Source organism: Agrobacterium sp. BT-220-3 (assembly GCF_025910175.1).
In the GTDB taxonomy this organism is placed as follows: Bacteria; Pseudomonadota; Alphaproteobacteria; order Rhizobiales; family Rhizobiaceae; genus Agrobacterium; species Agrobacterium oryzihabitans.
Map to the genome: position 1 here is coordinate 228,557 of NZ_JAPAIX010000004.1, position 115,343 is coordinate 343,899.

The 115,343-nt window shown below is 59.3% G+C and carries 105 protein-coding genes (2 of these 105 running past the window's edge); 64 read left to right on the plus strand and 41 right to left on the minus strand.

What is annotated here, in order from left to right; translation table 11 throughout:
- The 3 genes from acnA to OK142_RS14275 all read left to right on the plus strand — a co-directional run.
- Window positions 1-1,822 carry the 3' portion of an aconitate hydratase AcnA gene (gene acnA, locus OK142_RS14265; protein ID WP_498683441.1) on the plus strand. Its footprint begins 872 nt before the window's first position, so 1,822 of the gene's 2,694 nt are visible here — the last part of the coding sequence; its start codon lies beyond the left edge, outside the window; the stop codon is at window positions 1,820-1,822.
- 195 nt (window positions 1,823-2,017) lie between these two features.
- Entirely contained in the window at window positions 2,018-2,758 is a 741-nt protein-coding gene (locus OK142_RS14270; RefSeq protein WP_003492466.1) for a DUF1223 domain-containing protein, read from the plus strand.
- A gap of 400 nt (window positions 2,759-3,158) precedes the next feature.
- Complete coding sequence (locus OK142_RS14275) at window positions 3,159-3,551, plus strand: DUF2794 domain-containing protein (RefSeq protein ID WP_003492464.1); 393 nt, start codon at window positions 3,159-3,161, stop codon at window positions 3,549-3,551.
- A 137-nt stretch (window positions 3,552-3,688) separates the two neighbouring features.
- Here the strand turns inward: OK142_RS14275 and OK142_RS14280 are convergent, their stop codons facing one another.
- The 3 genes from OK142_RS14280 to OK142_RS14290 all read right to left on the minus strand — a co-directional run bounded on the left by OK142_RS14280 (window position 3,689) and on the right by OK142_RS14290 (window position 7,913).
- Window positions 3,689-4,426, minus strand: coding sequence for a Bax inhibitor-1/YccA family protein (locus tag OK142_RS14280; protein WP_003492462.1), 738 nt, complete (start codon window positions 4,424-4,426; stop codon window positions 3,689-3,691).
- Between the two features lie 218 nt (window positions 4,427-4,644).
- Window positions 4,645-7,206: an ABC transporter permease gene (locus tag OK142_RS14285; protein ID WP_498683442.1), complete on the minus strand. Its 2,562-nt coding sequence runs from the start codon at window positions 7,204-7,206 to the stop codon at window positions 4,645-4,647.
- Complete coding sequence (locus OK142_RS14290) at window positions 7,203-7,913, minus strand: ABC transporter ATP-binding protein (protein WP_498683443.1); 711 nt, start codon at window positions 7,911-7,913, stop codon at window positions 7,203-7,205. Before OK142_RS14290 ends, OK142_RS14285 begins: the two co-directional genes overlap by 4 nt.
- Before the next feature lie 90 nt (window positions 7,914-8,003).
- Here OK142_RS14290 and OK142_RS14295 point away from each other — a divergent pair, with 90 nt between their 5' ends.
- Both OK142_RS14295 and thpR read left to right on the plus strand, forming a co-directional pair.
- On the plus strand, window positions 8,004-8,654 hold the full coding sequence (locus tag OK142_RS14295) for an arylesterase (RefSeq protein ID WP_498683445.1): 651 nt from the start codon (window positions 8,004-8,006) through the stop codon (window positions 8,652-8,654).
- Window positions 8,655-8,722: 68 nt separating this feature from the next.
- On the plus strand, window positions 8,723-9,316 hold the full coding sequence (gene thpR, locus OK142_RS14300) for an RNA 2',3'-cyclic phosphodiesterase (protein ID WP_003492455.1): 594 nt from the start codon (window positions 8,723-8,725) through the stop codon (window positions 9,314-9,316).
- Here thpR and OK142_RS14305 read toward each other — a convergent pair.
- The gene (locus tag OK142_RS14305) at window positions 9,250-9,729 is read right to left on the minus strand and encodes a low molecular weight protein-tyrosine-phosphatase (protein ID WP_498683447.1); all 480 of its coding nucleotides are present in this window, start codon (window positions 9,727-9,729) and stop codon (window positions 9,250-9,252) included. The two genes, thpR and OK142_RS14305, sit on opposite strands and share 67 nt — an antisense overlap.
- Window positions 9,730-9,813: 84 nt before the next feature.
- Between OK142_RS14305 and OK142_RS14310 the strand changes: the two genes are divergently transcribed.
- From OK142_RS14310 to OK142_RS14340, 7 genes are all read left to right on the plus strand, one after another.
- Window positions 9,814-10,119 (plus strand): 4a-hydroxytetrahydrobiopterin dehydratase, encoded by a 306-nt coding sequence (locus OK142_RS14310; RefSeq protein WP_137038327.1) that lies wholly within the window; start codon window positions 9,814-9,816, stop codon window positions 10,117-10,119.
- Between the two features lie 51 nt (window positions 10,120-10,170).
- Window positions 10,171-10,551 (plus strand): YkvA family protein, encoded by a 381-nt coding sequence (locus tag OK142_RS14315; protein ID WP_003492451.1) that lies wholly within the window; start codon window positions 10,171-10,173, stop codon window positions 10,549-10,551.
- 297 nt (window positions 10,552-10,848) lie between these two features.
- Entirely contained in the window at window positions 10,849-11,352 is a 504-nt protein-coding gene (locus OK142_RS14320; protein WP_035241199.1) for an invasion associated locus B family protein, read from the plus strand.
- Between the two features lie 266 nt (window positions 11,353-11,618).
- Entirely contained in the window at window positions 11,619-12,791 is a 1,173-nt protein-coding gene (gene rlmN, locus OK142_RS14325) for a dual-specificity RNA methyltransferase RlmN (RefSeq protein ID WP_077998729.1), read from the plus strand.
- Window positions 12,792-12,899: 108 nt separating this feature from the next.
- Window positions 12,900-13,853, plus strand: a complete 954-nt coding sequence (locus tag OK142_RS14330) for an ABC transporter substrate-binding protein (RefSeq protein ID WP_498683448.1) — start codon at window positions 12,900-12,902, stop codon at window positions 13,851-13,853.
- A 100-nt stretch (window positions 13,854-13,953) separates the two neighbouring features.
- Window positions 13,954-14,835 (plus strand): ABC transporter permease, encoded by an 882-nt coding sequence (locus OK142_RS14335; protein WP_498683449.1) that lies wholly within the window; start codon window positions 13,954-13,956, stop codon window positions 14,833-14,835.
- Window positions 14,832-15,626: an ABC transporter ATP-binding protein gene (locus OK142_RS14340; protein WP_498683451.1), complete on the plus strand. Its 795-nt coding sequence runs from the start codon at window positions 14,832-14,834 to the stop codon at window positions 15,624-15,626. The genes OK142_RS14335 and OK142_RS14340 overlap by 4 nt, the downstream gene beginning before the upstream one ends.
- 40 nt (window positions 15,627-15,666) lie before the next feature.
- On the opposite strand, the gene OK142_RS14345 is transcribed toward OK142_RS14340, so the two are convergent.
- Together OK142_RS14345 and OK142_RS14350 are read right to left on the minus strand one after the other, a co-directional pair.
- Window positions 15,667-16,314, minus strand: a complete 648-nt coding sequence (locus OK142_RS14345) for a LysE family translocator (RefSeq protein WP_035241920.1) — start codon at window positions 16,312-16,314, stop codon at window positions 15,667-15,669.
- 128 nt (window positions 16,315-16,442) lie between these two features.
- A complete protein-coding gene (locus tag OK142_RS14350; protein ID WP_498683452.1) occupies window positions 16,443-17,297 on the minus strand; it encodes an SDR family NAD(P)-dependent oxidoreductase in 855 nt (284 codons plus the stop codon).
- 320 nt (window positions 17,298-17,617) lie between these two features.
- On the opposite strand from OK142_RS14350, the gene OK142_RS14355 reads away from it, so the two are divergent.
- Window positions 17,618-18,841, plus strand: coding sequence for an argininosuccinate synthase (locus OK142_RS14355; RefSeq protein WP_035222091.1), 1,224 nt, complete (start codon window positions 17,618-17,620; stop codon window positions 18,839-18,841).
- Window positions 18,842-18,898: 57 nt separating this feature from the next.
- Here the strand turns inward: OK142_RS14355 and OK142_RS14360 are convergent, their stop codons facing one another.
- The 3 genes from OK142_RS14360 to OK142_RS14370 all read right to left on the minus strand — a co-directional run bounded on the left by OK142_RS14360 (window position 18,899) and on the right by OK142_RS14370 (window position 21,117).
- Window positions 18,899-20,095, minus strand: coding sequence for a multidrug effflux MFS transporter (locus OK142_RS14360; protein ID WP_313608077.1), 1,197 nt, complete (start codon window positions 20,093-20,095; stop codon window positions 18,899-18,901).
- Window positions 20,096-20,100: 5 nt separating this feature from the next.
- Window positions 20,101-20,559 (minus strand): MarR family winged helix-turn-helix transcriptional regulator, encoded by a 459-nt coding sequence (locus tag OK142_RS14365; RefSeq protein ID WP_082183091.1) that lies wholly within the window; start codon window positions 20,557-20,559, stop codon window positions 20,101-20,103.
- 132 nt (window positions 20,560-20,691) lie between these two features.
- Window positions 20,692-21,117, minus strand: coding sequence for a hypothetical protein (locus OK142_RS14370; RefSeq protein ID WP_498683455.1), 426 nt, complete (start codon window positions 21,115-21,117; stop codon window positions 20,692-20,694).
- 176 nt (window positions 21,118-21,293) lie between these two features.
- Here OK142_RS14370 and OK142_RS14375 point away from each other — a divergent pair, with 176 nt between their 5' ends.
- The 4 genes from OK142_RS14375 to ppa all read left to right on the plus strand — a co-directional run bounded on the left by OK142_RS14375 (window position 21,294) and on the right by ppa (window position 26,760).
- On the plus strand, window positions 21,294-23,354 hold the full coding sequence (locus OK142_RS14375; protein ID WP_498683457.1) for a M3 family metallopeptidase: 2,061 nt from the start codon (window positions 21,294-21,296) through the stop codon (window positions 23,352-23,354).
- Between the two features lie 161 nt (window positions 23,355-23,515).
- Window positions 23,516-25,336 carry a translational GTPase TypA gene (typA, locus tag OK142_RS14380; RefSeq protein ID WP_003492424.1) on the plus strand — a complete coding sequence of 607 codons (1,821 nt, stop codon included), beginning with the start codon at window positions 23,516-23,518 and terminating at the stop codon, window positions 25,334-25,336.
- 216 nt (window positions 25,337-25,552) lie between these two features.
- On the plus strand, window positions 25,553-26,059 hold the full coding sequence (locus tag OK142_RS14385; RefSeq protein WP_003492423.1) for a GNAT family N-acetyltransferase: 507 nt from the start codon (window positions 25,553-25,555) through the stop codon (window positions 26,057-26,059).
- Window positions 26,060-26,226: 167 nt separating this feature from the next.
- Window positions 26,227-26,760 (plus strand): inorganic diphosphatase, encoded by a 534-nt coding sequence (ppa, locus tag OK142_RS14390; protein ID WP_003492422.1) that lies wholly within the window; start codon window positions 26,227-26,229, stop codon window positions 26,758-26,760.
- A gap of 5 nt (window positions 26,761-26,765) precedes the next feature.
- On the opposite strand, the gene OK142_RS14395 is transcribed toward ppa, so the two are convergent.
- Together OK142_RS14395 and OK142_RS14400 are read right to left on the minus strand one after the other, a co-directional pair.
- Entirely contained in the window at window positions 26,766-27,077 is a 312-nt protein-coding gene (locus tag OK142_RS14395) for a DUF167 domain-containing protein (protein WP_313613471.1), read from the minus strand.
- Window positions 27,074-27,364, minus strand: coding sequence for a YggT family protein (locus tag OK142_RS14400; protein ID WP_003492418.1), 291 nt, complete (start codon window positions 27,362-27,364; stop codon window positions 27,074-27,076). The genes OK142_RS14395 and OK142_RS14400 overlap by 4 nt, the downstream gene beginning before the upstream one ends.
- Before the next feature lie 137 nt (window positions 27,365-27,501).
- Here OK142_RS14400 and OK142_RS14405 point away from each other — a divergent pair, with 137 nt between their 5' ends.
- The gene (locus tag OK142_RS14405; protein ID WP_498683463.1) at window positions 27,502-28,734 is read left to right on the plus strand and encodes an MFS transporter; all 1,233 of its coding nucleotides are present in this window, start codon (window positions 27,502-27,504) and stop codon (window positions 28,732-28,734) included.
- Between the two features lie 12 nt (window positions 28,735-28,746).
- Here OK142_RS14405 and OK142_RS14410 read toward each other — a convergent pair whose 3' ends face one another.
- From OK142_RS14410 to hemC, 6 genes are all read right to left on the minus strand, one after another.
- Window positions 28,747-29,478 (minus strand): glutamine amidotransferase, encoded by a 732-nt coding sequence (locus OK142_RS14410; RefSeq protein ID WP_498683464.1) that lies wholly within the window; start codon window positions 29,476-29,478, stop codon window positions 28,747-28,749.
- Window positions 29,468-29,956, minus strand: a complete 489-nt coding sequence (locus OK142_RS14415) for a tellurite resistance TerB family protein (protein ID WP_003492415.1) — start codon at window positions 29,954-29,956, stop codon at window positions 29,468-29,470. Before OK142_RS14415 ends, OK142_RS14410 begins: the two co-directional genes overlap by 11 nt.
- 14 nt (window positions 29,957-29,970) lie before the next feature.
- Window positions 29,971-31,587 (minus strand): heme biosynthesis protein HemY, encoded by a 1,617-nt coding sequence (locus tag OK142_RS14420; protein WP_498683467.1) that lies wholly within the window; start codon window positions 31,585-31,587, stop codon window positions 29,971-29,973.
- Window positions 31,588-31,590: 3 nt separating this feature from the next.
- The gene (locus OK142_RS14425) at window positions 31,591-33,051 is read right to left on the minus strand and encodes a COG4223 family protein (protein ID WP_498683469.1); all 1,461 of its coding nucleotides are present in this window, start codon (window positions 33,049-33,051) and stop codon (window positions 31,591-31,593) included.
- Between the two features lie 73 nt (window positions 33,052-33,124).
- A complete protein-coding gene (locus OK142_RS14430) occupies window positions 33,125-33,865 on the minus strand; it encodes a uroporphyrinogen-III synthase (protein WP_498683471.1) in 741 nt (246 codons plus the stop codon).
- A 4-nt stretch (window positions 33,866-33,869) separates the two neighbouring features.
- Complete coding sequence (gene hemC, locus OK142_RS14435) at window positions 33,870-34,799, minus strand: hydroxymethylbilane synthase (RefSeq protein WP_498683473.1); 930 nt, start codon at window positions 34,797-34,799, stop codon at window positions 33,870-33,872.
- A 73-nt stretch (window positions 34,800-34,872) separates the two neighbouring features.
- Here hemC and tsaD point away from each other — a divergent pair, with 73 nt between their 5' ends.
- The 5 genes from tsaD to OK142_RS14460 all read left to right on the plus strand — a co-directional run bounded on the left by tsaD (window position 34,873) and on the right by OK142_RS14460 (window position 38,435).
- On the plus strand, window positions 34,873-35,970 hold the full coding sequence (tsaD, locus tag OK142_RS14440; RefSeq protein ID WP_498683476.1) for a tRNA (adenosine(37)-N6)-threonylcarbamoyltransferase complex transferase subunit TsaD: 1,098 nt from the start codon (window positions 34,873-34,875) through the stop codon (window positions 35,968-35,970).
- Complete coding sequence (locus tag OK142_RS14445; protein ID WP_498683478.1) at window positions 35,970-36,953, plus strand: NAD(P)H-dependent glycerol-3-phosphate dehydrogenase; 984 nt, start codon at window positions 35,970-35,972, stop codon at window positions 36,951-36,953. Before tsaD ends, OK142_RS14445 begins: the two co-directional genes overlap by 1 nt.
- A gap of 86 nt (window positions 36,954-37,039) precedes the next feature.
- Complete coding sequence (locus OK142_RS14450; protein ID WP_003492408.1) at window positions 37,040-37,333, plus strand: YciI-like protein; 294 nt, start codon at window positions 37,040-37,042, stop codon at window positions 37,331-37,333.
- 6 nt (window positions 37,334-37,339) lie between these two features.
- Entirely contained in the window at window positions 37,340-37,783 is a 444-nt protein-coding gene (locus OK142_RS14455) for an EVE domain-containing protein (RefSeq protein ID WP_003492407.1), read from the plus strand.
- Window positions 37,784-37,790: 7 nt separating this feature from the next.
- On the plus strand, window positions 37,791-38,435 hold the full coding sequence (locus OK142_RS14460; RefSeq protein ID WP_003492406.1) for a class I SAM-dependent methyltransferase: 645 nt from the start codon (window positions 37,791-37,793) through the stop codon (window positions 38,433-38,435).
- 11 nt (window positions 38,436-38,446) lie between these two features.
- Here OK142_RS14460 and OK142_RS14465 read toward each other — a convergent pair whose 3' ends face one another.
- The gene (locus OK142_RS14465; RefSeq protein WP_498683481.1) at window positions 38,447-38,815 is read right to left on the minus strand and encodes a hypothetical protein; all 369 of its coding nucleotides are present in this window, start codon (window positions 38,813-38,815) and stop codon (window positions 38,447-38,449) included.
- A 306-nt stretch (window positions 38,816-39,121) separates the two neighbouring features.
- On the opposite strand from OK142_RS14465, the gene sdhC reads away from it, so the two are divergent.
- The 16 genes from sdhC (at window position 39,122) to OK142_RS14545 (ending at window position 56,145) form a co-directional block, all read left to right on the plus strand.
- Window positions 39,122-39,514, plus strand: coding sequence for a succinate dehydrogenase, cytochrome b556 subunit (gene sdhC / locus OK142_RS14470; protein WP_035241184.1), 393 nt, complete (start codon window positions 39,122-39,124; stop codon window positions 39,512-39,514).
- Between the two features lie 14 nt (window positions 39,515-39,528).
- Complete coding sequence (gene sdhD, locus OK142_RS14475; protein ID WP_137038309.1) at window positions 39,529-39,909, plus strand: succinate dehydrogenase, hydrophobic membrane anchor protein; 381 nt, start codon at window positions 39,529-39,531, stop codon at window positions 39,907-39,909.
- A gap of 7 nt (window positions 39,910-39,916) precedes the next feature.
- Window positions 39,917-41,758, plus strand: a complete 1,842-nt coding sequence (gene sdhA / locus OK142_RS14480) for a succinate dehydrogenase flavoprotein subunit (protein WP_498683484.1) — start codon at window positions 39,917-39,919, stop codon at window positions 41,756-41,758.
- 15 nt (window positions 41,759-41,773) lie between these two features.
- Window positions 41,774-42,553, plus strand: a complete 780-nt coding sequence (locus OK142_RS14485; RefSeq protein ID WP_003492400.1) for a succinate dehydrogenase iron-sulfur subunit — start codon at window positions 41,774-41,776, stop codon at window positions 42,551-42,553.
- 205 nt (window positions 42,554-42,758) lie between these two features.
- Window positions 42,759-43,301 (plus strand): protease inhibitor Inh/omp19 family protein, encoded by a 543-nt coding sequence (locus OK142_RS14490; RefSeq protein ID WP_035241181.1) that lies wholly within the window; start codon window positions 42,759-42,761, stop codon window positions 43,299-43,301.
- A gap of 93 nt (window positions 43,302-43,394) precedes the next feature.
- Window positions 43,395-44,558: a cell division protein ZapE gene (gene zapE, locus OK142_RS14495; RefSeq protein WP_082183054.1), complete on the plus strand. Its 1,164-nt coding sequence runs from the start codon at window positions 43,395-43,397 to the stop codon at window positions 44,556-44,558.
- A 178-nt stretch (window positions 44,559-44,736) separates the two neighbouring features.
- Window positions 44,737-45,699, plus strand: a complete 963-nt coding sequence (gene mdh, locus OK142_RS14500) for a malate dehydrogenase (protein ID WP_035241918.1) — start codon at window positions 44,737-44,739, stop codon at window positions 45,697-45,699.
- 33 nt (window positions 45,700-45,732) lie between these two features.
- Complete coding sequence (gene sucC / locus OK142_RS14505; RefSeq protein ID WP_003492393.1) at window positions 45,733-46,926, plus strand: ADP-forming succinate--CoA ligase subunit beta; 1,194 nt, start codon at window positions 45,733-45,735, stop codon at window positions 46,924-46,926.
- A 17-nt stretch (window positions 46,927-46,943) separates the two neighbouring features.
- The gene (sucD, locus tag OK142_RS14510) at window positions 46,944-47,846 is read left to right on the plus strand and encodes a succinate--CoA ligase subunit alpha (RefSeq protein WP_003492390.1); all 903 of its coding nucleotides are present in this window, start codon (window positions 46,944-46,946) and stop codon (window positions 47,844-47,846) included.
- Between the two features lie 177 nt (window positions 47,847-48,023).
- Window positions 48,024-51,020 (plus strand): 2-oxoglutarate dehydrogenase E1 component, encoded by a 2,997-nt coding sequence (locus tag OK142_RS14515; protein ID WP_082183051.1) that lies wholly within the window; start codon window positions 48,024-48,026, stop codon window positions 51,018-51,020.
- A 53-nt stretch (window positions 51,021-51,073) separates the two neighbouring features.
- On the plus strand, window positions 51,074-52,312 hold the full coding sequence (odhB, locus tag OK142_RS14520) for a 2-oxoglutarate dehydrogenase complex dihydrolipoyllysine-residue succinyltransferase (protein ID WP_035221640.1): 1,239 nt from the start codon (window positions 51,074-51,076) through the stop codon (window positions 52,310-52,312).
- 69 nt (window positions 52,313-52,381) lie between these two features.
- Complete coding sequence (locus tag OK142_RS14525; protein WP_313616250.1) at window positions 52,382-52,795, plus strand: MAPEG family protein; 414 nt, start codon at window positions 52,382-52,384, stop codon at window positions 52,793-52,795.
- A gap of 14 nt (window positions 52,796-52,809) precedes the next feature.
- Complete coding sequence (locus tag OK142_RS14530) at window positions 52,810-53,454, plus strand: LysE family translocator (RefSeq protein ID WP_020010877.1); 645 nt, start codon at window positions 52,810-52,812, stop codon at window positions 53,452-53,454.
- A 64-nt stretch (window positions 53,455-53,518) separates the two neighbouring features.
- Window positions 53,519-54,925 (plus strand): dihydrolipoyl dehydrogenase, encoded by a 1,407-nt coding sequence (gene lpdA / locus OK142_RS14535; RefSeq protein WP_498683489.1) that lies wholly within the window; start codon window positions 53,519-53,521, stop codon window positions 54,923-54,925.
- Window positions 54,926-55,083: 158 nt separating this feature from the next.
- Entirely contained in the window at window positions 55,084-55,584 is a 501-nt protein-coding gene (locus tag OK142_RS14540) for a cytochrome b (protein ID WP_498683491.1), read from the plus strand.
- A gap of 81 nt (window positions 55,585-55,665) precedes the next feature.
- The gene (locus OK142_RS14545; RefSeq protein WP_313611090.1) at window positions 55,666-56,145 is read left to right on the plus strand and encodes a DUF2867 domain-containing protein; all 480 of its coding nucleotides are present in this window, start codon (window positions 55,666-55,668) and stop codon (window positions 56,143-56,145) included.
- A 9-nt stretch (window positions 56,146-56,154) separates the two neighbouring features.
- Here the strand turns inward: OK142_RS14545 and OK142_RS14550 are convergent, their stop codons facing one another.
- Window positions 56,155-57,249 (minus strand): TraB/GumN family protein, encoded by a 1,095-nt coding sequence (locus OK142_RS14550; RefSeq protein WP_313611089.1) that lies wholly within the window; start codon window positions 57,247-57,249, stop codon window positions 56,155-56,157.
- An 80-nt stretch (window positions 57,250-57,329) separates the two neighbouring features.
- Window positions 57,330-58,277 (minus strand): tyrosine recombinase XerC, encoded by a 948-nt coding sequence (locus OK142_RS14555; protein WP_498683494.1) that lies wholly within the window; start codon window positions 58,275-58,277, stop codon window positions 57,330-57,332.
- A gap of 145 nt (window positions 58,278-58,422) precedes the next feature.
- On the opposite strand from OK142_RS14555, the gene OK142_RS14560 reads away from it, so the two are divergent.
- From OK142_RS14560 to fdhD, 8 genes are all read left to right on the plus strand, one after another.
- The gene (locus OK142_RS14560) at window positions 58,423-60,639 is read left to right on the plus strand and encodes a primosomal protein N' (RefSeq protein ID WP_498683496.1); all 2,217 of its coding nucleotides are present in this window, start codon (window positions 58,423-58,425) and stop codon (window positions 60,637-60,639) included.
- Between the two features lie 80 nt (window positions 60,640-60,719).
- Window positions 60,720-61,106 carry an AGROH133_08824 family phage infection protein gene (locus OK142_RS14565; RefSeq protein WP_003492369.1) on the plus strand — a complete coding sequence of 129 codons (387 nt, stop codon included), beginning with the start codon at window positions 60,720-60,722 and terminating at the stop codon, window positions 61,104-61,106.
- Window positions 61,107-61,367: 261 nt separating this feature from the next.
- Entirely contained in the window at window positions 61,368-61,934 is a 567-nt protein-coding gene (locus tag OK142_RS14570) for a F0F1 ATP synthase subunit delta (RefSeq protein WP_175414380.1), read from the plus strand.
- Entirely contained in the window at window positions 61,934-63,463 is a 1,530-nt protein-coding gene (atpA, locus tag OK142_RS14575) for a F0F1 ATP synthase subunit alpha (RefSeq protein ID WP_003492364.1), read from the plus strand. Before OK142_RS14570 ends, atpA begins: the two co-directional genes overlap by 1 nt.
- 30 nt (window positions 63,464-63,493) lie before the next feature.
- Window positions 63,494-64,372, plus strand: a complete 879-nt coding sequence (locus OK142_RS14580; RefSeq protein ID WP_003492362.1) for a F0F1 ATP synthase subunit gamma — start codon at window positions 63,494-63,496, stop codon at window positions 64,370-64,372.
- A 23-nt stretch (window positions 64,373-64,395) separates the two neighbouring features.
- Window positions 64,396-65,850, plus strand: coding sequence for a F0F1 ATP synthase subunit beta (atpD, locus tag OK142_RS14585; protein ID WP_026363767.1), 1,455 nt, complete (start codon window positions 64,396-64,398; stop codon window positions 65,848-65,850).
- 129 nt (window positions 65,851-65,979) lie between these two features.
- Window positions 65,980-66,390: a F0F1 ATP synthase subunit epsilon gene (locus tag OK142_RS14590; protein ID WP_006310765.1), complete on the plus strand. Its 411-nt coding sequence runs from the start codon at window positions 65,980-65,982 to the stop codon at window positions 66,388-66,390.
- Between the two features lie 269 nt (window positions 66,391-66,659).
- Window positions 66,660-67,472, plus strand: coding sequence for a formate dehydrogenase accessory sulfurtransferase FdhD (fdhD, locus tag OK142_RS14595; protein ID WP_498683499.1), 813 nt, complete (start codon window positions 66,660-66,662; stop codon window positions 67,470-67,472).
- A gap of 54 nt (window positions 67,473-67,526) precedes the next feature.
- Here fdhD and OK142_RS14600 read toward each other — a convergent pair whose 3' ends face one another.
- The 5 genes from OK142_RS14600 to OK142_RS14620 all read right to left on the minus strand — a co-directional run bounded on the left by OK142_RS14600 (window position 67,527) and on the right by OK142_RS14620 (window position 76,901).
- On the minus strand, window positions 67,527-69,263 hold the full coding sequence (locus OK142_RS14600; RefSeq protein ID WP_498683501.1) for a methyl-accepting chemotaxis protein: 1,737 nt from the start codon (window positions 69,261-69,263) through the stop codon (window positions 67,527-67,529).
- 336 nt (window positions 69,264-69,599) lie between these two features.
- On the minus strand, window positions 69,600-70,076 hold the full coding sequence (locus OK142_RS14605; protein ID WP_003504949.1) for a chemotaxis protein CheW: 477 nt from the start codon (window positions 70,074-70,076) through the stop codon (window positions 69,600-69,602).
- A 266-nt stretch (window positions 70,077-70,342) separates the two neighbouring features.
- Window positions 70,343-74,503 (minus strand): translocation/assembly module TamB domain-containing protein, encoded by a 4,161-nt coding sequence (locus OK142_RS14610; protein ID WP_498683503.1) that lies wholly within the window; start codon window positions 74,501-74,503, stop codon window positions 70,343-70,345.
- A gap of 45 nt (window positions 74,504-74,548) precedes the next feature.
- A complete protein-coding gene (locus OK142_RS14615) occupies window positions 74,549-76,474 on the minus strand; it encodes an autotransporter assembly complex protein TamA (protein WP_498683504.1) in 1,926 nt (641 codons plus the stop codon).
- Window positions 76,475-76,649: 175 nt separating this feature from the next.
- Window positions 76,650-76,901, minus strand: coding sequence for a YMGG-like glycine zipper-containing protein (locus tag OK142_RS14620; protein WP_003492347.1), 252 nt, complete (start codon window positions 76,899-76,901; stop codon window positions 76,650-76,652).
- Between the two features lie 370 nt (window positions 76,902-77,271).
- Between OK142_RS14620 and hemA the strand changes: the two genes are divergently transcribed.
- Window positions 77,272-78,489 carry a 5-aminolevulinate synthase gene (gene hemA, locus OK142_RS14625; RefSeq protein WP_035241168.1) on the plus strand — a complete coding sequence of 406 codons (1,218 nt, stop codon included), beginning with the start codon at window positions 77,272-77,274 and terminating at the stop codon, window positions 78,487-78,489.
- Window positions 78,490-78,528: 39 nt separating this feature from the next.
- On the opposite strand, the gene dxr is transcribed toward hemA, so the two are convergent.
- Entirely contained in the window at window positions 78,529-79,722 is a 1,194-nt protein-coding gene (gene dxr / locus OK142_RS14630; RefSeq protein WP_498683506.1) for a 1-deoxy-D-xylulose-5-phosphate reductoisomerase, read from the minus strand.
- A 186-nt stretch (window positions 79,723-79,908) separates the two neighbouring features.
- On the opposite strand from dxr, the gene OK142_RS14635 reads away from it, so the two are divergent.
- The gene (locus OK142_RS14635; protein ID WP_082183019.1) at window positions 79,909-80,610 is read left to right on the plus strand and encodes a phosphatase PAP2 family protein; all 702 of its coding nucleotides are present in this window, start codon (window positions 79,909-79,911) and stop codon (window positions 80,608-80,610) included.
- Between the two features lie 33 nt (window positions 80,611-80,643).
- Window positions 80,644-81,906, plus strand: a complete 1,263-nt coding sequence (locus OK142_RS14640) for an FAD-dependent oxidoreductase (protein WP_498683509.1) — start codon at window positions 80,644-80,646, stop codon at window positions 81,904-81,906.
- Between the two features lie 6 nt (window positions 81,907-81,912).
- Here OK142_RS14640 and OK142_RS14645 read toward each other — a convergent pair whose 3' ends face one another.
- The 4 genes from OK142_RS14645 to OK142_RS14660 are packed head-to-tail and all read right to left on the minus strand — an operon-like array spanning window position 81,913 to window position 85,810.
- A complete protein-coding gene (locus tag OK142_RS14645) occupies window positions 81,913-82,839 on the minus strand; it encodes an ROK family protein (RefSeq protein ID WP_498683511.1) in 927 nt (308 codons plus the stop codon).
- 3 nt (window positions 82,840-82,842) lie between these two features.
- The gene (gene nagA / locus OK142_RS14650) at window positions 82,843-84,009 is read right to left on the minus strand and encodes an N-acetylglucosamine-6-phosphate deacetylase (protein WP_498683513.1); all 1,167 of its coding nucleotides are present in this window, start codon (window positions 84,007-84,009) and stop codon (window positions 82,843-82,845) included.
- Window positions 84,006-85,028: an SIS domain-containing protein gene (locus OK142_RS14655; protein ID WP_498683514.1), complete on the minus strand. Its 1,023-nt coding sequence runs from the start codon at window positions 85,026-85,028 to the stop codon at window positions 84,006-84,008. The genes nagA and OK142_RS14655 overlap by 4 nt, the downstream gene beginning before the upstream one ends.
- A gap of 26 nt (window positions 85,029-85,054) precedes the next feature.
- Window positions 85,055-85,810, minus strand: coding sequence for a GntR family transcriptional regulator (locus OK142_RS14660; protein ID WP_003492326.1), 756 nt, complete (start codon window positions 85,808-85,810; stop codon window positions 85,055-85,057).
- 439 nt (window positions 85,811-86,249) lie between these two features.
- On the opposite strand from OK142_RS14660, the gene OK142_RS14665 reads away from it, so the two are divergent.
- The 5 genes from OK142_RS14665 (at window position 86,250) to OK142_RS14685 (ending at window position 91,756) form a co-directional block, all read left to right on the plus strand.
- The gene (locus tag OK142_RS14665; RefSeq protein ID WP_498683516.1) at window positions 86,250-87,431 is read left to right on the plus strand and encodes a Gfo/Idh/MocA family protein; all 1,182 of its coding nucleotides are present in this window, start codon (window positions 86,250-86,252) and stop codon (window positions 87,429-87,431) included.
- Between the two features lie 12 nt (window positions 87,432-87,443).
- Window positions 87,444-88,328: a carbohydrate ABC transporter permease gene (locus OK142_RS14670; protein ID WP_003492321.1), complete on the plus strand. Its 885-nt coding sequence runs from the start codon at window positions 87,444-87,446 to the stop codon at window positions 88,326-88,328.
- Window positions 88,325-89,182, plus strand: a complete 858-nt coding sequence (locus OK142_RS14675; protein ID WP_003492317.1) for a carbohydrate ABC transporter permease — start codon at window positions 88,325-88,327, stop codon at window positions 89,180-89,182. Before OK142_RS14670 ends, OK142_RS14675 begins: the two co-directional genes overlap by 4 nt.
- A 40-nt stretch (window positions 89,183-89,222) precedes the next feature.
- On the plus strand, window positions 89,223-90,455 hold the full coding sequence (locus OK142_RS14680) for an ABC transporter substrate-binding protein (RefSeq protein WP_498683518.1): 1,233 nt from the start codon (window positions 89,223-89,225) through the stop codon (window positions 90,453-90,455).
- A 188-nt stretch (window positions 90,456-90,643) separates the two neighbouring features.
- Window positions 90,644-91,756 (plus strand): ABC transporter ATP-binding protein, encoded by a 1,113-nt coding sequence (locus OK142_RS14685; protein WP_082182997.1) that lies wholly within the window; start codon window positions 90,644-90,646, stop codon window positions 91,754-91,756.
- Between the two features lie 152 nt (window positions 91,757-91,908).
- Here the strand turns inward: OK142_RS14685 and OK142_RS14690 are convergent, their stop codons facing one another.
- Window positions 91,909-92,394 (minus strand): hypothetical protein, encoded by a 486-nt coding sequence (locus OK142_RS14690; RefSeq protein ID WP_498683520.1) that lies wholly within the window; start codon window positions 92,392-92,394, stop codon window positions 91,909-91,911.
- A gap of 243 nt (window positions 92,395-92,637) precedes the next feature.
- On the opposite strand from OK142_RS14690, the gene OK142_RS14695 reads away from it, so the two are divergent.
- From OK142_RS14695 to OK142_RS14720, 6 genes are all read left to right on the plus strand, one after another.
- Window positions 92,638-93,501, plus strand: coding sequence for a MurR/RpiR family transcriptional regulator (locus OK142_RS14695; protein ID WP_082182992.1), 864 nt, complete (start codon window positions 92,638-92,640; stop codon window positions 93,499-93,501).
- Between the two features lie 84 nt (window positions 93,502-93,585).
- Entirely contained in the window at window positions 93,586-94,368 is a 783-nt protein-coding gene (locus OK142_RS14700) for an SDR family oxidoreductase (protein WP_498683524.1), read from the plus strand.
- 44 nt (window positions 94,369-94,412) lie between these two features.
- Complete coding sequence (locus OK142_RS14705) at window positions 94,413-96,332, plus strand: beta-N-acetylhexosaminidase (protein ID WP_498683525.1); 1,920 nt, start codon at window positions 94,413-94,415, stop codon at window positions 96,330-96,332.
- Window positions 96,333-96,344: 12 nt separating this feature from the next.
- Complete coding sequence (locus OK142_RS14710) at window positions 96,345-97,778, plus strand: M81 family metallopeptidase (protein ID WP_498683526.1); 1,434 nt, start codon at window positions 96,345-96,347, stop codon at window positions 97,776-97,778.
- A 62-nt stretch (window positions 97,779-97,840) separates the two neighbouring features.
- On the plus strand, window positions 97,841-99,046 hold the full coding sequence (locus OK142_RS14715; protein ID WP_498683527.1) for an MFS transporter: 1,206 nt from the start codon (window positions 97,841-97,843) through the stop codon (window positions 99,044-99,046).
- Between the two features lie 79 nt (window positions 99,047-99,125).
- Window positions 99,126-99,866, plus strand: a complete 741-nt coding sequence (locus OK142_RS14720) for a copper homeostasis protein CutC (RefSeq protein ID WP_498683529.1) — start codon at window positions 99,126-99,128, stop codon at window positions 99,864-99,866.
- Here the strand turns inward: OK142_RS14720 and OK142_RS14725 are convergent.
- The 7 genes from OK142_RS14725 to OK142_RS14755 form a co-directional block, all read right to left on the minus strand.
- Entirely contained in the window at window positions 99,832-100,983 is a 1,152-nt protein-coding gene (locus OK142_RS14725; protein WP_498683531.1) for a glycosyltransferase family protein, read from the minus strand. The two genes, OK142_RS14720 and OK142_RS14725, sit on opposite strands and share 35 nt — an antisense overlap.
- Complete coding sequence (locus OK142_RS14730) at window positions 100,980-102,227, minus strand: glycosyltransferase family 4 protein (RefSeq protein ID WP_498683532.1); 1,248 nt, start codon at window positions 102,225-102,227, stop codon at window positions 100,980-100,982. The genes OK142_RS14725 and OK142_RS14730 overlap by 4 nt, the downstream gene beginning before the upstream one ends.
- Before the next feature lie 43 nt (window positions 102,228-102,270).
- Window positions 102,271-103,479, minus strand: coding sequence for a glycosyltransferase family protein (locus OK142_RS14735; RefSeq protein WP_035241152.1), 1,209 nt, complete (start codon window positions 103,477-103,479; stop codon window positions 102,271-102,273).
- Between the two features lie 72 nt (window positions 103,480-103,551).
- A complete protein-coding gene (locus OK142_RS14740) occupies window positions 103,552-104,727 on the minus strand; it encodes an ABC transporter permease (protein ID WP_498683534.1) in 1,176 nt (391 codons plus the stop codon).
- Window positions 104,724-105,722: an ABC transporter permease gene (locus OK142_RS14745; RefSeq protein WP_137038283.1), complete on the minus strand. Its 999-nt coding sequence runs from the start codon at window positions 105,720-105,722 to the stop codon at window positions 104,724-104,726. The genes OK142_RS14740 and OK142_RS14745 overlap by 4 nt, the downstream gene beginning before the upstream one ends.
- A 1-nt stretch (window position 105,723) precedes the next feature.
- Window positions 105,724-107,625: an ABC transporter substrate-binding protein gene (locus tag OK142_RS14750; RefSeq protein WP_498683537.1), complete on the minus strand. Its 1,902-nt coding sequence runs from the start codon at window positions 107,623-107,625 to the stop codon at window positions 105,724-105,726.
- Window positions 107,622-109,514 carry an ABC transporter ATP-binding protein gene (locus OK142_RS14755; protein WP_498683538.1) on the minus strand — a complete coding sequence of 631 codons (1,893 nt, stop codon included), beginning with the start codon at window positions 109,512-109,514 and terminating at the stop codon, window positions 107,622-107,624. The genes OK142_RS14750 and OK142_RS14755 overlap by 4 nt, the downstream gene beginning before the upstream one ends.
- A 211-nt stretch (window positions 109,515-109,725) precedes the next feature.
- Between OK142_RS14755 and OK142_RS14760 the strand changes: the two genes are divergently transcribed.
- Entirely contained in the window at window positions 109,726-110,688 is a 963-nt protein-coding gene (locus OK142_RS14760; protein ID WP_498683540.1) for a glycosyltransferase family 32 protein, read from the plus strand.
- On the opposite strand, the gene OK142_RS14765 is transcribed toward OK142_RS14760, so the two are convergent.
- Together OK142_RS14765 and OK142_RS14770 are read right to left on the minus strand one after the other, a co-directional pair.
- Window positions 110,680-111,423: a polysaccharide deacetylase family protein gene (locus tag OK142_RS14765; RefSeq protein ID WP_498683541.1), complete on the minus strand. Its 744-nt coding sequence runs from the start codon at window positions 111,421-111,423 to the stop codon at window positions 110,680-110,682. The genes OK142_RS14760 and OK142_RS14765 overlap by 9 nt on opposite strands.
- Window positions 111,420-112,517, minus strand: coding sequence for a glycosyltransferase family 4 protein (locus OK142_RS14770; protein ID WP_498683542.1), 1,098 nt, complete (start codon window positions 112,515-112,517; stop codon window positions 111,420-111,422). The genes OK142_RS14765 and OK142_RS14770 overlap by 4 nt, the downstream gene beginning before the upstream one ends.
- A 127-nt stretch (window positions 112,518-112,644) precedes the next feature.
- Between OK142_RS14770 and OK142_RS14775 the strand changes: the two genes are divergently transcribed.
- Together OK142_RS14775 and OK142_RS14780 are read left to right on the plus strand one after the other, a co-directional pair.
- A complete protein-coding gene (locus tag OK142_RS14775; RefSeq protein WP_498683544.1) occupies window positions 112,645-113,985 on the plus strand; it encodes a nucleotide sugar dehydrogenase in 1,341 nt (446 codons plus the stop codon).
- Between the two features lie 34 nt (window positions 113,986-114,019).
- On the plus strand, window positions 114,020-114,499 hold the full coding sequence (locus OK142_RS14780) for a class I SAM-dependent methyltransferase (RefSeq protein WP_498683545.1): 480 nt from the start codon (window positions 114,020-114,022) through the stop codon (window positions 114,497-114,499).
- A 37-nt stretch (window positions 114,500-114,536) separates the two neighbouring features.
- Here the strand turns inward: OK142_RS14780 and OK142_RS14785 are convergent, their stop codons facing one another.
- Window positions 114,537-115,343 carry the 3' end of an adenylate/guanylate cyclase domain-containing protein gene (locus OK142_RS14785; protein ID WP_498683546.1) on the minus strand. It continues 888 nt past the right edge of the window, so the window shows 807 of its 1,695 coding nt (coding positions 889-1,695); its start codon lies beyond the right edge, outside the window — the gene reads right to left on this strand; its stop codon occupies window positions 114,537-114,539.

Genomic DNA, 115,343 nt, shown 5'->3' on the forward strand with positions numbered 1-115,343 from the left:
CGGCCCCGGCCTTGATTCGATGACGCTGGCCGACCGCGCCACCATCGGCAACATGGGTCCGGAATATGGCGCGACCTGCGGCTTCTTCCCGGTTGACGGCGAGACCATCAACTATCTGACCATGTCCGGTCGCACCAAGGATCGTATTGCGCTCGTCGAAGCCTATTCGAAGGCGCAGGACATGTGGCGCACCGGCGACGGTTCGGACCTCGTTTTCACTGATACGCTGGAACTCGACCTCGGCGATGTCGTGCCCTCCATGGCCGGCCCGAAGCGTCCGGAAGGCCGCCTGCCGCTCGAAACCATTGCGCCGAATTTCGCGACGGCTCTCGAAAACGACTACAAGAAGCCCGGCCAGCTCCACAGCCGCTATGCGGTTGAGGGCGAGGAGTTCGATCTCGGCCATGGCGATGTGGCGATTGCCGCCATCACCTCCTGCACAAACACTTCCAACCCCTCCGTTCTTATCGCTGCCGGCCTTCTCGCCCGCAACGCCGTTGCCAAGGGGCTGAAGTCCAAGCCGTGGGTGAAAACCTCGCTGGCGCCGGGAAGCCAAGTGGTTGCCGAATATCTCGACAAGTCCGGTCTGCAGAAGGACCTCGACACGATCGGCTTCAACCTCGTCGGTTTCGGCTGCACGACCTGCATCGGCAACTCCGGCCCGCTGCCGGCGCCGATCTCCAAGACGATCAACGACAAGGGCCTGATCACGGCCGGCGTCCTTTCGGGCAACCGCAACTTCGAGGGCCGTATTTCGCCGGACGTTCAGGCGAACTATCTGGCCTCGCCGCCGCTCGTCGTGGCCTATGCGCTTGCCGGCACGGTCCAGAAGGACCTGACGAAGGAGCCGATCGGCGACGATCAGAACGGCAATCCGGTCTATCTCAAGGATATCTGGCCGACCTCGCAGGAAATCCAGGAATTCATCCTGAAATACGTCACCCGCGAACTTTACGAATCGAAGTACGCAGATGTCTTCAAGGGTGACGCGAACTGGCAGGCCGTTCAGGTTCCCCCGGGCCAGACCTATGCCTGGGACGACAAGTCGACCTATGTTCAGAACCCGCCTTATTTCGTGGGCATGGGCAAGACCGGTTCCGGCCTCAAGAATATCAAGGGCGCGCGCGTTCTTGGTCTCTTTGGCGACAAGATCACCACCGACCACATCTCTCCGGCCGGTTCGATCAAGGCCGCATCGCCCGCCGGCGCTTATCTGACGGAGAATGGCGTGGCCATTGCCGACTTCAACCAGTACGGTACGCGTCGTGGCAACCATGAAGTGATGATGCGCGGCACCTTCGCCAATATCCGCATCCGCAACCACATGCTCGGCCCGAACGGCAAGGAAGGTGGCTACACCATCCACTATCCGTCCAAGGAAGAGATGTCGATCTACGACGCTGCCATGAAGTACAAGGCGGAGGGCGTTCCGCTCGTCATCTTTGCCGGTGTCGAATATGGCAACGGTTCTTCCCGCGACTGGGCGGCGAAGGGCACCAACCTGCTCGGCGTCAAGGCCGTGATCGCACAGTCCTTTGAGCGTATTCATCGTTCGAACCTCGTGGGCATGGGCGTCGTTCCCTTCGTCTTCGAGGAAGGCACGACCTGGGCGAGCCTCGATCTCAAGGGAGACGAGATCGTCGAGATCGACGGTCTCGAAGGTGAGATCAAGCCGCGTGAAAAGAAGATCGCCAAGATCACCTACAGCGACGGTTCGGTTAAGGAAGTTCCGCTTCTTTGCCGCATCGATACGCTGGACGAAGTGATCTACATGAACAATGGCGGCATTCTGCAGACCGTTCTTCGCGATCTGGCGGCCTGATCAAGCATAGACCAATAAAAGGCGCCGCGAGAAATCCCGGCGTCTTTCCTGTTTCTTCGTCTGTTTTTTGTGATTGCCGCTCACCCCTTCGTGACTTTCTATTGAGGGGGAATAGACGTTATTTTCCGGTTTGCATCCCGGCGGGATTGATCGCATCAATTCGTCTGGATATCTTGCCGGACAAAGGTTTTTGTAATGCCACTGAAATTCCCCCTGTCGATATGTCTTCTCGGCACGTTCCTCGTCACATCCGCGCATGCGCAGGAGGCAGTGAAGGGCGTCGTTGAATTGTTCACATCGCAGGGATGCTCGTCTTGCCCGCCAGCGGACGAGGCTTTGCGCAAGATGATCCAGAAGGGCGATGTCGTCGGTCTCTCTTATCATGTCGACTACTGGAATTATCTCGGCTGGGCGGATTCGCTTGCATCGAAGGAAAATACCGAACGGCAATATGGCTATATGCGCGCGCTTGGCCGCAACGGCGTCTATACGCCGCAGGCCATCCTGAACGGTCGAGATCATGTCAAGGGCGCCGATGTTCGCGGCATTTATGACCGGCTTGATGCATTCAAGCGCGAGGGGCAGGGGCTGAACGTGCCGGTCTCGTCAAAATTTGCCGGGGACGAGGTGGAGATCGATATTGGCGCTGGCAGCGGCAAGGCCGATGTCGTGGTTGCCTATTTCACGCGCGAGCAGACGGTGGATGTGCAGAAGGGCGAAAACCAGGGGAAAAAAATGTCCTACTGGCATAGCGTCTATGATGTGCAGACCGTCGGAATGTGGGACGGTTCGCCGATGACGGTGAAACTTCCTGCGAGTGTCGTTGCAAAGGTGAAAAAGGGCGGTTGTGCCGTCCTTCTGCAGACGGCCAATGCCAGCGGCGATCCGGCGGCGATCGTCGGCGCGAGCATTCTTTTGGGAAATGAAACCCCCTAATCGCCTGTCGGGCGATGGAAGATCCGGTCCGGGCATTGGGGGCTGGGGGTAAAGGGTCAATGCACCGGACCGGGTCATCTTGGTGCCTAGGCATCAATTGACAATAGGACTATTCCATCCAATTCGGGCCATGGTTTGACCGAAATACGGCAGGCCATGCTAAAATGGCTGCCTAAATGGTTACCATTTTTTACCCCTGCTTTTGCGGCAGGCACCCTCCCTGGTGGCTTTGGTGGGAGCTATTTTATATAGCCGCGTCTCGATTTTGTTGTCGTTCCAAGATTGTAAAATGCCTTCAGATCATTGCCTATGCTGTGTCTTACGGCGCGGGCGAGGCTTGCAATTTCGCCTTCACGGGCTCACATTGAGTGGATGATTTGGGTGGAATCGGAGGTATTGGATGACCGATCAACCGGATGTGCAGCAGGTGCAGACCGCTTCACGCGACAATTCCACCGTTATCGATCTCCGTGAATACAAGAAGAACAAGGACCCTTTGCCGGTCACTTTCCACCGGCGCGAGCTGGATGCGATCCTGCGCATTTACGGCCGCATGGTGGGAGAGGGCGAGTGGCGCGATTATGCCATCGACCACTTGCGGGAAAAGGCGGTATTTTCCGTCTTCAAGCGTTCGGGCGAAATGCCTCTCTACAGGATCGAGAAAAACCCCAAGCTGGCAACGAAACAGGGGGCCTATAGCGTGGTCAATACGGATGGCCGCATTCTCAAACGCGGCCATGAGCTTCCGCAGGTTCTCAAGGTTTTCGACAAGGTCCTGAAGCTCATCGAGTGAGCTTCAGACCGGCGGGCTACGTGCTCGCCGCCGGTTGAGAACAAGAGAATTCAGAGGCAGTCAGGTTTCGATTGCAGGTAAATAAAAAGGCGGCCTAAGGGCCGCCTTTCGCATGTTTGCCAGTCGGGTTCCTACCCTTACTTGTCACGGTTGCCCATGAACTGCAGGAGGAACATGAACAGGTTGATGAAGTCGAGATAAAGCGTCAGCGCACCCATGATTGCCTTGCGGCCAGCCACGGCAACTTCGTCACCATCGAAATACATTTCCTTGATCTTCTGTGTGTCGTAGGCGGTGAGGCCTGCGAAGATCAGCACGCCGATCGCGGAAATCGCGAACTGCAGCGCAGAGGAAGCGAGGAAGATGTTGACGATGGACGCGATGATGAGGCCGAACAGACCCATGATCAGGAACGAACCCATGCCTGAAAGGTCTTTTTTCGTCGTGTAACCGTAAAGCGAGAGCGCGCCGAACGAGGCAGCGGTCACGAAGAACGTCTGTACGACGCTCTGGCCGGTATAGACCAGAAAGATCGAGGACAGAGACACACCCATCAGCGCCGCATAGACCCAGAAGGTCATCTGGGCGGCGGAAACGCTCATGTTCTGGATACGGAAGCTAAGGAAGAACACCAGTCCGAGCGGTGCGAGCATGACGACCCAGCGCAGCGGCGACGCATAGAGCAACTGTGCGAAGGCCGGATTGGTGGTCGCGAGCGTGAAGGTAGCGAACGCCGCAATGCCGGTGATGACCAGAGCCAGCGCCATCAGGTTGTAAACCTTGAGCATATACGCGCGAAGACCTTCATCGATCATCGCACCAGTCTGTGCACGGGTCTGCGCCATGCGGTTCTGGTAGTTATTGAAGTCAGCCATTGTTTCCTCTTTTGAGCTCCGTAATTGCTACGGTGTCGGGATACCTCCCGGGCGCCGCTGCGGAGCTTCAGCAAGCCTGCCCAAGAATATGATGGCAGAACGTGTCCGATACAAGGCCTTTTCCAGTCGAAAAGACACCATATGCGCGAAAAGCGCTCACGTTTCGGCGATCATTACAAAGAATTAATCGCTAAAGTTAAGCAGCGCACAACCGATGATTATTCACCCGCCTGCCGCAAAACCGGAGCGGCTTTCTGTCCGAGAATTCGCCAGGTACCGATGAGGCCGATGCCCACCGTCATGACGAGGGCGACGACGAGCGTGCCTATCGCCACATCCGGCAGGAAGGTGGAGGGCAGTTTCATGATGCGGGCAATTACGAACCATGCCGAGACGCCACCGGCGAAAAGTGCGAAAACGGCGGTGGCGAGACCAAGCATCATGTACTCGTAGGAGAAGGCGCGGATGAGCAGGTTTCGCGTGCCGCCCAGCGTTTTCAGGATAACCGCGTCATGGGTGCGGGCGCGGTTTCCGGCGGCAAGAGCGCCGGCGAGAACGAGAACGGATGCTATCAGGGCGACGGCCGCTGCGGCACGAATGGCAGTGGCAAGCTGGCCGACAAGCCGGTTGACGACATCGAGGGCGTCCTTCACACGCACGCTGGTGATCGTCGGGTAGGCGTTGGTGACGGCGCGCAATATCTGGCCTTCATCACTTGTGGATGCGGAAGGGTCAGCGAGTGTCGCAAGCCAGGCATGCGGTGCGCCGCGGAACGTGTTTGGCGAAAACACCATGACGAAATTGATCGACAGGGATTCCCATTCGACATTGCGCAGATTGGCGATCTTCGCCGTGATGCTGCGGCCGAGCACGTTGACGGTGACGCTGTCGCCGATCTTGAGGCCCAGTTCCCGCGCCTCTTCCGCCGCAAAAGAGACCAGCGGTTCGCCGCTATAGTCCTGTCCCCACCACGTTCCTTCCGTCAGTGTCGCGTTTTCGGGAGTATCCTGCGAATAGGTTATGCCCCGGTCGCCGCGCAGCACCCATCGACCGGCCGGCGGCACGTCCATTTTTGTCACATCTTCGCCGTTGAGCGCGAGAATCCGCCCGCGCAGCATCGGCACCTCTGTCAGCGTGCCTTCCGGCGCTTCCCGCTTCAGGAGATCGCGGAAGCCCTGCAACTCGCTGCCCTGAATATCCACGAAGAAGAAATTCGGCGCTCGGTCCGGCAGGCTGTCCGTCAGTTCGCGGCGCAGATTGCCATCGATCAGCGTCAGCGTCACAAGCAGGGTCAGGCCGAGGCCAAGGGAAAGGACGACCGAGGGGGTAAGTGCGCCCGGGCGATGGATGTTGCCGATCGCCAGACGGAGGGCGGCGGAATGAACGCGTGGGCTGCGTTTGGCGATGGCCTTCACGCCAGATGCCACGAGCCGCAGGACCACGAAAGCGAAGGCGATGGCGGCGAGGAAGACCGAGGCGATGAAACGGTCTTCCGCCGAAAATATCGCAAGTGCTGCGAGCGCTGCCAGCAGCAGGCCGGTGGTGGCCAGATAGGGCCAGGACGGCCAGCTGCCCTCTTCGAAACCCTGTTCGCGGAAGAGCGCCGTCGCCGGGACCTCGCGTGCCTGACCGAGAGGCACGATGGCGAAGGCAAGCGTCGTCAAGAGGCCGAACAGCGCGGCGAGACCGAGTGCGCCGGGGTAGAAGGCGAGTTCTTCCGGCACCGGAAGCACGCCTTCCAGAAACCGCATGGCGACCAGCGGCGCGATGGCGCCCACCGCAAGGCCGATGACGATGCCGACAACGGCAATGAAGGCGATCTGGAAGAGATAGGTCATGGTGACCACGGAGGCCGGGGCGCCCAGGCATTTCAGCGACGCGATCGTTGTGCGCTTGGAATCGAGAAAGGCACGAACGGCGTTGGCGACGCCGACACCGCCGACGATGAGGGCGGTAAGCCCCACCAGCGTCAGGAATTGCGAGAAGCGGTTGACGTTTTCGGTGAGCGAGGGGGCTGCGCGGTCGCTGGTGCGGATGGACCAGCCGGCGTCGGGGAACGCCTTGTTGGCCGCGTCGGTCATCGTTGTCCGTGCTGCCGGGTCGTCCAGCCGGATTTTATAGGCATGTTCGACCAGACTGCCATTCTGAACGAGACCCGAGGCAAAAAGGGCATCGCGGCTGACCATCAGCCTCGGTGCAAAACCGAAGCCATCGGACAGCGCGTCCGGTTCGTCGACCACGGTGCCTGTCAGTTTAAGCTTCGCGTTACCAAGCAGGATTTCATCACCGACCTTGATGCCGAGCCGTTCGAGCAAAAGCGGCGCGGCGATTGCGCCATAGGTGTCGCCGGTCGCGGCCAGAAGCTCGCTCAGCGGCCGATTGGGATCCGCCACGAAGGTGCCGTAGAGCGGATAGGCGCCATCGATGGCCTTCACTTCCGTTAGCGTCTGTTCGGAACCGTCGGCGAGGCGCGCCATGGAGCGCAGCCCGGTGGAAACGGCGATCTTGCCGAGGCCGTCGAGATAGGCCTTTTCCTCTGCGGTCGCCTCCCTGTTGCGCAGTTCGAAACGCACATCGCCTGCCAATATGGATTGACCTTCCGTGGCGATGGCGCTGGTGACGGCGCGTGACACGGAATTGACGGCTGCAATGGCGCCGGTTCCGAGCGCGATGCAGGCGAGGAAAATGTAAAAGCCGCGCAGGCCGCCGCGAATTTCCCGCCGCGCGAGCCTCGCGGCGTTCCGGATATTGGCGAAAGACGGGAGAATGGATCCGATCATGCCGATACCGCCCGCGCCATCTGGGCCTTGGCGCTGTCACCCTCTATTTCACCGGAGCGCACCTTGATCTGCCGTGAGCAGCGGGCGGCCAGCGAGGGGTCATGGGTGACAAGGACCATGGTCATGCCGCGTTCGGCCTGTTTTGCAAAAAGAAGATCGGCGATCTGCTTGCCGGTATCTGTATCGAGATTGCCTGTCGGTTCATCGGCGATCAACACGGCGGGGGAGGGGGCCAGCGCGCGGGCGATGGCGACACGCTGCTGCTCGCCGCCGGAGAGTTGACCGGGATAGTGGTTGAGGCGTTCCCCGAGACCAACGGCGACAAGTTCCCGTTTGGCAATTTCGAAGGGGTTCGGGGCGTTGGCGAGTTCCAGCGGAACGGCGACGTTCTCCAGCGCCGTCATGTTTGCGATGAGATGGAAGGACTGGAAAACGATGCCGATATTCTTGCCGCGGAAATCCGCGAGCGCATCTTCGCCGAGCTTGTGCAGCTCAGTGTTCGCGATGACGATCTCACCGCTATCAAGCCTCTCAAGCCCGGCAAGCACCATCAGAAGGGTCGATTTTCCCGAGCCGGACGGACCGACAATGCCAACTGCCTCGCTTTCGCCGATGGCGAGATCGATGTTCTTGAGAACGTGAACGGAGGCGGCGGCGTTGCCGAGCGTGAGGTCGGCTTTCTTCAGCTCTATGATGCTTTTCGTCACAATTCTCGTTCCTATATATGATGAAAACAGTCTGGCGGTGTCGATGCGGTCGGTATTTCAGACAATGTGAACCAAGTTAGGAAAGCCGTGATGAGATTTAAAGCTGCCCTGTTTCACTTCATCGTCATTTTCGCCGCAGCCTTTTCTGCCTCTGTGGCCATGGCTCAGGAGCGGACATTGCAGTTGGTCGGCCTCGGCGACAGCCTCATGGCCGGGTATCAGCTGCCTCCTACCGACAGCTACACCGCACAGCTTGAAGCTGCATTAAAAGCCGAGGGCATCAATGTCACCGTCACCAATGCCGGTGTGTCCGGAGATACCTCGTCCGGCGGTCTGGCGCGGGCGGAATGGTCCGTTCCTGATGGTACGGACGGGGTCATTCTGGAACTCGGAGCCAATGATGCGCTGCGTGGTATTGCGCCGGAACAGACGGAAAAGAACCTCGACGCCATCATTTCCGGTTTTCAGAAACGCAATATAGCCGTCTTGCTGGTCGGCATTATGGCGCCGCCGAATATGGGCGAAGATTATGCCAAGCGCTTCAATCCGATCTATCCGCAGCTTGCGGAAAAATACAACCTGCCGCTTTATCCGTTCTTTCTGGATGGCGTAGTGAGTGATGACAGGCTGAAACTGGACGACAAGATGCACCCCAATACGCAAGGAGTTGCCATGATGGTCGAAAAATCTTTGCCGGCTGTTGAAAGCTTCATCAAGACAATCGGTGCGCAAAAAAAATAAGCACTTGCGCCCGCCTGCATTGCGTGATTCGCTATGCTTGTTCTGCCAAGAGATTCGGGGAGCTCGCCATGCCGAGACTGTTTACCGCCCTCGAAATTCCGCGCAATGCGGCTATGAGCCTCTCATTGTTGCGCGGTGGTCTGCCGGGAGCCCGGTGGATCGATGTGGAGAATTATCACATAACCCTGCGTTTTATCGGTGATATCGACGGACGGACCGCCGATGAGGTCGTTGACCGGCTGGATCGGATCGAAAGGCCGGAATTCCAGCTCAATCTCACCGGTATGGGTTCCTTCGGTTCCAAGAAGCCGCATTCCATCTGGGCAGGGGTTTCCCCCTCACCGGAAATGCATGCGCTGCAGGCGGAGGTCGAAAGAATTTGTCAGAGGATCGGTCTCCCACCCGATCCGCGCAAATTCATGCCACATGTGACGCTGGCGCGGCTGCGCTCCTCGCGTCTGGACGATGTGGTGCATTATCTTTCCGGACGCGGCAACTTCCGCACCTCGCCCTTCACGGTCGGCCGTTTCGTGCTGATGTCGTCGAAGGAATCGGTGGGCGGCGGGCCTTACATCGTTGAAGAGGCGTTCCCGCTTCACGAGGCGCGATCCAGCTCCATCTTTTCGAGCAACGAGCTGCATCCCGCCAAAAGCATGTTGTAGACGGCCTGAAAGCCGTCTTCACCGCCGAAGTAAGGATCGGGGACGCTGTCGCGGCGTCCCGAAGCATAGTCCATGAACAGGTGGATTTTGTGCTTCTGGTTTTCCGGCGCCTTTTGGAGCAGTTTCGCCAGGTTGCTCGTATCCATGGCAAGGATCAGATCGAAGTTTTCGAAATCGGCCTGACTGACCTGCCTTGCGCGCTGCCGGGAAATATCGATGCCATGCTTGCGGGCGACCGCGACGGATCTGCGGTCCGGGGTGTTGCCCGTGTGCCAGCCGCCCGTCCCGGCAGAATCGACGGTGAGCCGCTCTGCGACACCTTTCATTTCGGCAAGATGGATAAAAACGCCTTCGGCAAGGGGTGAGCGGCATATGTTGCCCATGCAGACGAATAGAACGGATGTGCGCGTCATGAGGAATATGGGTCGCTCCGGCAGTTCAAGCGTGTCATGGTTGTGCAGGTACGGCGGGCGCCCTTTCACGCGGAGGTAATAACCATGAAATATCCCAGACTTGAGCAGGACGCCATCCGGGAGGAGCTTTTAAAACTGGAAGGCTGGTCTTTGCGGGAAGATGGCGCGGCGATCGTCAGGTCGTTCAAGTTTTCGAGCTTTGCGGAGGCCTTCGGTTTCATGGCGGAGTCCGCTCTTGCGGCTGAAAAGCTCAACCATCACCCGGAATGGTCCAATGTCTATTCAAGGGTGAAGGTCTGCCTCACCACCCATGATTCGCAGGGTGTGACCGAGCGGGATTTTCTTCTGGCCGGGGCCATGCAGAAGGCCGCTGCGGGCCGGGGGAATTGAACGGCGGGCCATAAGTCCCATATAATAGCCGTGACCGGAGGACCGTCGATCATGGATGATGTGAAAATCGGTGAAATTCTTCTGCCAGGCGAAAACGACAGGCAGGAAGAGCGCGAAAGCGTCGTGCGTGCCAAATTCTGGCCGAAGCTGAAGCGCGTGATGACGAAGGTGCCGTTCGCGCGCGACGCAGCGGCTGCCTATTATTGCGCGATCGACCGTGACACACCGCTGCGCGCCAAGGGCATCATTCTGGCCGCTCTTGCCTATTTCATCATGCCGATGGATGCCGTGCCGGACGTGCTGGCGGTCATCGGTTTTACCGATGACATCGCGGTTATCACCGCCGCTTTGGCCATGATCCGCGCCCATATCAAGATGGAACATTACGACGCGGCCGACGCCATGCTGAAACGACAGCAGGAAGCTGAGTAACGCCTCTGTGATGTGGCGCACCGGCAGAGCCCGGCAGGTGACAAATTCTTGCCTGAATTTGTGTGTCATACACATGACGGAAGGACGTGCCACGCCCTTCTCCTCAGGGTGCTGGGAGTCGCCGATCTGTAACACTGCAAGACGTTTTCGGCATTTTATGCGTGTTGTTGACGGTTTGGTAACCGCTTCCTGACCACAATGAGAAAAGACGATCCGCACCTGAACGTGGCCGATCCATAAAATGGAGCCCGCCGCTGCTTCGGGCCAATGGAAGACAATAACCCGGCAGGAAATTCTATGTTTGTAAGAAGTGTAGCAACCGCAGTGGCCATTTTGCTGACCAGCGTCGGCGTAGCATCTGCACAGTCGCCCACGCGCATCCAGCAGTTCAATGCATGGGGTGCCTATTCGTACAAATCGGGCAACAGCACCGTCTGCTACGTTCTTTCCATTCCGACCGCCAAGGAACCGGCAAGCGTCGATCACGGCGATATCTTCTTCATCGTGTCGCAGCGTCCGGGCCAGAACATCTCCTATGAGCCGCAGGCCATGGTGGGTTACCCGCTGAAGCAGGGTTCCAAGGTCAATGTGACGATCGACAACAAGAACTTCGTCATGTTCACCAAGGACAAGGCTGCCTGGGTTGAAAACGCTGCAGAAGAGCCGGCTCTCGTGGCTGCCATGAAGGGCGGCAAGTCGATGACCGTCAAGGCCACCTCCGGCCGCGGCACCGCGACGTCCTATTCCTATTCTCTCTCGGGCATTTCGGCTGCTCTCAAGCAGATCGAGAGCTGCAAGTAACTCAGACGCTTTACTGCGTTTTGTGATGGCCGGTCATTGACCGGCCATTTGCGTTTTTGACAATTTGATGCTAAAGGCGCGGCAACATTGACAGGCGGATGCGCGAAAAGTGCTCCGCCTTTGATTTTCTCGACATGCAGACGATTTTCCGCCTATCCGACAGGCCGGTCGTGCGATGCATTGGATGATGGGATAGCGTGATGTCCGTAATGCAAGCCCCTGCCGGTCTGGCAGTCAAAACCCCGCTGATCGCCAATAGCGATCTCATGTCCGGCAAGCCGTCGCTGATCGGTTTGACGCGTGAGGAAATGGGCGAGGCGCTGGCCGAAATCGGCGTGCCGCAGAAGCAGGTGAAGATGCGCGTCAGCCAGTTGTGGAACTGGCTTTATGTGCGCGGCGTCTCCGATTTCGACAATATGACCAATGTCGCCAAGGAGCTTCGCGAGAAGCTGAAGGCGGCCTTCACCATCGCCCGCCCGGAAATCGTCGAAGAGCAGATCTCCAATGACGGCACCCGCAAATGGCTGATGCGTTTTCCGCCGCGCGGGGCGGGACGTCCTGTCGAGATTGAGACTGTCTATATTCCCGAAGAAGGTCGCGGCACGCTGTGCATTTCCAGCCAGGTGGGCTGTTCGCTGACCTGTTCCTTCTGTCACACTGGCACGCAGCGCCTGGTGCGAAACCTGACGGCCGAGGAAATCCTTGCCCAGCTTCTGCTCGCCCGCGACCGTCTCGGCGATTTTCCCGATGGGTCGACACCGGTTGGCGCCTATGTGCCAAGCGAAGGCCGCAAGGTCTCCAACATCGTGATGATGGGGATGGGCGAACCGCTCTATAATTTCGAACATGTGAAGACCGCTCTTCTGATCGCGACCGATGGTGATGGCCTGTCGCTTTCCAAGCGTCGCGTCACCCTGTCCACCTCCGGCGTCGTGCCGGAAATCTTCCGCACCGGCGACGAAATCGGCGTCATGCTGGCGATTTCTCTGCATGCGGTGCGTGACGATCTGCGCGACATGCTGGTGCCGATCAACAAGAAATATCCGCTGAAGGAGCTGATCGAGGCCTGCCGCAACTATCCGGGTCTTTCCAATGCCCGCCGCATCACCTTCGAATATGTGATGCTGAAGGATGTGAATGACAGCCTGGAAGACGCCAAGATGCTGGTTCAGCTTCTGAAAGGCGTTCCGGCCAAGATCAACCTCATTCCGTTCAACCCTTGGCCGGGCACGAACTACCAGTGCTCGGAGTGGGCGCAGATCGAAAAGTTCGCAGATTTCATCAATCAGGCGGGTTATGCCTCGCCGATCCGCACACCGCGCGGCCGTGACATTCTCGCCGCCTGCGGCCAGCTGAAGTCGGAATCGGAGCGCATGCGCAAGACGGAGCGGCTGGCTTTCGAGGCGATGATGATCGCCAATCACGGCGCGGACGACTGAATAAGTCACAACTACGCCAGAAAGCTTGGTTTGCGGCGGTTCTACGATTGATTTCGAGCTGTCTTGTTTCTAATAAGACGGCAATAAGAAACCAACTGGAGGATACCCATGCGCGCATTCATTCTGGCGCTCGCAGCCGCGAGCGCCCTCGTTCTGCCGGCGAAGGCTGAAAACGTCACCGTTGCCGTCACCGCCATTGTCGAACACCCGGCGCTTGATGCCGCACGTGACGGCGTCAAGGCAGCTCTTGCTGAGGCCGGCTACAAGGAAGGCGAGAACCTCAAGTTCCTTTACGAGTCCGCGCAGGGCAATCCCGGCACCGCAGCGCAGATCGCGCGCCAGTTCGTGGGGGAAGCCCCCAACGTCATCGTGCCGATCTCCACGCCGTCGGCACAGGCTGTCGTTGCGGCGACGCGCGATATTCCGGTCGTCTTCACGGCCGTTTCCGATCCGGTCGGCGCACAGCTCGTCAAGAGCATGGAAAAGCCCGGCCGCAACGTGACCGGCCTTTCCGACATGCTGCCGGTTGGCGAACATCTGGCTCTCATCAAGGAAATTTCGCCGAACGCCAAGTCCATCGGCTTCATCTACAACTCGGCCGAGGCCAACTCCGCTTCCACTCTCGCACTGCTGAAGGCTGAAGCCGAAAAGGCTGGCCTGAGGATCGTCGAATCCGTTGCCACCAAGTCCGCTGAAGTTCAGGGCGCAACACGCGCGCTGGTCGGCAAGGCGGACGTGATCTACGTTCCGACCGACAACACCATCGTTTCCGCTTTCGAGGCGGCGGCCGGCGTTGCAGCGGAAGCCAAGATCCCGCTTTATGCCGCCGATACGGATTCCGTCGCGCGCGGTGCGGTTGCTGCCCTCGGCTTCAACTATTTCGACGTTGGCAAGCAGACCGGCGCCGTGGTTGTCCGTATCCTCAAGGGTGAAAAGCCGGGCGACATTCCGGCAACCGTTGCTGTCGGTACGGATCTGGTGATCAACAAGAAGGCCGCTGAAAAAGCAGGCGTCACCTTCCCGGAAAGCGTGACCAAGCGCGCCACCAAGGTCATCGACTAACAACCGAACTTCGGGCGGCGGCAAACCCGCCGCCCGCTTTGCGCGGCACGAAAACAATGCCCGCATCCGCCGACGTGGCGGCAATAACAAGGACATTACCGTGAGCCAAATCGCCTTCTGGGGTGCCGTGGAGCTGGGACTGGTCTTCGCTTTCGTGGCGATCGGCGTCTATCTCGCTTTCCGCGTGCTTGATTTTCCTGATCTGACCGTTGACGGTTCGTTTCCGCTCGGCGCTGCCGTGGCGGCCGTGCTGATCATTTACGGTCTCAATGCCTGGGTCGCGACGGCGATTGCCATGGTTGCGGGCGCAGCCGCGGGCATCATTACGGCCACGCTCAACGTCCGCTTCAAGATACTCAACCTGCTTGCGTCTATCCTGACAATGATCGCGTTGTTTTCGGTCAATCTCCGTGTGATGGGGAAACCGAATGTGGCGCTGCTCAATCAGGATACGATGATCTCGCCATTCTATGGTCTTGGCCTTTCCGAATATCTCGTGCGGCCGCTCTTTGTCGGTGCGCTGGTGGTGATAGTGGTCATTCTCGTCTGGCGTTTCCTTGAAAGCGATGCCGGACTTGCCATGCGGGCGACGGGCGCCAATGCGCGGATGGCGCGGGCTCAGGGTGTGAAGACCGGCAACCAGATCTATCTCGGCATGGCGCTTTCCAATGCGCTGGTCGCTCTCGGCGGCGCGCTGTTTGCGCAGACCAACGGTTTTGCGGATGTGACCTCGGGTGTCGGCACCATCGTCGTCGGGCTTGCGGCCGTCATCATCGGTGAAACGCTGTTCGGCGCACGGGGCATTCTGATTGCGCTGATCGGCTGTGTTTTCGGCTCCATCGCCTATCGCCTTGCCATCCAGCTCGCTTTGTCGAGCGATGTGCTGGGTCTCAAGGCATCCGATCTCAATTTCGTAACGGCGGTATTGGTGGCCATCGCATTGATCCTGCCCCGATTGCGCCGCGGGGGAGCAACATCGTGATTTCCCTTTCCGATATCCAGGTCGTATTCGGGCGCGGCACGCCGCTGCAAAAGCAGGCGCTGGCCAAGATCGATCTCACCATTGAGACCGGTTCCTTCGTGACGGTCATCGGCTCGAACGGGGCTGGAAAATCCACGCTGCTCGGTGTTCTGGCGGGGGATGTCCTGCCGACGGCCGGAAAGGTGATGATCGGCGGCGCCGATGTAACCCGCAAGCCGACCGCGAGCCGGGCTGGACGCGTGGCGCGTGTGTTTCAGGACCCGCTGGCGGGCAGCTGTGGCGCGCTGACGATCGAGGAAAATCTGGCGCTTGCGGCATCACGCGGAGAGCGTCGCGGTTTGTTGCCGGCGCTTGGGCGCGGCAGACGGGATTTCTTCAAGGAGCGGATCGCTTCGCTCAATCTCGGCCTGGAAAATCGCCTGAAGGACCGCATGGACCTCTTGTCCGGTGGGCAAAGGCAGGCTGTCTCGCTGGTGATGGCGACGCTTTCCGGCTCGGATGTGCTGTTGCTGGATGAACATACGGCAGCGCTCGACCCTGGTATGGCGGAATTCGTGATGGAACTGACCCGCAAGGTGGTCTCCGAGCGCAAGCTGACAACGCTGATGGTCACCCACTCCATGCGCCAGGCGCTGGATTATGGCGACCGCACCATCATGCTGCATGCCGGTGAAATCGTGCTCGACGTATCCGGTGAAAGCCGCAAGGGGCTAGAGGTCGAGGATCTGATCGACATGTTCCGCAAGATACGCGGCCAGACGCTCGACGATGACGAATTGCTGATCGGCTGATTGTTTGAAAAGGCGCCCGAGGGCGCCTTTTTGTTTGCCGTCAGCGCGCTTGCGTGAAGAGAATCTTGAAGGCGAAAATCGAAAAGACGCCGGCGATCGTATAGTCCAGCCCGCGCAGAACCTTCCTGTTGCGTTGCAGCCAGGCGGAGAGAACATCGGCGGCGATAACGATACCGATGCCGATCGGCAGCGCCACGATGATGGACCAGAGCCCAAGAAAAATCAGCTTGCCGGTGACGTGCGGATCGGAGGCGCTGACGAATTGCGGCAGGAAGGTCATGAAGAAGATGATGATCTTCGGGTTCAGGAGATTGACCCAGATGCCGTTCAGCAGGGCGGATTTCAGGGAGGCCTGCGTTTTCTCGCCGGTGGTCTTGACCATCACGAAATCCGAACCCTTGCGGATCGCCTGAATGGCGAGCCAGACGAGATAGGCGGCTCCGCCGGTCTTGAGGACCATGAAGGCGGTCGGTGAGGCGACGATGAGGGCGGCAACGCCGAAAGCGACGAGCATCGTGTGCACGGTAATGCCGATATTGGTTCCGAGAAGCGTCATGAAACCAGCCGTGCGGCCTTCGCGCAGGGACCGGCTGATCCACAGCGTCATGTCGGGTCCCGGCGTTACCGCCAGGAGCAGAATGGCAATGGTGAAGGCGGCAAGTGTTGGCAGGCTTGGAACGAAATCCATCGCGGCACCCATGAAATCTGGAGATTGCCGTTGCTTAACGCGATTTCGCGTTTCTGCCAATGTTTTTGCGCGGTGGTGTATTGGTGTGAAAGCCGCCGCAATATCAAAATCGCGACGGCTCAGAATGCTCAGTTTTTCAGGAAGCTGGTGAAGGCGGCGGAATATTCCGTGTGCCAGCGCGACAGCGGCGGACGGTTCTGCACGATATCCTGAGCGGCCCAGAGAATACGCTTCTCGTCCGTCGGGCGATCCACTTCGCCATCGGGGCAAAGGATGTAGAAATCGCCCTTGCCGATACTGTCGACCATGAAGTCGACGGTCTGTTCGCCGGTCCACGCCCCTGCCGGCTTTTCCGTCCTGCCATGCGCCGTCAGGCCCGTAAAGACGAAGCCAGGGATCAGGAGATGGGCGGAAACTGCGCCGTTCGGAATATTGCGCAGTTCATGCTGAAGCGCTTCCGTGAAAGCTTTGACACCCGCCTTGGAGACATTATAGGCGGGATCGCCGGGCGGGGTAGTGATGCCCTGTTTCGAGCCTGTATTGATGATGAGCGACGCCTCGCCATGGGCGATCATGCCCTGCCCGAAGACGCGGCTGCCATTCACCACGCCCATCAGGTTGACGTTGATGACTTTTTCCCAATTGGCCTGCGGGCCGAAAATGGCGCTTCCCGGCTGAATGCCGGCATTGTTCATCAGCACGTGAACCCGCCCGAAACGCTGGATGACAGCACGTTCCAGCGCTTCCAGCTCATCGAGTTTCGAAACGTCGGTGGGGATTGCGACGATCTGCGCCTCGCCGTCCTTTGCGACGGCCAGAATATCCGCGTGTGCTGCGGCGAGCCTGTCGCCGTCGAGATCGGCGAGCACAACGCTCATGCCGAAACCGGCGAATTTGCGCGCGGCGGCAAGTCCGATGCCGGATGCCGCACCGGTGATGACGGCGACATTATCTTCCTTGAATGCGGGGTGGATGGTCGTCATAGGTTTCTCCTTCGCGTCGTTTTGTGCTGTTTCCAGCCGTTTGCAACGTTGCCTGAACCCTGAGTGGCTTCATTCACGGTCTTCAAGTCGATCGAGACACTCCCATGTTAAAGCGCGAAATTCCATAATGCATGTGACAATCCCTTCGTTCCAGTCATGAAGAGCCGGTCGCTTGCATTTGGCCATTCTCGCCATTCGTTGTTTTGTCGCGCATCTTTTCCGAAAATCGCTTCACAGTTTTGGGGTTGCACTGTAAAAGTGCCGAAATCCCAAGGAAATGGCGGTACCCCGATGCCGTCATCATGCAGATGGACATCATTATGGCACTCCCGAAAGACGTTAAGAAAGTCGTTCTCGCCTATTCCGGCGGCCTCGACACCTCGATCATCCTGAAGTGGCTTCAGACGGAACTCGGCGCTGAGGTCGTGACCTTCACCGCCGATCTCGGCCAGGGCGAAGAGCTTGAGCCGGCGCGCAAGAAGGCCGAGATGCTGGGCATCAAGGAAATCTTCATCGAGGACGTCCGCGAAGAGTTCGTACGTGATTTCGTTTTCCCGATGTTCCGTGCCAACGCCGTTTATGAAGGCGTCTATCTGCTCGGCACCTCCATTGCCCGTCCGCTGATTTCCAAGCACCTGATCGAGATCGCCAAGAAGACCGGCGCCGACGCCATTGCGCATGGCGCCACCGGCAAGGGTAACGACCAGGTCCGTTTCGAGCTTTCGGCCTATGCGCTGAACCCGGATATCAAGATCATCGCCCCCTGGCGCGACTGGACGTTCAAGAGCCGTACCGACCTCCTGAACTTCGCCGAACAGCACCAGATCCCTGTTGCCAAGGACAAGAAGGGCGAAGCGCCTTTCTCGGTTGACGCCAACCTTCTGCATTCCTCCTCCGAGGGCAAGGTTCTGGAAGACCCGGCACTGGAAGCTCCGGAATATGTGCATATGCGCACCATCTCGCCGGAAGCGGCCCCGGACAAGGCAACCGTCATCAAGGTCGGTTTCCGCAAGGGCGATGCCTGCTCCATCAACGGCGTTGAAATGTCGCCGGCCACGCTTCTTGCAACGCTCAACAATTACGGTCGTGAAAACGGCATTGGCCGTCTCGATCTCGTTGAGAACCGTTTCGTCGGCATGAAGTCGCGCGGCGTTTACGAGACGCCCGGCGGCACCATTTTGCTGGCCGCGCATCGCGCCATCGAGTCCATCACGCTTGACCGGGGTGCTGCCCACCTCAAGGACGAGCTGATGCCGCGTTACGCCGAACTGATCTATTACGGTTTCTGGTTCTCGCCCGAGCGCGAAATGCTTCAGGCCCTGATCGACAAGAGCCAGGAACATGTGGAAGGCGAAGTGACGCTGAAGCTCTACAAGGGCAACGTCATGGTAACCGGCCGCGAGAGCGCCAAGTCGCTCTATTCCGACGCGCTGGTAACCTTCGAAGACGACCACGGCGCTTACGACCAGAAGGATGCGGCGGGCTTCATCAAGCTCAATGCGCTGCGCCTGCGTACCCTGGCCAAGCGTAACCTCAGCAAGTAATTTTCACTGAGGTACAGATAAGAAAAACCCGCAGGCGGGAACGCCTTGCGGGTTTTTTCACGTCTGTCTTTTGGAGACGATCCTGAAGCCGATGTAGCTTGCGACTGCTGTAAACTCCATCACCGGGATGATGATACCGAAGCCGGTGAGAGGCGAGCCGATCAGGGAGGCCGTGGCCCCGCCCGCAAAACCCGATCCCATCTGGATGAAACCCATCATGGCCGATGCCGAACCGGCAATGTGCGGGAAGGGCGCAAGCGCGGCCGTTACCATCGAGGGCGTCAGCAAGGCGATGCCGACTGTCGCTACCGCCACGGGACCCATGATGGAGAGGAAGGACGGCGGCACCAGGAACACCGACAGCATGATGAGAAGGCCACCCGTGCCGGAAAAACAGAGGCCGAGCATGACCGAACGGCGGTCGCCCAGCCGCGGTGCGATATAACGCAGGGCGATGGAGCCGAAGAAATAAGCGCCGGTCTGCATCAGCATGCCAATGCCGAAGGCTGTGGGGGACATGCCGACTTCGTTGATAAGGATGAAAGTCAGCATGGTCGCCTGCGCATAAAGCGCGCCGATGGAGCCGCCGAGCACGAGCGCGGCCAGAAGAAAACGCGGTTGCGCCAGCAATGCACCGTAGGCTGACAGGAGGTGGCGAGGGCGGATCAGGTTTTTATCCGGCCTCGTCGTTTCGCGCAGGAAAAACACCACGGACAGGATGGCGATAGCTCCAAGGCCGGCCATCAGGAAAAATACCGATTGCCAGCCGAAAACCGCAAGCGAGAGGCCGCCGATTGTCGGGCCCATGGCGGGACCGACGGCCAGCATGATGCCGATGAGGTTCATGATGCTGGAGGCTTCCGCGCCGGTGAACTGGTCGCGTACCACGGCGCGCGCCACCGTCATGCCGACGGAGGCGCCGATGCCCTGGACAAGCCGGGCGAAAAGCAGCACCTCAATTGTCGGGGCAAGGATGGCGAGCAAGCCGCCGCCGAGAAAGATCGACAGGAAGACAAGGCTTGCCTTGCGCCGTCCGAAGGCGTCGGATGCCGGCCCGGCAAGCAACTGCGCGATGGCGAAACCGGCGAAATAGAGGGAGAGGCTGAGTTTTACGGAGGACTCTGTTGTTGCGAAAACCCGTGTCAGCTCCGGCATGGCCGGCGTGTAGATCGCCATGGAAATGGGCGCAAGCGCCGTCAGCAAAGCTCCAAGCATTGCCGTGCGCTTTGTGGACATGATCGTTTTTGACGACATTGCGATCAGCAGTTCTGGCCAGGCTGTTCTGGCTGCAGATTGTTGCGCAACGTCTGCAGGAAGCTGCGGAAGAGCGCAACTTCCTCTTCGTTCAGCCCCTGTGTGGCATGAAGAACGAGCTGGTCGATTTCCTGCCGCACGGCTTCCAGCATGTCGGTAGAAGCCTTCGTCAGCACGATGCGCTTGGAACGTCTGTCCTGCGGGTCCTGCTGGCGCTCGATGAGATCGAGAGATTGCAACTTGTCGAGATAGGCGCAGATCGTCATGGGTTCGATCCCGAGACGGGCAGCGATGTCCGATTGCTTGCTGCCATCGACAACGGCAACCGTCAGCAAGGCTCTCGCCTCGCCGGGGGTCAGGCCCAGTCCGGCTTCAGAAATACGGCGCTCAAAAGCACTGTTCAGCAGCCGCGCGCCGCTGTTCAGCAAAAATGCCAGTGAGTCTTTTTCGCGTTTCGTGCCCATGCTTTGCCTTTTCGTAAGTCAGCCTTACTAAATTCCGGGCGATAAGCAATGGTACGCAAATCATATTGTCGAAAATCGAGTAAAGTATTTGTCAATTAGGGTGCAGCATGTGCCGTACCATTGCGATAATCATCACGTCGAAGTTAAAAAAGACAGCACATCATGCATTTTCTCTATGTCATCCGCAGTGCCGATGGACCGGGCAATCTCCACCTTGTGGGAAAAATAGGTCTGAAAGTCGAAATCCGTGTCGTCCGTCACGTCGGTTATATCGATCACGTCGCCATTGGCGTTCAGTGTCTGAGCGGGCAGTTCTGACGAAAGCTCAAGCCAGGTCTCATGGCTTATTTTCCCCGCGTCGTAATACTCCCGAGCGATTTCCCGCAATTCCCGGGGGCTGACACGGGTGAAGTCGATGCGATTGATCGTCTCTTCGAAGCCGGTGGCTGTGTCGGACTGGGCTGCCTTGCCGAAATCGGTGCTGTCTACAGGTCTGGCGTTTCTGGAATTGTCTCTGAAAAGGAAATTATTAGAGGCTCTTAAAGAATAAATCTCCATAATACATATCTCCATCATGGGATATTATTGCGATGAATCAGACCATGCCGTTGCCCGGCCGGTCAATACTTTGCGGCGACGGCATCTGGGTATTCCACACCAAAATCCGGCATATTGAATTGGCGGTGGAGGCGTGCCCATATGGGCTTAAACCGGAATTGTACAAGGAAGATGAAATGCCATCCAAGACCGCGCCCTATCCCGCACTCGTTACCTGGAACGGTTACAACGGTCTGCCAAAATTCGAAGCGGTCAAGGATGAGGATTTCGGCCCGGCCTTCGACGCAGCACTTCTGTCTCACGAGCAGGAAATCGATGCGATTGCCGGCAATCCGCAGGCACCGACCTTTGAAAACACCGTGACGGCGCTCGAAATCGCAGGTGATGAGCTTTCGCGCATCTCGGCCCTGTTCTGGAACAAGGCGGGCGCTCACACCAATGGCAACATCCAGACGCTGGAGCGGGAAATCGCGCCGAAAATGTCGCGGCACTATTCCAAGATCGGCATGAACGAGGCGCTGTTCAAACGCATCGATACGCTGTGGGAAAAGCGCGAGTCGCTTGCCCTGACAAATGAGGAAAAACGCGTTCTCGAACGGCATTGGAAGGGCTTCGTGCGCTCCGGTGCCAAGTTGCAGAAGGACCGCCAGGAGCGGCTCGCCGCGATCAACGAAGAACTTGCCGGCCTCGGTGCCAAGTTCGGGCAGAATGTGCTGGCGGATGAAAAGAACTGGAAGCTTCTGCTTTCTGCGGAAGACGAGCTTGCCGGCATTCCCGGTTTTCTGCGAGACGCGATGGCGGGTGCCGCACGCGAGCATGGTGAAGACGGAAAGTTCGCCGTCACCCTTTCCCGCTCCATCATCGAGCCATTCCTCACCTTTTCCGAGCGCCGTGATTTGCGCGAACAGGCCTTCAAGGCATGGGTGGCGCGTGGTGAAAACGGTGGCGAAACCGACAATCGCGATATCGTCCACCGCACGCTGGAACTGCGCGAGGAAAAAGCGAAGCTTCTCGGCTATGAGAATTTCGCGGCCTACAAGCTTGATGACACGATGGCGAAAACGCCGGATGCGGTGAACGGCCTTCTGGGGCAGGTCTGGGAAAAGGCCGTGATGCGCGCGGGTGAAGAAGAGGCGGAGCTTGCCGCCATCATCACGCAGGAGGGCAAGAACCACGAGGTCATGCCCTGGGACTGGCGTCACTATGCCGAAAAACTGCGGGCGCAGAAATTCAGCTTCTCAGAGGCTGAGTTGAAGCCCTATCTGCAGCTGGAAAAGATCATCGAGGCCTGTTTCGATGTGGCCAACCGGCTCTTCGGAATTCGGGCTGTCGAGGTCAAGGATGTCGCTGCCTATCACCCGGATGTGCGGGTTTTCGAAATCCGAGACAACAACGGCGATCTGAAAGCCATGTTCCTTGGCGATTATTTCGCCCGTCCCTCCAAGCGTTCCGGCGCATGGATGAGTTCGTTCCAGTCGCAGCACAAGCTGCCTTTGAAGAACGGCACGGTCGGCGAAATACCGATTATCTACAATGTCTGCAATTTCGCGAAACCGGCCGAGGGAAAACCGGCGCTGCTGTCGCTGGACGATGCGCGCACGCTGTTTCACGAATTCGGTCACGCCCTGCACGGCATGCTGTCCAATGTCACCTATCCTTCCGTCTCAGGAACGGGCGTCTCGCGCGATTTCGTCGAATTGCCTTCGCAGCTTTACGAGCATTGGCTGACGGTTCCGGAAAATCTGGAAAAATACGCGCTGCATTACGAAACCGGTGCGCCGATGCCGAAGGCCTTACTGGACAAAGTTCTGGCCGCCCAGACCTTCAATGCCGGTTTCAGCACGGTCGAGTTCACTTCTTCGGCAATCGTCGACATGGCGTTCCACACCCGGGAAAGCGTGAGCGACCCCATGGTCGTGCAAGGCGAGGTGCTGTCCGCCCTCAACATGCCGAAGTCCATCGTCATGCGGCACGCGACGCCGCATTTCCAGCACGTGTTTTCCGGCGATGGCTATTCTGCCGGTTATTATTCCTACATGTGGTCGGAAGTGCTGGATGCTGACGCCTTTTCAGCCTTCGAGGAGACCGGCAATCCCTTCGACGGCGAGATGGCGCGCAAGCTGAAGGATAATATCTACTCGGTTGGCGGCTCCATCGATCCGGAGGAGGCCTATCTTGCTTTTCGGGGCAAGATGCCGAGCCCGGACGCCATGCTTTTGAAGCGCGGCCTCGTATAACAGCCCGGTGTAAAGACTGTCATATTTCTGAGCTAGAACCTGAGCGCAGGGGCCTTATGACAAGGCCCCCCTTTCGCATTTGCAAAAAAAAGGTTATGAGCGCGCCAAACTAAATTGGCGTATCTCCTGATAGTAGCGCCCAACCTCAGAGATTTTGAACAATGGCACTTCGCAACATCGCGATCATCGCGCACGTTGACCATGGAAAAACGACGCTCGTGGACGAGCTTCTGAAGCAGTCCGGCTCGTTCCGCGACAACCAGCGTGTCGCCGAGCGCGTGATGGATAGCAACGATCTCGAAAAGGAACGCGGCATCACCATTCTCGCCAAGGCGACCTCGGTGGAGTGGAAGGGTGTTCGCATCAACATCGTCGACACCCCCGGCCACGCCGACTTCGGCGGTGAAGTCGAGCGTATCCTGTCAATGGTGGACGGCGCGATTGTTCTGGTCGATAGCTCGGAAGGCCCGATGCCGCAGACCAAGTTCGTGGTCAGCAAGGCGCTGAAGGTCGGTCTTCGCCCGATCGTTGCGATCAACAAGATCGACCGTCCGGATGGCCGCCATGAAGAAGTCATCAACGAAGTCTTCGACCTCTTCGCAAATCTCGATGCCACCGATGAGCAGCTCGACTTCCCCATCCTTTACGGTTCGGGCCGTGACGGCTGGATGAACGTCAACCCGGAAGGTCCGAAGGATCAGGGTCTTGCGCCGCTGCTCGATCTGGTTCTCGAACATGTTCCGGAGCCCACGGTTGAAGAAGGTCCGTTCCGTCTGATCGGCACGATCCTTGAAGCCAACCCCTTCCTCGGTCGTATCATCACCGGCCGCATCGCCTCCGGTTCCATCAAGCCGAACCAGGCCGTGAAGGTGCTTGGCCAGGATGGCAAGACGATCGAAACCGGTCGTATTTCCAAAATCCTCGCCTTCCGCGGCATCGAGCGCACTGCGATTGACGAAGCCCATGCGGGCGACATCGTTGCCATTGCCGGTCTGTCCAAGGGTACTGTCGCCGACACCTTCTGTGACCCCTCGGTCACTGAAGCGATGACCGCACAGCCGATCGATCCGCCGACCGTCACCATGTCCTTCATCGTCAACGACAGCCCGCTCGCCGGCACCGAAGGCGACAAGGTAACGTCGCGCGTCATCCGCGACCGTCTGTTCAAGGAAGCCGAAGGCAACGTCGCGCTGAAGATCGAAGAGGCCGAAGGCAAGGATTCGTTCTTCGTGTCCGGCCGTGGCGAATTGCAGCTGGCGGTTCTGATCGAAACCATGCGTCGCGAAGGTTTCGAGCTCGCCGTTTCGCGTCCGCGCGTCGTCATGCACAAGGATGAGAACGGCACCCTGCTGGAGCCGATCGAAGAAGTCGTGATCGACGTCGATGAAGAGCATTCCGGCGTCGTCGTTCAGAAGATGTCCGAGCGCAAGGCTGAAATGGCCGAGCTTCGTCCTTCCGGCGGCAATCGCGTTCGTCTGAAGTTCTATGCCCCGACCCGCGGCCTGATCGGCTACCAGTCGGAACTTTTGACCGACACGCGCGGCACGGCAATCATGAACCGTCTGTTCCACGACTATCAGCCCTTCAAGGGCCAGATCGCCGGTCGCGTCAACGGCGTTCTGCTGTCGAACGGTTCGGGCGAGGCAGTCGCTTACGCCATGTTCAACCTGGAAGATCGCGGCCCGATGATCATCGAGCCGGGTGAGAAGGTTTACGCCGGCATGATCATCGGCATTCACACACGCGACAACGATCTTGAGGTGAACGTGCTGAAGGGCAAGCAGCTGACCAACATCCGCGCCGCCGGCAAGGATGAAGCCGTGAAGCTGACGCCGCCGATCCGCATGACGCTCGATCGCGCCCTTTCCTGGATCCAGGAAGACGAACTGATGGAAGTGACGCCGAAGTCCATCCGTCTGCGCAAGATGTTTCTGGACGCCAACGACCGCAAGCGTTTTGAAAAGGCAAAGCTCGCTGTCTGATTGCGGCTTGTCGTCACGAATTTGGAAAAACCCGGCTTCGAGCCGGGTTTTTTTATGCCCATGTTTTTATTTGTGCATGAGTCGAAAGATGCTTGTGCCAAAGGTTAAGGATGCGTTAATTTTTATCGGTCGTCCACATGAATAGGCTGTGGGTAAGCTTGCCGGCGTTAACCTTTATGACTGGTAAGTTTCCGTGGCCGGGGCCAGAATCGCGTTATGAAAACGTTATCCATCGATGTTCGCCGGGCCGAACCGCATGATGCGCGCGCCATCTCCGAGGCGCACCGTCTGTCGTGGCAACAGGCCTATGCGGGGCTTATCCCGCACAGGCCGTTGACGCAGATGCTGGAGCGCCGTGGCGAAGTCTGGTGGAAGAAGGCGACCAAAGGCTCCGCTACCATGCTGGTGGTAGAAGTGGCCGGTGTAGTTGCCGGATATGCGACGCTGGGCCTCAGCCGTGCGCGCGGGCTGCCGCATGACGGCGAGATTTATGAACTTTATCTGCGGCCGGAATATCAGGGCATCGGGCTCGGCTCGTTGCTGTTCACCGAGGCGCGCCGGCTGCTGAGATCGCTCGGATGCAACGGCATCGTTGTGTGGTGCCTTGAAGACAGCGACGTCGCCAATCGGTTTTTCCGTTCGCATGGCGGCCGGGATATTGCCGAGGGCATGGAAGACTTCGACGGCAAGTCGCTGCGCAAAGTCGGCTTCGTCTGGAACTGATAAAACTACCGGTGGATGCCGCCCGGTTTCGTTTTTCCTGCCGGCCATGCGCAATCGCGATACCCTCAAATCTTGCATTCTGCCTTATCCGCCCAAAGCCATGTTGCAATGCGGCGACTTTCCCAGTATCGAAAACCAAATCCAACCCGTCGAATTGAGGGAAGCGAATGCGTATCGATGCAATTTCCATAGGCAAGAACCCACCGGATGACGTGAATGTTATCGTTGAGGTGCCGGTCGGTGGCCATCCGATCAAGTACGAAATGGACAAGGACGCCGGTGCGCTGATCGTCGATCGTTTCCTCTACACGCCGATGACCTATCCGGGTAACTATGGCTTCGTGCCGCACACGCTGTCCGACGATGGCGACCCGATTGATGTTCTCATCTGCAACACCCGTCCGCTGGTTCCAGGCTGCGTGATCAACGTTCGTCCCATCGGCGTGATGATCATGGAAGATGACGGCGGCAAGGACGAGAAGATCCTCGCTGTGCCGGCTCCCAAGCTGACGCGCCGTTACGACAAGGTCCACAACTACACCGACCTGCCGGAAATCACGCTGAAGCAGATCGAGCATTTCTTCGAGCACTACAAGGATCTGGAGCCCGGCAAGTGGGTGAAGATGGGCGGCTGGCAGGATGTCGACGTCGCCAAGAAGCTGATCGTCGAAGCCATTGAGCGCTACAAGGCGCAGGGCTGATTGGCTTAACCTGTCAGCGTTTTAAAAAGCTTTTCGAAATCCTCCGGGTCGGTATCGATCCGGAGGATTTTTTTACGCGCTGTTTCGCCTGAAATGACGGTGATCGTAGATTTGGGCAGGCCGAGTTTTTTTGCCAGCAAAACAATCAGGGCCCTGTTCGCCTTGCCACCTTCCGGCACGGCGCTGACGCGGACTTTCAGATGCGCGTTTCCGTCCGCATCCTGTTCCACGCCGTCAATCGCATCCCGCCCGCCATTCGGCGTGAGGCGAACCGACAGGCGGACATGACCATCGTGCTTTTGCCAGAGGCCACTCAAACGGTCATCGGATAAAGCGTGTTCCACATGAAGGAGCGGATGAAGAAGATGATCAGCAGCAGGATGATCGGCGAAATGTCGATGCCGCCGAGATTGGGCAGAATGCGGCGGATGGGGCGCAGGGCCGGTTCCGTGACATTGACCAGGAAACTCCCAATGGCATTCACGAACTGGTTGCGGGAATTGATGACGTTGAAGGCGTAAAGCCAGGAAAAAATGGCGCTGGCAATCAGCACCCACGTATAGAGGTTCAAGGCCAGATCGATGGTCTGAAACAGGGCAAGCATCAATATCTCCGTATCTTGGTTGCTAGACATTTAGACATTCGCTCGTGAACCGGCAAGTGTTGCGCCAGGAGGGCTGGCGATTCTTGTCGTATCGCTCTATTGCAAACGTCTCATATTGTCTTGCGAGCACCCAGCCGATGTCCCTGCCTTCTGCCGAAAACCGCTTCGGTGCATTCCGGCACAGTTCCTATCGCCGTTTTTTCAGCGCCCGGTTTTTCTCGGCCTTCGCCATTCAGATCGTCAGCGTTTCCGTCGGCTGGCAGATGTATGAGGTCACCGGCAATGCATTTTATCTCGGTCTGATCGGTCTTTTCCAGTTTCTGCCGTCATTGCTTTTGATCCTCGTCACGGGAACAGTCGCCGACAGGCATAACCGCCGGCGTATCATGGCCATCTGCCTCATGATCGCGGCCGGCTGCGCTGTGGCTCTGCTTGGCTTGACGATAACGCACAGCTTTTCGCCCTGGCCGGTCTTCGCCATTCTGGTTGTGTTCGGCATAGAGCGGGCATTCATGGGGCCGGCTGTGCAGTCGCTTGCACCCAATCTCGTGCCGGTCGAGGATTTGCCGAATGCCATTGCCTGGAATTCCTCGTCCTGGCAAATGGCATCCATTCTCGGCCCCGTTGCCGGCGGTCTGCTTTATGGGCTCGGCGCATCCGTTGCCTATAGCGTGGCATTCGTGCTCTTCATCGTGTCCGCGGCGCTCGCCGTGACGATCCGAAAGCCTGAGCAGCGCGGCCCGGCGAAAGCCATCAGCCTCGAGACCATGCTGGCCGGGTTCAAATTTATCTCGCAGGAAAAAGTCGTTCTCGGCGCCATTTCGCTCGATCTTTTTGCCGTCCTGCTGGGCGGCGCTGTCGCTTTGATGCCGATTTTTGCCAAGGAAGTGCTGACACTCGGGCCATGGGGTCTCGGGCTTCTGCGTGCGGCACCCGGTATCGGCGCAATTACAGTTGCGGTCATTCTGGCATTCAGGCCCATCCGCCACCATGCTGGTCTGCTGATGTTTGTTGGTGTCGGGTTTTTCGGTATTTCCACGGTAGTGTTCGGACTTTCCGAAACCGCATGGGTGTCGATTGCCGCATTGGTGGTGATGGGCGCATCGGACATGGTGTCCGTTTATGTGCGGGAAACGCTGATTGCACTCTGGACGCCGGATGAGGTGCGCGGGCGCGTGAATGCGGTGAACATGGTCTTCGTCGGAGCCTCCAACGAGCTGGGAGAATTCCGCGCCGGCACCATGGCCCATGTGGTCGGAGCCGTGCCCGCCGTCGTCATCGGCGGGGCGGGCACGCTTGCCGTCGCGGTCATCTGGGCGCTCGGCTTTTCAAAGCTGCGCAGGATCGACAATCTGGATGCGCCGAACTGACGGGAGATTGCCTCAGCGCTGCGCCTTGCCTTCGAAAACCAGATCAAGGAAATTGCCGAGCCATGAACGGAGCGGCGTGTCGAACAACATGCGTCCTTCGAGATGCTGGCTGCCCACCTGTGCATTGGGCATGCCGAACCGTTGCGCGCCGCGCACCACCCAGCTGTGCATCATGGCGCGGGTCAATTCGGCATGAAATTGCAGGCCCCAGGCGTTCTTTCCGTATCTATAGGCCTGATTGGGATAGGTCTCGCCTGACGCCAGCAGCTCGGCCCCTCGCGGAAGCTCGAAGCCCTCGCGGTGAAAATGGTAGACCATCTTCGGCCAATGCGGCATCAGCAGCCGCCCGTGTTCGGTGGCGTGAAGCGGATACCAGCCGATCTCCACCTTGCCTTCCCTGTCAGCCTCCACCTTGCCGCCCAGATGTTTGGACAGCATCTGCGCGCCGAGACAGATGCCGAGAAAGGGCTTGTTTTCCTTCAGCGGCACCTTCAGCCAGTCAATTTCGGCTTTGACATAATCATGCGGGTCATTGGCGCTCATCGGGCCGCCGAAGATGATCGCGCCCGCATGTTTCTCCAGCGTTTGCGGCAGGTCATCGCCGAGCGCGGGGCGCCTTATATCCAGCCTGTAGCCCTTTTCCACCAGCATCTGGCCGACGCGGCCGGGCGTGGAGCGTTCCTGATGCAGGACGATGAGCAGTGAAGGTTGTTTTCCCTGTTGCCTGGAAGGGTCAAACAGCATCGTCTTCGTTTTCGCTTTCTTCAGCGGGCCCGGACCTCGTGGCGGCCTGCTGACGTTGCAGAACCCTGTCGCGCACGGAAACACCGAGCAGATCGGCCACACGCCAGATCACATGATCTTCCATTTCGCTTCGTTCGCCGTCAGCGTAAACAATATCCCAGAGGATGCCAATAAGCTCTACACGCTGATCTTCGTCGAGATGGCGGCGGATATCGGTGGTGAAGCGGTAATAGTCAACGGCTTCCTTGCCGGCCTCCTGGCCTGCGGCAAGAAGCGCGTCCAGCTTGCCGGCGTCGAGACTGTAATAGTCCTGGAGGATTTCGCGAAGGCGGTCACGCTCGCTTTTCGAGACGGTGCCATCGGCTTCCATCACCTGAAAGCAGAGGGCGGCGACCGCCACCCTCAGATCATCCGGGCTGAATTCATCCGTGTGCTGGCCAACGAGGTTCTGAATAAACGACTGTATTTGGTTGAACATCGATAGCCTGTTCGTCAGAAGAGTTTGAGGCGGGTCTTGGGTTCGGCTTCCGCGCCGGGTTTCTTGACGCCCGGATCATCGGGTGCGCCGCCGAAAAACGGCACGGGTTCCGCCTTCACATCCGCTGCATCCGCTTCCACCGGTGCCTCGATCGTTACCGGCCTGTTCTCCTTGGGGGCCGATACGACCGGCTTGACCTCAATCGGCTCGGCAGGTGCGGGTTTCGGCTCCACACGCGCCTCAGGCGCGGCCGGGATAACGATCGTTGCGGGGGCTGGTTCGGCCCTCGCTGGTGCGGCGGCAATCGCATTGTCGATTGTCATGTCTTCGACGGGACCTTCCAGCTGGCCGAAAGGCGCTTTCCATTCAAAGGCGTCGAGGCGGCCGGTGACCGGCGAGACGGGCAGCCATTTTTCCGAAACGATGTTATCGGCCACCCAGGCCGGATCTCGCGGTGCGCGCAGCGCCTGCGCCATCCAGTAGCGAACCCGTCCCTGATCGCCGGTTTCGGCCTCCTCGATATCGGCCATCAGCAGGAAGATGCTTTCGCGTGGCTCGATCCGCGCGGCGGCCTCCGCCTTGGCTCGCGCCTTGGCAAATTCCTTGGCGTCGAGTGCGGCCTGTGCCACCGCGAAGAGGGATTCGATGTTGTTGGGCTTCAGGCTTTCAAGCCGCTCGGCGCGTTTCAGGCGGTCAATGGCCGTATCGCCGCTGCGCGCCCGCACATAAAGCTCAGCGATCTGCGGATGCGGATCGGTCTTCCAGACCGGCTCCAGAACCGTTGCTGCCTTGCGCAGATTGTCTTCGCGCAGATATGATTTTGCCGCGATCAACGCTGCCGGCACAAGGCTTTTCGCGAGCTTGAGAGCATGTTTTGCATCCTCGCGCGCACCCACCGGATCGCTTTCCAGCTTCTCGCCGGCCTTTGCCGTCAGCAGCACCGCTTTCAGCCGTTCCGCCTCACCGCGTTCGATGACGCCTGCCGCCTTCTGCTGGTCGAGGAGGCGGATCGCGTCGTCCCATTGTCCATTGCGGCAGCGGTTTTCCAGCGTCGCCTGCGCTGCCCAGGGCAGGTAAGGGGCTTTTTCCGCCGCGTCCTCGGCATATTGCTGGGCCGCCTCATAGGCTCCCTGACGGCGGGCCTCGATATAGAGGCCGCGAAGACCAAGTTCGCGGGTTTCCGGATCGCGGGCCATCGCCTCGAATTTGCGTCGCGCCTCGTCATATTTGCCTTCGATGAGATCGGCCTGCGCATCGAGCAGATGGATCAGCGGCTCCTGATCGGCGCTGAGCAGCCCCTGCGTGCGGGCCGTCATCTTGCGAGCGAGAATGGCGTTGCCGGCACCGGCGGCGATGAGGCCGGTGGAAAGCGCCTGATAACCGCGGTCGCGCTTGCGGGCGCGAAAATAGCGTCGGGCGGCGTTCGGCGATGTCCATACGGCGTTGACGATCCACCAGAACAGCATCACGGCAGCAACCAGCGCCGCAATGATGGAAGCGGCGACCATCAGGCTCATTTCGATCAACTGGCCCTGCCAGACGATGGAAAGCATGCCGGGCCTATCCGCCAGCCACGAGAAACCGAAGCCGAGCGCCAGAACGATAAGGGCGAAAGTCAGAATTCTGGTCATGCCTTACCCCTGCCTGCCGGTGCTGGTGATGGCGCGGTTCAAGGTGCCTCCCACCAGGTTCTCAACCTCAATGCGGGCATCGAGGGACTTTTTATAGTCGGCGGATGCTGTCCTGGCGGCCTCGGGAAGCCCGTTCCATTCAAGCGCCGCACCCTGCAGATCGCCGTTGCGCAGCTTGTTTTCCATCCGCGCGATCATGGCGTCGGGGGTCTCGCCTTCGATATTTCCGACCGGGCGCACCTTCACCAGCGAAAAGGCGCTTTCCGTCAGGCGCTCAACGATGCCCTGATTGGGATCAGGCTGGTTGATGGCGGACAGCATTGCATTGGCGACATCAGGGAACTTCTGCATCAGTTCCGAGCGCGACGGCACACCGGTCGCAGCAAAGGATTGCAGCGATGCAATGGCGGGATCGTCGGGGATCACTTTCGAGAGCGTATCGAGTTCGGTCAGGAACGGTCCGCCGCGATCGATCGCTGCCTTCAGCCCGGCAGACGCGATGGCGCGGGCGACTTCGATATCGTCACGCGGCTCGTTGATCTTGGCTTCCGCGTCAGTAAGGCGACGCGTCAGGTCCGCCGTCGCTGTAGCCTGTGCGGATCGCTCCGACTGGAGCGTGGATTCCAGCGCGGCTATTTTTTCCGAAAGCGCATCCACCTGTGGCGCCTCGCCCTTCGCGCTCTCGAGGGTGGCGATGCGTTGTTCCAGAGCCGAGGTGTCTCCGGTGCTGGCCGGAACATTGGCGAGCTGCTGCCGCAGGCTCCCCAGATCGGTTCTCAATGCGGCGATCTCATCGCTTCCGGCTTTACCCGCACTAAATGAGGGCAGGATGCCGGCATATTGCATGCTGCCGGCAGCAGCGAGGGCCACGAGGCCGCCGACGATGCCCGCCGCGATCAGGCCGGAGGTTGCTGCCTGTTTGCGCTCGGGTTGCTGCGTCGTGGAGGGCCTGGCCGGTCCCGATGATGGGGCGCTGGTCGAGGGTCTTGCACTGGCAGTCGCGCTTCCGGATGCGGCAGAGGCCGATGAAGTGGAAGCAGAAGTCGCAGGCTTTGCGCTGGCTGCGGCAGCGGCACTTGTTCCGATGGTGCCCGTGGCGGGTTTCGCATCGGTTTTTGGCGGAACAGGCGTCGGCGAAACGGCCTCTGTCTGTTTGTCCGTCGGCTTCTCTCCCTGCGGCCTGTCGGCTGCGGGCTCTGCCTTGTGGACGTTCGGCTCGGGCTCGATTGGGGTCTTGTGTGGCTGGTCCCAAACCGGCGCAGGGTTGGCCGTTTCGGCTACCGAGGGCTTCTGGTCCGGAACGCTTGGTTCTGCAGCTGTGGCCTGTGCCTTCTCGCTGGTCCTATCATCAGTCTTGGCAGCGTCCACGTCGGCGGAAATTGCTTTCACGTCTTTTGCGTCCAGGTCGATGGTGACCGGTTCGGCTTTGGACTTGGAGTGGCGTGGCGGCTTTCCCGATACCATGACAACCTCATTTCTGCCTGCAATAGTCTAAACCTAGTCAGTGACGGCGGCAAAGGAAAGAGGCGAGCCTGAATTAGGTTCCCGAGTTGCGGTGAAGAAGTTCAAACATCGCCGCCTCGTTCGCGCTTTCGGCGGCGGCAGCGTTCTTGCGGAAGATTTCCGGAACCAGCAAAAGCACATTGCGGCTGATGCAGACGAATTGTGTAGTGGCCAGCGCCGCCACATATTTTTCCGCAGACGCGTGACGGAAAAATGCCTTTGCCGCTTCCGATGAATAGAGCAGCACCACATCCGCAGCTCTCTTCAGAAGCACCGTTTCGAGCATATCGTCGGAAAGATCTGACGGCTGCATTTCGTAACAATCGACTGCCCGGAATGGGATCCCGGCGGCGGCAAGACCATCCTCGAAGACGGCGCCTCGTGGCGTGCCGGTGAGATAGAGCAGGGGGAGGCCGTTCTTCAGAAGGGAGCGATGCTCCGCGACGAGCGCAGCGAGAGCCGCCGCATCGCCAGAGGCTGTGAAGATATTGCTGAAGCCGATTTTTTCTGCCGCCTCCGCCGTCGCCTCGCCGACGGCGAAGAGCGGTTTTGACAGATGGGGTGCAAGTCGGTCGCGGATGGTTTCCAGCGACCGCAGGGCCGCGGCGCTGGTGACGGCGATAGCCGATAGCGGGTCCGATAGCGCCGGGATGGCGCGCTCGCCGTGGTGGACGGGATGAAACAGCGGAAGAAGCACTGGCTGGTGGCCGAGGGATTCAAGCTTTGCGGCCGTCTTTTCGCCCGAACGATGCGGCCGGGTGACGACGATCCGCATCGGCTCAGCTCCAGCCGTCGAAGAAGTTGCTGCCCGCCCGGGCGCGCACGTCTTCGCCGGCCTTGCGACCCAAAGCTTCGGCATCCTTGCGAGCCCCGGAAATCTCGACGCCGTGGCTCGTCTGTCCGTCCGGGGTGAGGATCAGGCCGGAGAAATGCAGTTCCTCACTGTCACAGGTGGCGTAGCCTGCAATCGGGGTGCGGCAGGAGCCATCGAGGGCTGCCAGAAAGGCGCGTTCGCAGGTCACGGCATCATAGGTGGGCATGTCATTGATGGATGACAGCAAATCGTCCATGCGTGTGTCACCGATACGGCTCTCGACGCAAATCGCGCCCTGCGCGGGCGCTGGCGGAAAATCCTTCGGGTCGAGGATTTCCGTCGGGACGCTATCCATGCCCAGCCTCTTTAAGCCGGCAAAGGCGAGAAGCGTGGCGTCAGCCTGCCCTTCTTCCAGTTTGCGCAGGCGGGTTTCCACCTGGCCGCGGAAGATGATGACGTTCAGGTCCGGCCGCAATCGCCGGATCAGCGCCTGGCGGCGCAAGGAGGCCGAACCGACCACGGCGCCCTGCGGCAGTTCCAGAAGTTTCGGTGCAGCGCGGCCGATGAAGGCGTCGCGCATGTCCTCGCGCGGCAGGAAGGCGGAAAGATGGAGGCCCTTGGGCAGAACGGTCGGCATGTCCTTGGAGGAATGGACGGCAATATCAAGCTCGCCGGACAGAAGCTGGCTCTCCAGTTCCTCCGTAAACAGGCCCTTGCCGCCGATCTCCGACAAGGCGCGGTCGGTTATCCGGTCACCCTTGGTGGACAGCACGACGATTTCGAACATCTCTTCCGGCAGACCATGTGCCGCCATCAGCCGGTCACGCGTCTCGTAAGCCTGTGCGAGCGCCAGAGGGCTGCCGCGCGTGCCGATTCGGAAAGGTTTTGTTTGCATCCGCGTCTATCCATTGTTACCGGAGTTGTCTTAGACCAACTCAGCGCATGATCGCAATGAACGAACAGAATTGATGACCCCCTTTCTTCGTATCCTCGGCATAGAGACAAGCTGTGACGAAACCGCTGCATCCATTGTGGTTCGGCATGCGGACGGGCGTGGCGAGATCGTCTCCGACGTCGTTTTGTCGCAGCTTGAGGAACACAGCGCCTATGGTGGCGTGGTGCCTGAAATCGCCGCCCGCGCCCATGTCGAGGCGCTGGACACGCTGGTGGAAGAAGCGCTGGAGCAGGCGGGTGTCACCCTTGCCGATGTCGACGCCATTGCGGCCACATCCGGTCCGGGCCTTATCGGCGGCCTGCTGGTGGGCCTGATGACGGGCAAGGCGATTGCCATGGCAGCAGACAAACCGCTTTACGCCATCAACCATCTGGAAGGCCATGCGCTGACGGCGCGTCTGACCGATGGTCTGTCTTTCCCCTATCTGATGCTGCTGGTGTCCGGCGGCCACACCCAGCTGGTGCTGGTGCGCGGCGTCGGCGAATACGAGCGCTGGGGCACCACCATCGATGATGCGCTGGGGGAAGCCTTCGACAAGACCGCGAAGCTTCTGGGGTTGCCCTATCCCGGCGGACCTGCCGTTGAAAAGGCAGCGGCGGAAGGCAATCCGGACCGTTTTGCGCTGCCGCGTCCGATGGTCGGTGAGGTGAGGCTCGATTTTTCCTTCTCCGGCCTCAAGACGGCGGTGCGGCAGGCGGCGACCGCCATTGCCCCGCTCTCTGAGCAGGATATTGCCGATATCTGCGCTTCCTTCCAGAAGGCGGTGTCGCGCACCCTGAAAGACCGTATTGGCCGTGGCCTTGCGCGCTTTAAAGAGGAATTTCCGCATCTGGAGACGGAGCCTGCTCTGGTCGTGGCCGGCGGCGTCGCCGCCAATCAGGAAATCCGCCAAACGCTTCAGGCACTTTGCGATGCCCATGGCTTCCGTTTTGTTGCACCGCCGCACCGGCTCTGCACCGACAATGCCGCGATGATCGCCTGGGCGGGGCTGGAGCGGATGGCATGCGGCAGGGAACCGGATGCGCTGGAGATCGCGCCGCGCTCGCGCTGGCCTCTCGATGGTAGTGCGGAGACATTGATCGGTTTCGGCAAAAGGGGAGCCAAGGCCTGATGCAGCGGGAAAAAATCGTCGTCATCGGTGCTGGCGCCTTCGGAACCGCGCTCGCCGTCGTCATCGCGCTGGAGAACCGGCATGATGTGACCCTGCTCGGCCGCGACGCGTCCCTGATGGCCGATCTGAAGGTTGATCGTATTCACGAGGCTGTCCTGCCGGGTGTCGACCTCCCGGATGCGCTTGCGTTTTCCGTCGAGCCGGATGTCCTGGCCGATGCAGGCATTGTCCTATTCGCCATGCCCTCGCAGGCCCATGCGGATGCGGCCCGCCATTACGGTCCCTATCTGGCTAAAGATTGTATCATCGTTACCTGCGCCAAGGGCATAGACGGGGTTTCCGGGCGTCTGCTGACCGAGCTTCTGGAAGCAGAACTGCCGCATCATCCAATCGCCGTTCTCTCCGGTCCGGGTTTCGCCGCCGATATTGCACGCGGACTGCCGACCGCGATGGCGATCGCGGCGGAAGATGCTGTGATCGCCGAGCGGCTGGCGACAACGATTTCCGGCAGAACTTTCAGGCTTTATGCCTCCACCGATCGCATCGGTGTGCAGCTTGGCGGCGCGCTGAAGAATGTGCTCGCCATTGCCGCTGGCATCGTTGAGGGCGCGGGTCTCGGTGATTCCGCCAGGGCAGCGCTGATTTCGCGCGGTCTTGCCGAAATGTCGCGGCTGGTCGTCGCCATGGGCGGCAAGGCCGACACGGTGCGCGGTCTTTCCGGCCTCGGGGATCTCGTGCTGACAGCGACGAGCCACCAGTCGCGCAACCTGCGTTTCGGCATCGCGCTTGGCCGGGGCGAGGGCAAGGATATGTCCGGCGGGCTGGTGGAGGGCGCTTTTGCAGCAGCCGTTGCCGCCCGGCTTGGCGAACATCACGCTGTCGACATGCCGGTGACCGAGGCGGTGGCCGCCATTATCGACGGCAATCTGGATGTGGCGAGCGCCATGCAACAATTGATGACACGGCCCATCACCACGGAATGAGTGTGGCCTCTGAATAGTTTTTACGCATGTCCTGATCCCAAAACCGCTGACACTTTTGTAGGACATGCGCCAGCGAGGAGAGAAAAATGCTGTTTGCCTTTATCTGCAAGGACAAGCCCGGCCATCTGAACGTGCGCATGGACACGCGCCCGGCCCATCTGGAGCACCTGAACAAGCTGAATGCCGAGGGCACGCTGAAGATTGCCGGCCCGTTTCTGGACGCCGAAGGCAAGCCCAATGGCAGCCTGGTCATCGTCGAGGCAGCCGATATCGAGGCCGCAAAAGCTCTTGCCGATGCCGATCCCTATGCCAAGGCCGGCCTGTTCGAAAGCGTGGATGTGAAGCCCTATAACTGGGTCTTCAACAATCCGGGAGCGTGACGGGTCATGGCGAATTACTGGCTTTACAAGTCCGAGCCGTTCAAATGGTCCTGGGAAATGCAGAAGGCCAAGGGCGAGGCCGGCGAAGAATGGACCGGCGTGCGCAACTATCAGGCCCGCAACAACATGCGCGCCATGAAAATCGGCGACAAGGGTTTCTTCTACCACTCCAATGAGGGGCTGGATGTCGTCGGCATCGTCGAAGTCTGCGCCCTTTCGCATCCGGATTCGACCGCAGAGGGCGACCTGAAGTGGGATTGCGTGGATATCCGCGCCGTATGCGACATGCCGCAGCCGGTTTCGCTGAAGGATGTGAAGGCCAATCCGAAACTGGAGAAGATGTCTCTGGTCACGTCCATGCGGCTTTCCGTGCAGCCGGTGACGGAAGAGGAATATCTCGAGGTCTGCCGCATGGGTGGTCTCGCCAATCCGCCGAAATCGCCAGACTGAGCTTTCGGTGAGGACCGATCCCGAACGCTTCATTCTTGACAATACCGGCATCATGCATCCGCCGCATGTGCCGGAATTGCGCCTTCATCTGGCAAGCGAAGCCCATGAGCTTTGGCTGAAGACGGAGGAGGAGCTGGAAGAGATCGGCCTGCCTCCACCTTTCTGGGCCTTCGCATGGGCCGGCGGGCAGGGGCTTGCGCGCTATGTTCTCGATCATCCTGAAAGTGTCTCCGGCAAGCGCGTGGTGGATTTCGCCAGCGGTTCAGGGCTGGTCGCCATCGCTGCCGCCAAGGCGGGTGCCGCTGCCGTCATTGCCGCCGATATCGACCCCTGGACGGAAACGGCCATCCGGCTGAATGCTGCTCTCAATGGCGTGGATGTCGATTTTACCGGGCGCAATCTGGTCGGGACGCCGGTTGAAGCGGATGTTCTGCTGGCCGGCGACGTGTTTTATGACCGCGCCTTTGCCGATCTTCTCGTACCCTGGTTCCTGGAACTGACGGCGAAAGGCGTGAGCGTGCTCGTCGGTGACCCGGGGCGTGCCTATCTGCCCAAGCAGCGCCTTGTCGCAGAGGCAACCTATCAGGTGCCGGTGACAAGGGCTCTGGAAGACAGTGAAGTCAAAAAGACCACCGTCTGGCGTTTTGTCTGATTATATTTGACTTACGGCCGGATGACGCAGACGCCATGCTCATAGGCGCAGGCGTCGCCCGAGGTTTCGGCATGAACATTGATGATTTTCGCTCGGGGGGCCAGTTGTGTGCCCGTCGTGGCGACTGCAACTCTTCCTGAAAGACCACCGCCAATAGCAAAGTAATTGCCGTTGCCGCGAACCCGCAAGGCCGATATCGCCCCCACATAGGTGCCGCCGGGGAGGGTTGACGGCAAGCCGTCGGTGGAGAAACTGTCCTGCGATTGCCGATGCTGATTATCGTGGCGTCCGTTAAAATTCTCTGCCGTCGCAGCAGGCACTGCGGTGAAAATGATACCTGCTGCCAGCATGACCAGAGCGGCGATTCGATGCTGTAACATGAGCCTTATTCTCCGGATTTTTTCAGTTAATGAATAGTAAATTACACGATTCATGAATTACGTAAAGGTAAATATTTTGAGGGTGTAAATCTTGGAAATGCTCGATTTTTTATTTTCGAGCAAAAAAATTCCAAAAAAAATTCGTGAACCAATCGATTAAATTGGAATCGGTCATGAAATGTGCTTGTCGTGATGCTCCCATGTGATTAAACGTCGCGGTTGGTGCAATGCACATTCTTTCGTCATGTGCTGTTGCTTGGGGGCGCCCTATCTCATGGGCGCACGGGAAAACGCCGCGAGGTTCTGATGGCGAATGCGACTAATAACCGGCCTCTGTCGCCGCATCTTCAAATTTACAAGCCGATTCCGACGATGGTTGCGTCCATCGTGCACCGCATCACGGGTGCTGCACTTTACTTTGGAACGCTTCTGGTTGCCTGGTGGCTTATCGCACTTGCTTCCGGCCCGGCCTATTATGACTGGGTCAGCTGGGCGATGGGTACGATCATCGGCAAGCTTATCCTGATCGGATATACCTGGGCTCTCGTTCACCACCTGCTGGGCGGCCTTCGCCACTTCATGTGGGATCTCGGCCATGGCTTCGAAAAGAACTTCAACACAAAACTCGCCAAGGCGACCTTCGCAGCGTCGATCTGTCTGACCGCGCTCATCTGGGTCATCGCCCTGATCGTGCGCTAAGGAGATAGCCTGTCATGGATATGCGTACACCTCTCGGAAAGGTTCGCGGCCTCGGCTCCGCCAAGGAAGGCACCGACCATTTCTGGCGTCAGCGCCTGACGGCGGTCGCCAACGTTCCGTTGCTCATCTTCTTCGTGGTCTTCCTCATCCAGTACGCCGGCGCGCCCTATCCGGAAGTCGTCGCCGCGCTGTCGAACCCGCTTGTCGCCGTTATCATGGGTCTGGTGCTGGTTTCCGGCCTCATCCACATGAAGCTCGGCATGCAGGTCATCATCGAAGACTATGTTCACGCCGAGGTTTCGAAGCTCGTTCTTCTGATGCTCAATACGTTTTTCGCGGTTCTCATTGGCGGTCTTTGCATCTTCGCCATTCTGAAAATCGCATTCGCAGGATAAGTCCGCCATGGCATCGATCAGTTCACCTTCCCAGAATGGCAAGGCCTACACCTATGTCGATCACTCCTATGACGTGATCGTGGTGGGCGCCGGCGGCGCGGGTCTGCGCGCAACGCTCGGCATGGCGGAACAGGGTTTCCGCACGGCCTGCATCACCAAGGTTTTCCCGACGCGCTCCCACACGGTCGCGGCGCAGGGCGGCATCGCCGCCTCGCTCACCAATATGACGCCCGACTGTTGGCAGTGGCACCTTTACGACACCGTAAAGGGCTCCGACTGGCTGGGCGATGTCGACGCGATGCAATATCTCGCCATGGAAGCGCCAAAGGCGGTCTATGAGCTGGAGCATTATGGCGTGCCGTTCTCGCGCAATGCCGAAGGCAAGATTTACCAGCGCCCGTTCGGCGGTCACATGCAGAATTACGGTGAAGGCCCACCGGTACAGCGCACCTGCGCCGCTGCCGACCGTACCGGCCATGCCATTCTGCACACGCTTTATGGCCAGTCGCTGCGCAACAATGCGGAATTCTTCATCGAATATTTCGCGCTCGACCTCATCATGTCGGCAGATGGCCGCTGCACCGGCGTCGTTGCATGGAACCTCGATGACGGCACGATCCATCGCTTCTCCGCCAAGATGGTGGTGTTGGCGACCGGCGGTTACGGCCGCGCCTATTTCTCGGCAACGTCTGCCCATACCTGCACCGGCGACGGCGGCGGCATGATCGCACGTGCCGGCCTGCCGCTTCAGGATATGGAATTCGTTCAGTTCCACCCGACCGGCATTTACGGCGCGGGCTGCCTGATTACCGAAGGTGCGCGCGGCGAGGGCGGTTATCTCGTTAACTCAGAAGGCGAGCGCTTCATGGAGCGTTATGCGCCTTCGGCGAAGGACCTTGCCTCGCGTGACGTGGTGTCTCGCTGCATGACCATGGAAATCCGCGAGGGTCGTGGCGTCGGCAAGAACAAGGACCACATCTTCCTGCATCTCGATCACCTTGATCCGGCGATCCTGCATGAGCGTCTTCCGGGCATTTCCGAAAGCGCGAAGATTTTCGCCGGCGTCGACGTGACGCGCGAGCCGATCCCGGTTCTGCCGACGGTTCACTACAATATGGGCGGCATTCCGACCAATTATTGGGGCGAAGTGCTCAACGCCAACGCCGAAAACCCGGAGCGCATCGCGCCTGGCCTGATGGCCGTTGGCGAAGCCGGTTGCGCCTCCGTTCACGGCGCGAACCGTCTCGGCTCCAACTCGCTGATCGACCTCGTGGTCTTCGGCCGTGCTGCCGCCATCCGTGCAGCCCAGGTCATCGACCGCGATGCGCCGGTTCCGGCTCTCGACACGGCGGCCTGCGACAGGATCATGGAGCGCTTCGACAGCCTGCGTTATGCCAATGGCTCGACGCCGACGGCGGTGCTGCGCGACAAGATGCAGCGCGCCATGCAGGACGATGCGGCCGTGTTCCGCACGCAGGAATCGCTGGAAAGCGGTTGCCAGCGTCTTTCCGCCATCTGGAAGGAACTGCCTGATGTCAAGGTCACCGACCGTTCGATGGTCTGGAACTCCGATCTGGTCGAGACGCTCGAGCTGCACAATCTGATGGCCAACGCGATCACCACGGTCTACGGCGCGGAAGCGCGCAAGGAAAGCCGCGGCTCGCATGCCCGCGAGGATTTCGTCGATGGTCCGTTCGGCGGTCGCGACGACGTGAACTGGCGCAAGCACACGCTTGCCTGGGTCAGCCCCGAAGGTGACGTCAAGCTCGACTACCGCCCTGTTCATACCGACCTGATCGCCGACGGCATCGATCCCAAAAAGATCGAGCCGAAGGCTCGCGTCTACTGATTTGAGGAACTGGATATGGTTGAACTCGCTCTCCCCAAGAATTCCCAGATCAGCGAAGGCAAAGTCTGGCCGAAGCCGGATGGTGCCAAGAACGTTCGCGAATACCGGATCTATCGCTGGAACCCGGATGACGGCCAGAACCCGCGCATCGATACCTATTATATCGATGTCGACGATTGCGGGCCGATGGTTCTCGATGCGCTTCTCTACATCAAGAACAACATCGACCCGACGCTGACGCTGCGCCGCTCCTGCCGTGAAGGCATTTGCGGTTCCTGCGCCATGAACATCGACGGCACCAATACGCTCGCCTGCACCAAGGGCATGGAAGAGATCAAGGGCACGGTGAAGGTCTATCCGCTGCCGCATATGCCTGTCGTGAAGGATCTCGTTCCTGATCTGTCGAACTTCTATGCGCAGCACCGCTCCATTGAGCCGTGGCTGAAGACGGTTTCGCCGACGCCCGCCAAGGAATGGAAACAAAGCCACGAGGACCGCCTGAAGCTGGACGGTCTTTATGAGTGCATTCTCTGCGCCTGCTGCTCCACCTCCTGTCCCAGCTACTGGTGGAATGGCGACCGCTACCTCGGTCCCGCCGTTCTGCTGCAGGCCTATCGCTGGCTGATCGACAGCCGCGATGAAGCAACCGGCGAGCGTCTCGACGATCTCGAAGACCCGTTCCGCCTTTATCGCTGCCACACCATCATGAACTGCGCGCAGGCTTGCCCGAAGGGTCTGAACCCGGCCAAGGCTATCGCGGAAATCAAGAAGATGATGGTCGAGCGTCGCGTCTGAAGACGATTCGCTGAGAGAGAAAATCTATCGGGCCGTGGTGTCGACTGCGGCCCTTTTTTACAACCGGGCGCGGGAAATTTCGGTAAAAATCGACCGAAATGGTAATTATCCCAGCCATCGCTTGCGCAAGATAAGGCTTTGGTAATAATTCAGCCTTCTTGTTTGATCATGGTCTTTCCGGAAGCGAGAGAATCGGGAGCTTGATATGCAATTCAGATATGTGGTGACGGGCCTTGCGGTTGTAATGAGCCTCGCCGGTTGCCAACGTACCTCCTACGATTACAACAACAATAGCGGCGGTAATCCCGGTTATACGCCTCCACTGCAGGCACAGCCGGTTCCCTCCGTTCAGTCTGGCGCGCTGCCGCCACCCGGTGGTGCATCGGGCACTCAGTTCCCGTCGGCACCCGCTTCGGCGACGCCTGGCGGCACGGATGTGGCATCTGCTGCTCCGCCGACAACGGCGCTCGACGTTACCAAGGAATCCATGGTCGGCAACTGGCGCGTTTCCAATGGCGGTGCCAATTGCGACATGTTCCTGACGCTCACCAATCTCGGCAGCGGGTCGCGTGGCGGCACGCGTGGCTGCTCCGGCGAGCTGACGGCAATGGGTTCCTGGGAAGTGTCCGGCAAGATGGTCCTCTTCAAGAACCGTTCAGGCGATACGATCGGCCGCGTCTACAAGAGCGCCGATGCGCGCTTTGACGGCACCACCAATAGCGGCCAGCCGCTCAGCCTCAGCCGATAGAGCATCTCCGGTGTATCCGGATCGCCTTGCCTGTTCTGAGCCATTCCATTCGTCGCGGATGCCTGTCGGTGTCCGCGACCGGAGCGCTTTTCCATGAAGCCATTGCCCGATTACAATCATAGTGTCGTTGAACAGCTCAACGCATTAACGGCAGCTGGCACCTTGCAGGCGGATGCGGCGCAACTCGGCGTGGCGGCTCACCTCGACCGTATCCTTGCCGATCTAAAGGCACGCAAGCCCGCCAAGAAAAAAAGCGCGCTCGGCTGGATGTTCGCGCGCAAGGCCGGTCCAGCTGCGCCCGTCAAGGGATTGTATGTCTATGGCAGCGTCGGCCGAGGCAAGACGATGCTGATGGACATGTTCTATGAGATGGCGCCCGTTTCTTCCAAACGGCGCTGCCATTTTCACGAGTTCATGGCGGATGTGCATAATCGCGTGCATGCGCATCGGCAGAAGCTGAAGAATGGCGAAACCAAACAGGCAGACCCCATTCCGCCTGTCGCGGCCCAACTTCTGGCGGAAGCGGAGCTCCTTTGCTTCGACGAGTTCACCGTCACGGATATTGCCGATGCGATGATCCTCGCCCGGCTGTTCAGCGAACTCTTCGCCAATGGCTGCACTCTGGTAACGACATCCAACGTCGTACCCGACAATCTCTACAAGGACGGGCTCAATCGCGGCCTGTTCCTGCCTTTCGTCGACTTGCTGAAGAAGTATGTTGAGGTCGTGACGCTGGACAGCCCCACCGATTACCGGATGGAAAAGCTGGAAAGCCTGCCGGTCTATGTCACGCCGCTCGACGGTTCGGCGGATCAGGCGATGGATATGGCCTGGCGGCACATGACCGGTGGCCACCTTGTCGCGCCGACGGAAATACCGATGAAGGGCCGCTCCATTCTGGTGCCGCGCGCCAGTGGCCGTGTGGCGCGTTTTTCATTTTCCGATCTTTGCGAGAAGCCGCTCGGGGCTTCCGACTTCCTTGCCATCGCCAATCGTTTCGATACGGTCTTCATCGACCATATCCCGTTCTTGAATGCGGACAAGCGCAACGAGACCAAGCGTTTCATCATCCTCATCGATGCGCTTTACGACCACAGCGTCCGGCTTTTTGCCTCCGCTGCCGCCATGCCGGAAGACCTGCTCGGCAAGCGCAAGGGAACCGAAGGCTTCGAGTTTGATCGCACTGCCTCGCGGCTGTTTGAGATGCGCAGCGCGGATTATCTGGCGCTGCATCACGAAAAACGGCAGAAAGTTTGACACTTTCGTGACGTATTTTCTTACGTTTACGTAAGAAAATAATGGTCTAAACGATTGAAAATATTCATCACAAAAGAATCTGTTGCCAATTTTGGCCAATGGGGCTAATCGAAGTCCGACAATTTGGCTGCCGGTTTGGCGCGGTGAAATTGAATTGAAGCTCAAGAGGAAGCATTCGATGGCTCGCAAAAAAATTGCACTTATTGGTTCTGGCATGATCGGCGGCACGCTGGCGCATCTCGCCAGCCTGAAGGAACTGGGCGATATCGTCCTCTTCGATATTGCCGACGGCATCCCGCAGGGCAAGGGTCTGGATATTGCCCAGTCCGGCCCGGTTGAAGGCTTCAATGCAAAGCTCACCGGCGCTTCCGATTACGCCGCCATCGAAGGCGCAGACGTCTGCATCGTCACCGCCGGCGTTGCCCGCAAGCCCGGCATGAGCCGCGACGATCTTCTCGGAATCAACCTCAAGGTCATGGAGCAGGTCGGCGCCGGCATCAAGAAATATGCCCCGAATGCTTTCGTCATCTGCATCACCAACCCGCTCGACGCCATGGTCTGGGCGCTGCAGAAGTTCTCCGGCCTGCCGAAGAACAAGGTCGTCGGCATGGCCGGCGTTCTCGACAGCGCGCGCTTCCGTCTTTTCCTCTCCGAAGAATTCAATGTTTCGGTTGAAGACGTCACCGCCTTCGTTCTCGGCGGCCACGGCGATACCATGGTGCCGCTCGCACGCTACTCCACGGTCGCCGGCATTCCGCTGACCGACCTCGTCAAGATGGGCTGGCTGACCGCCGAGCGTCTCGAAGAGATCGTACAGCGCACGCGCGACGGCGGTGCGGAAATCGTCGGCCTGCTGAAGACCGGTTCGGCTTATTATGCGCCGGCCGCTTCCGCGATCGAAATGGCTGAATCCTACCTCAAGGACAAGAAGCGCGTCCTGCCCGCCGCTGCCCATCTCTCGGGTCAGTATGGCGTGGACGATATGTATGTCGGCGTTCCCACCATCATCGGTGCCGGCGGTATCGAGCGCATCATCGAGATCGAGCTGAACAAGGAAGAAGAAGCAGCCTTCCGCAAGTCCGTCGGCGCTGTCGCCGGTCTTTGCGAAGCCTGCGTCAACATCGCTCCGTCGCTGAAGTAATAGCCTCTAGCGGCTCCAAACAGGGATTATTCCATGAATATTCACGAATATCAGGCCAAGGCTCTTCTGAAGGGCTACGGCGCGCCGGTTGCTGAAGGCGTCGCCATCCTCAAGGTCGAAGAAGCCGAAGCTGCCGCAAAGCAGCTTCCCGGCCCGCTTTACGTCGTCAAGAGCCAGATCCACGCCGGCGGCCGCGGCAAGGGCAAGTTCAAGGAACTTGGCCCTGACGCCAAGGGCGGCGTTCGTCTGGCAAAGTCGATCGACGAAGTCGTTTCCCACGCCAAGGACATGCTCGGCAACACGCTGGTAACGGCGCAGACGGGCGATGCCGGCAAGCAGGTCAACCGTCTCTACATCGAAGACGGCGCGGACATTGCCCGCGAGCTGTACTGCTCGCTGCTGGTTGACCGTTCCGTCGGCCAGGTTGCTTTCGTGGTTTCCACTGAAGGCGGCATGGATATCGAGGCTGTCGCCCACGACACGCCCGAGAAGATCCACACCATCGCCATCAACCCCGAAAAGGGTGTGAGCGACGCCGACGTTGCCGCGATCTCCAAGGCTCTCGAGCTTGATGGTGTTGCTGCCGAAGACGCCAAGGCGCTGTTCCCGATCCTCTACAAGGCCTTCAACGAGAAGGACATGGCTCTCCTCGAGGTCAACCCGCTGATCGTCATGGAAAATGGCCATCTGCGCGTTCTCGACGCCAAGATGTCCTTCGACGGCAATGCGCTGTTCCGCCACGACGACGTCAAGGCGCTGCGCGACGAAACCGAAGAAGACGCCAAGGAAATCGAAGCCTCCAAGTGGGACCTCGCTTACGTTGCTCTCGACGGCAACATCGGCTGCATGGTCAATGGTGCCGGTCTCGCCATGGCGACGATGGACATCATCAAGCTTTACGGCAAAGAGCCGGCTAATTTCTGCGACGTCGGCGGCGGCGCCGGCAAGGAGAAGGTTGCGGCAGCCTTCAAGATCATCACGGCTGACCCGAAGGTCGAGGGCATCCTCGTCAACATCTTCGGCGGCATCATGAAGTGCGACGTCATCGCCGAAGGCGTGATTGCCGCGGTGAAGGAAGTCGGTTTGCAGGTTCCGCTCGTTGTTCGCCTCGAAGGCACCAACGTCGAACTTGGCAAGAAGCTTCTCAACGAATCTGGCCTTGCGATTACGGCTGCTGACGATCTGGACGACGCAGCCAAGAAGATCGTCGCGGCGATCAACGGCTAATTGAGGGACCGGAAATAATGTCTATTCTTGTTAATAAAGACACGAAGATCCTTGTTCAGGGTCTGACCGGCAAGACCGGCACCTTCCACACCGAACAGGCGCTTGCCTATTACGGCACGCAGATGGTCGGCGGTATTCACCCGAAGAAGGGTGGCGAAACCTGGACCGGTTCCAAGGGCGAAAGCCTGCCGATCTTCGCAACGGTTGCCGAAGCCAAGGAAAAGACCGGTGCAGACGCATCCGTGATCTACGTTCCGCCGGCAGGTGCAGCCGATGCCATCATCGAAGCCATCGATGCGGAAATTCCGTTCATCACCTGCATCACCGAAGGTATCCCGGTCATGGACATGGTTCGCGTCAAGGCTCGCCTCGACCGCTCCAAGTCGCGCCTGCTCGGCCCGAACTGCCCGGGTATCCTGACGCCGGAAGAATGCAAGATCGGTATCATGCCGGGCTCCATCTTCCGCAAGGGTTCGGTCGGTATCGTTTCCCGTTCGGGCACGCTCACCTATGAAGCCGTGTTCCAGACTTCCAACGAAGGCCTCGGCCAGACGACGGCTGTCGGCATCGGCGGCGACCCGGTCAAGGGCACCGAGTTCATCGACGTGCTGGAAATGTTCCTCGCCGACGACGCCACCCAGTCGATCATCATGATCGGCGAAATCGGTGGTTCGGCTGAAGAAGATGCGGCGCAGTTCCTGATCGACGAAGCCAAGAAGGGCCGCAAGAAGCCGATGGCCGGCTTCATCGCAGGCCGTACGGCTCCGAAGGGTCGCACCATGGGTCACGCCGGCGCTGTCGTTTCCGGCGGCAAGGGCGATGCAGAGTCCAAGATCGCAGCAATGGAAGCAGCCGGTATCAAGGTATCGCCCTCTCCGGCGCGCCTCGGCAAGACGCTGGTTGAAGTCCTCAAGGGCTGAGACCACATGAGACCGGTAACGGGCGGCGCGGCTTCAACGCCACGCTGCCCGATGCCGCAAGAACGACAGACAGAACGGCATACCGCCCCGGCGGCATACAGCAGTAATCAAAGCGGCAGGCCGATAAGCGGCCCTAACGGCATCGAGGAGGCGGACTGACAAGTCCGCAAGAACACAATGGCAAGGCAAGAAGCGAACGAGCAGTTTCAGATCACGTCGTTTCTGGACGGCGCGAATGCAGCCTATATCGAGCAGCTCTATGCCCGGTACGAAGAGGATCCCTCTTCCGTGTCGCCGGAGTGGCAGAGCTTCTTCAAGGCGTTGTCCGACAATCCGGAAGACGTGAAGAAGGCAGCCAAGGGCGCCTCCTGGAAGCGCGCCAACTGGCCGATCCCGGCAAATGGCGATCTGGTATCCGCGCTGGACGGCAACTGGGCCACGGTCGAGAAGGCCATCGAGAAGAAGGTTCAGGCGAAAGCCGAGGCGAAAAGCGCCGATACCGGCAAGGCTGTCAGCCCGGCCGAAGTGCTTCAGGCGACCCGTGACAGCGTCCGCGCCATCATGATGATCCGCGCCTACCGCATGCGCGGCCACCTGCACGCCAAGCTCGATCCGCTCGGCATTGCCAGCGCCGTTGAAGATTACAACGAGCTTTCGCCGAAGTCCTACGGCTTCGAGGAAAGCGATTACGACCGCAAGATTTTCATCGATAACGTTCTCGGTCTCGAATATGCGACCGTGCGCGAGATGGTCGATATTCTTGAGCGCACCTATTGCTCGACGCTCGGCGTCGAATTCATGCATATGTCCAACCCGGAAGAAAAGGGCTGGATCCAGGAACGCATCGAAGGCCCGGACAAGGGCGTGGACTTCACGCCGGAGGGCAAGAAGGCCATTCTTTCCAAGCTGGTCGAAGCCGAAGGTTACGAGCAGTTCCTCGACGTGCGTTTCAAGGGCACCAAGCGTTTCGGCCTCGACGGCGGTGAATCGCTGATCCCGGCACTTGAGCAGATCATCAAGCGCGGCGGCCAGGACGGTCTGGAAGAAGTCGTTCTCGGCATGGCCCACCGCGGCCGTCTGAACGTTCTGACCAACGTCATGGGCAAGCCGCACCGCGCCGTGTTCCACGAGTTCAAGGGCGGTTCGTTCAAGCCTGACGACGTCGAAGGTTCCGGCGACGTTAAGTACCATCTCGGTGCCTCCTCCGACCGCGAATTCGACGGCAACAAGGTTCACCTTTCGCTGACGGCCAACCCGTCGCACCTTGAAATCGTCAACCCTGTCGTCATGGGCAAGGCCCGCGCCAAGCAGGACCAGCTCGCCAAGACATGGGACGGCGATATCATTCCGCTGTCGGAACGCGCCAAGGTGCTGCCGCTCCTGTTGCACGGCGATGCCGCTTTTGCGGGTCAGGGCGTGGTTGCCGAAATTCTCGGCCTTTCCGGCCTGCGCGGTCACCGGGTTGCCGGCACCATGCATTTCATCATTAACAACCAGATCGGTTTCACGACGAACCCGGCCTTCTCGCGCTCGTCGCCCTATCCGTCCGACGTCGCCAAGATGATCGAGGCGCCGATCTTCCACGTCAACGGCGACGATCCGGAAGCGGTTACCTATGCGGCGAAGGTCGCGACCGAATACCGCATGAAGTTCCACAAGCCTGTCGTCATCGACATGTTCTGTTACCGCCGCTTCGGCCATAACGAAGGCGACGAGCCCGCGTTCACGCAGCCGAAGATGTATAAGGTCATCCGTGGCCACAAGACCGTCGCACGCATCTATGCCGACCGTCTGATCGCGGAAGGCCTGATCACCGAAGGCGACTTCGAGAAGATCAAGGCCGACTGGCGGGCCCATCTCGAGCAGGAGTTCGAGGCAGGCCAGTCCTACAAGCCGAACAAGGCCGACTGGCTGGACGGTCAGTGGTCGGGCCTTCGCGCCGCCGACAATGCCGATGAGCAGCGTCGTGGCAAGACCGGCGTGCCGATGAAGCAGCTCAAGGAAATCGGCAAGAAGCTGTCGACCATTCCGGAAGGCTTCAGCGCACACCGTACGATCCAGCGCTTCATGGAAAACCGCTCGCAGATGATCGAGACGGGTGAGGGCATCGACTGGGCAATGGCGGAAGCGCTTGCTTTCGGTTCGCTCGCCGTCGACGGTCACAAGATCCGTCTCTCCGGTCAGGATTGTGAACGCGGCACCTTCTCGCAGCGCCACTCGGTTCTCTACGATCAGGAAACCGAAGAGCGTTACATTCCGCTTGCCAATCTTTCACCGACGCAGGCCCGTTACGAAGTTATCAACTCGATGCTTTCGGAAGAAGCGGTTCTCGGTTTCGAATATGGCTATTCGCTGGCCCGTCCGAATGCGCTGACGCTCTGGGAAGCCCAGTTCGGCGACTTCGCCAACGGCGCACAGGTGGTGTTCGACCAGTTCATCTCTTCGGGTGAACGCAAGTGGCTGCGCATGTCCGGTCTCGTCTGCCTTCTGCCGCACGGTTATGAAGGTCAGGGTCCGGAGCACTCGTCCGCCCGTCTGGAGCGCTGGCTGCAGATGTGCGCCGAAGACAATATGCAGGTTGCCAACTGCACGACGCCGGCCAACTACTTCCACATCCTGCGCCGCCAGATGAAGCGTGACTTCCGCAAGCCGCTGATCCTGATGACGCCGAAGTCGCTGCTGCGTCACAAGCGTGCGACGTCTTCGCTGGCCGAGCTTGCAGGCGAGTCCTCCTTCCACCGTCTCCTGTGGGACGATGCGGAAGTCATCAAGGACGGCCCGATCAAGCTGCAGAAGGATTCCAAGATCCGTCGCGTCGTCATGTGCACGGGCAAGGTCTATTACGATCTGCTCGAGGAGCGTGAAAAGCGCGGTATCGACGACATCTACCTGCTGCGCGTCGAACAGCTCTACCCGTTCCCGGCCAAGGCTCTCATCAACGAGCTTTCCCGTTTCCGCAATGCGGAGATGGTCTGGTGCCAGGAAGAGCCGAAGAACATGGGTGCGTGGTCGTTCATCGATCCTTACCTTGAATGGGTTCTGGCGCATATCGACGCCAAGTACCAGAAGGTCCGTTACACGGGCCGTCCGGCTGCCGCCTCTCCGGCGACCGGCCTGATGTCCAAGCACTTGGCGCAGCTTGCTGCGTTCCTGGAAGACGCGCTGGGAGAGTGAGAACTCTCCCGCATCGCCCCGCAAAAAAGACACCTGAATAACGGAACTAGATCATGGCCACTGAAATCCGCGTACCAACCCTCGGCGAATCCGTCAGCGAAGCGACCGTCGGCACCTGGTTCAAGAAGGTCGGCGATACCGTCAAGGCCGACGAACCGCTCGTTGAACTGGAAACCGACAAGGTTACCGTCGAAGTCCCGGCACCCGCCTCCGGCGTGCTGACCGAAATCGTCGCGCAGAATGGCGAAACCGTCGGTCTCGACGCGCTTCTCGGCCAGATCGCCGAAGGTGCTGCCGGCGCTGCGACCTCCGCCCCCGCTGCCGAACCGGCAAAGCCTGCTGCTGCCGCAGCTGCCCCGGCCCCTGCGGCAACCGCTGCTCCGGCAACGGGCTCCATGCCGCCGGCACCTGCCGCCGGCAAGCTGCTTGCTGAAAACAACCTGTCCGCCGATCAGGTCGACGGTTCGGGCAAGCGTGGCCAGGTTCTGAAGGGCGATGTTCTCGCTGCCGTCGCCAAGGGCGTTTCGGCACCTGCCGCCGCTCCGGCTCCGGTTGCTGCTGCTCCCCGTCCGGTTTCCGCCGAGCAGGATCAGGTTCGCGAAGAGCGCGTCAAGATGACCCGCCTGCGCCAGACGATCGCCCGTCGCCTGAAGGATGCGCAGAACACCGCCGCCATGCTGACCACCTATAATGAGGTGGACATGAGCGCCGTCATGGACCTGCGCAACCGCTACAAGGACGTGTTCGAGAAGAAGCACGGCGTCAAGCTCGGCTTCATGGGCTTCTTCACCAAGGCCGTGACCCACGCGCTGAAGGAACTGCCCGCTGTCAACGCTGAAATCGACGGCACGGACATCATCTACAAGAACTATTGTCACGTCGGCATGGCTGTCGGCACCGACAAGGGTCTCGTTGTTCCCGTTATCCGCGATGCTGACCAGCTCTCCATCGCCGGCGTCGAAAAGGAACTGGGTCGCCTCGCTAAGGCAGCCCGTGACGGTTCGCTCGGCATGGCCGACATGCAGGGCGGCACCTTCACCATCACCAACGGTGGTGTCTACGGTTCGCTGATGTCTTCGCCGATCCTCAACGCGCCGCAGTCCGGCATCCTCGGCATGCACAAGATCCAGGAGCGTCCGGTCGCCATCGGCGGTCAGGTCGTCATCCGTCCGATGATGTATCTTGCGCTCTCCTACGATCACCGTATCGTTGACGGCAAGGAAGCCGTGACCTTCCTCGTCCGCGTCAAGGAAAGCCTCGAAGATCCGGAACGCCTGGTTCTCGATCTCTGATCGGTCTTGCTTTTCGTTTCGGCGGGGTTTCAATTGAGGCCCCGCTGAAATTCCATCAGGAGAGCGAACGTGCAGCCGACATTTCTTGCCGCTTCACCCTTTTTACCGCTGATCGGTCTCAGCGTCCTGCTGCTTGCGGTGCATATCATGCTGCAAGCCATGACGGCGACGCGGGAATTTGGGATGGACTGGAATGCCGGCCCGCGTGATGCGGAGAAGAAGCCTGAAGGCAGGTTTACCGGTCGGGCAGCCCGCGCATCGGAAAATTTCCGTGAAACCTATCCCGCTTTCATCGCGCTCGCCTTTGGTGTCATCATGGCCGGCGATCCGTCCGGGCTGGCACTCACCGGCGCGTGGATCTGGCTGATCTGCCGGGTGGTCTATATTCCACTTTATCTGGCCGGTGTGCCCTATATCCGCTCGCTGGTCTGGCTCGGTTCGATGCTCGGCCTTGCGCTGATGCTTTTCGTGTTGATGTTTTAGAGGTTGATTTTCCGATGCATCAGTATCTGATCGAACTTGCATCCCTGATGGCGATCTTCGCTTTCGCAATCGTTTCCCCCGGCGCCGATCTGGCAATGGTCATGCGTCAGGCCATGGTGCATGGGCGAAAACAGGCCATCATCACCAGCTTCGGCGTGGGCACATCGCTGATGTTCCATGTCACCTATACGATCCTCGGACTTGGTCTCATCATTTCCCAGTCGATCTATCTCTTCAACATCGTCAAGTGGCTGGGCGTCGCCTATCTGATCTATATCGGCATCAAGGCACTGCGCGCCGGCAAGACGGAATTGCCGACGGCTGAAGGCGAGGGCGGCGTTCGAGCCAAAAGCACACAGACCGGGCTGAAGGCCTTCACACTCGGTTTTGCCGCAAACGCGCTTAACCCCAAACCGGTGTTTTTCTTCCTGTCGATCTTTTCGACGGTGGTTCATGCGCATACGCCGGTTACCATCAAATTCGGATATGGGCTCGTCATGGCGAGCTGCCTTATCCTCTGGTTCGTTGGCGTCAGCCTGTTCATGACGACGCCGCGCATGCGCGCCGCATTTCAGCGCGCCAGCCAATGGATCGACCGCACCAGCGGTGTGGTGTTCATCGCTCTCGGTATAAAACTCGCAACGGAAAAAGCGGCCTGAGTTTCAGGTCAAACGGAAGCAGGGCGGTTCAAAATCCTGCCCGCAATCAATCAGGAACAGAAACATGGCATATGATGTAGTTGTAATCGGTACGGGTCCCGGCGGTTATGTTTGCGCGGTCAAGGCGGCACAGCTTGGCCTCAAGGTCGCTGTCATCGAAAAACGCGCCACCTATGGCGGCACCTGCCTCAATGTCGGCTGCATCCCTTCCAAGGCGCTGCTGCATGCGTCCGAAACCTTTGCGCATGTCGCCCATGGCGTCGATACGCTCGGTATCGAAGTTGCCGCTCCGAAGCTGAACCTCGACAAGATGATGGGCCACAAGGACGGCGTGGTGAAGGCCAATGTCGACGGCGTCGCCTTCCTGTTCAAGAAGAACAAGATTGATGCCTTCCAGGGCACCGGCAAGGTGGTTTCCGCCGGCAAGGTTTCCGTCACCAATGACAAGGGTGAGACGCAGGAGATCGAGGCGAAGAACATCGTCATCGCCACCGGTTCTGATGTCGCGGGCATTCCAGGCGTCAAGGTCGATATCGATGAAACCGTCATCGTTTCCTCCACCGGCGCGATCGCTCTTTCCAAGGTTCCGGAAAAGCTCATCGTTGTCGGCGGCGGCGTGATCGGCCTCGAGCTCGGTTCGGTCTGGTCGCGCTTGGGCGCGAAGGTGACCGTCGTCGAATATCTCGACAATATTCTCGGCGGCATGGATGGCGAAGTTTCCAAGCAGGCGCAGCGTCTGCTGGCCAAGCAGGGTCTCGATTTCAAGCTCGGCGCCAAGGTGACGGCTGTTGAAAAGACTGCTGGCGGCGCAAAGGTTGTGTTCGAACCGGTCAAGGGCGGTGCTGCTGAGACGCTGGAAGCGAACGTCGTGCTGATCTCCACTGGTCGCAAGCCCTACACCGAAGGTCTCGGCCTTGCGGAAGCCGGCGTCGTACTGGACAGCCGTGGGCGTGTCGAAATCGACGGTCACTACAAGACCAATGTCGACGGCATCTATGCGATCGGCGACGTGGTGAAGGGTCCGATGCTGGCGCATAAGGCGGAAGACGAGGGCGTTGCGCTTGCGGAAATCCTCGCCGGCCAGCGTGGCCATGTGAATTACGATGTCATCCCGGCTGTGGTCTATACGCAGCCTGAAATCGCTTCCGTTGGCAAGACCGAAGAGGAGCTGAAGGCCGCTGGTATCGCCTACAAGGTCGGCAAGTTCCCCTTCACCGCCAATGGCCGCGCCCGCGCCATGCAGGTGACGGATGGTTTCGTGAAGATCCTTGCCGACAAGGAAACCGACCGGGTTCTCGGCGGCCACATCGTCGGTTTCGGCGCTGGTGAGATGATCCACGAGATCACCGTGCTGATGGAATTCGGTGGCTCCTCTGAAGATCTCGGCCGCACCTGCCATGCGCATCCGACCATGTCGGAAGCGGTGAAGGAAGCGGCACTGGCGACTTTCTTCAAGCCGATCCATATGTGATCGACGTTGGAGCGCTGAACATGAAACTGCTGTGCAGTTTCAGTCTGATGCTCCAATATTAAATTTCAGCCATCTGCTGAACCCCGGCTTGCCATGCAGGCCGGGGTTTTCCATACTCGCGCCACAGCCTGTCTAACCTTTTGATAAAAGGCAATAAAATGGCGTCTTCCACTCAAGTTTCATTTTCCGTTCCACAGCGCGTCATCCATTGGGCGATGGCGCTTCTGATCTTCTTCAATCTCCTGTTTCCGGATGGCATGGCCCATGCGTATCGGCTGATGCGGCGGGGTGAAACGCTGACGCCCGACCAGATTTCGTCCGCCAATATTCACGCCTATGTCGGCTTTGCCATTCTGTTCCTTGCTGTTCTGCGCCTCTGTCTGCGGTTCTTCCAGGGAGTGCCGCCGCACCCCGCCGAGGAACCGCGTGTCTTTCAGATCGCCGCAAAGGTGGCCCATTTCACCTTCTATGCGCTGTTCCTCATCCTGCCATTGTCCGGCATCGCCGCCTATTACTTTGGTGTTCAGGCTGCGGGGCAATTGCATTCGGGCCCGTTCAAGGCACTGATGTGGGTGTTGATCGTCGGCCATCTCGTCGCTGTTCTGGTTCACCAGTTCTATTGGCGTACCGGCGTCCTGAAACGCATGACGCACGGCTGAGCGGCGGTTTGCCGCGTTTTCGCATCAACAGGAATAGAGGATAGTGCCTTTGCCGCGAAGGGCGGGGAAAAGGGGTTACGAATGCCGGATTTCGAAGGAATATTACCGGGTGCTGACTGGCGGGATAGCTATCAGGGAGAGATTGTGCAGGGTGCATCGAGTTCGCTCGATGTGAGCCGACTTCTTCTCGATCATCCGCCGGCGTGGATCGGCAGGCTCATGGCCCTGCGCAACCGTATCGTGTCGCTTTTTGGTCTCAAGACAGTTGAACACGCATCCGGAACCTCGGCGGGAGGGTTCCCCATCGTGTCAACCACCCCGGACCGGACCGTTCTTGGTTTCGACGACAGCCATCTCGATTTCCGCATCGTTGTAGATTTGGAGGAGAAGCATGATCTGCCGATCGTCCATGACCGGCGGATCGTGAAAGTCACCACCATCGTCAGGCGCAAGACGTTGTTCGGGCGTGTTTATCTGTTGGTTGTCGGACCGTTTCATCGCCGCATCGTGCCCGCGACGATGCGGCCGTTTTGCAGGGACATCCAGCCCGTCAGGACATGAGCGCGAGTTTTAATCGACCCGCGTCAGCGTGAAACCCTGCGAGCGCAGGAGCTCGACAACGCCTTCCTCGCCCGGCAGGTGCAGGGCGCCAACGGCCATGAAGACATTGCCCTTGCCAAGCTCGGGGGAAGCCCGCTCCGCCATGACGTGATTGCGGTCGGTGATGATGCGTTGCTCGAAGGCGGCGTAACCCTGGTCGCTCTCTTCCGGTTTCTTGGGGTCGAGGCTTTTCAGCATCGGCATCGTCATGCCGATATCGCCGCTGACATAGAGATCGGTCATGGTCGTCATGATGTCGTCCATGCGGTCGCCCAGTTCCAGCGTTTCGATGAGCGCCTGAAGATGAAACTCCATGGGTAGCTCTGACATGGCCGTCAGCTGCTCGACCATGGTTTCCAGCCCAACGAGACGTTTTCCGTCAGCCACCGCGTCTTCGGCCAGCTTCTTGTCGAGAAAGGACAGCCCGGTGGCCTTGCGGGCAAATTCGCAGGCGGGAAGGGCGACGAAGCTCGACAGCATCCATGGCTTCATGCGCGAAACCGCGTTCAGCGGAATGCCGCGCTCCTTGAGGCCCTTTTCAAGGCGGGCAACATTGTCGGGCGACAGGATGTCGGTGATCGACTTGCCGTCGAGAAACATGGTGAGTTCGGGCCGGGTCAGCAGCGACGCGGCAATCTTCTTGTCGTCAACGATTTCGTCGGATTCCACGATGACCGTCGCAGCCTTGTCGAAGGCAGGTGCGGCGGCGGCAGGCATGCCCAGAACACGCGGATCGGTGACATGCATGGTGCCGAGAAGAAAGGAGGGTTCCGTTCCGGCTTTTTCGATGCGCCAGAAGTTGCCCTTGCCGTTCGGGATCGCGGCCGCTTCCTGCTCGATCTTCACAAAGCCCTGCGGATCGTTCTTGCGCATCTCCACGAGAATGTCGCTGCCGGTGCAGCTTATCTCCTGTTCGGCCGCTTGCGCCTCACCCAGCGAGAGCAAAGTCGCGAGCAGGATTGCGACAGCGGCGACATGCATGGCTGCGAGCAACCAGAGCAGGGCATCGCCGGTCTTGCCCATCAGGGTGGCGGTGAGATTGTGTGGCTTTATCAGGCTTTGCATAGGTACCATCCGGTTCTCGTTTTCTTATAGAACGGTGGCTTGGACGTCTGGTTAACGACTATGGTTAAGCATTTCATGCTTCATGCGCGCGGGTGGGCATTATCATATATTTCCAGCAATCTTGCGGTATCGACGCCGGTATAGATCTGCGTGGTGGAAAGGCTGGCGTGGCCGAGCAGCTCCTGAATGGTGCGAAGATCGCCGCCGCCGGCCAGAAGATGGGTGGCGAAGGAGTGGCGCAGCGCATGCGGCGTGGCGTTTTCAGGCAGGCCGAAAGCGCTGCGCAATTTCTGCATTTCGCGCTGGATGATGGCAGGCTGCAGCTTGCCGCCGCGCGCACCGAGGAACAGCGGTTGATCCGCCGCCAGATGATAGGGGCAGAGTTTCTTGTAGGCTTCGACCGCTTCCGTTACCACCGCCAACAGGGGAACGATCCGGGTCTTGTTGCCTTTGCCGGTGATGCGAAGGCTGCGCGCACCAGGCGGGAAATCGGCCGGAATGAGCCCCAGCGCTTCTGAAATGCGAAGGCCGCAGCCATAAAGCAGCGAGAGGACGGCGGCGTTGCGGGCAGCAATCCACGGCTCTTCGTTCAATTGCGCCTCGGCGGTGGTGATTTTCAGCGCCTGCCGGTCGGTCAGCGGCTTAGGCAGCGATTTCGGCTGTTTCGGCGCGCGCATGGCGGTGGCGCCCGCCGCATTCACCAGACCTTTCTTTTGTAGATAATGAAGAAAGGAGCGCAGGCCTGCCAGATGGCGACCAAGTGAGCGTGCGCCGGCACCTTCCCTGCGGCGGCTGGCCAGAAAGGCGCGAAGATCGACCGGGCGCAGATTGGCTATATCCGCAATGGCTGCGGGCTTGCCGATATAACCGGTGAGGAATGTCAAAAACTGGCGGGTGTCGCGCTCATAGGCCTCGACGGTGTTGTCTGAAAGACGACGTTCGCCCGCGATCGAGGCAAGCCAGGACTGGCGCTCGTTCAGGAGATCGGGTTCGGCAAAAGTCAGGATTTCAGTCACGGGACGCTCCATTCCTCTCCTCAAAGCTATGCTCTTATGGTCAGCATTTGGTTAAGGCCTGCGTCTGCGCTTTCTATCTGGCGTGGACTTTGCGGGAGCCAGACATTACATCCGGGCGGTTTCCTTTTTCACCTCGCCGGGGCATGGTCGCCACATCATGGCAAAAGATTCGTCCGATCTGTTTGGGGCTCTGTTCGACCCGCCGTCGCCCACGCGCACGGTGCCCGTTCTCGTGCCCATGCCGGCGCCGGGACCCTACAGTTACGCCGTGCCTGAAGATATGGTCGTGGAGACCGGCTCCGTCGTTCAGGTGCCGCTCGGCCCGCGGCAGGTCTTCGGCGTGGTGTGGGACGATGCCGGAGAAAAGAGCGTCGATCCGAAGAAGCTGCGGCCCATCACCAAAAGTTTCGAGTGCCCGCCGCTGAAAACGGAAATGCGGCGCTTCATCGACTGGGTTGCCGCCTATACGCTTTCTCCCCCCGGCCTTGTGGCACGCATGGCGCTTCGAGCGCCCGCCGCCTTCGATCCCGAGCCGATGATCGAGGGACTGCGACTGACCGAAGGCAGGCCGGAACGTCTGACGCCTGCCCGCGAGAGGGTGATGGAACTGGCGGCCGAGGGGCATGGCTGGACGAAGAGCGGGCTTGCCCACGCTGCCGGCGTCTCGACCAGCGTTGTCGACGGTCTCGTCAAGCAGGGCGTGTTCGAGACGGTTTTTCTGCCTGCGCCGCCCGTGGTCGCTGAACCTGATCCTGATTATGCCGAGCCTCGACTGGAAGGCCCCCAGAGACAGGCGGCATCGGAAATTCTTGAGGATGTCCGCAAGGGCGGTTTTCATGTTTCGCTGATCGACGGCGTGACCGGCTCCGGCAAGACGGAGGTCTATTTCGAAGCCGTGGCCGAGACGCTGAGGCAGGGCAAGCAGGTCCTTATCCTGCTACCCGAAATCGCGCTAACGGCGGCGTTTCTGGATCGGTTTCACGATCGCTTCGGTGCACGGCCGGCGGAATGGCATTCGGATCTGTCGCCACGCATGCGCGAAAAGGTCTGGCGGCAGGCCGTGACGGGCGAGGTGAAGGTGGTTGCCGGTGCCCGCTCGGCGCTTTTTCTCCCCTTCGACAATCTTGGTCTCATCATCGTCGATGAAGAGCACGATCCGGCCTACAAGCAGGAAGACCGCGTCTATTATAATGCCCGCGACATGGCGGTGGTGAGAGCACGGATCGCGGATTTCCCGGTGGTGCTGGTGTCCGCTACGCCCTCGGTGGAAAGCCAGGTCAATGGCAGTTCTGGCCGCTACAACACCATCCACCTGCACACCCGCTTTGGTGATGCGGCGATGCCCGACCTGCACCTTGTCGATATGCGCCGCCATCCGCCGGAAAGGGGAGGGTTCCTGTCACCCGTCCTGCTGCGCGGCATCGGCAAAACTATCGAGAAGGGTGAGCAGGCACTGCTGTTTCTCAATCGTCGCGGTTATGCGCCGCTGACGCTCTGCCGGGTCTGCGGCCACCGTTTCCAATGCCCGCAATGTTCCAGCTGGCTGGTGGAGCACCGGTTCCGCAACCAGTTACAATGCCACCAGTGCGGTCACAGCGAGCCGACGCCAGACCATTGCCCGGAATGCGGTACCTTCGATCATCTCGTCGCCTGCGGGCCGGGGGTGGAGCGGATCGCTGAGGAAGTGGAGAAACATTTCCCCGAGGCCCGGACCATCGTGCTCTCCTCCGATCTCATGGGCGTCAAGCGGCTGCGCCTGGAGCTTGAGGCCATCGTCAAGGGGGAGGCTGATATCGTCATTGGCACGCAGCTCGTCGCCAAGGGACACAATTTTCCCCTGATGACGCTTGTCGGCATTGTCGATGCCGATCTCGGCCTTGCCAACGGTGATCCGCGCGCGGCGGAGCGAACGTTTCAGCTGCTCTCGCAGGTGACAGGGCGCGCCGGGCGCACGGGCTTGAAGAGCCATGGCCTGTTGCAGACCTATCAGCCGCAGCATCCCGTCATGCAGGCGATCGTTTCAGGGGATGCATCGGCCTTCTACGAAAGGGAGATCGCGGAACGGGAAAAGGCCGTTCTGCCGCCCTTCGGGCGTCTTGCCTCGGTCATTGTCTCCGCCGATACGCGCGCTGAGGCCGAAACCCATGCGCGGGGCTTGAGGGCGGCGGCACCGCAGGTGACAGGCATCATGCTGCTTGGCCCGGCAGAAGCGCCGCTGGCGCTCATCCGTGGTCGGCACCGCTTCCGTCTGCTGGTGCACGGGCGGCGCAATTCCGACATGCAATCCTTCCTTCGAACGCTTCTGGCAAACGGGCCGAAGGAGCGGGGCAGCGTGCATGTCCAGCTCGATATCGATCCGCAAAGTTTCCTTTGAACTTTATCAACAGGGGCGTTTTCCCGCTGTCATGACCGTGTCATAACGCAGCAGGCGAAAAGAATGATTTGGGGAACGAGATGGAGTTTTATTTTCCCGCCGAGTTCGGCGAGCAGCTGGCCTTTGGAGCGGCTGCGATATCGGCCGTGATCGGCCTGTTTTTCATGTTTGCACCGGGCATGACGCTGCGCGCCTTCGGCCTGCAACCGGCTGGCGAGCGCAGGGACGGTTACACGCTCGTGCGCTCCTCGCTTGCCGGTTTTTATCTCGGCCTCGGCGCTGCCGCCCTGCTTCTGGCGCAGCCGATGGTCTATCTTGCTTTCGGCGCGGCCTTCGCCCTGAGTGTCTTCGGTGGCATTCTCTCCATTCTCTCCGATGGAGGCGCAACCATGCGAAATTGCTTACTCATGGTTGTGCATTTTCTCCTGGCCGCATTGTCGTTGAGCTACGTGTTTGGACTGGTCTAAGCCGGGCTTTTTGGCTTTTCTGCCGCACCAGACCCGCATCCTGAGCGAAATCGGAAAATTTAAACGCATTCCCCCTTGCCCAAACGGCGCTTTCCGCTATTACGCGTGTTGCGAGTCCCGGCGTCCTATGCTAGACGGACCGCGAAATTGGGAAAAGGCAGGGGGGAATTCCGGTCTTTTTCGGGGAAATTGAAACGATTTCAAGAATTTGATGCGGTGGATCGCCACCGTTGATAATCTTGGACGATTAGCAGGGAAAAAGTGCCCGTGGCAGATACCTCCCATGGAACATCCGGTGTAGCGGAAAGGTATGCGTCGTCGCTTTTCGAGCTTGCTTTGGAAGCGGGTGCGGTCGAAGCGGTTGGAGCCGATCTGGACAAGTTCGGCGCACTTCTCGACGAGAGCGACGATTTGAAGCGTCTGGTTGCGAGCCCGGTGTTTTCCGCCGAGGATCAGTTCAAGGCAATCACCGCAATCTGCGAAAAGGCCGGCATTGCGGGTCTTGCCGTCAATTTCCTCAAGGTCGTTGCCAATAATCGCCGTCTCTTTGCCGTTCCCGGCATGATCCGCGCCTACCGCACCATTGCCGCTGCCCATCGCGGCGAAATCACCGCCGAGGTTACCTCGGCACATGCGCTCGACGAGGCGCAGGAAACTGAACTGAAAGCGGCGCTGAAGAGCGTTACCGGCAAGGATGTGACGATTTCCGTTACCGTCGATCCGTCGATCCTCGGTGGTCTGATCGTCAAGGTCGGTTCCCGCCAGATCGATACGTCTCTTCGCACCAAACTTTCCACCCTTAAGCTTGCACTGAAAGAGGTTGGCTGATGGATATCCGCGCCGCGGAAATTTCCGCAATTCTGAAAGATCAAATCAAAAATTTCGGCAACGAGGCGGAAGTCTCGGAAGTCGGTCAGGTGCTTTCCGTCGGTGACGGTATCGCCCGCGTTTACGGCCTCGACAATGTTCAGGCTGGCGAAATGGTCGAGTTTCCCGGCGGCATTCGCGGCATGGCGCTCAACCTCGAAGCCGACAACGTCGGTGTGGTTATCTTCGGTTCGGACCGTGACATCAAGGAAGGCGACACCGTAAAGCGGACTGGCGCTATCGTTGACGTTCCCGTCGGCCCGGAACTGCTCGGCCGCGTCGTTGACGCGCTTGGCAACCCGATCGACGGCAAGGGCCCGATCAATGCCGCCAAGCGTTCGCGCGTTGACGTCAAGGCTCCCGGCATCATTCCGCGCAAGTCGGTTCATGAGCCGATGTCGACCGGCCTCAAGGCCATCGACGCCCTCATCCCGGTTGGCCGCGGCCAGCGCGAGCTCGTCATCGGCGACCGCCAGACCGGCAAGACCGCGATCATTCTCGACACGATCCTGAACCAGAAGGCCATTCACGATAATGGTCCTGACGGCGACAAGCTTTATTGCGTCTACGTCGCTATCGGTCAGAAGCGTTCGACCGTTGCCCAGTTCGTGAAGGTTCTGGAAGAGCGCGGCGCGCTGCAGTATTCGATCATCGTTGCTGCGACCGCTTCCGATCCGGCTCCGATGCAGTACCTCGCTCCGTTTGCTGGTTGCGCCATGGGTGAATACTTCCGTGACAACGGCAAGCACGCTCTCATCGGCTATGACGACCTTTCCAAGCAGGCCGTTGCCTACCGTCAGATGTCGCTCCTGCTGCGCCGTCCTCCGGGCCGCGAAGCTTATCCGGGCGACGTTTTCTACCTTCACTCACGTCTTCTGGAGCGCGCTGCAAAGCTCTCCGACGAAATGGGCGCTGGTTCGCTGACGGCTCTGCCTGTTATCGAAACCCAGGGTAACGACGTTTCGGCGTTCATTCCGACCAACGTGATCTCGATCACCGACGGTCAGATCTTCCTTGAAACCGACCTGTTCTACCAGGGCATTCGTCCGGCCGTTAACGTCGGTCTGTCGGTTTCGCGCGTTGGCTCCGCCGCCCAGATCAAGGCGATGAAGCAGGTTGCCGGTTCGATCAAGGGCGAGCTTGCCCAGTATCGCGAAATGGCCGCCTTTGCCCAGTTCGGCTCGGACCTCGACGCTTCCACGCAGCGCCTGCTCAACCGCGGCGCCCGCCTGACAGAGCTTCTGAAGCAGCCGCAGTTCTCTCCGCTCAAGACGGAAGAACAGGTCGCGGTGATCTTCGCCGGTGTCAACGGCTACCTCGACAAGATCCCGGTCGCACAGGTCGGCAAGTTCGAGCAGGGTTTCCTCTCCTACCTCCGCTCGGAAGGTAAGGCGATCCTCGACACCATCCGCACGGAAAAGGCAATCAGCGACGATACCAAGGGCAAGCTCAAGGGCGCTCTCGATACCTTCGCGAAGTCTTTCTCGTAATTAGGGCTCTTTTACTCGGACGGATAACGGATGCCTTCACTTAAGGATCTGAAAAACCGCATTGCCTCCGTGAAGGCGACGCAGAAGATTACCAAGGCGATGAAAATGGTCGCCGCGGCGAAGCTTCGGCGCGCCCAGGAAGCTGCGGAGGCCGCCCGGCCTTATTCTCAGCGCATGAGCGCCGTTCTTGCCAACATCGCCAAGGCGGTTGAGGCGGACGTTGCTCCGGCGTTGATGACCGGCACCGGCAAGGACGACGTGCATCTGCTCGTCGTCTGCACGGCCGAACGTGGTCTTTGCGGCGGTTTCAACTCGCAAATCGCCCGCTTTGCCCGCGATCAGGCCCGCAAGCTGATTTCCGAAGGCAAGACGGTCAAGATCATCACGGTCGGCAAGAAGGGTTATGACAGCCTTCGCCGCGAATTTGCAGCCAACATCATCGAGCGCATTGAACTGCGCGACGTGAAGAAGGTCGGTTTTGAAAACGCCGACCAGATCGCCAAGAAGGTGATCTCGCTCTTCAACGCGGGTGAATTCGACGTCTGCACTCTGATCTATTCGGAGTTCAAGTCCGTCATCAGCCAGATCCCGACCGGCCTGCAGCTCATTCCGGCCGCAACGCCTGTTGTGGAAGAGGATGAAGTGACGCAGAGCGCCGTCTACGAATATGAGCCGGATGCGGCTTCTATTCTGGAAGACCTTATTCCGCGCAACATTTCGGTTCAGGTTTTCCGGGCTCTGCTCGAAAACGTTGCCGGTGAAATGGGCGCCAAGATGAGCGCGATGGATAATGCAACGCGCAATGCCGGTGAGATGATCAACAAGCTGACGCTTTCCTACAACCGTCAGCGCCAGGCTCAGATCACCAAGGAACTCATTGAAATCATTTCGGGCGCGGAAGCGCTCTGAGGTAAGGAAAGAGGGTAAGGATAATGGCTAAGGCAGCTACCCCCAAGAAAACCGCAGCGGTGAACGGCGCGGGCAAGGTTACCCAGGTTATCGGCGCTGTTGTCGACGTGGCGTTCGAAGGCGAACTGCCTCCGATCCTGAACGCGCTCGAAACCGAGAACAACGGCAACCGCCTCGTTCTGGAAGTCGCGCAGCATCTCGGCGAAAACGTCGTACGCACGATCGCCATGGACTCGACCGAAGGTCTCGTCCGCGGTCAGCCGGTCAGCAACACGGGCGCTCCGATCGAGGTTCCGGTCGGTCCTGAAACGCTCGGCCGCATCATGAACGTCATCGGCGAGCCGGTTGACGAAGCAGGCCCGATCGTTACGGCCAAGAAGCGCGCCATCCACCAGGATGCGCCGTCTTACGTCGAACAGTCGACCGAAGCACAGATCCTCGTCACCGGCATCAAGGTCGTTGACCTTCTGGCTCCTTACGCCAAGGGCGGCAAGATCGGCCTGTTCGGCGGCGCCGGCGTTGGCAAGACGGTTCTCATCATGGAACTGATCAACAACGTCGCCAAGGCGCACGGCGGTTACTCGGTATTCGCCGGTGTGGGTGAGCGTACCCGCGAAGGTAACGACCTCTACCACGAAATGATCGAGTCGAACGTCAACAAGCTTGGCGGCGGCGAAGGCTCCAAGGCTGCGCTCGTTTACGGCCAGATGAACGAACCGCCGGGTGCCCGCGCCCGCGTCGCCCTGACCGGTCTGACGATCGCTGAAAACTTCCGTGATGAAGGCCAGGACGTTCTGTTCTTCGTGGACAACATCTTCCGCTTCACGCAGGCTGGTTCGGAAGTGTCGGCTCTGCTCGGCCGTATTCCTTCGGCCGTGGGCTACCAGCCGACGCTCGCAACGGACATGGGCCAGATGCAGGAACGCATCACCACCACGAACAAGGGTTCGATCACCTCGGTTCAGGCTATTTACGTTCCCGCCGACGACTTGACCGACCCGGCGCCGGCCACCTCGTTCGCGCACCTTGATGCAACGACGGTTCTGTCGCGTTCGATCGCCGAAAAGGGTATTTACCCGGCTGTTGACCCGCTCGACTCCACCTCGCGCATGCTGGACCCGATGATCGTCGGTGAAGAGCACTACGAGGTTGCCCGTAAGGTTCAGTCGACCCTGCAGCGCTACAAGTCTCTCCAGGACATCATCGCCATCCTCGGCATGGACGAACTGTCGGAAGAAGACAAGCTGACGGTTGCCCGCGCCCGCAAGATCGAGCGCTTCCTGTCGCAGCCGTTCTTCGTTGCTGAAGTCTTCACCGGTTCGCCGGGCAAGCTCGTTGCGCTCGAAGACACGATCAAGGGCTTCAAGGGCCTGGTCAACGGCGAATACGACAACCTGCCGGAAGCCGCTTTCTACATGGTCGGTTCGATGGAAGAAGCCATCGAAAAGGCAAAGAAGCTGGCTGGCGAAGCTGCCTGATGATGAATTGGCGGGCGCGTGGTTCAACCGCGCGCCTTGCCGGCAATGACGGCGAAACCGGAATGGCTTTGCCGGCGTTGTAGCAAACAAGTCCGTGACGCCCGCGTAATTGAAAAGAAGTGAATAGCCATGGCTGACAGTTTCAAATTCGATCTCGTTTCCCCGGAACGTCTGCTCGTTTCCGAAACGGTTACGGAAGTCGTCATCCCGGCTACGCTGGGTGAGATGACGGTGCTGGCCAATCACGCGCCGACCATGACGACGATCAAGCCGGGTCTGGTGACGGTGAAGTTTGCCTCCGGTGAAACGCATAAATACGTCGTTTTCGGCGGTTTTGCCGATATTCTCCCGACGGGTTGCACGCTTCTGGCGGAATCCGCCGTTTCTGCCGATGATATGTCCCCCGATACGCTGCAGAAGCGTATCGATGCGGCCAAGGCCGAAATCCAGGAGGGTAATCATCACCACGAGCATCTGACCAAGCTTGAAAAGCATCTCTACGAACTGACGAACCTGCATGAGGTTCTCGTCGCTGCTTGAAAGCACCGGGCGGGTTCGAAAGAATGACTGCCCACACAATATCAAACCAGAAAAGCGGCCGCTTCGGTCGCTTTTTTGTTTTCAGCCGGTGCCTGTCTCTCGGGATGAGTGGAAGAAGTCCCCCTCCGTAAGGTCCCTGCCTCGATCGACGCGCTCAACTGCCTGAAATAGATTCCGATTTTCTGGGCCTTGGGCTAGAGGTGATGTTGAGAAGAAATGCAGCTTCTGTCAGCCGTGAGCGGAGAGAGGTGCCTTCTTGCAATGGAGGGATGATCGTGTCAGCAGAGGCAAGTTACCGAAGGGTCGCAAGAACTGCCCTGCGACAGGGCACAGTCGCCGCGGGTGAGCGATCCGTGCCGGAAGAGGTGCCCGTCGCCTTTTCTTATGGTGGCAGCACCCATGCCGTGATGATGGCGAGCCCAGCCGATCTTGTCGATTTCGCCATCGGCTTCAGCCTCACCGAGGGTATCATATCGGCGCGTTCGGAAATCCTCTCGGTAGAGGTGATCGGAGCAGGGCAAGGCTTTGATGTTCAGGTGGATCTGCGGGATGCGGAAGCAGACGCCCTGCGGGCGAGACGGCGGCATATGGCGGGACCGGTTGGCTGCGGTCTTTGCGGTATCGAATCCATCGAACAGGCCGTGCGCCTCGTGCCCGATTTGAGTGGCGCGGAACTATCCGTTGAGGGTCACGAAATCGTCGCCGCAATGAAGGCGCTCAATGATGCGCAAGACCTCAACCGCGAGACGAGGGCCGTTCACGGTGCGGGGTTCTATAATCCCGAAAAGGGTCTGCTTGCTGCGCGCGAGGATGTCGGCCGCCATAATGCGCTCGACAAGCTTGCCGGCGCTGTCTTCAACGCCGGCATATCAGCCAGGGCGGGCATCGTGGCTGTCACCAGCCGCCTGTCGGTGGAAATGGTTCAGAAGACGGCGATCCTCGGCAGTCCCGTTCTGGCGGCAATTTCGGCCCCCACCGCGCTTGCCATTGAAACCGCCGAGAGAGCAGGCATCACGCTTGTCGCTTTGGTGCGGGGTGAAGACTTCGAAATCTTCACCCGGGCAGATCGTATTATTTTATAACGCCAGAGGCCACCATCTGTCGGTGGCCTTCCGGCCTTGGTGCGGTGTTAATATCTAAAACTCCGCCCATTCTGCCGCCACGTTCCCATGAGATCTCGCTGCGGAATATCGCTGTTGCGGTGCTGGCAGCCTGGTGACGATGGCTGGCTTCCTGTCGCCCGGTTGCGCAGAGGAAAGCGAAGCCTCATGCGAGATTCTGAACTGACGCAGCAATTCGTGTAGCGTTTCAGCTTCATTGGCGAGGCCGTGGCTGGCGGCGGTGGTTTCCTCCACCATGGCGGCGTTTTTCTGGGTTGCCTGATCCATGACATTGACGGCCTGGTTTATTTCCCTCAACCCATTCGCCTGTTCGCGCGAGGCTTCGACGATGGCCGAGACATTGGCATCGATTTCGCCCATCTGGGACTGAATATCCCGCAGAGCGCCGCCGGTTCTGCCGACCAGATCAACACCATTGGCCACCTGTTCGCGCGAGGTGTTGATAAGGGACTTGATTTCCTTGGCCGCAACGGCGGATCGTTGCGCAAGTTCCCGGACCTCCTGTGCCACGACAGCGAAACCCTTGCCCGCTTCACCGGCACGGGCAGCTTCGACGCCTGCATTCAGGGCAAGAAGATTGGTCTGGAAGGCGATGTCGTCTATGACGCCGATAATGTTGGTGATTTCGCCTGAGGAGCGCGAAATAGCGTCCATGGCGGAAATTGCCTGCTGAACGATTTCACCGGAATGCTCCGCATGATCTTTCGTGCGCAGCACCAGCTTCCCGGCCTCGCCGGCGCGCTGGCTGGCATCGGTGACGGTGGTGGTGATTTCCTCCAGCGCGGCTGCGGTTTCCTCCAGCGAGGCGGCCTGCTGTTCGGTGCGCTGCGAGAGCTGATCCGCAGCTATGCGTATCTCTCCCGAGCCGGATGCGATTGTCGAGGCGTTGTGGGCGATCGTCTGCATTGTGGTCTGGAGCTTGCCGACCACGTCGTTGAAGTCGTGCCGAAGCTTCTCCATGCTTGGCACGAAGCTATTGTCGAGGCGCTGCACCAGATCGCCCTCGGCCAGTGCCTGCAGGGCATCGGCAAGAACCGTAATGGCGCTCATGCGCGGCGTGACGTCGGTTGCGAATTTTACGACTTTCACCACCTTGCCCGCCTCATCCAGCACCGGATTATAGGCGGCTTGGATCCATATTTCCTTGCCATTCTTTCCGTAGCGTACGAACTCGTCAGAAATGAATTCTCCCGATGCCAGCCGCGGCCAGAAATTGGCATAGGCCGGAGACGCTGCGTAAGCGGGATCACAGAACATGCGGTGGTGCTTGCCCTCGATTTCCTTGAGGTCGTAATTCACCGTAGCGCAGAAATTCGGATTGGCGGTGATGATCGTGCCGTCGGGGAAAAATTCGATGGTGGCCTGAGAGCGGGAAAGCGCCTCGAGCTTGCCGGCGTCTTCGACGGCCTTGATCTTCTTGGCGGTGATATCGGTCGCGATCTTGATGACCTTGTAGGGTTTGCCCGAACGGAAGACCGGATTGTAGGAAGCTTCGATCCAGATGACCGAGCCGTCCCTGCGGATGCGGCGATATTCCTTGGCCTGAAATTCGCCTCGGCCGAGGGATTCCCAGAATTCCTGATAGCTGCGCGAGGCTGCGAGATCCCGGTCGCAGAAGATGCGATGATGTTTGCCGACGATCTCGGCGAGCTCATAGCCGAGCACCTTGCAGAAATTGCTGTTTGCCGTGAGAATATTGCCTTTAAGATCGAATTCTATAACCGCCTGCGATCTGGATATCGCATCGAGCATGTTTCGGTTATCTGCGCTTTTCCCTAACCCCAGCATTGGACGTCCCCCAAATATCGGTCCACGGTGCGGCGAACTACACTGTTATGCGGTTCACGCCGTATTAGTTTGAACATCGGACAGGTTCTGCCGCCGAGGCGGCAATTCAGGCACTTGCGACTTCTTGGCCTCGGTCGGGTATCCTTTTAGTGTGTACTGATCTTCGGCCTTTAATATTAGATATCTATAATATTAAAATGTTCTTATTTGATAAAATGAGACCAGCACAAAAAACAAAAACCGCCGGGCTTGTGCTCCGGCGGTGCTGTCTTATTGTCGACAATCGAAGCGAAGGGCTGCTTAGGCCGCGAGATCTTCCGCTTCTGTTCCCTTGAACATCTTTGCAAGGTTCAGGAAGCAGATCATGCCATGTTCGTTGGCGATGATGCCTTCGGAATAGGACTTGTCGAAAGAGGCGGAGATTTCCGGAACCGGCTGGACCTGATTTGCCGGGATCGTCAGAATGTCGGACACGCGGTCGACGAGCATGCCGATGACCATGTTGTGCACTTCAGCCACCACGATGGCGCTTCTCTCATTGGCGACGGTGCTCTTCATGCCGAGCTTGTGGGCCAGATCGATGATCGGAATGACCGAGCCGCGCAGGTTCATGACGCCGATGACGTCTTTCGGCGCGTGGGGAATGGGCGTGGAAGGCGCCCAGCCGCGGATTTCGCGGATGGTCGTGGTCTTTACGCAGAATTCCTGATCATGCAGGCGGAACGCGATGATTTCGAGCGTCTCACCGCCAAAATTGGTAGAGTTAATCATTGCCATCAGAATTCTTCCCAATGCTCGCTGTGGAGGCCGGCGCAAGTGCACCGACACTTGCATATGCGGATTTGGCGTTCTGCCTGGTGCCTGAACAGCCGGAAACAATATTTCCGTCTTCATTCAATGATTCTTACCATGAGATGGTTTCGCAAACCTAAATGCGGACCGGCCCCGGAGCGTTTTCGCTTTTCTTCGAATCGCGAAAACACTCTCCCTTTGATTCTGCGCATTGTCCGGACGTAAAATCGCTACGCACTTTTACTGGAATGCTAGTATTCCTTCTCGTAAAATATGCCGGCAGCGCCTTCGCCATCGCCGCCTGCTTCACCGCGCAATTTCACGCCGCGCCCGACATCGAGGTTGATTATGGCTTTGGCGCCGGAATCGCCGCTTTGCTGCAATTCGAGATAGGTTCTTTCATTGAGATATTTGCCGGCGGAAACGCGGGCCTGGCCCTCTGAATCGGTGGAAATATCCAGATCATCGACGCCGAGATTGCTTCTGAGCTTGTCGAACAGCGAGGTTGAGCGACCGCCGGCCAGCTGGGCGGCGGCATCTGCCAGTCGGGCGATCTGCAAGGCGGAGAGTTTTGACATGGACTGGCCGAAGATCAGCTGAGCCATTACCTCGTCCTGCGGAAGGGCAGGGGCCGAGGAGAAGGCGAATGTCGGATCGTTGGCGTTGCCGGAAACCGCGACCGTGACGGTAGTTGAACCGACCGTCGAGTCCGCCTTCATATCGAGAACCGGGATGAGGCCGCCACCGAAGCTGATGTTGCCGGTGGTGAAATCAAGACGACGGGTAAGGATTTCGAGCCTGCCGCGGCGCATTTCAAAGCCGCCGGAGATGACGGGAACGGCCGCCGTGCCACGGATCGTCAGATTGCCCGTCAACTCGGCGTCGATGCCGCGACCGCGCACGAAGATGCCGCTTGGGGCATTCACCTGCAGATCGAGATTGATGGTGGAGGAACTGCCGCTGCCGCCCTGATCGCCGCCAAGCGCCTTCGCCTGCGCCCGCACCTGCGGCGGGGCATTCTTGTGTTTGACATTGATTTCCGTCAGCGAGGCCGGAAGTTTTTCGGGAATGGTGATGGCGCTTCTGTCGAGCGTCAGATTGCCGCCGAGAATGGGCGAATTCAGCAGTGGGCCTTTTAATGTCAGCGTGCCGCTTACCACAGTGGTCACCAGCGTGCCGTCATTATAACCGGCGCGATCCAGCGTGATCGAAATATCTGCGGGGAAGCCCGAGCCACCGGCTATGCCGACGCTGCCGGTTCCCGAGATTGTGCCGCCGCCTGCCAGCTTGCCCGTCAACCGGGAAATGACGGCGCGGTCGCGATCGAAAGTGATGGTTGCACCCAGTCCATTGACGGTCAGGTTCCGGCGCACGTCGGTCAGGCGCGTGCCATCTGTGGTGATGCTACCGGTCACGACGGGTGCGGATGCGCTGCCGGAAATCTTCACGTCGATGGCGGCTGTGCCATTCACATCGAGGCCCTGGGCGGCGGTCTGCGCTGCAACCGCAGAGAAGGGCAGCCTGCCGGTAAAGGCCATGGAAAGCGGCCGATTGCCGGCGATGCCAAGGGAACCGCCGCCCGAAAGCGACATGCCGCCCTGGCCGGTTACATTGGTGTCGATCTGCAGCGTACCGGCGGCAAAACGGCCGTTTGCCTTGATGCCAAGCGCTGCAAGCCCGGCGGCGCGGGTCTGCGAGACCTCGGCATTCGCCCAGTTCAGATTATAATCAACCGAGGGGTCGGATGCCGCCCCCTTGGCGCTGACGGTGCCGGATATGCTGCCTGCCGCATCCAGCCCGGCGGCGAAGGCGTTTGCAAGACTGGCGGGAAGCGAACGGATATCGGCATTGATGTCGAGCGTCGATCCGGCAGTACCGTTGACTTCCACGCGCCCGTCGCCGGTGATGATGGTCAGACCGGAAATGCGGGCCGTGCCGTTCTCGATCGCGATGGTGCTCGGCTTTTCGAGCCGCACGGCGATGCCCTTGGGGGCGGCGGAAAAGGCGTCGATCCGCACGGTCATCGGCGAGCCGCCGGTATCGGCGCTGCCTTTTGCCACCAGCGGCGCATTGTCGTAGCGGCCGTTGACGTCGAATTGCGTTGTGGTGCCGGAATGGCCGATGGTCGCCTTCAGTGCGGAAATCGATGCAGCACCCGCATTGACGCTGTCGGCACTGACCCTGCCATTGATGGCGAGCGCCTGCAGGTCATCGATGGAGATATCGGCAGCCAGCTTGGAGATCGTCGTCGTGCCCTGACGGATGGTGCCGCCATTCGCCTTTATCGTTGCGGCAATCCGGCCATTTTCGTTGCTCAGCGCTATATCGCCGGCGACGTCGCCTTCCGCCTGTTGTGCGGCAAGGGCTGCCAGCAGAGCCAAATCCGGGAAGTTGAAGGAAAGATTGCCGGAAGGGAGGAATTGCTGCGAAAATTGCAGCTGCCCGTCCAAGATATTGCGGCCCACCGCGACGTGAAGCTCGGGGATCGCCGTGCCGTTTTCGGTCTGCACCACATTGGCGTTGGCGTCGATCTTCTGCTGGTCGAGGCTGCCGCTGGCCGTCAGTTTCGCCTGCGGGGCCTTGGGATCGGCCTTGCCAGAGGCATTGACCTTCAGTGCTTCGAGTTTTCGTCCGGCAAGGATCGCACTTTCGGAACTCAGGGTGACATTGAAATCAGGTGCGGCAAGCGCGCCGCTGGCTTCGATTGCAAAATCCGCAACGCCTTTGGCCTGCGGCGTCAGCTTTTCGAGCGCCGGAAATTTACCTGTCAGATTGGCGCTCAACGCGTCGTTTTCGAGGCTGACATCGCCGGCCGCTTCGATCGTTCCTGATTTGACCACGAGGTTCTGAACGCTGGTGCGCCCGCCAATGATCAGGTCGATATCGCCCTGGAGAGCGATGGTGGTATCGAATTTTTCGGCAAGCGCCGGCGGCAGGGTGGCGGGCAAAGCGAAGAGCTGCACGCTGGATGTCAGGCGATTATTGGCAAGGTCGAAACTGCCGTTCAGTGTTCCGCCCACACTGGCGCTTTCCAGCGTCGCGCCGTCAAAGCCAATGGCGGAAGAGGTGAGGCGGAGCGGCGCCTTGACGGTGACGGGCGCGCGCACAAGCCGGTCGATATCCGGGCTGACGAAGGACGATTGCGCGACGGAAAGGACGGTCTGGATGGTGCCGCTCTGGTCGGCAATATTGAGATCGGTGCTTTCCGCCGTCAGCTTGATATCGTCAAGTTTGCCTTGCGGCAAAGAAAGGCTGCGCAATGACGCCGTGGTCTTGAGATGTGCGGCATCGGCGTTGCCCTTCAGCGAAAGATCAAGCCCGTTGATGAGGGCCTGAACCTCGCCATTGCTCAGCGGCCAGCGAAAATCTACCGGACCGGCGGTGCCGATGAGGTTCGCGCTGAGATCGTTCTGGCCGTTCGGATCGACGATGCCCGAGGCTGTCAGCAGCAACGTGCCGGTCTCCAGCGTGCTGCTGCCGATTTCGATGCGGCCCTGCGGTGAGAGCGTGGCGTTTGCGTCAAGTTTCGTCTCGCCGGCAAAAAGCTGGCGGAAGGCGGGAGGCAGAAGCAGATCGGGCTGGCCGCCCCCCGCAATCTCGATGCGGCGCGTGCCGTCATCACCAAGAAGGTGGTGGCCGGTGACATTGACGACCTGGTTGCCGGCGACGTTGCCGCGCAAGGTGCCGGTCCAATCGGAAAGCGGACCCTCGCCGTTCACGTCGATCGCCACGGCGGGCGTGCCGGGCAGCGAAAGCAGCGTGGCGAGCAGCCCGCCTTCGGGCTCCTTCATCTCCGCTTTCAGCTTCAGCACATTCTCATTCGGAAGAAATGCGACATCCGCATTGACGGAGGCATTGGGAGCATTCAGCCGGTTGGCCGTCAGCGACAGCCGCATATCGTCCTGCGCCGCCTTCAGATTGCCTTCGGCCGTCAGGTCGAAGGGGCGCCCTAGGAGCGACTGCCCGAGGCTGATATCGGGGAAGCTGAAATTATCGATGGCGATTTCGATTGGCAGCGAGGAGTTGCCGGAGCTTGCTGTCGCGGTTTCCTCAGTGGGAAGCGGCTTGCGCTCGACGTCAATCGATCCGGCCGACACCCTGTCCGCGTGGAAGGTTCCGGCAAGAAGCGAGAGCGGCGACCAGTCGACGGCGATCTGGTTCACGCGGGCATAGGGTCCCTGACGGTCCGAAAGGGTAACATTGTCGAGCCGCAGGTGACCGGTCAAAAGCCCGCTCGGAGGCGTGATTTCGATCGTCTGATCGGGCGTGGAAACGAGCGATGAAATCTGCTTTGCGGCAATTCTCGCGCCCATCGGGGTAAAGCCAACGAACAGAACCGCCAGCAATACCAATACAACGCCGCACAATGCAGCGTAGCCCAGCCATTTCAGCAATCGAATCAACGTTTTCATCAAGGGTAATCTACACTCTGTTGTAAGGGTGTTCGACTGCGGCGTTTAAAAAGACTGGCCGATGCCAGCATAAATGCCGAAACTGTTGCCGCCATCATATTTATCAAGCGGCATGGCAACATCGAGACGCAGTGGCCCGAAGGGCGTCGCGTAACGCAGACCAATACCGGCGCCAGCCCGGATATCGGAGAAATCGGGGGTCACTTCGTCCGAAACCACGCCGGCATCGATGAAAGGCACGATGCCGATCGTATCAGTGACCTTGATGCGGGCTTCGACGGAGCCTACCACATAAGAGCGGCCGCCGGTTGCATCCCCGGCTGCATTATAGGGCGATATTTCCTGGTAGCTATAGCCGCGAACCGAGCCGCCGCCGCCGGCGTAAAAACGCCGGGTGGTCGGTATGTCCTGCAGGTCGCTGCCGCCGACCAGCACGCCGCCTGAGAGTTTTCCGGCCATGATCAGCCGGTCTTCGGCGCCGAGCCCCTTGTAGCCCGTGATGGAGCCCTCGAAGGAGGAAAAGAACGTGCCGTTCAGCGCCTCATAGCTGGGCTTTGCCGCCACTGATGCACGGAAGCCTTCGGTGGGGTTGAGCTTGTCGTCGCGTGTATCGCGCACGAATTCCAGCGGTATGGAGGTGGTCAGATATTCGTTCTTGCCGAAAGCATCTTCGGTATCGGCCCATTGGACCTCAAGACCGGCGGCCGCGGTGTCCGTATCGTTCAGCTCGTAACTGAAACCGGCCGTTCCCGTCAGCGTCTTCGCCTCATAGGTATCGGGATGTTCGGTCTTGGCGATAAGGCTGGTCTTGAAGGTGGTGCGCGGATTGAACATGCCGGGCTTGGTGAAGGTGATGCCCGCCGAATAATCCATGCCTTCGACGCTGGATGCTTCGGCGATGCGCGAAACCGAACCTTCGATGCGCAGCGATTCCGCCTGCCCGAACAGGTTCCGGTGGCCCCAGTAGCCCTGGAGGCCGATACCTTCGGTGGTGGAATATTGTGCACCGACACCGAAATAACGGTGCTTGCCCTCGGACACCTCGATGGTGAGCGGAATGGTGCCGTCGCGCGAAAGCGTTCCGGCTTCCTTGATTGTCAGGCTGGAAAACACGCCCAGCTGGCGCAGCCTGTCCGCAGCCTTGCGCAGCTTTTCCGGCGAATAGGGCTCACCGCCATTGAGGCGCGAATAACGGCGGATGAAGTCTCCATCGACGGTTTTTTCACCGGTGACGGTTACCTCTCCGAGGGGGGCAATAGGCCCGCCTTCGGCGGCCATGGTAATGTCGACCGTATTCGTCGCGTGGTTTGCGACCGCCTCGCGTTTCGTCAGCTTTGCAAGCGGGCGGCCTTCGGCTTTCAGATCCTCGATCAGCTTGTTGCCGGCGCGGATGATTGCCAGAGATCCGGCATCGCCGCCGGTGATGAGACCGTATTCTTCAAGGTTGCGTCCCGTCACATCGCCTTCAAGGCGGACGCTGCCGAGCGTGAATTTAGGACCCGGCGTCACCGTTATGACCACCGGTACGGGTGCGCTGTGGTCGAACACAGGATTGGGGGGCAGATCGTCCACGTCCTTGCCGGCGACCGTGACATTGACGATGCCGCCATACCGGGCGTTTTCATAGAGAGCTGCGATCAGCCTGTCCCTGTCATCTCTTGCCTTTATCAGAAGGCCAAGATCGCCGGAGGCGGGTTTGTCCTTGTCTGCCAGAAGGAGCGAGCTGTTCTCGAGGCTGCCTGTCAACGATTTGTCGGCATCGGGCGCGTTGAGCGTGACGGCATATTTGACCGGATTGATAACCTCAACCTCCGGTTCTTCCGAACCCCAGAGGCGCACACCGAACAGTTTGAAGGCAAAGGCGTCGCGGGCAAAAGCCGGATACAGGGCGAACGCCATGGCAACCGCAAGAGCGGTGCCAGCTTTCCGATACGCAATACCTGTCTTCGGGTTAGTCCGTTTTCTTCGCATAAGCTGCTTTATGGTTGAGCATTTATTTTGGCTCTAACCCGTTTCCTGTCCGTTAACATTGCAATTTAATCATAAATAAACGGCGTTGAGGACCCTTTGGCTTGCGTTTTGCCCGTCTTAACGCAAAAAGCCCCGGGTGACCGGGGCTTCTGTGCAACGGTATTTCGCGATGCGATTAACGGCAACGCGCCGTGTAACGCTGACCGTACTGGTCGCGATAATAGCAATAGCCCGGCTCGGATGCATTGCCGATCAATGCGCCGCCTACGCCGCCGATCGCTGCGCCCACTGCCGCGCCACGAACATTGCCCGTGATAGCGCCGCCAAGGACCGCACCGGAAACGGCACCGATCGAAGCTCCCTTTTCAGTCTGCGTGCAGCTTGCAAGCGACAGGCCGACCAGCGCAAATATGATTGCCTTTTTCATGAAACTCTCTCCAACGTTACAATGAGCTCTTCGGCTCGGTAGGCGTCCCATATTTATCTGCGGCGACTGCTACCTCCGACCGCCACAGATAACTAACAATTCGATGCCATTTAGGGAAGCCTCGAGTTCAGGCATTCCTCCGAGCGTAAATCGATTGCGTCCCAAACAACGGCGCGTCGCGAAAAAGGTTCCAAAATTCGCGGTTTTTTGATGTGAATCAATTTTGTACTTTTCATTGGGTTCTATAAACGGTTTATTGGAATGGTTCAAAACAACGGCGAATTGACGCAGACGCGGTTAAAGTGGCCCAAAAGGGTTGACGGTCCCGATGTCGGGGGAGAAAACGATCTGGTCAATTCTGGAGCATGGCATGGACTTCGAGGCATTTTTCACGGCGGAACTGCAGAGCCTGCATTCTGAGGGACGCTATCGCGTTTTTGCGGATATCGAGCGCCAGCAGGGCAATTTTCCCCGCGCGACACGGTACAACGCCAATGGCGAGCGCAAGGACGTAACGGTCTGGTGCTCCAACGATTATCTCGGCATGGGCCAGAACCCGAAAGTCATCGAAGCCATGAAAGCCGCCATCGATCACTGTGGCGCGGGTGCGGGAGGCACCCGGAATATTTCTGGCACCAATCATTACCATGTTCTGCTTGAACAGGAACTTGCCGATCTGCACGGCAAGGAATCGGCGCTGATCTTCACCTCGGGTTATGTGTCCAACTGGGCGACACTCGGTACGCTCGGCCAGAAAATTCCGGGCCTCATCATTTTCTCCGATGCGCTGAACCATGCGTCGATGATCGAAGGCATCCGTTACGGCCGTTGCGAGCGGGTGATCTGGAAGCACAATGATCTCGAAGATCTCGAGGCGAAACTCAAGGCGGCCGATCCGAACGCGCCGAAGCTCATCGCTTTTGAGTCTGTCTATTCGATGGACGGCGATATCGCGCCGATCAAGGAAATCTGCGATCTCGCCGATCGTTACGGCGCCATGACCTATCTCGATGAGGTTCACGCCGTTGGCATGTATGGACCGCGCGGCGGCGGAATTGCCGAGCGCGAAGGTCTCATGGATCGCCTGACGATCATCGAAGGGACGCTCGGCAAGGCCTTCGGCGTGATGGGCGGTTATATTACCGGCTCTACGGCGGTCTGCGACTTCATCCGCTCCTTTGCCTCCGGTTTCATCTTCACGACGGCCCTGCCGCCGTCGCTTGCCGCCGGCGCGATTGCCTCGATCCAGCATCTGAAGGCAAGTCCCTTCGAGCGCGCCCGCCATCAGGACCGGGTGCGCAAGCTGCGGGGTCTTCTCGACGCGCGCGGCATTCCGCATATGGACAATCCAAGCCATATCGTGCCCGTGATGGTCGGTGATGCTGCCAAGTGCAAATGGATTTCGGATATCTTGCTCGACAATCACGGCGTCTATGTGCAGCCGATCAACTATCCGACCGTGCCGCGCAAGACAGAGCGCCTGCGCATCACGCCGACACCGCTGCATACCGATGCCGACATCGAGCAACTGGTCGGGGCACTGCATCAGCTCTGGTCGCATTGCGCGCTGGCTCGTGCAGTGGCCTAAGGCCGCAGTTCAAATATCAAGAGAAGAACGGGGCCGCGTTTACGCGGCCTTTTCTTTGGTGGCGATCAGTTCCCGCGCGTGGTTCCGGGCTTCGTCGTCCGCCGCGAACACATCGTCAATCGTTACGCCGGATCGGCCATCATGCATACGGTCCATGACCGTTTCGACGATCTCGGCCATATCGAGAAACCCGATGCCGCCCTCGACGAAGGCGTGGAAGGCGGTCTCCTCGGCTGCGTTAAGAGCCGCGCCCTGCAGGCCCCCGCGCTCCAGCGCCGTGCGCGCCAGACGGAGCGCCGGGAACCGGATCTCGTCGGGCGCTTCGAAATCGAGCCGCGCCAGTTTTGCAAAATCCAGACGCTCGACATTGAGATTGCCGCGCTCGGGGTAGGTAAGAGCATAGGAGATGGCGGTTCGCATATCGGGCGAGCCGAGTTGGGCGATGTAGGAGCCATCGCTGTAACCGACCATTGAATGCACGATCGACTGCGGGTGGACGATCACCTCCACCTGATCGGGTCTGAGATCGAAGAGGTATTTCGCCTCGATCATTTCCAGACCCTTGTTGAACATGGAGGCGCTGCCGATCGACACCTTCAATCCCATGGACCAATTGGGATGGGCGCGGGCGATATCCGCCGTAACATTGGCCATCTGCTCCCGCGACCAGGTGCGGAACGGTCCGCCTGAAGCCGTAAGCACGATGCGTTCCACGGCCTGTTTGTGTTCGCCCGTCAGGCACTGGAAGATCGCGCTATGTTCGCTGTCGACCGGGATCAGCCTGCCGCCGCCCTGTTTGACCGTACGCAGGAAAACATCGCCCGCCGAAACAAGGCATTCCTTGTTGGCAAGTGCTATATCCGCGCCGCGCCGTGCGGCCGTCAATGTGGGTGCGAGACCGGGTGTTCCCGCTATCGCCGCCATTACCCAGCCTGCCTCCATCGAGGCTGCCTCTTCAAGGCCTGATTTGCCTGCTGCAACCTTGATGCCGGTGCCGGAAAGTGCGGATTTCAGCGCCTCGTATTTGTCATCCTCGGCAGTCACCGCGAGCTCAGCGCCGAATTCGCGCGCCTGTTCCGCCAGAAGGGTGATGTTGCCTGCGCCGGTGAGCGCCATGATCTCGAATTGGCCACGGCCCCCCAGCTGACGCACGACATCCAGCGTGTTCGTTCCGATCGAGCCCGTCGAACCCAATATCGTCAGCTTGCGCGGCATTTCACTGGCAGTCGTCATCTTCAGTCCGTCGGTCGTTTCCGGTTCGCACCTTCCGGTGCATGACATTCCCCGAAACCGCTACACAGTTTCGGGCGACATGCATTAGCCTCTACTCGCGAAAACCAGCCATAACAAGGACAAAGCCCGGCTATTGTTTTTGTGGACGGCAAAGCCATATGCAAGAAAAACGATGAGAGGATATTGATGCGACGTTTCCTTGTTTCCAGTGGCTGGATTTTTGCGGCGAGCATTGTGCTGGTTCTGGTCTTTATTCCTTTTGACCCGCGCCTTTCTGAACGTGCCCAGGCCCTGCCGGGAACGATCGTTTCCTTCAATCGCTCTATTACCGATTTCGGAACATTCAGCTGGATGCTCTATTCCACGGGGGCTCTCGCAATCCTTGCCTATGTCGGCGCGCGCGTTTTGCAGGCGCGGACCTATGCCGGGCGGCTGCGAACCGCATGGCGGCTTCTCGCCTATTTCTTCCTGACGATCGGTACGGCCAGCATTCTCGTCCACACGCTGAAATTCCTGATCGGGCGGGCGCGGCCGGAGCTTCTTCTGGAGATGGGCGCCTACAGCCTCACGCCCTTTACCGGCGACAATCTCTATGAAAGTTTCCCCTCCGGCCATTCGACCGCTGCCGGGGCATTTTTTGGCGTCTTCGCCATGCTGATGCCGCGTTTCCGCTGGGTGTTTCTCCTGCTTGCCCTCGTCATCGGCGTTTCGCGCGTCATTGTCGGTGCGCATTATCCAAGCGATGTCGCCGCCGGGCTGTTGCTTGGCATGTGGACTGCCATGGCCTTCGCCTTTATCTTCGCCCGATCCGAAATGCTTTTTCGCTTCGATGCGCACGGCTGGCCGCAGCCGAAAAATGCAACCCTTCCGGCGGCGGATTCACGATAAAGACCTTTAAAGGGACGGAAACGGGGGAAGGTGATGGAAGAAGCGAAAGTCGTAGCGCAAAATGACGGTAGTGGCGTTCAACACATCCGCACGTCGGTCGTCGTGGCGGGCGGCGGGCCGGCCGGCCTGATGCTCGGCCTGCTCCTTGCCCGCAGCGGCATCGATGTCACGGTGGTCGAGAAACACGGGGATTTTCTGCGTGATTTTCGCGGCGACACCATCCACCCTTCCACGCTGGAATTGATGGAGCAACTGGGTTTTATCGATGAGTTCCTGAGCCTGCCGCATACACGCGCGCCACGGCTGAACGCAGTCATTGGCGGCGAGCGCATCACGATCGCGGATTTTTCGCGGCTGCCGGTCCGGCATCGCTTCATTGCGTTCATGCCGCAATGGGATTTTCTCAATTTCATCGTCGGCAAGGCCGGGCAATATGAAAATTTCCGGCTGCTGATGAATGCGCCGGTAACCGGCCTGATCGAAAGGGACGGGCGTGTTGGCGGTCTCATCGTCAATACGCCGGAAGGCGCGATCGAGATCGCCGCTGATCTGGTGGTGGGCGCGGACGGCCGCAATTCCATCGTCCGAGAGGCGGCTGGCCTCGAAGTGCAGCGCTTCGGTATACCGACCGAAGTGCTGTGGTTGCGCCTTTCGAAACAGCCGGGTGATCCAACCGAAACCATGGGGCATGCGGGCTCGCAGCAGGGTTTCGTGATGATCAACCGCGGCGACTACTGGCAATGCGGTTATGTGGTGCGCAAGGGCTTTTTCGCGGACATAAAGCTGCAGGGAATTGAAGCCTTCAGGGACAGGGTCGCGGAAATCTGCCCTTTCCCGCGCGAGAGGCTCGATGAACTCAAAAGTTGGGATGACGTGCATCTCCTGACCGTTCGTATCGACCGGTTGAAGCGCTGGTGGAAACCCGGCCTCATCTGCATCGGCGACGCGGCCCACGCCATGTCGCCTGTTGGTGGTGTCGGCATCAATCTCGCTGTTCAGGACGCCGTGGCCGCGGCCAATGTGCTCGTGCCGGTTTTCTTGTCCGGCCGGGCCGTTGCCGATGACGATCTCGCCGCAATTCAGAAACGCCGGTCCTTTCCGACCAAGGCCACACAGTTTCTGCAGCGGATGATGCGTATCGGCCGCAAGAAAGAGCAGGCGGATACGGATAGGGTGGAAAAGCCCAAAGGCCCGCCCGCCTTTGTGCGGGCGATCATGCGATTTCCGCTTTTTGCCCATTTGACCGGCCGGCTGGTGGGGCTGGGCTTTCGTCGGGAAAAGATCAAGACGGTGTAAGGCGGCTTAAGCCGCGTTCCCGATTTCCTTCGCATATTTCAGCCCGATAACAGCCGAACCGATCAGACCCGGCTCGATCCGGCAAATGGCGGGCACGACGAGCGGGCGGTTGAAGCGCCTTAGAATGCGGCTCCTGACGGCCTCGTCCAGAGCGCCCACAAGTTCCCTGGAATTCGAAAGCCCGCCGCCAACCGGGACGATGGTCGCGCCGGTAACATTGATCACCATTGCCAGCGGTGAAGCGAGAATATCGACGAGGACATCGATTGTTCTTGCGGCTTGTGCATCGCCTGCCTGCCAGGCGGCAATAATATCCTCGCTGGTCATATCCTGCCGGTGAAGATGCTGATGCAGCTTTTCCATGCCGCGGGCGCTGCCGATCGCATCGACGCAACCGGTGAGCCCGCAACCGCATTCGAAGCGCGGCAGCGAGACCGGCGGGTTGCCCGCCAATGTCGCGGCCACTGGCCCGTGGCCCCATTCACCGGCAAAACCGCCATCGCTGTTGATGAGCTTGCCATCGATCACCAGCCCGCCGCCGACACCCGTTCCGAGGATGACGCCGAAGACAACGCGATGGCCTTGACCGGAGCCGATTTCCGATTCGGCGATCACGAAGCAATCCGCGTCGTTCGAAACGATGACGGGAAGGTTGAGCGCCTTTTCGAGCTCGTCCTTCAAGACGGTACGGTGAATACTGGGAATATTGGCAACGGTGGCCTTGCCCGTTTCCGGATCGATGACGCCAGCAATCGACAGCGAGACGCAGCCGGGTGTGCCGCCGCTCTCGTCGATGACGGATTTCAGGCCGGCGGCGAAGTCCTCGAAACTGGTTTTCGGCGTCGGTATACGCGGTACGGGGCGGATATCGTCCGGGGCATGGGCAATAGCGCCCTTGATGGTCGTTCCGCCAATATCGAAACAAACAATCATTGTTCACACTCCGGAACGCTTGGCATCATAGATTTTTTCTCCTGATATCCATGTGGAATGCATCTGGAGGTCTGGTGTCAGCATGACGAAATCAGCATCGAAACCGGGCAGGAGTTTTCCCTTGGCTGACGCGCCGATTGCCTCCGCCGGGTAGGCGGATGCCATTCGCAGGGCTTCTTCCAGCGGTGTTTCCATCTTCTCATGCATGAAGCGGATGCAGGAGAGCATGTCGATATCCGCGCCTGCAAGCGTGCCGTCGGCCAAGGTCAGACGGCCGCCATTGCGATAGACCTGCCGGCCGTTCAGTTCGAAACCGTCGTCATCCGTGCCGATGGTGGACATGGCATCGGTGACGAGGAAAATGCGGGCCGGACCATTCTTGGCACGAAGCGCAATGCCGATTGCAGCCGGGTCGACATGGAAACCATCGGCGATCAGCCCGCAATCCAGTCCACCGTTCGAAAGCGCGGCTCCGACCAGCCCCGGTTCGCGGTGGCCAAGCGGGCTCATCGCGTTGAAGAGATGGGTCACCATGGATGCGCCGGCTTCAGCATAGGCCGTCGCGACATCGAGGCCCGTGTCGGTGTGGCCGAGGCTGACGATGATGCCGGCTTCCTTCAGTGCTGCAACCTGTTCGGCCGTCACGTTTTCGGGGGCAATGGTTGTCAGCACGAAGGGAAGTTGTGCCTTGCAGCCGGTCAGAACTGCAAGATCGGCCGTCTCCATCTTGCGGATCAGCGCCGGATCATGCGTTCCCTTGCGCGCAACGGAAAGATGCGGCCCTTCGAAATGCAGACCGAGGAAACCGGGCACCTGCGCCTTGCTGGCGGCAATGCCCGCCTGCGCTGCCTCAGAGGTCACGTCCGGCCGGTCGGTGATGAGCGTGACCATCAGCGCCGTGGTGCCGAATTGCGCATGAGCGGAACAGATGCGGGCAATGCCGGCCACATCCGGCTGGTTGTTGAACATGACGCCGCCGCCGCCATTGACCTGGAGGTCGATGAAGCCCGGCGCGATCAGCAGCCCATTCACATCGATCGTCTCGGTGTCGGCGGGTACGCTGTCCGAAATTGCGGCAACGTGTCCGTCGCGGGTCAGAAGCACCCTGTCATCGTGCCACGCGACGCCATCGAAAATGCGTGCGCCGATAAATGCCCTGGTGCCGCTCATTGGGTTTCCGTGACCTTCTTCAATGCCACCGGCGCATCCGGGTTGAAGCCTCTTGCGCGCGACAATTGCTCGATGAAACCGTAAAACGGCGCGATCAGCAGCAATGCATCGGTCAGCGGATGGTTGGTTTCCACGAAGGGCAGGGGCTTGGCCGGGCTGCCCTTGGCGGAAGTGACGAAAACATTCGCGCCTTTTTGAGCGAGGCTTGCGGCGATATCCGTTACGGAGGTTTCGGCGCGATCGCGCGCGGCAAAGGCGATGACCGGAAATTTCGGTGCGACCAGCGAGACCGGGCCGTGCATGACTTCCGCCGAAGAATAGGCTTCCGCATGCAGCTCGCAGGTTTCCTTGCACTTCAACGCGGCTTCCGCGGCAATCGCAAGGGCGGGACCGCGACCCAGCATATAAAGCGATTCCTCGCCCTTCACCGCCTCAGCGATCTGGCTCCAGTCAAGCGCAATGGCTTTCGCGAAGTTCTGCGGCAGGGCGCTGACGGCCTTGGCGAGCAGGCTGTCTTCCGTCCATTCGGCCAGGATCGCGAGGCCGGCAACGATGGAATTGACGAAGGACTTGGTCGCGGCAACTGCTTTTTCCGGTCCTGCCTGGATATCGATCGCCTGATTGGCCGCATCGCCAAGCGGAGAGGGCAGGGTGTTGACGAGGGAGAAGGTGAGTGCGCCGCCCTTGCGGGCGCTTTGTGCCAGAGCAACGATGTCAGGGCTTTTACCCGATTGCGACACAGCGAAGGCCGCCGCCCGTTCCAGCCGCAGTTTCGTCTGGTAGATGGAAGCGAGCGAGGGGCCGAGAGAGGCCACCGGAAGGCCGGTCTGCAATTCGATCGCATATTTCAGAAAATGTGCAGCGTGGTCTGAGGAGCCGCGCGCAATCGTGACGATAACGGCCGGATCGCGGCTTTTCAGCTGGCTGCCGGCCTCGTGGAAATCATTTTTCGCATTGTCCAGCAGACGGGCGACGGCATCGGGAATCTCGTTGATTTCCTGGCGCATCAGGGTTGTCATCGTTTTCTGTCCTTGGTCGATTTGTTTCAGTCGGAGGTCATCGTCAGTTCGGCGACGAGGTCATAGGCGTCGCTGCGATAAAGGGCGCGGGATATTTCCATGAGGCGTCCGCTTTCCAGATAGGCCATGCGCTGCACGGAAAGTGCAGCCGAGCCCGGCGGAACGCCAAGCAGCAGGGTTTCCTCATCCGTCAGGTTGCGGGCGGATATGCGCTGGATGGCGCGGACGGGGCGAATGCCGTTTTTCTCAAGCTCCAGATAAAGCGAGTTTTCCACCAATTGCGGGTCGGGCAGAATATCACCCGGCAGGCTGGTAACTTCGAGCGCGATCGGCTGGTCGTTTGCAAGGCGCAGTCGCGTCAACCGGGCAACCATGGCGGATTGGGAAAGGCCGAGAGCCATCATCTCGTCACCGGTCGGATAAAACAGTCCCCTGTCCAGCCAGCGGGTGCTTGCGGCCATGCCGCGGCGGCGCATATCCTCGGTAAATGAGGTCAGCTTCGTCAAGGGCTGCTGCATGCGGGTGATGGGCTTGACGACAAAGGTGCCCGAACCGTGCCTGCGGACCAAAAGGCCGTCGCGGACAAGATCGTCGACGGCCTTGCGCACCGTGACACGGCTGACGCAGGCGCTTTCGGCAATATCGCGCTCGGGCGGCAAGGCGTCGCCATGTTTCAGGCGGCCGGCATTGATGGCATCTTCAATCGTCTGACGCAGTTTCAGGTAAAGCGGGCCACCGCCCCCCGATTGCAGGTCCTCCAGATTAAGCGCTGCGCCGTTCATGCATAACCTCTGTCACAATCGATGTGGCGAATTTTGGCTATACCATAAGCATCGCAATCGGCAATACCAAAATAGAACCATTAGCGTATTTGTACGATAAATCGGTGTTTTTTTCGAGTTTTTGCTGAATAATCGGGCTATGTGCTTGATATTTTCGCATTAACCAAAAAAAATTTCCCACCGCAGGAATTGCTCTAGACGATTGGCATTTTTTTGGTATTGTTTTTTGCGTTGGTGGCTGCAGCGGTCTGTTTCGCTTGCGCTCCAACGGGAAAAGTCGATCTCCGGTCCTCCGCAGGGTTGGCGAAATCGAATTTAGCTTGACCGTTGTGAAAATTAATTTCATCGTGGCAGGAAATTATCGCAGATATGTGAATAACCAGCACAGAAATGGTTGCTTCTGCGAAAATGAATTACGAATGAACAGGGAACAAAGTTCATGAAGGTGGGAATTATCGGACTCGGATTCCGTCTCGGTTATCTGGGCTACGTTTTTCATGAGATCGACAAGGATTTCGAGATCGTCGGTTATGTCGATCCCGCCCCGGCTGGTCTTCCGGGTATCAAGGAAAAAGGCATTTCGGCCGGCAAGGCCTATGACAGCCCCGAGGCGCTGATCGCCGGCGAGAAATTCGACCTCTTGATGATCGGCTCGCCGAACCATATGCATCTCGAGCATATCCGCATCGGGCTTGAAGCCGGTTGCACCATCTTCTCCGAAAAGCCCATCGTCGTCAGCATCGAGGAAAGCCTCGAGCTCGCCCGGCTGCTCAACAAGCATGGTCATGAGCGGCTGCTGGTGGGTCTGGTCCTGCGTTATTCGCCGCTTTACCGCGATCTGCGCGCCGCGCAGGCCGAAGGCAAGCTGGGCGATGTCGTTTCCATCGAGGCTTCGGAACATATCCCGCCGTATCATGGCGCGTTCTTCATGCGCGACTGGCGGCGTTACGAAAATTATTCCGGCTCCTTCATGCTGGAAAAATGCTGCCACGACCTTGATCTCTACAATGGCGTTGTCGGTGCGCGGCCGCGTTTCGTGTCGAGTTTCGGCGGGCGCAAGAGCTTCACGCCTGCGAATGCCCCACAGAATGACGGTATCAACGACATGGAGGTCTACCATCGCAAGCCAAGCGGCTGGATGGGCTCGGAAAAGGTCTTCGACAGCGACGGCGACATCATCGATTACCAGACGGCGATCGTCGAATATGAGAATGGCGCGTCGCTTGCCTTCCATACCAATCTCAACGTTCCCGACGATTTCCGCCGTTTCTGCGTCATTGGCGCCAAAGGCATGGCGGAGGGCGATTTCGTCCGCGGTTTCCTGAACGTGCACAATGCCCGGACCAACGAAAAGACTGTCGCCAAGACCTATTCGGCGGCGACTGCGCTCTCCCAGCATTACGGTGCGGATGAGCAGATGGCCGAGGACGTGATCGACCATATCGTCAAGGGCACGCCGCTGCCGGTTTCCGCACTTGATGCCATCGAGGCCGGCATTCTGGCGCTTGCCATGGATGAGGCGCGCCACGGCCGCAAGGTGGTGGATCTCAAGCCGGTGTGGGAGGAATACGATCTGGCGCTCCACGGGCAGCCGAAGACGCCTGCGGCGAAATCGGCTTAAGGGGGCGCGGCGATGGATGCGAAACGCAGCGCGGTCGTCTTTGCCTGGCTTCTTCTTCTGCCGGCACTTCTCTACATCACGGTTATCGTTGCTTATCCGCTCGTCGATACCTTCATCCTGTCCTTTACCGATGCGTCGCTCAGAAAAACGACGAATTGGGTAGGCTTCATCAATTACGACAAGATCTTCAACGCGACTTTTGCCGATGTCATCACGCGGACCTTCATCTGGACGTTCTTTTCCGTCTCGATAAAGATGATCATCGGCACATTTGGCGCGGTCCTTCTGAACTCTGCCGTTCCCGGCCGCGCCCTGTTTCGCATCCTGACCATGCCGCCCTGGATCGTGCCGATGGCTATCGGCATCTTTATGTGGGGCTGGATGTATAACGGCCAGTTCGGCATGATTTCCGGTGTTCTTCAGAACCTGGGTCTCGTGAATGGACCGGTCGCTTTCCTCGCCTATGGCAACACGGCCTTCTGGGCGACCATCATCACCGACGTGTGGATCGGCGTGCCGATGGTGACGCTCTATCTGCTGGCGGCAATCCAGGCCATTCCGCAGGACCTCTATGAGGCGGCCTGGACGGATGGGGCAAGCCGCGCCTACCGCTTCCGCCGCATCACGCTGCCGCTGATGCTGCCCGCCATGATCACCATGTCGATGATCTCGCTGATTTCGACCTTCAATTCGTTCGATATCATCTGGATCCTGACGCAGGGCGGTCCAACCGGCCAGACGACGACCATGATCATCGACACGTACAAGACCGCGATCGGCTCCTACAAATACGGTGAGGGTGCCGCCCGCGCCGTGCTGATCTGCATCTTCCTGTCGATCTTCACCTATTTCTACTTCCGCATCACCAGCCGTATCTCGCAGGAGGCCAGCCGATGACCGACAAGAATGCGATGATCAACCGCTACAGGTGGTATGAAATGGTCGGGATCTATTGCGGCATCGCCGTGTTCCTGACCTTCGTCCTGGCGCCTTTCGTGGAAGGATTTCTGGTTTCGCTGAAACCGCTCAGCCTGCTGTTTTCCTCGCCGTATAAATTCTGGCCGGAGAACGGTTCCTTCGAGGCCTATAGGACCATGTGGGTCAGCGTTCCCGGCTTTGCCCGCTACGTCTTCAACTCCTTCTTCATTTCGACGATCTCGACGATCATCGTTCTGCTTCTGGTGGTGCCGGCCTCCTATGCTTTTGCCCGGTTCCAGTTTCGCGGTCGCGGACAATTGCTCGGCGCGTTTCTGGCGATCAACATGTTCTCCGGCGCGGTGCTTCTGATCCCGCTTTACCGGCTGATGCGCAATATGGGCGTGCTGAACACCTATCTGGCGATGATCATTCCCGGCGCCGCCTTCCTGATCCCCACCGCCATCTGGCTCTTGCGGACCTACATGCTGCGTATTCCACGTGAGCTGGAGGAAGCGGCCTATGTGGACGGCGCGAGCTATTTCTATACCTTCCGCCGGGTGATCCTGCCGCTGGCGATGCCGGGCATCGCGGTCGTCTCCATCACCACCTTCATCGGCGCTTATGCCCAGCAGTTCATCTTCGCGCTCACCTTCAATTCCAAGACCGAATATATGCCGCTGCCCATTGGTCTGTTCGCTTATTTCGGTCGTCAGGAAGTCATCTGGAATGAGTTGATGGCAGCCAGCTTCGTCGGCATTGCCCCGGCCATGGTCGTCATCTTCTTCATGCAACGATATCTCGTCAGCGGTCTGACCGCCGGCGCGGTGAAATAATCAACAATCGGAACGACCACCAGAAAATGGGAGACTACCTATGGCACTGAAACATTACGGATTGGCGCTTTGCGCTTTCGCATTTGCCGGTTCCACTGCCCTTGGCACGGTGACGGCGCATGCCGCCGACAAGGAGATCAGCTGGATCTATTGCGGCGACAAGATGGACCCCATCCATGAGAAGTATATCAAGGAATGGGAAGGCAAGAATGCAGGCTGGAAAGTCGTGCCTGAAGTCGTCGGCTGGGCTCAGTGCCAGGACAAGGCAACCACGCTCGCTGCTGCCGGCACCCCGGTCGCCATGGCCTATGTCGGTTCGCGCACGCTGAAGCAGTTCGCGCAGAACGACCTCATCGTTCCGGTGCCGATGACGGAAGACGAAAAGAAGACCTATTACCCCAACATCGTCGACACGGTCACCTTCGAGGATACGCAGTGGGGCGTGCCGGTCGCTTTCTCGACCAAGGCGCTCTACTGGAACAAGGACCTCTTCAAGCAGGCTGGCCTCGACCCGGAAACGCCGCCGAAGACCTGGGCTGAAGAAATTGCCTTCGCCAAGCAGATCAAGGAAAAGACCGGCATCGCCGGTTACGGTCTTCCCGCCAAGACCTTCGACAACACCATGCACCAGTTCATGCACTGGGTTTACACCAACAACGGCAAGGTTATCGACGGCGACAAGATCACTGTCGACAGCCCGCAGGTTGTTGCAGCCCTTACGGCCTACAAGGACATCACGCCCTATTCCGTCGAAGGTCCGACCGCCTATGAGCAGAACGAAATCCGCGCCATCTTCCTCGATGGCAAGGTTGGCATGATCCAGGCCGGCTCGGGTGCAGCAACCCGCCTGCAGGAAACCAAGATCAACTGGGGCATCGCGACCCTGCCGCTCGGCCCTGAAGCCAAGGGTCCCGGCACGCTGCTCATCACCGACAGCCTTGCGATCTTCAAGGGAACGGGCGTGGAAGAAAAGGCGACCGAATTCGCCAAGTTCATCACTTCGCCCGGCCCGCAGGGCGAATACGAGTTGCAGGGCGGCGCTGGCCTCACCCCGCTTCGTCCGTCGCCGAAGGTTGATGAATTCATCGCCAAGGACCCCTTCTGGAAGCCGCTGATCGACGGTATCGCCTATGGTGGTCCCGAGCCGCTCTTCACCGACTACAAGGGCTTCCAGGACACGATGATCGAGATGGTACAGTCTGTCGTTACCGGCAAGGCTACGCCGGAGGATGCCGCGAAGAAGGCCTCGTCCGCTCTCGAGCAGTATAAGTAATCCACATTGACAAGGTTGCGGGCGAAGGCCGCCCGCAACCGACATATTTCGCCGCGGGAGTGCCTGCCGCCATTAGGGCCGCTCCTTCCCGTGTTTTTTAACGGTTCCGATCCGACACGGTTTTTTTCCATGTTGCGGAACGTCTCTGAACGCAGCCTGATGTCGGCTGGTGACGGGAGAGGCAAGTTTTGGGTCAGCTTTATCTCAATAACGTCCGCAAGAACTATGGACATTTCGAAGTCATCAAGGGCGTTCAGCTCGACATCAGGGATGGCGAGTTCGTCGTTTTTGTCGGCCCCTCGGGATGCGGAAAATCCACATTGCTGCGCATGATCGCCGGCCTTGAGGATATTACCGCCGGCGACGTCGTCATCAACGGCGTCAAGGTCAATGAATTGCCGCCGGTAAAACGCGGCATTGCCATGGTGTTCCAGTCCTATGCGCTCTACCCGCATATGACAGTTTTCGAAAACATTGCTTTTCCCCTCCGCGTCGAAAAGATGGAAGAGAGCAAGATCAAGGAAAAGGTTGAGGGGGTTGCCAAGATCCTGCAACTCGACCAGCGCCTGCAGCAGCGCCCCGGCATGTTGTCCGGTGGCCAGCGCCAGCGCGTGGCGATCGGTCGTGCCATCGTTCGCGAACCGAAGATATTCCTGTTCGACGAGCCGCTTTCCAACCTCGATGCGGCACTTCGCGCCGACATGCGCATCGAGCTCACCAATCTTCACCGGACGCTGCAGGCGACGATGATCTACGTGACGCACGATCAGGTGGAGGCCATGACCATGGCCGATCGTATCGTCGTGCTGAATGCCGGCGAAATTGCCCAGGTCGGTGCGCCGCTGGAGCTCTATCATAAGCCGGCGAACCTCTTCGTTGCGGGTTTCATCGGCAATCCGAAAATGAACTTCCTGAAGGTCACCTGCAAATCCGCCAGCGCCGATGGCGTGACCGTGGAATATGAGGGCCAGACGATCACCGTGCCGGTGGAGCCTCGCCCCGGTCTCGAAGGCGCGCAGCTGACGCTCGGCATTCGCCCGGAACATACAGGTCTTGAAACGGCCGACCTGAATATCAAGATCGCGCCCAGCGTCATTGAGCGGCTTGGGGTCAATACTATCGCTTACGGTGTTGCTCCGACGGGCGAGAACTATTGCGCGCTTCTTTCCGGTTCCGCGCCGGTTGTCGTCGATGAGCCTATTGTCACCGGCATCAAGGCGTCGGATTGCCATCTGTTTGATGAGAGCGGTATCGCGCTGGAACGGCGCGTCGACCTTTCAGTCCTCAAGCTGATACAATAAAGGGCAGGAACCGGGCCATGAAATCTGTTTCCCCATGCCCGGTTTTTCCTGACGCGATCCATTCCCGGCGGTTTTCTTCCGCCTTCTCCGGACGAAAAAATAACGCCGGGCTTTCGGCCCGGCGCTCGGATATTTCTCGCAAAAGCGTTGGATCAAGGCATCGGGTTGGGCATGTAGCCGGTGAAACCGCTGATTTTCCAGCGGCCCTCATGCAGCCGGCAATAATAGAGCGTCTGCCATTTCATGACGTCGAAGCTGCCATCGGCCTTGCGAAGCCCGCCATCGAACTTCTTGCGAACCAGCGCGGTCTCACCTTCCACTTCGATGTCTTCCAGCGTGGTGGTCGTAAAGATCGCATCGCGCGGGTCTTCGGCGAATTGCTGGGTTTGGAAATCCTGCGCCTGTCGCAGCCATTCGTCGCGATAGGCCACGAGCGACGGGAAGGACAGACGCCAGTTGTCCGGGTTTGCGTCCCGGTTGGCATTGATGCCGAGGAAGCCCTCTTCGACGAAATCATCCGCGACCTTCGACCAGTCGGCGGCGAGGAATGCGTCGATGTCCCGCGTCACCAGCATCTCCCAGATGGAATGGCGGGCGACGTCTGTTTCGGGAAAGGGGTTTTTGAAGGGATCGCGCATGATTCAGGTCCATTGTTGAAATTATTTTCAGGATTTGGAGATTTCTCTGGCGAAGATTGTTGGCATATGCTCATCTCGCAATCAACAGAGAAAATGATTTTCAAATCAAAGGTGTCCATCGTGTCGTCAATGGGACGAAGCATGGTTGATTCATGGGTGTGTACGGTTGACGGGCGTCTCGGATTAGGATGCATCGGTAACGGGGCCAAGCCTTAAGTTTTGGCGGAACGGAGACCGGTGAGCATGGATATTTTCGCAAGGATTCAGGAAGACAAGGGGCAGTTCTCGCAATCGGAGCGGCGCATCGCCGAGATTCTGGTTTCGGACTTCGAATTCGCCGTCAATGCCTCTATCATCGAGCTTGCCGCTCGCGCCGAGGTTTCGCCGCCGACGGTGACGCGCTTCTGCCGGCGTCTCGGCTGCCAGAGCTTTTCGGATTTCAAGGTCAGCCTTGCCAAGACCGCCTATGTGGGCATCCGTTATCTCACCTCGGAACCCACAAGCACCGGCCCGTCGGATGTGGCCGAGGAAGTGCTTGCGAAAGCGCAGGAAGCACTTTTCCTGTTGCACAAGACGCTCGATCCCGCTCTTGCCGACGAAGCGGCGATCAAGATCGCCAATAGCGGCATGATCTATGCCTTTGGTGCCGGCGGTAATTCCTCGATGATCGCGTCGGAAATCCAGAACCGGCTGTTTCGCCTGGGCCTGCGCGTCTCCACCAGCGCCGACCATAGCATGCAATTGATGATGGCCGCTGCCGCGCGGAAGGAAGATGTCATCATCGGTTCCTCCTTTTCCGGGCGCAACATGGAACTGGTGAAATGCTTCAAGGTGGCGCGGGAAATGGGGGTCACCACCATCGCGCTTACCCAGAGCGACACGCCCGTTGCCATGGCCGCCGATATGGTGGTGGCCGTCAACGTGCCTGAAGGAAACAATATCTTCCGCCCGACCTCATCGCGTTACGCCTATCTGGCCGCCGTCGATATTCTGGCGACCCTTGCTGCCTATCATCACCGGCAACGGTCGATGGTGACCCTGCGTCACATCAAGCAGCAACTTGTGGAACATCGCGATCCGGATGACCGGCAATTGCTGGGTGACTGAAGGCGGGAAAGTAAACACTGTGAGCGGTTTGCCTGAAGAACCCGCTCCGAGACCGATTGGAAAGCTTCGAAGGAGTGGCATGAGATGCAGGACAGGAAAGACCGGGTCGCCGTCGTAACGGGGGCGGCAGGTGACATAGGCCGGGCAATTGCCGCGGCGCTTTCTGAAAGCCATGCGAAGGTGGTGCTGGTGGATATCGATCCCGACGCCCTTTCCAATGCACTTTCCCTGCTTTCCGGTCCCGCTTTCGTTTCGAAAACCTGTGATGTCACCGATCCGCAGGACCTTGCAAGGCTGGCCGCGGAGGTCGCGGAGCTTGGTGATGTTGCGACCCTCGTCAACAATGCAGGGGCTGCAAGGGCGGTCAGCCTGCACGACACGACCGCCGAAATATGGCGCAAGGACAATACCCTCAATCTGGAAGCACCGTTTCTCTGCTTCAGGGCTTTCGAAGAGGCGCTGAAGCGAACGCAGGGGTCCGTGGTCAATATCAGTTCCGTCAACGGCATGGCTGTGTTCGGCCATCCCGCCTATAGCGCGGCAAAGGCGGGGCTGATCCATCTGACGAAGCTGATCGCCGTCGAATACGGTAAATTCGGCATCCGTTCCAATGCCGTTGCGCCGGGCACTGTGCGCACGCAGGCGTGGGAGGCGCGGGCGGCGGTCAATCCTCAGGTCTTCGAGGAAGCGAAGCACTGGTATCCGCTGCAGCGCATCGTGAGACCCGAAGATGTGGCCAACGCCGTGGCCTTTCTGGCCGGTCCACATGCCGCCGCCATCAGCGGCGTGTGCCTGCCGGTCGACTGCGGGCTGACGGCGGGGCAGGCCCCGCTTGCCCGTACTTTCTCGCAATCCGAACACTACTGATCGAAGCCCTTTCGGGGGCGCAATGCGCAATAAAGGGGAGCATCATGGCGCTCGCACATTATCGTCTTGAAAATTCGTGGCATCCGCTCGCAGAGTCCGCATCGGGTGGTTTCACCTTCACCCTGTTCAATCTCTCCCGTGAGCCGCTGAAAGATTTCCGGATCGTCTACACGTCCCTCACCCGGACGGTGGACAAGCCGGTTTGCGGCAATGCCGTTTATCTGCGCCGCAATGCCAATTTCCATGAATTTGCGCCGCCGCCCGGTTTCGTGCTCGAAGCCGGTAAATCCTGGCGTTTCACCGTCGATGGTCTGCTGAGACCCGCCCGCCATCGCACGGATGGCGCGAAATCCGCCTATGTTAGCCTTGCCGACGGTACGCATCGCGCCGTTGCTGTCGGCGATTTGATGCTGGACGGGCGTCACAGCGAGCCGGCGCCGGTTCTGCTTCCTGAAGGGAAGCTTGACCTGCCCTTCGCCATCCAGCCATGGCCAGCGGAAATCGATGCCGAGCCGGGCGAGACCTTCCCCGTCGCACTTTTCCCGACGGAGGATGCAAAGGCTGAGGAAGTGCTTGCGGTGGAAACCGTGCTGTCGCTGTTCCGCAGGCTTTTTGCCGTTGGGCATGTGCCTTTCAGCCTTGCGCCGGTTCATGAGGGCAAACCGCTTCGCTTCAAGAAACATAGCGGCCTGGAGGCGGAAGGTTATCGCCTGTCTTTCTCCGATGAAGCTGTTGTCGTGGAATATTCGGCCGCTGCCGGTCTGCAATATGGCCTGACGGTGCTGGCGCAATTGCTGCATGGCGCGCGGATCGATCCCAAGTTTCGCTTCCCGGCCTCCGGCACCATCACCGATGCACCGCGTTACAGCTGGCGCGGTTGCCATCTGGATGTTTCGCGGCAATTCTATCCGACTGATGATGTCGTGCGGCTGATCGATATTCTCGCATGGCTGCGTATGAACAGGTTTCATTGGCATCTGACGGATGACGAGGCGTGGCGGCTTGAAATCAAGGCCTATCCGCTGCTGACAACCGTTGGCGCAACCCGCGGTCCGGATACGCCGCTTCTGCCGCAGCTCGGCAACGGGGCCGAGCCCGTTTCCGGCTATTACAGCCAGGACGATGTGCGCAAGGTCGTTGCGCATGCGGCCGCATTGAACGTCGAGATCGTGCCGGAGGTCGATATTCCCGGCCATAGCACTGCGGCTCTCGTTGCCTATCCGGACCTGACAGACGGGCAGGAAGCGCCGGACAGCTACCGTTCGGTGCAGGGCTACCCCAACAATGCGCTCAACCCCGCCATCGAGCCGACCTATGAGTTCCTCGGCAAGATATTCGACGAGATGGTGGAGCTGTTCCCATCGCGGCTGATCCACATTGGTGGCGACGAGGTTGCGGATGGTTCCTGGCTTGCCTCGCCGCTTGCCAAGTCGTTGATGGAAAAGGAAGGGCTCGACGGCACCTTCGGCATCCAGTCCTATTTCATGAAGCGCATCCAGGGGATGCTGCATGAGCGTGGCCGCCAGCTTGCCGGCTGGGACGAAGTTTCGCATGGTGGCGGCGTCGATCCGGCTGGAACATTGCTGATGGCCTGGCAGAAGCCGGAAGTTGGCCTTGAGCTTGCAAAGCAGGGTTATGACGTGGTGATGACGCCGGGACAGGCCTATTATCTCGACATGGTACAGGATGAGGCCTGGCAGGAGCCCGGCGCAAGCTGGGCCGGCACCGTTCCGCCTTCGCACACCTATGCCTATGAGGCGGTCGGCGACTTCCCGGAGGAATTGAAGGAGCGGATGAAAGGCGTTCAGGCCTGCATCTGGTCGGAGCATTTCCTCAACCGCGCCTATTTCAACCATCTGGTTTTCCCGAGGCTGCCGGCCATTGCCGAGGCGGCGTGGACCCCGAAGGCGCAGAAGGACTGGCTGCGTTTTTCCGCCATCGTCCCCTTGAACCCGGTTTATTGAGGGGCAGGCGAGATGCGTATTGCCGTTGGTGGTATTCATACCGAATGCAGCACCTATTCGCCGGTGCTGATGCGCCAGGAAGACTTTCGCGTTTTCCGCGGCGCAGAGTTGCCGGAAGCCGAGTACTTCAATTTCCTCGGCGAAGGCGGGGCGGAGGTGTTGCCGTTGCTTCATGCGCGGGCGGTGCCGGGTGGTCCGGTATCGCGCGCGGCCTATGACGCGTTCAAGCAGGAATTTCTCGAGCGTCTGAAGGCTTCACTGCCGCTGGATGGACTTTATCTCGCAATGCACGGCGCGATGAATGTCGAAGGCATGGACGATGCGGAGGGCGACTGGATTTCCAGCGCCCGCGCCGTGGTCGGGCCAGATGTGATCATTTCCGCCAGCTACGACCTGCACGGCAATGTCAGCCAGACGATTGTCGATCAGCTGGATATATTCGCCGGCTACCGAACTGCGCCACATATCGATGTGCGCGAGACGATGGTGCGGGCGTGGACGATGCTCATCAAGGCTCTGAAAACAGGTGAGAAGCCCGGCGTGGCCTGGGCGAAAATCCCCGTGCTGCTGCCGGGTGAAAAGACCTCCACGGAAGATGAACCGGCCAAAAGCCTCTATGCCGTCCTGCCGGATCACGATACCCGTCCGGGCATATGGGATGCGAATTTCATGATCGGTTACGTCTGGGCAGACGAACCAAGGGCAACGGCCTGCGCAGTGGTGACGGGGACGGACAGGCAGGCCGCGCAAGCGGTTGCCGCCGAGATCGCGCAATCCTACTGGAATGCCCGGCAGGATTTCCGTTTCGGCCCCGTGACCGAACCGCTCGGGGCCATTCTGGATATTGCGGAAAAAACGGCCACCAGCCCGATCATTCTCGCAGACTCGGGTGACAATCCGACCGGCGGCGGCGTGGGCGATCGCGCCGATGTTCTGGCGGCGCTGATTAAACGCAACTGGCAGGGCGCTTTGATGGGCGGCATCACCGACAGGCCGGCCGTCGAAGCCTGCTTTGCGGCAGGTGAGAACGCGACGCTTTCCCTGAAGATTGGCGGCAGCCTAGATCCGGAGAGCCCGTCCGTCACGGTCGAAGCCCATGTTCTGAAACTGGACGATCCCGGTGCTGCGGATCAGCGGCAGGCGGTGGTCGGCATCGGCGGCATCATCGTCATTCTGGCCGCAAGGCGCAGGCCCTATCACATGATCGCGGATTTCACCCGTCTGGGCTTCGATCCGAAGGCTGTGAGGCTGCTGGTCGTCAAATCCGGTTATCTTTCGCCGGAGTTGGCGCCGATCGCCAATCCCAATCTCATGGCGCTGACGGAGGGGGTTATCAATCAGGATATCGAAAATCTTCCCAATCGCCGCCGGGAAGGCGATTTTTACCCATGGAAGCCTCATTTCGACTATATCCCGAAACCCATCCTTTCGGCCCGCTGGCGATGACGGCGGTTCGATAGCTTTTATCCAGCGATCCGGCGATGCCGGATCATCTCAGGCGAATATCCATGCCGTCGGCTCTTTTCATCGTTATCAATAATCCGTCGATCCGCATCGGGGCGCTCGCCATTCTGTTTTTCGGGTTTTCGAATGCAGCCACCGCTCCCTATCAGGCGGTCATCGGCATTCGCGAAATCGGGCTCAGCAACACCGTCTATTCCCTGCTGATGCTGTTTGCCGCCGTCATCAATGTCAGCGCCAGCGTATTGATGGGCATCGTCGCCGACAGGCTGGGCGAATATCGCAAGCCCATGCTGCTCATCGCGCTCTTCGGCGTCAGCGGCTACCTGCTGGTTTATCTCGTCGGTAACGCCATGGCTTTCATCAGTGCGAAGCTGGTCCTCCTGCCGATTTTCGGGGCGATGAATTCGCTGATCTTTGCACATGTGCGCGCCGATGCCCGTAATCTTTCGACGGGTGACATGATCGCCGTGAATTCGATCATGCGGGCCACCATCTCGCTGTCCTGGGTGCTGGTGCCTGGTATCGTCGGTATCTTTCTGGTGAATTCCGGCAATATGCTGCTGGCTTTCCTGTTCTCGGGTATTTGTGCGCTTATCTGCTTTCTGCTTGTCGCCTTTTGCCTGCCGCGCGCTGCCACGCCGGCGACCGTGAACACCGAAGCGCGGTTCGGCCTGCGCGCCTCGCTCGCGGAAATCGGGTCGCGGCGGGTGCTGCTGCGGATCATTGCCATCGCCTTGATCTGCTCGATGCTGCATCTCAATGATTCCATACGTTCGCTGATCATAACGGGTCAGGCGCAGGGCACGGTCGCGGATATCGGTATCGTGGCGGGTATCGTCGCGGCGCTGGAAATCGTTTTCATTCTCCTGTGGGGCTGGATCGAGAAAAAGGTGCCGCAAACGCTGACGCTGGCGGCGGGAGCGGTGCTTTATGCCATCTATCTCATCCTGCAGGGGCTCGCTTCCGCGCCATGGCACATTTACGCACAAACCGTCATCAGCGCGCTGGGCGCGGCGGCCATCATCAGTATCCCGATTACCTATCTGCAGGAGCTGATCGCGGATCGGCCGGGGCTTGGAAGCTCGCTGATCGCCGTCAATATCTTCCTTGGTGCCGGTCTGGGTGCGCTGATTTTCGCCCTGGGCACATTTGTCACAAGCTATTCGGGAACCTCCATTCTGGGAGCAGTTGTGGGTCTCGGCGGCGTTTACATGCTCTATGCGCTTGATGGGACGGGTCGCCGCAGGTAGAGCGTCGGGCCGAAAAGTGTGGGCGGCTTTCGGATAACCCGGTGCGTGAACAGAGCACGTTCGAATGAAAGAGGTTACGATGATTCTCGAGATTTGCGTGGACGATGTGGCCGGGCTGGAAGCGGCGGTCAGGGGCGGTGCCGATCGTATCGAGCTCTGCGCGGCATTGTCCGGTGGCGGCGTCACACCGTCTGCGGGTTTCATGCAGCGGGCGGCGGCCTATGGATTACCGGTCAGCGTGATGATCAGACCGCGCGCCGGTGATTTCGTGTTCACGCGTGACGAAGCCGATGTGATGAAACGCGATATTGATGCGGCGCGTGCTGCGGGGCTTTCCGGCGTGGTGCTCGGCGCATCGCTTGGCGACGGATCGCTTGATATTCCACTGCTCGAGGAATTGCGCCGCCACGCCGATGGACTGGATTTGACGCTGCACCGGGCGATTGATGTCGTTCCCGACATGGAGGAGGCTCTGGAGGCCGCGATTGCGCTCGGTTTCCCGAGAATTCTGACCTCCGGCGGCGCGCGTTCGGCGCTTGAGGGCATGGAGACGCTGGCGCGATTATCCGAGAGGGCCGCTGGCCGGATCGTCATCATGCCAGGTGCGGGCGTGCGTCCACAGATCGTGCAGACATTGCTGGACCGCTTTCCGATCACGGAAATCCACGCATCCTGTTCCGCCGTTCCATCTTATGATCCGGAAAGCAAGGTTGCGAAGCTCGGTTTCACCGGCGATGGGCGCAAGGGAACAGACGAAGCGGCGGTTCGCGAATTAAAGGCGATCCTCACCGCTCATCAAAAAGGCGGAGCAAGGCTCTAGCCGTTCCGGCAGCGCCGTCGAGATCGAGTTTGATCGTATCCGGGCCTGGCAGAGCCAATGCGGCCCTGATGGCATCTGCCATGGATTGCGCGGAGATATCTTTCTCCTCCAGCACCTGCGCCAGTCCCAGCCGCGCCAGTCGTTCGGCGCGGGCGCTCTGTTCCGTTTCGCCGCCCGCCGCGAAGGGGATCAGAAGCGAGCGGCATTTTGCCTGAAGAATATCGCAGACGGTGTTGTAGCCGGCCTGCGAAACCGAAAGCCGCGCGCCGGCAAGCAGGCTTGCGAAATCCTTGCGGAAACGGAAGACGGATACGTTGTCCGCCGCCTCAGCCGAGATTGCCTCGAAATCCACCTGTGGCATGTTGGGGCCGGTGACGAGGCACCAATTTTTGATGCCGTCCAGCAACGGGGCGGCTTCAAGTGCCGCTCGTACGAGCGTTGCTCCCACCGCGCCACCGCCTGCGGAAACGACGATATCGAATTTCTCCGCCGGTTCGGGGGGTGGCAGCGGTGCAACAAGACCCGTATAGACGATGCGCTGGCTGATTTCATCGGCAAGGGGGAAGGTCTCTTCCAGCCGGGCAAAATCCGGATCGCCATGAACCAGCACCGCGTCGAAATGTTTTTTCACCAGCGACACGGTTTCTTCGTCCCGGCCCGGTTTGGTTTTTTCCTGCAGAATGTCGCGTAGCGACGTCATGACGAGCGGGCGCGGTTCGCTGTCCTCGATCTCATCCAGAAGCGGCAGCAATTCGAAACGCACTTGTCTGCGGCCAAAGGGGAAAGCCTCGATGATGACGATATCCGGTTTTGCACCGTGATAGGCGCCGATCAGCATGTCTGTTCGAAGCTTTTTGAAGTCGTCATCCACCGGTTTGCCGGAACTGTCGACAAGGCCGGAAAAGCTGCCATCGCTGACGGCGATGGGCGGCAATTCGACGTGGCGGATGCCTTCACCGGGAAAGCCCGGAACCGGGGTGCCGCCCGTTACCAGAACGACATCGAAACCATCCGCCTGAAGGGCGTTGGCAATGCGGCTGGCGCGGGCGATATGGCCGATACCCAGAAGATGCTGGACGTAAAAGAAAACGACGGGGCGTTTTTCCATGTCGGTCATGGCGTTTTTTCCCACTCGGTCTCGAACAGGGCCTTCAGCTCGGCAATGCTGGTGCGATTGTCAAAGGCGGTTCTGACACGGTTTTCAGCAGCACTTCCCAGACGCTGGCGCAATTGCGGATCGGTGATGGCAGTGCGCAGAGCTTCAGTGAAGGCGGCCGGATTTTCCGGCTCGGTCAGCAGCCCGTTTTCGCCGCTGACGAAGAATTCCGGAATGCCTGATATATTGGTGGAAATACAGGTCATTGCCTGGCTGGCGGCCTCGACCAGCACATTGGGGAGGCCGTCACGATCACCATCGCTGGTGATGCGGCAGGCAAGGGCGAAGAGGTCCGCCTCCCGGTAATTCTCCAGCACCTGCTTCTGGTCCATGGCCCCGGTCCAGACGATCCTGTCGGCAATGCCAAGCTCGTCGGCAAGTTTCTTCAGCGCTGCAAGTTCGTCACCGCCGCCGATATGGGTGAAGCGCCAATGGATATCCTGCGGAAGCGAGGCCAGGGCCTGCAACAGAATGTCGATGCCCTTTTTCTTGACCGCGCGGCCGACACTCAAAATCCTGACCGGATCGTCAGCGTCTGAACCATCTCTTTGCGGACGAGGGGCGTCGAAATGCGGGAAGCGGGTGAGATCAAGCCCATGATAACTTAGGTGCACATTCTGCTTGGATCCGGAAAGGTCGCGAAGGTGCTGAAAGCCGCTCGCCGTGCAGGTCACGGCCCAGCGGGCGCTTTGCAGCTTGGCGGCAAGGTCACGGTCGCTCGAGGTCCAGATGTCCTTCGCGTGCGCCGAAATCGTCCAGGGTGTGCCGGTGATGAGATGGGTATAGGCGGCGACCGAGGCGGGTGTGTGGATGAAATGGACATGCAGCCATTCGGCATCCGCTGGCCATTCGTGGGCAAGCACGGCGGCCTGCCCAAAACGGCGGAAGCGGTTGCGGCTGAGATCATGCGGCAGATCGCTGAAAAAGCGGCGGAGCGCCTTGGTGAAGCCCGGCTTTTTGCGGCAGGCCCACAGCGCCTTCAGCACGCGGATCGGCTCCTCATGCAGATATTCCGGCAGGTAGGTGACGGGCGCGCGGATCTCATCATGAACGGGGTGGCGTTTTTTATCCGTCGGCCGGCGCATGGACATCAGTTCCAGCGTGAGCCCGGCCTTTTCGAGCCCCAGAAGTTCCTGGGCGATGAAAGTCTCGGACAGGCGCGGATAGCCCTTGAGGAGCACCACGATTTTTTTTGTATCTGTCACGTTGCGCGTGTCTCTTTTGAAGCGGTGATTGTCAGGGAACCGGTCACGCGGTCAGCGTGATCGGCGCCCGCTCGCCCTCGGGCGGCAGCCATTCGGCGATCCGTTTCGAGATGTTTTCCAGACCGTCGAGCTTCAGATCCCGCGAATTGACGGAGGGCGGTGCACGGTTTGGCAGCGCCTTGAGAGCCGCCGCCATTTTTGCGGGGTTCTCGGCATCCTCCGGCAGAAGCATGTCGAAAAGGCCGAGTTCCGACGCGCGGCTGGCGCGGATAAGCTGCTCTTCCCTCGGCACCGTACGCGGTACAACGAGGGCGGGCTTGTCGAAGGACAAAATCTCGCAGACGGTATTATAGCCGCCCATCGACACGACGGCTTGCGCGCCGGCAACGAGGTCTTCCATGCGATTGTCGAATTCGATGATCTCGATATGCGGGATATCGGCAACGCTGCTCATGAAGCGCTGGCGCTGATCCGCCGGCATATAGGGGCCGAGCACCACCAGCGCCTTGTGCGTCAGTTCGCTGTCATGGCGGTAGGCATTGATGACGTCGTCAATCAGCTCGCTGCCATCGCCGCCGCCGCCGGTGGTGATGAGAAGATAGTCGCCTTCCGGCCGGTGCGCCACGGTTTCCGCCTGCGTTTTCGACCGCTGCAGGAAACCGACGAAATCCATCTTGTCGCGAACGTTCTTAGGAACATCGAGCCCCGTCAGCGGGTCGTGGAAATCCGGCGGACCGTAGACCCAGACATGGTCATAGAACTGGCCGATCTTGGTCATGACGTTATTGCGCTTCCACTCCGCTTCGAGCAGTTGCGGCGCATCCATGACATCGCGCAGGCCGATGACGAGCTTGGTTCCCTGCCCCTTGAGATAGGCCAGCGTCTCCTCCACCTCGCCGCGAAGGCCCATGGGCTCCTTGTCGACGATGAAGATATCCGGCTTAAAGCTTTCGGCGGTATGATAGATGATGGAGCGGCGCATCTTCAGCGTTTCCTGAAGATCGATATGCCTGTCCATCGAGGTGTATTCCCCGTTGCGCAGCTTGATGACGCTCGGAATTTTCACGAAATCGACGCGGGCGCGATAATCGAAAGCGCCGGCGATGGTCGCGCCGGAAATGATGAGAACGTTGAGGCCGCGATAATCCTCCACCAGTGCATGCGCAATCGTGCGACACCGCCGCAGATGGCCGAGGCCGAAGGAATCGTGGCTGTACATGAGGATACGCGCGTCGTTCAAACGGGAGGTCATGGGCCACACCTCTTTTTGCCTTTCACAAAAAAGGCGATGGCGGAAGAGCAGTTCATCAAAAGGTGTTCCATTTTATCTGAAGGGATCCGCAGCATCACGTAGTCCGTCACCGAAGAAATTAAAGGCCAGAATGACGAGAACGACCGGGATCGTCGGTATGAGAAGCCACGGATATAGCGCAATGACGCTGACGCTGCGCGCCTCCGTGAGCAGAATTCCCCAACTTGTGATCGGTGGCCTGAGGCCGAGGCCGAGGAAGCTCAGCGCGGTTTCGCCGAGAATCATGCCCGGTATCGTCAGCGTTGCCGAAGCGATGAGGTGCGACATGAAGCCGGGGATAAGGTGTCTGCCAATTATGCGCGGCGTGCCCGCACCCATCAATTGCGCAGCCAAAACATAGTCTTCTTCGCGAAGCGCCAGCAATTTGGAGCGCACGGCGCGCGCCAGTCCCGTCCAGTCCAGCATGCCGAGAATGATGGTGATGCCGAGATAGACGAGGATTGGGCTCCAGGTCACGGGCATGATCGCCGCAAGCGCCAGCCATAGCGGAATGCTCGGGATGGATTGCAGGACCTCGATGATGCGCTGAACGATGAGATCGAAGGTGCCGCCGCGATAACCGGCTAAACCGCCGATCACAATGCCGAGAACAAAGCTCATGGCGACGCCGAGGAGGCCGATGGTCAGCGAGATGCGTGCGCCGTAGATGATGCGCGACAGCACGTCGCGTCCCAGCCGGTCGGTGCCGAGCAGGAACATTTCACCGCCTTCGGCGGGGCACACGAGGTGGGTTCTGCCGTCAAACATGCCCCAGAAACGGTAGGTATCGCCCTTGCAGAAGAAGCGCAGCGGCTGGATATCCGTCGGTACATCGCGGTAAACGCGCCTCAGATTGTCCATGTCGAGTGTCATTTCCCGACCATAGACAAAGGGGCCGACAAATTTGCCGTCATTGAAGAGGTGAATAGCCTGCGGCGGAGCGTAGATATGCTCGATATTGCGGGTGTGGAGATTATACGGCGCCAGGAACTCGCTGATCAGGATCGAGAGATAAAGCACCACCAGAAAAGCGCCGGACCACACCGCGATCTTGTGCTGGCGGAACTGCCACCACATGAGCCGCAACTGCGACGCCTTGCTGAAGGCCGCCATTCCGGACGTGTTGGGTTCGATGAGCGACGGATCGAATGGCGCCGTCGAGACGTAATGGGGCAGTGCTTCGCCTGAGTTCGGGATGGATGAAGTCATTTGACGTTACCACCTCCAAAGCGAATTCTCGGGTCGAGTATGGCAAGGGCGATGTCTGATACCAGAACGCCGATCACCGTCAGGAAAGCAAGAAACATCAGGAACGAACCGGCGAGATACATATCCTGGCTCTGCAGCGCCCGGATGAGCATCGGACCGGTGGTTTCGAGCGACAGGACGACGGCGGTGATTTCCGCGCCGGAAATGATGGCAGGCAGGATCGAGCCGATGTCCGAAATGAAGAAATTCAACGCCATGCGCAGGGGATATTTGATCAGCACCTTGAAGGGGTGAAGCCCCTTGGCGCGCGCCGTTACGACATATTGTTTCTGCAATTCGTCCAGAAGGTTGGCGCGCAGGCGGCGGATCATGCCGGCCGTGCCGGCCGTGCCGATGATGAGGACGGGGATCCAGATATGTTCGAGGATCGACCTGAACTTCGCCCAGCTCATCGCCTGGTTCAGATATTCCCGGTCCATCAGATGGCCGATGGAAATGCCGAACCAGATATTGGCGAAATACATCAGGATCAGCGCCAGCATGAAGTTGGGGATGGCGATGCCGAGCAGGCCGAGGAAGGTCAGGCCGTAGTCACCCCAGCTGTATTTGTGGGTGGCGGAATAGATGCCGATCGGGAATGCGAGGAGCCATGTGACGATGATGGTGACGAAGGACACCAGAACCGTCAGCCACAGGCGATCCCCCACCACATCGCTGACGGGCAGCTGATATTCGAAAGAGTAACCGAAATCGCCGACCAGCATGCCGGTTGCCCAGCGGAAGTAGCGGATCGGCGCTGGCTGATCGAAGCCATAGCGGGTACGCAGCTCCTCGATTTCGGCAAGGTTCGCCGTCTCGCCCATGGCGCGCAGTTCGGCGACATAGCTTTCGAAATAATCGCCCGGCGGCAATTCGATGATGGTGAAGACCAGCATCGATATCAGGATCAGCGTGGGGATCATGACGAGGATGCGCTTGAGAATATACCGCAGCATATCAGGCGTCTCCGTCGTACCAGAAGGCATCCGGCAGGTAGACGCCGAGATACGAGGTGGGTTCATAGCCGAAAAGCGCCTTTTCCGGCACGTTTCGCATGCGTTTGACATGGACGACGGGCTGAAGCGCGCCGTTGACAATGCCGATGGAAAACACCTGCTGTGTATATATTCCCAGCATCTCCAGCCAGATGGCTTCGCGTTCTTCCTCGGTGACGCTTCGGCGCCATTTCTTCAGGAGATCGAGCAGATGGGCGGCCTCCGGCAGATCGGGCTCCTTGCCTTCACGTCCGCCGGAGAGATAGTGGATGCCCCAGACCGGCCACTGCAGCTGGTCGTCGCCGGTGGGTGCGAGGCCGGAGGGCAGCATGTCGGGCGTCGGCACGCCATTGTCCATGCCCATCCATACCGACATCAGCACCTCGCCGCCCATGGCGCGCTTGCGGAAGACATCGCGCTGCGTGGGGCGGACGGAAACCGCAATGCCGACGTGACGCCAGTGATCCGTCACCAGTTCCATCACGTCGGTCTCAAGCGTGCTTTCGCCTGTTGTCTCGACGATGATATAGGCCGGACGGCCGTCCGGCAGGAGCCTTATGCCGGCACTGTCGCGCTTGTCGAGACCCACCTCATCGAGCAGCCTGTTGGCCGTCGCCCGGTCGAAGGCGCTCCAGGCTTCTGCGAATTCCGGCCGGTAAAGCGGGCTTTCCGGCAGAACGGTGTCGGCGCTTTCCTTCGCCAGCCCGTAAAAGCAGACCATGTTGATTTCGTGCCGGTTGATCGCCAGCGATAGCGCGCGGCGCACGCGCACATCCTGGAAATAGCCACGCCACACCGGATCGGCGCAATTGAGATTAGGCAAAAGTGCGATGCGCGACCCTTGAGAGCGCTTGTAGAGGTTGACCTTCAGGGGGAAGCGCTTTTCGGCATCCTTCAGAAAGGTGTAGTCAGCGAAATCGAGGCCGAAATATTGCAGGTCGCTGTCGCCAGATGCTGTCTTGGCCGAGATAATGTCGGACGAGGTGACGTTCAGCAGGAACCGGTCGAGATAAGGCAGTTGCAGGCCGTTTTCATCGACACGGTGATAATAGGGGTTGCGTTCGAACACGAACTGTTCGGCTGGCGGCGAGGTGGTGTTTCGCCATGCGTCGAGCGTCGGCAAAGCGGGATTTTCCGGCCGGACCTGCCGCGACATCTTGATATGTAGCCCGCTCCAGTCATCCGTCTTGTTTTTCTTGATGAGCTTGGCGAGGTTTTCTGCAGTCTGATATTTGATGTGGAACTGCTTCATATAGGCGGCGGGAAGGAACAGCCGCGCCGGTGAGGCGGCCGCGAGCTTCGCCAGAAAATCCGGGTTCGGACCTTCCCAGGTGTAACGCACCGTCAGCTGGTCGATGACCTCGATCAGGGGAGGCTGGTTATTGACCAGAAGTTCGATCGGAGGACCGCCCTTGTGGATTTCCTTATTGAGGGCGACATCCTCCCAGAAATAGCGGAAATCCTCTGAGGTGAGGTCACTGCCGTCGGACCATTTGTGACCCTCACGCAGCTTGAAGGTGAAGATGCGCTCTTCCTGAACATCGTAGCTTTCCAGAATATCCGGATGAAGCTCGAATTTTTCGTCATAACCGACAAGGCGGGCATAGTTGCTGATCGGCATAAGCCTGATATCGCGCTGGCCGCCAATCAGCATGCGCACGGAGCCGCCGTGTTTGCCCGGCTCGCGGCCAAGCGCCTTCATGTCGATGACGCGCGGATTTTTTGGCAGGCGTTCCGCTATATCAGGCAATTCGCCCTTTTCCCGCTTTTCCTTGAAGTAGGCAGGGTCGGTATAGGCGGCGCGTGCATAGGCCGGCAAAAAGACAGAGGCCAGCAAGGCAAGGGTGGTGCGGCGCGTGATCAAGGGCGGAGCTCCCGGATATCGGCATTGCCGTTTGCGAGAACGAAATGGCCGTCACCCAGATCGGCAGAGATCATTTCGCCGTCACCCTCATCGCGGAACTGTTTGCCCCAGTCGAACTTGCCGGTCGCGCTGATCTTGCCGATGGTGCGGAAATCGAGCGGACGGTCGAGATCGGGGAAGGGCACGGCCGCCAGCAGCGATTTGGTATAGGGATGCACGGGTGAGCGCATCATGACCTCCCGCGGCGCCAGCTCAACGATACGGCCCTCGCACATCACGGCCACGCGGTCGGCCATGTAATCCACCACTGCCAGATTGTGCGAGATGAAGAGGTAGGTAAGCCCGAGGTCCTTTTGCAGATCCTTGAGCAGGTTGAGAATTTGCGCCTGCACGGAGACATCGAGGGCGGAGACGGGTTCGTCGCAGATCAGCAGCTCGGGACCGAGCGCGAGGGCTCTGGCAATGCCGATACGCTGCCTCTGGCCGCCGGAGAAACTGTGCGGGTAACGGTTCAGCGCACTTTCTCCAAGACCGATGGCCTTGACGAGGTTGCGGACTTTTTCCGCGCGGTAATTCGCATCGCCCCGCCCATGGATTTGAAGCGGTTCACTGAGAATGTTGCCCACGGTCATGCGCGGCGAAAGCGATGAGATCGGGTCCTGGAAGACCATCTGTATCTTCGAGCGCAACTCCTTGAGATCGCCGTCCCTGGCATTGAGGACATCAATATCGCCCTGCGGCCGGTGAAAGGTCACGGAGCCTTCGTCCGGGCGAACGGCGCGCATGAGGATCTTGCTGACGGTTGTCTTGCCGCTGCCGCTTTCGCCGACCAGTCCGAGGCATTCGCCCCGGCGGATGTCAAAACTGACGCTGTTGACCGCCTTGGTGGCATGGGCATCGCCTTTGCGGAACCAGCTGGACTTGCGGGTCGTGAAGGTCTTGCTGATATTGTCCACCGTCAGGAGCGGGCCGGGGGTCTTGTTGACTGCGGCGGTTTTCTTGCCGACAAGGCTTTCATGATCGACGGTGATCTCGCGCAGCGCCTTCAGCCTCTCGCCGGGCTTCATGTCGAAATGCGGCACCGCGGCCATCAGGCCCTTGAGATAGGGATGGCTTGGTGATTTGAAAATGTCGTCGACCGTGCCCGCTTCCATGATCTCGCCCTGATAGATCACGGCCACTTCATCGGCGATGTTTGCCACCACGCCGAGATCATGGGTGATGAGCAGCATGCTCATGTTGAGCCGGCTCTGCAGATCGCGCAGGAGTTTGAGGATTTGCGCCTGGATGGTCACATCAAGCGCCGTCGTCGGCTCGTCGGCAATAAGAAGCGCCGGGCGACAGATCAGCGCCATGGCGATCATGGCGCGCTGGCGCATGCCGCCCGACAATTCGAAGGGATACATGTTCACGACCTTCTTCGGGTTGGAAAACCCTACAAGATCCAGCGTTTCATGCATTTTTTCCGCGCGCTCGGCCGGCGACAGGATGCTGTGGATTCTCAGCGCCTCGTCGATCTGGTTGCCGATGGTGTGCAGCGGTGAAAAAGACGTCATCGGCTCCTGAAAAATCAGCCCGATGCGATTTCCGCGGATGGCCCGTATCTCCCGGCCGTCCTTCGGCAATTGCAGCAGATCGACGGGGCCGGCGGCGGTATTTTTAGGATCGGTAAAGAGCACGCGGCCGTTCACGCGGGCCGTCTTGGGGTGAATACCCATGATCGTCTGGCCGATGACGGATTTTCCGGAGCCGGACTCGCCGACCAGCGCGGTTACTTTGCCCGGAAGAATGCGGAGGCTGGCGCCTCTCACGGCTTCAATGGTGCCACCCATAAGAGAAAACGAGACCCGCAGGTTTTCAATACGGAGCAAATCTGCGCCTGCGCTCATGCCAAAGGGTTCCTTGCCGTCTCTTTATCGTTGCCTTGTGACAACTTGCTCAGGAGGGCTTAAATTCACGTTATCGCAGGGTTTGTTGTCTGTCTATGCTTCTGAAACATCGAATTGTTTAGCAAATTCAAAGCCGGCTTCTGAAACCTGACGGCTTGCGCGACGGCTCTTGTTTGACGATATGTTAACGAGCGTTTCTGGATGAGGATCCATGTCCGACAAGAAATATTACGATGCCCAGCTGGACAGAGCCCGGCAGTTGCAAAACGAAGGCCTGTATGGGGAAGCGCATGCGCTTCTCCTATCGCTGGTTGCAGTAAAAGACGGGCACCTGATGGGCGAGGAAACAGTGCTCGGCTTGCCGCGCAGGCTTCATTCCGCGCGGCTGCGTCTCGCCAAGGCCGAAGGCGATATGGTCGCCAGGATCGGCTATCAATATACGCTGGTTCCGCCGCCGCGGGTGCTGGCAAAATATGCACAATTTTCGCCTGAAGAGCGCCGCACGATCAACCTGAAAAGCAGGGAGGAGGTGCCGAGGCTCATTCACCAGATATGGATTGGTGAAAAGGCCCCGCCCGCATCGATCAAGGCCTGGGCTTCCCATGCGGCCTCACACGGTTACGAGTATCGCCTCTGGCGCGAGGCCGATCTTGAGCGGGAAGGCGTGTTTGCAAACGACGTCTTCAGAACGATGCTGGATCAGGGCGATTATCCGGGAGCGGTGGATGTGGCCCGTTACATTCTGCTGGAACGTTTCGGCGGCATCTATCTCGATTGTGACTGGTATCCGGCGAGGGACGATCTGAGTTTCGACGCTTTCCTGCCCTTGATGGGGCTGACGGCGTTTGATGAAAAAACGCCGCGCGATACCGGGCAGGGCAGCATGCTTCTTGCCAATTCCTTTATCGCTACTCCGGCCGGCCATCCCGTCTTTCGCAGGATGCTGGCGGCCTTTCCCGGCATCATCGAGGAGATGCCGCGCGCGCCGGCCTGGTGGTCGACAGGGCCGCTGATCTTCACCGTCATTGCCCGGGCGGGAAGCATCAGCCTTGCACCTGCATCCTTTGTTGCCGCCTCTCTTCCCGATCGCGCGCCGTTTGAGGCGGTGGAAGCGATCAGGCGAGAAGGTGCCACCGAGGCGGGCGGCCTGCTGATTGCCTGGAAGTCATGGTGAAATTTCGTTGACAAGGTCTGCCGAGGAACGCCAGCGGGCGGCGGGATGCCCGGCGGTCACCTCGAAAAGCCGTCTCAGAAAACGCCAGACATTGTCGTCATGCACGAGATGATGGGTGAGAATACCGGTGGCGCCTCCACTCTCCGCAGTCGTTAAGATACGGGCGGCGGTTTCGGCGAAAAGGATGTCATCGTCACGGCCACCTCGGCTGCCATGCCAGTCGATGACGTCGACATGGGTGTTCAGGCAGGGCGGCAGGGTGTTTTTCTCCGGGCCGAAAACTGAAAGCGCGCCATATCCGAGGCCCGTCAGCCCCTCCACGATGCTGGCATCTATCCGGTTCCACGGCGGAACGAGCATCGGCACCAGGCGCGCACCGTGCAGATCGTGCAGCTTTTCCAGCCCGGATTGCAGTTCGTCGAGAACGATGGACAGGTCGCGATGCGCTCCGAGTTCCTGTTTCTTTTCTTTCTCGCCGGCATAATTCGTATGGGACCAGCCATGGACGGCGATCTCGGCGATGTTCGAAGCATCCAGATGCCGTGCGAGCCTGTCCGTGGTCATTTCGGGAATGACCGCGAGCGTGACCGGAGCGGAAAAGCTGCCGCAAAGATCGAGCAGCGTGTCGAGCGCTTGTGTCGGCTCCACCGCATCGTCGTCTCTCAGCCAGAGATCGGCGGTTATGCCGCGCCGTCCGCATTCGTCCAGTGCCGCTACGAGTTTTTCCAGACTCATGATGTTCGTGCCTTTGCTCGCAACAGGATATGGTTCAGTTCTTTCGCGGCGTTTTGCAAAGACCGTTCATCCTTGACGAATTGTCGGGCCGCCCTTGCCATTTCTTCACGCCGCCTGTCATTGCCGAGCAGGGTTTCAATTGCTCCGGCATAGGCGGCTTTATCATTTTCTGGTGTCAGTAATCCGGTGGTTCCGGATTTCACCACTTCGGGAACACCTGCCACTTCTTCGGCCACCACGGGCAGCCCGGCCGCCTGCGCTTCAAGATAGGCAAGACCATAGGCTTCGCCATGCCCAGGCCAGACGTAAAGGGACGCTTTGGAAAGAAGAGCAGCGATTTCCGTCGCGGTTTTTTCCCCGTGCCAGACAAGGCGGTGAGCGGGAAAAGAGCTGAACAGGGCTTCCACGGCCGCGCGTTCCGGCCCGTCGCCGACGATATCCAGCGTCCAGTGCACCTCCTGCGGCAAGAGGGCAAGCGCTTCGGAAAGCGCGCGGTAGCTGTCGAGCTTGTCCCCCGCCCGCATCATGGCGACGGTGATCAGCCTTGCCGGCGTCGCGCGAGGCTCGTTTTCGAGAAAGGCGCTGGCGTCGATAAAGGGTTGCAAGGTCGCATGGTGGATTGTGGGGGAGGCGCGCAGAAGCCCCTCGCGATCGCGCGCGGTGAAGCAGATATTGACGGCGGCGGCATTCAGTGTGGCCAGCAATTCGTCCTGAACCGCCTGCCAGCCCATGCCGTTGCGCTTCGGGGAATAGGAGGCCTCGGCGGTGACGTAGGGAATATCGAAACGCCTGCCCAGTTCCGGCCCGAGCAAATCCGGGGCCTTGTAATAGGGGTGATAACAAAACCAGAGGTCCGGTGCGCCCTGCTTTCGCCAGCGCTCTGCAATGGTCTCGATTTCGCGTTTGGCCGCATCGGTGAGCAAGGTCCGCGCCGGATCATCCGCCTGTTTCAGAAAGCTGCGCAACTCGGAGGCGACGGAAACCTCATGGCCGCCCATGGCCATCGCCGTCATCAGCAGACGGGCCATCAACCGGTCGCCGGAGGGAACGGGATGGTTGGGCGATTTGAGCGGCGAATAAAAGGCGATCTTCATGCCGATGGTTGTGCGTTGGCTGCGGCTGCGGCGTCAACCGGAATTTGAAAGGTCGCAGCCTTGACAGCCCGGCCATTCTTGCCCAACTGAAAGGCATCTTTTGCACATGCGCGGAGCGTGACACGCTTTGACTTCCCCAGATGTCTCCCAGAACCTGCTTTCCAGCATCGAAAACAAGAGCGCCAGAGCGGGCGTGATCGGCCTTGGCTATGTCGGCCTGCCGCTTGCCATGACAATTGCCAAGGCCGGTTTCAAGGTCGTCGGTTTTGATATCGATCCCGGTAAAATTACCGCTATCGATGCGGGCCGCAGCTATATCGAGGCCGTCTCGGACGACGTGCTTTCAAGTGTCCGGCGCAATGACGGCTTCGTCGCAACCTCCGATTTTTCCAGGCTGGCCGAATGTGATGTAATCGCCATCTGCGTGCCGACGCCCTTGACGAAATATCGCGAGCCGGATCTTTCCTACGTCGAAAAGACCTGCGGGGATATTGCCGCGCATCTGCGCAAGGGGCAGCTTGTGGTTCTGGAATCCACCACCTATCCCGGTACGACAGACGGGGTTGTGAAAACCATTCTGGAAGGCACCGGGCTTGTTTCCGGCGTCGATTTCTTCATCGGCTTTTCGCCCGAGCGGGAAGATCCCGGCAATCGCGATTTCGAGACCTCGACCATTCCGAAGGTCGTCGCAGGCGATGGTGAGGCTGCCGGAAAACTGATGGCCGCCTTCTACGGTGCGGTGGTGAAGAAGATCGTTCCGGTCTCGACAAACGCCACGGCCGAGGCCGTGAAGATCACCGAAAACGTCTTTCGCGCCGTCAATATCGCGCTCGTCAATGAACTCAAGGTCGTCTACGAGGCCATGGGCATCGACATATGGGAGGTGATCGACGCTGCGAAAACCAAGCCTTTCGGCTTCATGCCGTTTTATCCCGGTCCGGGTCTCGGTGGCCATTGCATACCGATCGACCCTTTCTACCTCACCTGGAAATCGCGGGAATACGAGTTGCCGACGCGGTTCATCGAACTTGCCGGCGAAATCAATACCGGCATGCCGCGCCATGTCATCGGGCGGGTGGCGGAAGCGCTCGATATCCATTCCGGCAAGGCGCTCAGCCGCTCGAAGGTGCTGGTCGTCGGTCTCGCCTACAAGAAGAACGTGCCCGATATTCGTGAAAGTCCCTCGCTGAAACTCATCGAGCTCATCCAGGAGCGTGGCGGCGAAGCTGCCTATTATGATCCGCACGTGGCTGAAATCCCGAAAACCCGGGAATATAGCCACCTGATGGGCATGAAATCCGTGGCATGGGACAGGCAGTCGATCGGCGCCTTTGATGCCGTTCTCGTCGCGACGGATCACGACAATGTCGACTATGCCGCTCTTTGCGAGTGGTCGCCGCTGATCATCGATACGCGAAATGTCTTCGCGCGCCGGGATATAGCCGCAAAACACATCATCAAGGCCTGATAGCCCTCATCAGGCATTCATGAACGGACGGAATATGAGCAGACTGGACAGTTTCATTCGCCGGTTGACCGCGCAGCGGGATATCCTCAACCACGTCGAGGCCGATCTCGATCTTCCGGAGGGGGCGATTATGGAAATCGGGCTTGGAAACGGGCGCACATTCAACCATTTGCGGGAACTGTTTCCGGAGCGCCGCATCGTTGCCTTCGACAGGGCCATGGGGGCACACGCCTCCTCCGTTCCGCCTCAGGAAGATCTCGTGATCGGCGAAATATCGCAAACCGCTCCGGCCTTCATCGGTGCTGAGGCGGCGCTGGTGCATGCCGATATCGGTACCGGCTATCCCGAGAAGGATGCCATCACCCTGACATGGCTTCCTGATCTTGCTGCGGGCATGCTCGCAAAGGGGGGCGTTGCGGTCAGCGGTCTGCCTCTCGATCATCCCGTGTTGAAGCCGCTGCCGGTGCCGGAAAGCGTGCCGACCGACCGCTATTTTCTCTACCGAAAGATTTGAGACCAAGCGGCCTGCCAGCAGGCGTGCAGAGCTTGTCTCATAGATAGCGTTCGCTCTCTTCCTTGGAGAGCAGGAAGACCTTCATTTGCGAGTTTCGTCCGCGAATGGCGATTTTTTCACTTCGCAGATCGGCGATTTCCTGGCCCGCCTGAATGATGGCCGGTTCGGAAACGACGATGGCGGCGCCGAATTCCTTTGCCTTGGACTCCAGCCTGCTTGCCACGTTTACAGTGTCGCCAATGGCGGTCAGGGTCTTCGCCGCGCCATACCCCATGATGCCGACGATTGTGGGGCCGACGTGGATGCCGACCACCACTTCCAGCCGGACGGCAAACTGCTTTTCCAGGCCCTCGTTCAGGATGGAAAGTTCCCGCAGGATGATCGCGGCCGCCTTCATGGCATTGCGGCAGGCACTTTCCGCGTTGTCGCCAAGTCCGAAGAGGGCCATGGCGCCGTCGCCGATAAATTTGTCGAGATGGCCGCCAGCCTGTTCGACGGCTTGGCCGACGATGGTGAAGTAGCGGTTCAGGAGAAATACGACGTCGTAGGGCAGCTTGGCTTCGGAAAGCGTGGTGAAATTGCGCAGATCGCAAAAGAGGATGGCGATCTCCTCTTCCGTGCCGGGTCGTGCGGGTTGGGCATCCGCCGGCAGGTCGCTTTGTTGCGGTGGCGATACGAGAAGCGCCACCCCAAGATCGTGGGTGGGCCGCAACTGGCAGCCGAGGCGCACATCCGAATCGGCGTGGATACGTCTCAACGTGGTTTGCTCGATATCTCCGGGAGGCGGAAGCGGACCCTTGCTGCCGACAACTCTGACACGGCAGGTCGAGCAACGTCCTTTGCC

Coding starts and splice junctions, on each gene's coding strand:
- OK142_RS14270 (WP_003492466.1), top strand. CDS start 2,018: ATGCCACTGAAATTCCCCCTGTCGATATGTCTTCTCGGCACGTTCCTC.
- OK142_RS14275 (WP_003492464.1), top strand. CDS start 3,159: ATGACCGATCAACCGGATGTGCAGCAGGTGCAGACCGCTTCACGCGAC.
- OK142_RS14280 (WP_003492462.1), bottom strand. CDS start 4,426: ATGGCTGACTTCAATAACTACCAGAACCGCATGGCGCAGACCCGTGCA.
- OK142_RS14285 (WP_498683442.1), bottom strand. CDS start 7,206: ATGATCGGATCCATTCTCCCGTCTTTCGCCAATATCCGGAACGCCGCG.
- OK142_RS14295 (WP_498683445.1), top strand. CDS start 8,004: ATGAGATTTAAAGCTGCCCTGTTTCACTTCATCGTCATTTTCGCCGCA.
- thpR (WP_003492455.1), top strand. CDS start 8,723: ATGCCGAGACTGTTTACCGCCCTCGAAATTCCGCGCAATGCGGCTATG.
- OK142_RS14305 (WP_498683447.1), bottom strand. CDS start 9,729: ATGACGCGCACATCCGTTCTATTCGTCTGCATGGGCAACATATGCCGC.
- OK142_RS14310 (WP_137038327.1), top strand. CDS start 9,814: ATGAAATATCCCAGACTTGAGCAGGACGCCATCCGGGAGGAGCTTTTA.
- OK142_RS14315 (WP_003492451.1), top strand. CDS start 10,171: ATGGATGATGTGAAAATCGGTGAAATTCTTCTGCCAGGCGAAAACGAC.
- OK142_RS14320 (WP_035241199.1), top strand. CDS start 10,849: ATGTTTGTAAGAAGTGTAGCAACCGCAGTGGCCATTTTGCTGACCAGC.
- rlmN (WP_077998729.1), top strand. CDS start 11,619: ATGTCCGGCAAGCCGTCGCTGATCGGTTTGACGCGTGAGGAAATGGGC.
- OK142_RS14330 (WP_498683448.1), top strand. CDS start 12,900: ATGCGCGCATTCATTCTGGCGCTCGCAGCCGCGAGCGCCCTCGTTCTG.
- OK142_RS14345 (WP_035241920.1), bottom strand. CDS start 16,314: ATGGATTTCGTTCCAAGCCTGCCAACACTTGCCGCCTTCACCATTGCC.
- OK142_RS14350 (WP_498683452.1), bottom strand. CDS start 17,297: ATGACGACCATCCACCCCGCATTCAAGGAAGATAATGTCGCCGTCATC.
- OK142_RS14355 (WP_035222091.1), top strand. CDS start 17,618: ATGGCACTCCCGAAAGACGTTAAGAAAGTCGTTCTCGCCTATTCCGGC.
- OK142_RS14360 (WP_313608077.1), bottom strand. CDS start 20,095: ATGTCGTCAAAAACGATCATGTCCACAAAGCGCACGGCAATGCTTGGA.
- OK142_RS14365 (WP_082183091.1), bottom strand. CDS start 20,559: ATGGGCACGAAACGCGAAAAAGACTCACTGGCATTTTTGCTGAACAGC.
- OK142_RS14370 (WP_498683455.1), bottom strand. CDS start 21,117: ATGGAGATTTATTCTTTAAGAGCCTCTAATAATTTCCTTTTCAGAGAC.
- OK142_RS14375 (WP_498683457.1), top strand. CDS start 21,294: ATGCCATCCAAGACCGCGCCCTATCCCGCACTCGTTACCTGGAACGGT.
- typA (WP_003492424.1), top strand. CDS start 23,516: ATGGCACTTCGCAACATCGCGATCATCGCGCACGTTGACCATGGAAAA.
- OK142_RS14385 (WP_003492423.1), top strand. CDS start 25,553: ATGAAAACGTTATCCATCGATGTTCGCCGGGCCGAACCGCATGATGCG.
- ppa (WP_003492422.1), top strand. CDS start 26,227: ATGCGTATCGATGCAATTTCCATAGGCAAGAACCCACCGGATGACGTG.
- OK142_RS14400 (WP_003492418.1), bottom strand. CDS start 27,364: ATGCTTGCCCTGTTTCAGACCATCGATCTGGCCTTGAACCTCTATACG.
- OK142_RS14405 (WP_498683463.1), top strand. CDS start 27,502: ATGTCCCTGCCTTCTGCCGAAAACCGCTTCGGTGCATTCCGGCACAGT.
- OK142_RS14410 (WP_498683464.1), bottom strand. CDS start 29,478: ATGCTGTTTGACCCTTCCAGGCAACAGGGAAAACAACCTTCACTGCTC.
- OK142_RS14415 (WP_003492415.1), bottom strand. CDS start 29,956: ATGTTCAACCAAATACAGTCGTTTATTCAGAACCTCGTTGGCCAGCAC.
- OK142_RS14420 (WP_498683467.1), bottom strand. CDS start 31,587: ATGACCAGAATTCTGACTTTCGCCCTTATCGTTCTGGCGCTCGGCTTC.
- OK142_RS14425 (WP_498683469.1), bottom strand. CDS start 33,051: ATGGTATCGGGAAAGCCGCCACGCCACTCCAAGTCCAAAGCCGAACCG.
- OK142_RS14430 (WP_498683471.1), bottom strand. CDS start 33,865: ATGCGGATCGTCGTCACCCGGCCGCATCGTTCGGGCGAAAAGACGGCC.
- hemC (WP_498683473.1), bottom strand. CDS start 34,799: ATGCAAACAAAACCTTTCCGAATCGGCACGCGCGGCAGCCCTCTGGCG.
- tsaD (WP_498683476.1), top strand. CDS start 34,873: ATGACCCCCTTTCTTCGTATCCTCGGCATAGAGACAAGCTGTGACGAA.
- OK142_RS14445 (WP_498683478.1), top strand. CDS start 35,970: ATGCAGCGGGAAAAAATCGTCGTCATCGGTGCTGGCGCCTTCGGAACC.
- OK142_RS14450 (WP_003492408.1), top strand. CDS start 37,040: ATGCTGTTTGCCTTTATCTGCAAGGACAAGCCCGGCCATCTGAACGTG.
- OK142_RS14455 (WP_003492407.1), top strand. CDS start 37,340: ATGGCGAATTACTGGCTTTACAAGTCCGAGCCGTTCAAATGGTCCTGG.
- OK142_RS14465 (WP_498683481.1), bottom strand. CDS start 38,815: ATGTTACAGCATCGAATCGCCGCTCTGGTCATGCTGGCAGCAGGTATC.
- sdhC (WP_035241184.1), top strand. CDS start 39,122: ATGGCGAATGCGACTAATAACCGGCCTCTGTCGCCGCATCTTCAAATT.
- sdhD (WP_137038309.1), top strand. CDS start 39,529: ATGGATATGCGTACACCTCTCGGAAAGGTTCGCGGCCTCGGCTCCGCC.
- sdhA (WP_498683484.1), top strand. CDS start 39,917: ATGGCATCGATCAGTTCACCTTCCCAGAATGGCAAGGCCTACACCTAT.
- OK142_RS14485 (WP_003492400.1), top strand. CDS start 41,774: ATGGTTGAACTCGCTCTCCCCAAGAATTCCCAGATCAGCGAAGGCAAA.
- OK142_RS14490 (WP_035241181.1), top strand. CDS start 42,759: ATGCAATTCAGATATGTGGTGACGGGCCTTGCGGTTGTAATGAGCCTC.
- zapE (WP_082183054.1), top strand. CDS start 43,395: ATGAAGCCATTGCCCGATTACAATCATAGTGTCGTTGAACAGCTCAAC.
- mdh (WP_035241918.1), top strand. CDS start 44,737: ATGGCTCGCAAAAAAATTGCACTTATTGGTTCTGGCATGATCGGCGGC.
- sucC (WP_003492393.1), top strand. CDS start 45,733: ATGAATATTCACGAATATCAGGCCAAGGCTCTTCTGAAGGGCTACGGC.
- sucD (WP_003492390.1), top strand. CDS start 46,944: ATGTCTATTCTTGTTAATAAAGACACGAAGATCCTTGTTCAGGGTCTG.
- OK142_RS14515 (WP_082183051.1), top strand. CDS start 48,024: ATGGCAAGGCAAGAAGCGAACGAGCAGTTTCAGATCACGTCGTTTCTG.
- odhB (WP_035221640.1), top strand. CDS start 51,074: ATGGCCACTGAAATCCGCGTACCAACCCTCGGCGAATCCGTCAGCGAA.
- OK142_RS14530 (WP_020010877.1), top strand. CDS start 52,810: ATGCATCAGTATCTGATCGAACTTGCATCCCTGATGGCGATCTTCGCT.
- lpdA (WP_498683489.1), top strand. CDS start 53,519: ATGGCATATGATGTAGTTGTAATCGGTACGGGTCCCGGCGGTTATGTT.
- OK142_RS14540 (WP_498683491.1), top strand. CDS start 55,084: ATGGCGTCTTCCACTCAAGTTTCATTTTCCGTTCCACAGCGCGTCATC.
- OK142_RS14545 (WP_313611090.1), top strand. CDS start 55,666: ATGCCGGATTTCGAAGGAATATTACCGGGTGCTGACTGGCGGGATAGC.
- OK142_RS14550 (WP_313611089.1), bottom strand. CDS start 57,249: ATGCAAAGCCTGATAAAGCCACACAATCTCACCGCCACCCTGATGGGC.
- OK142_RS14555 (WP_498683494.1), bottom strand. CDS start 58,277: ATGGAGCGTCCCGTGACTGAAATCCTGACTTTTGCCGAACCCGATCTC.
- OK142_RS14560 (WP_498683496.1), top strand. CDS start 58,423: ATGGCAAAAGATTCGTCCGATCTGTTTGGGGCTCTGTTCGACCCGCCG.
- OK142_RS14565 (WP_003492369.1), top strand. CDS start 60,720: ATGGAGTTTTATTTTCCCGCCGAGTTCGGCGAGCAGCTGGCCTTTGGA.
- atpA (WP_003492364.1), top strand. CDS start 61,934: ATGGATATCCGCGCCGCGGAAATTTCCGCAATTCTGAAAGATCAAATC.
- OK142_RS14580 (WP_003492362.1), top strand. CDS start 63,494: ATGCCTTCACTTAAGGATCTGAAAAACCGCATTGCCTCCGTGAAGGCG.
- atpD (WP_026363767.1), top strand. CDS start 64,396: ATGGCTAAGGCAGCTACCCCCAAGAAAACCGCAGCGGTGAACGGCGCG.
- OK142_RS14590 (WP_006310765.1), top strand. CDS start 65,980: ATGGCTGACAGTTTCAAATTCGATCTCGTTTCCCCGGAACGTCTGCTC.
- fdhD (WP_498683499.1), top strand. CDS start 66,660: ATGATCGTGTCAGCAGAGGCAAGTTACCGAAGGGTCGCAAGAACTGCC.
- OK142_RS14600 (WP_498683501.1), bottom strand. CDS start 69,263: ATGCTCGATGCGATATCCAGATCGCAGGCGGTTATAGAATTCGATCTT.
- OK142_RS14605 (WP_003504949.1), bottom strand. CDS start 70,076: ATGGCAATGATTAACTCTACCAATTTTGGCGGTGAGACGCTCGAAATC.
- OK142_RS14610 (WP_498683503.1), bottom strand. CDS start 74,503: ATGAAAACGTTGATTCGATTGCTGAAATGGCTGGGCTACGCTGCATTG.
- OK142_RS14615 (WP_498683504.1), bottom strand. CDS start 76,474: ATGCGAAGAAAACGGACTAACCCGAAGACAGGTATTGCGTATCGGAAA.
- OK142_RS14620 (WP_003492347.1), bottom strand. CDS start 76,901: ATGAAAAAGGCAATCATATTTGCGCTGGTCGGCCTGTCGCTTGCAAGC.
- hemA (WP_035241168.1), top strand. CDS start 77,272: ATGGACTTCGAGGCATTTTTCACGGCGGAACTGCAGAGCCTGCATTCT.
- dxr (WP_498683506.1), bottom strand. CDS start 79,722: ATGACGACTGCCAGTGAAATGCCGCGCAAGCTGACGATATTGGGTTCG.
- OK142_RS14635 (WP_082183019.1), top strand. CDS start 79,909: ATGCGACGTTTCCTTGTTTCCAGTGGCTGGATTTTTGCGGCGAGCATT.
- OK142_RS14640 (WP_498683509.1), top strand. CDS start 80,644: ATGGAAGAAGCGAAAGTCGTAGCGCAAAATGACGGTAGTGGCGTTCAA.
- OK142_RS14645 (WP_498683511.1), bottom strand. CDS start 82,839: ATGATTGTTTGTTTCGATATTGGCGGAACGACCATCAAGGGCGCTATT.
- nagA (WP_498683513.1), bottom strand. CDS start 84,009: ATGAGCGGCACCAGGGCATTTATCGGCGCACGCATTTTCGATGGCGTC.
- OK142_RS14655 (WP_498683514.1), bottom strand. CDS start 85,028: ATGACAACCCTGATGCGCCAGGAAATCAACGAGATTCCCGATGCCGTC.
- OK142_RS14660 (WP_003492326.1), bottom strand. CDS start 85,810: ATGAACGGCGCAGCGCTTAATCTGGAGGACCTGCAATCGGGGGGCGGT.
- OK142_RS14665 (WP_498683516.1), top strand. CDS start 86,250: ATGAAGGTGGGAATTATCGGACTCGGATTCCGTCTCGGTTATCTGGGC.
- OK142_RS14670 (WP_003492321.1), top strand. CDS start 87,444: ATGGATGCGAAACGCAGCGCGGTCGTCTTTGCCTGGCTTCTTCTTCTG.
- OK142_RS14675 (WP_003492317.1), top strand. CDS start 88,325: ATGACCGACAAGAATGCGATGATCAACCGCTACAGGTGGTATGAAATG.
- OK142_RS14680 (WP_498683518.1), top strand. CDS start 89,223: ATGGCACTGAAACATTACGGATTGGCGCTTTGCGCTTTCGCATTTGCC.
- OK142_RS14690 (WP_498683520.1), bottom strand. CDS start 92,394: ATGCGCGATCCCTTCAAAAACCCCTTTCCCGAAACAGACGTCGCCCGC.
- OK142_RS14695 (WP_082182992.1), top strand. CDS start 92,638: ATGGATATTTTCGCAAGGATTCAGGAAGACAAGGGGCAGTTCTCGCAA.
- OK142_RS14700 (WP_498683524.1), top strand. CDS start 93,586: ATGCAGGACAGGAAAGACCGGGTCGCCGTCGTAACGGGGGCGGCAGGT.
- OK142_RS14705 (WP_498683525.1), top strand. CDS start 94,413: ATGGCGCTCGCACATTATCGTCTTGAAAATTCGTGGCATCCGCTCGCA.
- OK142_RS14710 (WP_498683526.1), top strand. CDS start 96,345: ATGCGTATTGCCGTTGGTGGTATTCATACCGAATGCAGCACCTATTCG.
- OK142_RS14715 (WP_498683527.1), top strand. CDS start 97,841: ATGCCGTCGGCTCTTTTCATCGTTATCAATAATCCGTCGATCCGCATC.
- OK142_RS14720 (WP_498683529.1), top strand. CDS start 99,126: ATGATTCTCGAGATTTGCGTGGACGATGTGGCCGGGCTGGAAGCGGCG.
- OK142_RS14725 (WP_498683531.1), bottom strand. CDS start 100,983: ATGACCGACATGGAAAAACGCCCCGTCGTTTTCTTTTACGTCCAGCAT.
- OK142_RS14735 (WP_035241152.1), bottom strand. CDS start 103,479: ATGACCTCCCGTTTGAACGACGCGCGTATCCTCATGTACAGCCACGAT.
- OK142_RS14740 (WP_498683534.1), bottom strand. CDS start 104,727: ATGACTTCATCCATCCCGAACTCAGGCGAAGCACTGCCCCATTACGTC.
- OK142_RS14745 (WP_137038283.1), bottom strand. CDS start 105,722: ATGCTGCGGTATATTCTCAAGCGCATCCTCGTCATGATCCCCACGCTG.
- OK142_RS14755 (WP_498683538.1), bottom strand. CDS start 109,514: ATGAGCGCAGGCGCAGATTTGCTCCGTATTGAAAACCTGCGGGTCTCG.
- OK142_RS14760 (WP_498683540.1), top strand. CDS start 109,726: ATGTCCGACAAGAAATATTACGATGCCCAGCTGGACAGAGCCCGGCAG.
- OK142_RS14765 (WP_498683541.1), bottom strand. CDS start 111,423: ATGAGTCTGGAAAAACTCGTAGCGGCACTGGACGAATGCGGACGGCGC.
- OK142_RS14770 (WP_498683542.1), bottom strand. CDS start 112,517: ATGAAGATCGCCTTTTATTCGCCGCTCAAATCGCCCAACCATCCCGTT.
- OK142_RS14780 (WP_498683545.1), top strand. CDS start 114,020: ATGAGCAGACTGGACAGTTTCATTCGCCGGTTGACCGCGCAGCGGGAT.